98 protein-coding genes and 4 pseudogenes (1 of these 102 running past the window's edge) are annotated in these 113,092 nt (G+C 62.8%); 40 read left to right on the top strand and 62 right to left on the bottom strand.

Going from position 1 to position 113,092, the window contains the following annotated elements; translation table 11 throughout:
- The 4 genes from livM to ACVWZP_RS17625 form a co-directional block, all read left to right on the top strand.
- On the top strand, positions 1-785 hold the 3' portion of the coding sequence (gene livM / locus ACVWZP_RS17640; protein ID WP_017849725.1) for a high-affinity branched-chain amino acid ABC transporter permease LivM. 493 nt of this gene lie to the left of the window's left edge; the window shows 785 of its 1,278 coding nt (coding positions 494-1,278); the start codon falls outside the window, past its left edge; the stop codon is at positions 783-785.
- Complete coding sequence (locus ACVWZP_RS17635; RefSeq protein ID WP_102618784.1) at positions 782-1,657, top strand: ABC transporter ATP-binding protein; 876 nt, start codon at positions 782-784, stop codon at positions 1,655-1,657. Before livM ends, ACVWZP_RS17635 begins: the two co-directional genes overlap by 4 nt.
- Positions 1,654-2,370: an ABC transporter ATP-binding protein gene (locus ACVWZP_RS17630; protein WP_017849723.1), complete on the top strand. Its 717-nt coding sequence runs from the start codon at positions 1,654-1,656 to the stop codon at positions 2,368-2,370. Before ACVWZP_RS17635 ends, ACVWZP_RS17630 begins: the two co-directional genes overlap by 4 nt.
- Before the next feature lie 786 nt (positions 2,371-3,156).
- Positions 3,157-3,921, top strand: a complete 765-nt coding sequence (locus tag ACVWZP_RS17625) for an SDR family oxidoreductase (RefSeq protein ID WP_017849722.1) — start codon at positions 3,157-3,159, stop codon at positions 3,919-3,921.
- 140 nt (positions 3,922-4,061) lie between these two features.
- Here ACVWZP_RS17625 and ACVWZP_RS17620 read toward each other — a convergent pair whose 3' ends face one another.
- The 5 genes from ACVWZP_RS17620 to ureE all read right to left on the bottom strand — a co-directional run bounded on the left by ACVWZP_RS17620 (position 4,062) and on the right by ureE (position 7,770).
- Positions 4,062-5,183 carry an AGE family epimerase/isomerase gene (locus ACVWZP_RS17620; RefSeq protein WP_026140378.1) on the bottom strand — a complete coding sequence of 374 codons (1,122 nt, stop codon included), beginning with the start codon at positions 5,181-5,183 and terminating at the stop codon, positions 4,062-4,064.
- Between the two features lie 196 nt (positions 5,184-5,379).
- Positions 5,380-5,952, bottom strand: a complete 573-nt coding sequence (locus ACVWZP_RS17615; RefSeq protein ID WP_046384881.1) for a HupE/UreJ family protein — start codon at positions 5,950-5,952, stop codon at positions 5,380-5,382.
- Positions 5,953-5,974: 22 nt separating this feature from the next.
- The gene (gene ureG, locus ACVWZP_RS17610; RefSeq protein WP_017849719.1) at positions 5,975-6,589 is read right to left on the bottom strand and encodes an urease accessory protein UreG; all 615 of its coding nucleotides are present in this window, start codon (positions 6,587-6,589) and stop codon (positions 5,975-5,977) included.
- A gap of 9 nt (positions 6,590-6,598) precedes the next feature.
- Positions 6,599-7,273 (bottom strand): urease accessory protein UreF, encoded by a 675-nt coding sequence (locus tag ACVWZP_RS17605; protein ID WP_261754563.1) that lies wholly within the window; start codon positions 7,271-7,273, stop codon positions 6,599-6,601.
- Positions 7,270-7,770 (bottom strand): urease accessory protein UreE, encoded by a 501-nt coding sequence (gene ureE, locus ACVWZP_RS17600; RefSeq protein WP_017849717.1) that lies wholly within the window; start codon positions 7,768-7,770, stop codon positions 7,270-7,272. Before ureE ends, ACVWZP_RS17605 begins: the two co-directional genes overlap by 4 nt.
- A gap of 338 nt (positions 7,771-8,108) precedes the next feature.
- Between ureE and ACVWZP_RS17595 the strand changes: the two genes are divergently transcribed.
- Entirely contained in the window at positions 8,109-8,615 is a 507-nt protein-coding gene (locus tag ACVWZP_RS17595) for a C40 family peptidase (protein ID WP_026140377.1), read from the top strand.
- A 4-nt stretch (positions 8,616-8,619) separates the two neighbouring features.
- Here ACVWZP_RS17595 and ACVWZP_RS17590 read toward each other — a convergent pair whose 3' ends face one another.
- Together ACVWZP_RS17590 and ACVWZP_RS17585 are read right to left on the bottom strand one after the other, a co-directional pair.
- On the bottom strand, positions 8,620-9,252 hold the full coding sequence (locus ACVWZP_RS17590; protein ID WP_046384878.1) for a TetR family transcriptional regulator: 633 nt from the start codon (positions 9,250-9,252) through the stop codon (positions 8,620-8,622).
- A 160-nt stretch (positions 9,253-9,412) separates the two neighbouring features.
- The gene (locus ACVWZP_RS17585; RefSeq protein ID WP_079442732.1) at positions 9,413-9,784 is read right to left on the bottom strand and encodes a hypothetical protein; all 372 of its coding nucleotides are present in this window, start codon (positions 9,782-9,784) and stop codon (positions 9,413-9,415) included.
- Positions 9,785-10,142: 358 nt separating this feature from the next.
- On the opposite strand from ACVWZP_RS17585, the gene ACVWZP_RS17580 reads away from it, so the two are divergent.
- The 3 genes from ACVWZP_RS17580 (at position 10,143) to ACVWZP_RS17570 (ending at position 14,194) form a co-directional block, all read left to right on the top strand.
- Positions 10,143-12,212, top strand: coding sequence for an AsmA family protein (locus ACVWZP_RS17580; protein ID WP_079442733.1), 2,070 nt, complete (start codon positions 10,143-10,145; stop codon positions 12,210-12,212).
- A 110-nt stretch (positions 12,213-12,322) separates the two neighbouring features.
- A protein-coding gene (locus ACVWZP_RS17575) for an IS3 family transposase (RefSeq protein WP_199918165.1) occupies positions 12,323-13,542 on the top strand; the annotation gives its coding sequence in 2 pieces (ribosomal slippage) (positions 12,323-12,668 and positions 12,668-13,542; 1,221 coding nt in all).
- Between the two features lie 295 nt (positions 13,543-13,837).
- Positions 13,838-14,194, top strand: a complete 357-nt coding sequence (locus tag ACVWZP_RS17570) for a hypothetical protein (RefSeq protein ID WP_046384875.1) — start codon at positions 13,838-13,840, stop codon at positions 14,192-14,194.
- Between the two features lie 55 nt (positions 14,195-14,249).
- Here the strand turns inward: ACVWZP_RS17570 and ACVWZP_RS17565 are convergent, their stop codons facing one another.
- Complete coding sequence (locus tag ACVWZP_RS17565; protein WP_046384874.1) at positions 14,250-14,780, bottom strand: ferritin-like domain-containing protein; 531 nt, start codon at positions 14,778-14,780, stop codon at positions 14,250-14,252.
- A gap of 176 nt (positions 14,781-14,956) precedes the next feature.
- On the opposite strand from ACVWZP_RS17565, the gene ACVWZP_RS17560 reads away from it, so the two are divergent.
- Positions 14,957-15,847 carry an esterase/lipase family protein gene (locus ACVWZP_RS17560; protein WP_046384873.1) on the top strand — a complete coding sequence of 297 codons (891 nt, stop codon included), beginning with the start codon at positions 14,957-14,959 and terminating at the stop codon, positions 15,845-15,847.
- A 112-nt stretch (positions 15,848-15,959) separates the two neighbouring features.
- Here ACVWZP_RS17560 and ACVWZP_RS17555 read toward each other — a convergent pair whose 3' ends face one another.
- The gene (locus tag ACVWZP_RS17555) at positions 15,960-16,847 is read right to left on the bottom strand and encodes a DMT family transporter (protein ID WP_057006068.1); all 888 of its coding nucleotides are present in this window, start codon (positions 16,845-16,847) and stop codon (positions 15,960-15,962) included.
- A gap of 144 nt (positions 16,848-16,991) precedes the next feature.
- Between ACVWZP_RS17555 and ACVWZP_RS17550 the strand changes: the two genes are divergently transcribed.
- On the top strand, positions 16,992-17,291 hold the full coding sequence (locus ACVWZP_RS17550; RefSeq protein ID WP_017849707.1) for a PsiF family protein: 300 nt from the start codon (positions 16,992-16,994) through the stop codon (positions 17,289-17,291).
- A 174-nt stretch (positions 17,292-17,465) separates the two neighbouring features.
- Positions 17,466-18,479, top strand: coding sequence for an AI-2E family transporter (locus ACVWZP_RS17545; protein WP_046384871.1), 1,014 nt, complete (start codon positions 17,466-17,468; stop codon positions 18,477-18,479).
- A 139-nt stretch (positions 18,480-18,618) separates the two neighbouring features.
- Here the strand turns inward: ACVWZP_RS17545 and ACVWZP_RS17540 are convergent, their stop codons facing one another.
- Entirely contained in the window at positions 18,619-19,887 is a 1,269-nt protein-coding gene (locus ACVWZP_RS17540; RefSeq protein WP_017849705.1) for an Hsp70 family protein, read from the bottom strand.
- 288 nt (positions 19,888-20,175) lie between these two features.
- Here ACVWZP_RS17540 and ACVWZP_RS17535 point away from each other — a divergent pair, with 288 nt between their 5' ends.
- Complete coding sequence (locus ACVWZP_RS17535; protein ID WP_046384870.1) at positions 20,176-21,120, top strand: DnaJ C-terminal domain-containing protein; 945 nt, start codon at positions 20,176-20,178, stop codon at positions 21,118-21,120.
- A 154-nt stretch (positions 21,121-21,274) separates the two neighbouring features.
- Here ACVWZP_RS17535 and ureC read toward each other — a convergent pair whose 3' ends face one another.
- From ureC to urtA, 12 genes and pseudogenes are all read right to left on the bottom strand, one after another.
- Positions 21,275-22,975, bottom strand: a complete 1,701-nt coding sequence (gene ureC / locus ACVWZP_RS17530; RefSeq protein WP_046384869.1) for an urease subunit alpha — start codon at positions 22,973-22,975, stop codon at positions 21,275-21,277.
- A 113-nt stretch (positions 22,976-23,088) separates the two neighbouring features.
- Positions 23,089-23,394 carry an urease subunit beta gene (locus tag ACVWZP_RS17525; protein ID WP_017849702.1) on the bottom strand — a complete coding sequence of 102 codons (306 nt, stop codon included), beginning with the start codon at positions 23,392-23,394 and terminating at the stop codon, positions 23,089-23,091.
- Complete coding sequence (locus ACVWZP_RS17520) at positions 23,391-23,924, bottom strand: GNAT family N-acetyltransferase (protein ID WP_256823525.1); 534 nt, start codon at positions 23,922-23,924, stop codon at positions 23,391-23,393. Before ACVWZP_RS17520 ends, ACVWZP_RS17525 begins: the two co-directional genes overlap by 4 nt.
- Before the next feature lie 5 nt (positions 23,925-23,929).
- Positions 23,930-24,442, bottom strand: a complete 513-nt coding sequence (locus ACVWZP_RS17515; RefSeq protein WP_046384868.1) for a GNAT family N-acetyltransferase — start codon at positions 24,440-24,442, stop codon at positions 23,930-23,932.
- 9 nt (positions 24,443-24,451) lie between these two features.
- A complete protein-coding gene (locus ACVWZP_RS17510) occupies positions 24,452-24,754 on the bottom strand; it encodes an urease subunit gamma (RefSeq protein WP_010213535.1) in 303 nt (100 codons plus the stop codon).
- A 147-nt stretch (positions 24,755-24,901) separates the two neighbouring features.
- Positions 24,902-25,741 carry an urease accessory protein UreD gene (locus tag ACVWZP_RS17505; protein WP_126589075.1) on the bottom strand — a complete coding sequence of 280 codons (840 nt, stop codon included), beginning with the start codon at positions 25,739-25,741 and terminating at the stop codon, positions 24,902-24,904.
- A 30-nt stretch (positions 25,742-25,771) separates the two neighbouring features.
- Positions 25,772-26,470 (bottom strand): urea ABC transporter ATP-binding subunit UrtE, encoded by a 699-nt coding sequence (gene urtE, locus ACVWZP_RS17500; RefSeq protein ID WP_046485661.1) that lies wholly within the window; start codon positions 26,468-26,470, stop codon positions 25,772-25,774.
- Between the two features lie 22 nt (positions 26,471-26,492).
- A pseudogene (locus ACVWZP_RS17495) lies at positions 26,493-26,579 on the bottom strand (outer membrane lipoprotein carrier protein LolA); the annotation flags it as partial.
- A 24-nt stretch (positions 26,580-26,603) separates the two neighbouring features.
- Entirely contained in the window at positions 26,604-27,452 is an 849-nt protein-coding gene (gene urtD / locus ACVWZP_RS17490) for an urea ABC transporter ATP-binding protein UrtD (protein WP_046485662.1), read from the bottom strand.
- Positions 27,449-28,528 carry an urea ABC transporter permease subunit UrtC gene (gene urtC / locus ACVWZP_RS17485; RefSeq protein ID WP_457369975.1) on the bottom strand — a complete coding sequence of 360 codons (1,080 nt, stop codon included), beginning with the start codon at positions 28,526-28,528 and terminating at the stop codon, positions 27,449-27,451. The genes urtD and urtC overlap by 4 nt, the downstream gene beginning before the upstream one ends.
- Positions 28,528-30,030: an urea ABC transporter permease subunit UrtB gene (gene urtB / locus ACVWZP_RS17480; RefSeq protein WP_104904032.1), complete on the bottom strand. Its 1,503-nt coding sequence runs from the start codon at positions 30,028-30,030 to the stop codon at positions 28,528-28,530. The genes urtC and urtB overlap by 1 nt, the downstream gene beginning before the upstream one ends.
- 142 nt (positions 30,031-30,172) lie before the next feature.
- Complete coding sequence (gene urtA / locus ACVWZP_RS17475) at positions 30,173-31,438, bottom strand: urea ABC transporter substrate-binding protein (protein WP_017849694.1); 1,266 nt, start codon at positions 31,436-31,438, stop codon at positions 30,173-30,175.
- A 476-nt stretch (positions 31,439-31,914) separates the two neighbouring features.
- Between urtA and ACVWZP_RS17470 the strand changes: the two genes are divergently transcribed.
- Positions 31,915-36,522 carry a DUF4329 domain-containing protein gene (locus tag ACVWZP_RS17470; RefSeq protein WP_457369974.1) on the top strand — a complete coding sequence of 1,536 codons (4,608 nt, stop codon included), beginning with the start codon at positions 31,915-31,917 and terminating at the stop codon, positions 36,520-36,522.
- Positions 36,523-36,597: 75 nt separating this feature from the next.
- On the opposite strand, the gene ACVWZP_RS17465 is transcribed toward ACVWZP_RS17470, so the two are convergent.
- From ACVWZP_RS17465 to cbiE, 9 genes are all read right to left on the bottom strand, one after another.
- A complete protein-coding gene (locus ACVWZP_RS17465) occupies positions 36,598-37,968 on the bottom strand; it encodes a PepSY-associated TM helix domain-containing protein (RefSeq protein ID WP_046485667.1) in 1,371 nt (456 codons plus the stop codon).
- Between the two features lie 116 nt (positions 37,969-38,084).
- Positions 38,085-40,160 (bottom strand): TonB-dependent copper receptor, encoded by a 2,076-nt coding sequence (locus tag ACVWZP_RS17460; protein WP_026140374.1) that lies wholly within the window; start codon positions 40,158-40,160, stop codon positions 38,085-38,087.
- Positions 40,161-40,253: 93 nt separating this feature from the next.
- Positions 40,254-40,679, bottom strand: a complete 426-nt coding sequence (locus tag ACVWZP_RS17455; protein ID WP_046384862.1) for a DUF2946 domain-containing protein — start codon at positions 40,677-40,679, stop codon at positions 40,254-40,256.
- 11 nt (positions 40,680-40,690) lie between these two features.
- Positions 40,691-41,173 (bottom strand): copper chaperone PCu(A)C, encoded by a 483-nt coding sequence (locus ACVWZP_RS17450; protein WP_046384861.1) that lies wholly within the window; start codon positions 41,171-41,173, stop codon positions 40,691-40,693.
- A gap of 47 nt (positions 41,174-41,220) precedes the next feature.
- A complete protein-coding gene (locus tag ACVWZP_RS17445; protein WP_046485671.1) occupies positions 41,221-41,616 on the bottom strand; it encodes a DUF2946 domain-containing protein in 396 nt (131 codons plus the stop codon).
- A gap of 96 nt (positions 41,617-41,712) precedes the next feature.
- On the bottom strand, positions 41,713-42,003 hold the full coding sequence (locus ACVWZP_RS17440; protein WP_046485673.1) for an addiction module antidote protein: 291 nt from the start codon (positions 42,001-42,003) through the stop codon (positions 41,713-41,715).
- A 60-nt stretch (positions 42,004-42,063) separates the two neighbouring features.
- A complete protein-coding gene (locus ACVWZP_RS17435; RefSeq protein ID WP_457369973.1) occupies positions 42,064-42,309 on the bottom strand; it encodes a type II toxin-antitoxin system RelE/ParE family toxin in 246 nt (81 codons plus the stop codon).
- 356 nt (positions 42,310-42,665) lie between these two features.
- Positions 42,666-43,385, bottom strand: a complete 720-nt coding sequence (locus ACVWZP_RS17430; protein ID WP_198718358.1) for a cobalt-precorrin-6A reductase — start codon at positions 43,383-43,385, stop codon at positions 42,666-42,668.
- Positions 43,382-44,587 (bottom strand): precorrin-6y C5,15-methyltransferase (decarboxylating) subunit CbiE, encoded by a 1,206-nt coding sequence (gene cbiE, locus ACVWZP_RS17425; RefSeq protein ID WP_198718359.1) that lies wholly within the window; start codon positions 44,585-44,587, stop codon positions 43,382-43,384. The genes ACVWZP_RS17430 and cbiE overlap by 4 nt, the downstream gene beginning before the upstream one ends.
- Positions 44,588-44,625: 38 nt before the next feature.
- Between cbiE and cobG the strand changes: the two genes are divergently transcribed.
- The 5 genes from cobG (at position 44,626) to ACVWZP_RS17400 (ending at position 49,982) form a co-directional block, all read left to right on the top strand.
- On the top strand, positions 44,626-45,978 hold the full coding sequence (gene cobG, locus ACVWZP_RS17420) for a precorrin-3B synthase (protein WP_457369972.1): 1,353 nt from the start codon (positions 44,626-44,628) through the stop codon (positions 45,976-45,978).
- Positions 45,971-46,597 (top strand): precorrin-8X methylmutase, encoded by a 627-nt coding sequence (locus tag ACVWZP_RS17415; protein WP_261753753.1) that lies wholly within the window; start codon positions 45,971-45,973, stop codon positions 46,595-46,597. Before cobG ends, ACVWZP_RS17415 begins: the two co-directional genes overlap by 8 nt.
- Positions 46,597-47,328 (top strand): precorrin-2 C(20)-methyltransferase, encoded by a 732-nt coding sequence (locus ACVWZP_RS17410; protein ID WP_017849677.1) that lies wholly within the window; start codon positions 46,597-46,599, stop codon positions 47,326-47,328. The genes ACVWZP_RS17415 and ACVWZP_RS17410 overlap by 1 nt, the downstream gene beginning before the upstream one ends.
- Positions 47,328-48,965 carry a precorrin-3B C(17)-methyltransferase gene (gene cobJ, locus ACVWZP_RS17405; protein WP_457369971.1) on the top strand — a complete coding sequence of 546 codons (1,638 nt, stop codon included), beginning with the start codon at positions 47,328-47,330 and terminating at the stop codon, positions 48,963-48,965. Before ACVWZP_RS17410 ends, cobJ begins: the two co-directional genes overlap by 1 nt.
- A 237-nt stretch (positions 48,966-49,202) precedes the next feature.
- A complete protein-coding gene (locus ACVWZP_RS17400; protein WP_046384853.1) occupies positions 49,203-49,982 on the top strand; it encodes a ubiquitin family protein in 780 nt (259 codons plus the stop codon).
- Here ACVWZP_RS17400 and ACVWZP_RS17395 read toward each other — a convergent pair.
- The 3 genes from ACVWZP_RS17395 to purD form a co-directional block, all read right to left on the bottom strand.
- Positions 49,979-50,575 (bottom strand): MarC family protein, encoded by a 597-nt coding sequence (locus ACVWZP_RS17395; RefSeq protein WP_017849674.1) that lies wholly within the window; start codon positions 50,573-50,575, stop codon positions 49,979-49,981. The two genes, ACVWZP_RS17400 and ACVWZP_RS17395, sit on opposite strands and share 4 nt — an antisense overlap.
- Before the next feature lie 1,720 nt (positions 50,576-52,295).
- Entirely contained in the window at positions 52,296-55,067 is a 2,772-nt protein-coding gene (locus ACVWZP_RS17390) for a hybrid sensor histidine kinase/response regulator (RefSeq protein ID WP_017849673.1), read from the bottom strand.
- Between the two features lie 101 nt (positions 55,068-55,168).
- Entirely contained in the window at positions 55,169-56,461 is a 1,293-nt protein-coding gene (gene purD, locus ACVWZP_RS17385; RefSeq protein WP_017849672.1) for a phosphoribosylamine--glycine ligase, read from the bottom strand.
- A 21-nt stretch (positions 56,462-56,482) separates the two neighbouring features.
- On the opposite strand from purD, the pseudogene ACVWZP_RS17380 reads away from it, so the two are divergent.
- A pseudogene (locus tag ACVWZP_RS17380) lies at positions 56,483-56,596 on the top strand (outer membrane lipoprotein carrier protein LolA); the annotation flags it as partial.
- 15 nt (positions 56,597-56,611) lie between these two features.
- Here the strand turns inward: ACVWZP_RS17380 and purH are convergent.
- The 10 genes from purH to ACVWZP_RS17330 all read right to left on the bottom strand — a co-directional run bounded on the left by purH (position 56,612) and on the right by ACVWZP_RS17330 (position 68,549).
- Positions 56,612-58,219, bottom strand: a complete 1,608-nt coding sequence (purH, locus tag ACVWZP_RS17375; protein WP_046384852.1) for a bifunctional phosphoribosylaminoimidazolecarboxamide formyltransferase/IMP cyclohydrolase — start codon at positions 58,217-58,219, stop codon at positions 56,612-56,614.
- An 81-nt stretch (positions 58,220-58,300) separates the two neighbouring features.
- Positions 58,301-58,621: a DNA-binding transcriptional regulator Fis gene (gene fis / locus ACVWZP_RS17370; protein WP_002555375.1), complete on the bottom strand. Its 321-nt coding sequence runs from the start codon at positions 58,619-58,621 to the stop codon at positions 58,301-58,303.
- The gene (gene dusB / locus ACVWZP_RS17365; protein WP_017849670.1) at positions 58,618-59,631 is read right to left on the bottom strand and encodes a tRNA dihydrouridine synthase DusB; all 1,014 of its coding nucleotides are present in this window, start codon (positions 59,629-59,631) and stop codon (positions 58,618-58,620) included. The genes fis and dusB overlap by 4 nt, the downstream gene beginning before the upstream one ends.
- Positions 59,632-59,816: 185 nt before the next feature.
- Complete coding sequence (locus ACVWZP_RS17360; RefSeq protein ID WP_457369970.1) at positions 59,817-61,061, bottom strand: DUF3426 domain-containing protein; 1,245 nt, start codon at positions 61,059-61,061, stop codon at positions 59,817-59,819.
- A gap of 30 nt (positions 61,062-61,091) precedes the next feature.
- Complete coding sequence (gene prmA, locus ACVWZP_RS17355) at positions 61,092-61,970, bottom strand: 50S ribosomal protein L11 methyltransferase (RefSeq protein ID WP_046384850.1); 879 nt, start codon at positions 61,968-61,970, stop codon at positions 61,092-61,094.
- A 279-nt stretch (positions 61,971-62,249) separates the two neighbouring features.
- A complete protein-coding gene (accC, locus tag ACVWZP_RS17350; protein WP_017849667.1) occupies positions 62,250-63,611 on the bottom strand; it encodes an acetyl-CoA carboxylase biotin carboxylase subunit in 1,362 nt (453 codons plus the stop codon).
- Between the two features lie 17 nt (positions 63,612-63,628).
- Positions 63,629-64,087, bottom strand: a complete 459-nt coding sequence (gene accB / locus ACVWZP_RS17345; RefSeq protein WP_017849666.1) for an acetyl-CoA carboxylase biotin carboxyl carrier protein — start codon at positions 64,085-64,087, stop codon at positions 63,629-63,631.
- A gap of 24 nt (positions 64,088-64,111) precedes the next feature.
- Positions 64,112-64,567: a type II 3-dehydroquinate dehydratase gene (gene aroQ / locus ACVWZP_RS17340; protein ID WP_017849665.1), complete on the bottom strand. Its 456-nt coding sequence runs from the start codon at positions 64,565-64,567 to the stop codon at positions 64,112-64,114.
- A gap of 296 nt (positions 64,568-64,863) precedes the next feature.
- The gene (locus ACVWZP_RS17335; RefSeq protein ID WP_046384849.1) at positions 64,864-66,825 is read right to left on the bottom strand and encodes a methyl-accepting chemotaxis protein; all 1,962 of its coding nucleotides are present in this window, start codon (positions 66,823-66,825) and stop codon (positions 64,864-64,866) included.
- Positions 66,826-66,878: 53 nt separating this feature from the next.
- The gene (locus ACVWZP_RS17330) at positions 66,879-68,549 is read right to left on the bottom strand and encodes a response regulator (RefSeq protein ID WP_057005975.1); all 1,671 of its coding nucleotides are present in this window, start codon (positions 68,547-68,549) and stop codon (positions 66,879-66,881) included.
- 402 nt (positions 68,550-68,951) lie between these two features.
- Between ACVWZP_RS17330 and ACVWZP_RS17325 the strand changes: the two genes are divergently transcribed.
- From ACVWZP_RS17325 to speA, 4 genes are all read left to right on the top strand, one after another.
- The gene (locus ACVWZP_RS17325) at positions 68,952-69,929 is read left to right on the top strand and encodes a DUF2333 family protein (protein ID WP_371928174.1); all 978 of its coding nucleotides are present in this window, start codon (positions 68,952-68,954) and stop codon (positions 69,927-69,929) included.
- A 2-nt stretch (positions 69,930-69,931) separates the two neighbouring features.
- Positions 69,932-70,468, top strand: coding sequence for an NUDIX hydrolase (locus tag ACVWZP_RS17320; RefSeq protein WP_079442750.1), 537 nt, complete (start codon positions 69,932-69,934; stop codon positions 70,466-70,468).
- A 323-nt stretch (positions 70,469-70,791) separates the two neighbouring features.
- Entirely contained in the window at positions 70,792-71,163 is a 372-nt protein-coding gene (locus ACVWZP_RS17315) for a translation initiation factor Sui1 (RefSeq protein ID WP_017849660.1), read from the top strand.
- Between the two features lie 144 nt (positions 71,164-71,307).
- Positions 71,308-73,221, top strand: coding sequence for an arginine decarboxylase (gene speA / locus ACVWZP_RS17310; protein WP_057005974.1), 1,914 nt, complete (start codon positions 71,308-71,310; stop codon positions 73,219-73,221).
- A gap of 140 nt (positions 73,222-73,361) precedes the next feature.
- Here the strand turns inward: speA and ACVWZP_RS17305 are convergent, their stop codons facing one another.
- Positions 73,362-74,699 carry an MATE family efflux transporter gene (locus tag ACVWZP_RS17305; RefSeq protein ID WP_457369969.1) on the bottom strand — a complete coding sequence of 446 codons (1,338 nt, stop codon included), beginning with the start codon at positions 74,697-74,699 and terminating at the stop codon, positions 73,362-73,364.
- A 482-nt stretch (positions 74,700-75,181) separates the two neighbouring features.
- Here ACVWZP_RS17305 and ACVWZP_RS17300 point away from each other — a divergent pair.
- A pseudogene (locus ACVWZP_RS17300) lies at positions 75,182-75,406 on the top strand (hypothetical protein); the annotation flags it as partial.
- Here the strand turns inward: ACVWZP_RS17300 and ACVWZP_RS17295 are convergent.
- Positions 75,406-76,556 (bottom strand): IS3 family transposase gene (locus ACVWZP_RS17295; protein WP_457369968.1). Its coding sequence is split into 2 segments (ribosomal slippage): positions 75,406-76,319 and positions 76,319-76,556, totalling 1,152 coding nucleotides; the frame shifts between segments, so codons are not numbered across the junction. The pseudogene ACVWZP_RS17300 and the gene ACVWZP_RS17295 sit on opposite strands and share 1 nt — an antisense overlap.
- A 57-nt stretch (positions 76,557-76,613) precedes the next feature.
- Here ACVWZP_RS17295 and ACVWZP_RS17290 point away from each other — a divergent pair.
- Positions 76,614-81,317, top strand: a pseudogene (locus ACVWZP_RS17290) (alpha-2-macroglobulin family protein); the annotation flags it as partial.
- 194 nt (positions 81,318-81,511) lie between these two features.
- On the opposite strand, the gene ACVWZP_RS17285 reads toward ACVWZP_RS17290, so the two are convergent.
- A complete protein-coding gene (locus ACVWZP_RS17285) occupies positions 81,512-81,805 on the bottom strand; it encodes a hypothetical protein (protein ID WP_017849656.1) in 294 nt (97 codons plus the stop codon).
- A gap of 90 nt (positions 81,806-81,895) precedes the next feature.
- Here ACVWZP_RS17285 and pbpC point away from each other — a divergent pair, with 90 nt between their 5' ends.
- The 5 genes from pbpC to ACVWZP_RS17260 all read left to right on the top strand — a co-directional run bounded on the left by pbpC (position 81,896) and on the right by ACVWZP_RS17260 (position 86,664).
- On the top strand, positions 81,896-84,226 hold the full coding sequence (gene pbpC, locus ACVWZP_RS17280; RefSeq protein ID WP_128192619.1) for a peptidoglycan glycosyltransferase PbpC: 2,331 nt from the start codon (positions 81,896-81,898) through the stop codon (positions 84,224-84,226).
- Between the two features lie 157 nt (positions 84,227-84,383).
- Positions 84,384-84,692, top strand: coding sequence for a MazG-like family protein (locus ACVWZP_RS17275; protein WP_017849654.1), 309 nt, complete (start codon positions 84,384-84,386; stop codon positions 84,690-84,692).
- On the top strand, positions 84,685-85,434 hold the full coding sequence (locus ACVWZP_RS17270) for a methyltransferase (protein ID WP_017849653.1): 750 nt from the start codon (positions 84,685-84,687) through the stop codon (positions 85,432-85,434). Before ACVWZP_RS17275 ends, ACVWZP_RS17270 begins: the two co-directional genes overlap by 8 nt.
- Before the next feature lie 24 nt (positions 85,435-85,458).
- Positions 85,459-86,061, top strand: coding sequence for a DUF4136 domain-containing protein (locus ACVWZP_RS17265; protein WP_046485729.1), 603 nt, complete (start codon positions 85,459-85,461; stop codon positions 86,059-86,061).
- 45 nt (positions 86,062-86,106) lie between these two features.
- Positions 86,107-86,664, top strand: coding sequence for a DUF4136 domain-containing protein (locus tag ACVWZP_RS17260; protein ID WP_046485731.1), 558 nt, complete (start codon positions 86,107-86,109; stop codon positions 86,662-86,664).
- A gap of 35 nt (positions 86,665-86,699) precedes the next feature.
- Here the strand turns inward: ACVWZP_RS17260 and ACVWZP_RS17255 are convergent, their stop codons facing one another.
- The gene (locus ACVWZP_RS17255; RefSeq protein ID WP_301555739.1) at positions 86,700-87,548 is read right to left on the bottom strand and encodes a MaoC family dehydratase; all 849 of its coding nucleotides are present in this window, start codon (positions 87,546-87,548) and stop codon (positions 86,700-86,702) included.
- 2 nt (positions 87,549-87,550) lie between these two features.
- Positions 87,551-88,903: a 3-oxoacyl-ACP reductase gene (locus ACVWZP_RS17250; protein ID WP_448125724.1), complete on the bottom strand. Its 1,353-nt coding sequence runs from the start codon at positions 88,901-88,903 to the stop codon at positions 87,551-87,553.
- A 114-nt stretch (positions 88,904-89,017) separates the two neighbouring features.
- Between ACVWZP_RS17250 and ACVWZP_RS17245 the strand changes: the two genes are divergently transcribed.
- On the top strand, positions 89,018-90,295 hold the full coding sequence (locus ACVWZP_RS17245) for an acetyl-CoA C-acetyltransferase (RefSeq protein ID WP_169881353.1): 1,278 nt from the start codon (positions 89,018-89,020) through the stop codon (positions 90,293-90,295).
- Between the two features lie 135 nt (positions 90,296-90,430).
- Positions 90,431-91,330: a PA4780 family RIO1-like protein kinase gene (locus ACVWZP_RS17240; RefSeq protein WP_017849647.1), complete on the top strand. Its 900-nt coding sequence runs from the start codon at positions 90,431-90,433 to the stop codon at positions 91,328-91,330.
- A 396-nt stretch (positions 91,331-91,726) separates the two neighbouring features.
- Here the strand turns inward: ACVWZP_RS17240 and cueR are convergent, their stop codons facing one another.
- The 3 genes from cueR to ACVWZP_RS17225 form a co-directional block, all read right to left on the bottom strand.
- Positions 91,727-92,128: a Cu(I)-responsive transcriptional regulator gene (gene cueR / locus ACVWZP_RS17235; protein ID WP_026140370.1), complete on the bottom strand. Its 402-nt coding sequence runs from the start codon at positions 92,126-92,128 to the stop codon at positions 91,727-91,729.
- Between the two features lie 2 nt (positions 92,129-92,130).
- On the bottom strand, positions 92,131-94,332 hold the full coding sequence (locus tag ACVWZP_RS17230; RefSeq protein WP_457369967.1) for a heavy metal translocating P-type ATPase: 2,202 nt from the start codon (positions 94,330-94,332) through the stop codon (positions 92,131-92,133).
- Between the two features lie 66 nt (positions 94,333-94,398).
- The gene (locus tag ACVWZP_RS17225; RefSeq protein WP_046384837.1) at positions 94,399-94,779 is read right to left on the bottom strand and encodes a hypothetical protein; all 381 of its coding nucleotides are present in this window, start codon (positions 94,777-94,779) and stop codon (positions 94,399-94,401) included.
- A gap of 147 nt (positions 94,780-94,926) precedes the next feature.
- Here ACVWZP_RS17225 and ACVWZP_RS17220 point away from each other — a divergent pair, with 147 nt between their 5' ends.
- Positions 94,927-95,118, top strand: coding sequence for a heavy-metal-associated domain-containing protein (locus ACVWZP_RS17220; RefSeq protein WP_017849643.1), 192 nt, complete (start codon positions 94,927-94,929; stop codon positions 95,116-95,118).
- Positions 95,119-95,201: 83 nt separating this feature from the next.
- Positions 95,202-96,395, top strand: coding sequence for a multidrug effflux MFS transporter (locus ACVWZP_RS17215; RefSeq protein WP_457369966.1), 1,194 nt, complete (start codon positions 95,202-95,204; stop codon positions 96,393-96,395).
- A 6-nt stretch (positions 96,396-96,401) separates the two neighbouring features.
- Here ACVWZP_RS17215 and ACVWZP_RS17210 read toward each other — a convergent pair whose 3' ends face one another.
- The 3 genes from ACVWZP_RS17210 to ACVWZP_RS17200 form a co-directional block, all read right to left on the bottom strand.
- A complete protein-coding gene (locus ACVWZP_RS17210; RefSeq protein ID WP_017849641.1) occupies positions 96,402-96,587 on the bottom strand; it encodes a hypothetical protein in 186 nt (61 codons plus the stop codon).
- A gap of 145 nt (positions 96,588-96,732) precedes the next feature.
- Complete coding sequence (locus ACVWZP_RS17205; protein WP_457369965.1) at positions 96,733-97,746, bottom strand: zinc-binding alcohol dehydrogenase family protein; 1,014 nt, start codon at positions 97,744-97,746, stop codon at positions 96,733-96,735.
- A gap of 140 nt (positions 97,747-97,886) precedes the next feature.
- A complete protein-coding gene (locus ACVWZP_RS17200) occupies positions 97,887-98,180 on the bottom strand; it encodes a putative quinol monooxygenase (RefSeq protein ID WP_017849638.1) in 294 nt (97 codons plus the stop codon).
- A 118-nt stretch (positions 98,181-98,298) separates the two neighbouring features.
- Between ACVWZP_RS17200 and ACVWZP_RS17195 the strand changes: the two genes are divergently transcribed.
- From ACVWZP_RS17195 to ACVWZP_RS17185, 3 genes are all read left to right on the top strand, one after another.
- Entirely contained in the window at positions 98,299-99,225 is a 927-nt protein-coding gene (locus tag ACVWZP_RS17195; protein ID WP_457369964.1) for a LysR family transcriptional regulator, read from the top strand.
- A 137-nt stretch (positions 99,226-99,362) separates the two neighbouring features.
- Entirely contained in the window at positions 99,363-100,058 is a 696-nt protein-coding gene (locus ACVWZP_RS17190; RefSeq protein WP_046384834.1) for an ArsR/SmtB family transcription factor, read from the top strand.
- Between the two features lie 105 nt (positions 100,059-100,163).
- A complete protein-coding gene (locus ACVWZP_RS17185; RefSeq protein WP_046485746.1) occupies positions 100,164-101,534 on the top strand; it encodes an MFS transporter in 1,371 nt (456 codons plus the stop codon).
- Positions 101,535-101,598: 64 nt separating this feature from the next.
- Here ACVWZP_RS17185 and ACVWZP_RS17180 read toward each other — a convergent pair whose 3' ends face one another.
- Positions 101,599-102,552: an adenosine deaminase gene (locus tag ACVWZP_RS17180; RefSeq protein WP_017849634.1), complete on the bottom strand. Its 954-nt coding sequence runs from the start codon at positions 102,550-102,552 to the stop codon at positions 101,599-101,601.
- Between the two features lie 192 nt (positions 102,553-102,744).
- Here ACVWZP_RS17180 and ACVWZP_RS17175 point away from each other — a divergent pair, with 192 nt between their 5' ends.
- Entirely contained in the window at positions 102,745-103,833 is a 1,089-nt protein-coding gene (locus ACVWZP_RS17175; RefSeq protein ID WP_126589087.1) for a calcium:proton antiporter, read from the top strand.
- An 89-nt stretch (positions 103,834-103,922) separates the two neighbouring features.
- Here ACVWZP_RS17175 and ACVWZP_RS17170 read toward each other — a convergent pair whose 3' ends face one another.
- The 6 genes from ACVWZP_RS17170 to ACVWZP_RS17145 all read right to left on the bottom strand — a co-directional run bounded on the left by ACVWZP_RS17170 (position 103,923) and on the right by ACVWZP_RS17145 (position 109,938).
- Positions 103,923-105,281 carry an 8-oxoguanine deaminase gene (locus tag ACVWZP_RS17170; RefSeq protein ID WP_457369963.1) on the bottom strand — a complete coding sequence of 453 codons (1,359 nt, stop codon included), beginning with the start codon at positions 105,279-105,281 and terminating at the stop codon, positions 103,923-103,925.
- Between the two features lie 172 nt (positions 105,282-105,453).
- The gene (locus ACVWZP_RS17165; protein WP_017849631.1) at positions 105,454-106,140 is read right to left on the bottom strand and encodes an SDR family oxidoreductase; all 687 of its coding nucleotides are present in this window, start codon (positions 106,138-106,140) and stop codon (positions 105,454-105,456) included.
- 56 nt (positions 106,141-106,196) lie between these two features.
- Positions 106,197-106,778, bottom strand: a complete 582-nt coding sequence (locus ACVWZP_RS17160) for an IMPACT family protein (RefSeq protein ID WP_457369962.1) — start codon at positions 106,776-106,778, stop codon at positions 106,197-106,199.
- Between the two features lie 12 nt (positions 106,779-106,790).
- Positions 106,791-107,450 (bottom strand): TetR/AcrR family transcriptional regulator, encoded by a 660-nt coding sequence (locus ACVWZP_RS17155; protein ID WP_017849629.1) that lies wholly within the window; start codon positions 107,448-107,450, stop codon positions 106,791-106,793.
- An 87-nt stretch (positions 107,451-107,537) separates the two neighbouring features.
- A complete protein-coding gene (locus ACVWZP_RS17150; RefSeq protein WP_046384831.1) occupies positions 107,538-108,929 on the bottom strand; it encodes a uracil-xanthine permease family protein in 1,392 nt (463 codons plus the stop codon).
- A gap of 88 nt (positions 108,930-109,017) precedes the next feature.
- Positions 109,018-109,938 (bottom strand): LysR family transcriptional regulator, encoded by a 921-nt coding sequence (locus ACVWZP_RS17145; protein WP_017849627.1) that lies wholly within the window; start codon positions 109,936-109,938, stop codon positions 109,018-109,020.
- Between the two features lie 125 nt (positions 109,939-110,063).
- Between ACVWZP_RS17145 and ACVWZP_RS17140 the strand changes: the two genes are divergently transcribed.
- Together ACVWZP_RS17140 and ACVWZP_RS17135 are read left to right on the top strand one after the other, a co-directional pair.
- Positions 110,064-111,413 (top strand): aspartate aminotransferase family protein, encoded by a 1,350-nt coding sequence (locus tag ACVWZP_RS17140; protein WP_017849626.1) that lies wholly within the window; start codon positions 110,064-110,066, stop codon positions 111,411-111,413.
- A gap of 39 nt (positions 111,414-111,452) precedes the next feature.
- Positions 111,453-112,946 (top strand): CoA-acylating methylmalonate-semialdehyde dehydrogenase, encoded by a 1,494-nt coding sequence (locus ACVWZP_RS17135; RefSeq protein WP_017849625.1) that lies wholly within the window; start codon positions 111,453-111,455, stop codon positions 112,944-112,946.
- The last annotated feature ends 146 nt before the right edge of the window (positions 112,947-113,092 follow it).

Here is a 113,092-nt window from a genome sequence, read left to right as displayed (position 1 = left end):
ACCTCGGCCTGGGTTTCTGGACGGTGCTGCCGCTGGCGGCCATCGCGGCGGCGCTGGCGGGGTGCATACTCGGCTTCCCGGTGTTGCGCATGCACGGCGACTACCTGGCGATCGTGACCCTGGGGTTTGGTGAAATCATCCGCCTGGTGCTGAACAACTGGCTGTCGTTCACCGGCGGGCCAAACGGCATGCCGGTGCCTTCGCCGACCTTCCTCGGCCTGGAATTCGGGCGCAAAGCGAAGGACGGCGGGATTCCGTTCCATGAGTTCTTCGGCCTCGATTACAACCCCAACATCAAGTTCATGTTCATCTACATCGTACTGTTCCTGGTGGTGCTGGCCGTGCTGTACATCAAGCATCGCCTGACCCGCATGCCGGTCGGCCGCGCCTGGGAAGCCTTGCGCGAAGATGAAATCGCCTGTCGCTCCATGGGCCTGAACCACGTGCTGGTCAAGCTCTCAGCGTTCACCATCGGCGCCTCCACAGCTGGTTTGGCCGGGGTGTTCTTTGCCAGTTACCAAGGCTTCGTCAACCCGTCGTCGTTCACCTTCTTCGAATCGGCGCTGATCCTGGCCATCGTGGTGTTGGGCGGCATGGGCTCGACGGTAGGCGTGGTGATCGCGGCGTTCGTGTTGACCGTCGCGCCGGAACTGCTGCGCAGCTTCTCTGAGTACCGCGTGCTGCTGTTTGGCGTGTTGATGGTGGTGATGATGATCTGGCGGCCACGCGGCCTGATCCGGATCAGCCGTACCGGTGTGACCCCACGTAAAGGAGTGGCGCCATGAGCAAGGAAGTCATCCTGTCCGTGGAACATCTGATGATGCACTTCGGTGGCATCAAGGCCTTGAGCGACGTGAGCCTCAAGGTCGAACGCAACTCGATCTTCGCCCTGATCGGCCCCAACGGCGCCGGCAAGACCACGGTGTTCAACTGCCTCACCGGCTTCTACAAAGCCAGTGGCGGCAAGATCGAACTCAACGTGCGCGGCAAGCAGACCAACGTGATCCAACTGCTCGGCGAGCGCTTCGAGGCCATCGACTTCGTGTCGCCGAAAAGCTTCTTCAGCCGCGTGTACTACAAGATGTTCGGTGGCACCCACCTGGTGAACCGCGCCGGCCTGGCGCGGACCTTCCAGAACATTCGCCTGTTCAAGGAAATGTCGGTGCTGGAAAACCTGCTGGTCGCCCAGCACATGTGGGTCAACCGCAACCTGCTCGCGGGCATCCTCAACACCAAGGGCTACCGCAAGGCTGAAAGCGACGCCCTCGACCACGCCTTCTACTGGCTGGAAGTGGTCGACCTGGTGGACTGCGCCAACCGCCTGGCCGGCGAGCTTTCCTACGGCCAGCAGCGCCGCCTGGAAATCGCCCGCGCCATGTGTACCCGGCCGCAGATCATCTGTCTCGACGAACCGGCAGCGGGCCTCAACCCCCAGGAAACCGAAGCCCTCAGCGCGATGATTCGCCTGCTGCGCGACGAACACGACCTCACAGTGGTGCTGATCGAACACGACATGGGCATGGTGATGAGTATTTCCGACCACATCGTGGTGCTGGACCACGGCAACGTGATCGCCGAGGGCGGGCCGGATGCGATCCGCAACGACCCGAAAGTGATCGCGGCCTACCTGGGCGCGGATGAAGAGGAGCTTGTATGAACGGGCCTATCCTCGAAATGAAGGACCTGGACGTGTTCTACGGCCCGATCCAGGCGCTGAAGAAAGTCTCGCTGCACATCAACGAAGGCGAAACGGTCAGCCTGATCGGCTCCAACGGCGCGGGGAAATCCACGCTGCTGATGTCGATCTTCGGCCAGCCACGGGCGGAGTCGGGGCAGATCCTCTACAACGGCGTCGACATCACCCACAAGTCGTCCCACTACATCGCGTCCAACGGCATTGCGCAGTCGCCGGAAGGGCGGCGGGTGTTCCCCGACATGACCGTCGAGGAAAACCTGCTGATGGGCACCATCCCCATCGGTGACAAGTTCGCTCAGGAAGATATGCAGCGCATGTTCGAGCTGTTCCCACGGCTCAAAGAGCGGCGTAACCAACGGGCGATGACCATGTCCGGTGGCGAGCAGCAAATGCTCGCCATCGCCCGCGCACTGATGAGCCGGCCCAAGTTGTTGCTGCTCGACGAACCGAGCCTGGGCCTGGCGCCGATTGTGGTGAAGCAGATCTTTTCCACCCTGCGCGAACTGGCGGCCACCGGGATGACCATCTTCCTGGTGGAGCAGAACGCCAACCATGCGCTGCGTCTGTCAGACCGGGCGTATGTGATGGTCAACGGCGAGATTCGCCTGACAGGCACCGGCAAGGAGCTGCTGGTGAACGAGGAAGTGCGCAACGCCTACCTCGGCGGCCACTGACCTAGACAACGACGCATAAACCTTGTGGGAGGGGGCTTGCCCCCGATGGCGGTGTATCAGTCAGAACACCTGATACTGACCCACCGCCATCGGGGGCAAGCCCCCTCCCACATTTGTTTTTGTGGTGTTCACAAGTGCGATCCCAAATTGTGGAAAACAAATCCGGCCACCTTCCAAAGCGCGACAGATAGCCGCCGCAAATCGCTGTTTTGTCACAGTTTTGACTTGTCCCCATCCGCTGTGGAACCGGCTGTGGGTAACGTGGGAGTAGCTGGCTGAAAGCCTTTGATTACGTGGCCTGCAGCGTGATGGTTGTTTTTTGATCAGTGGCTTTTTTGCGACCTGCCGAGGGGTTTGTCAACCTGTTTAAAGACACAGGTATATGACCGGATTATGTCTGTCCAGCCTGTGGATAAGTCTGTGGTTAAACTCTGGAAAGACGCCCGCAGAGGCCGGAATGACTGGCCTGGAGCCATCGTTCGGTTTTTCCTCTCGTGCATGGGCCTACATACCGCCTCGTCCAGGTCAAGCAAAAAACTTTGCAAAACCGCCTGAAAGCCTTGTACACAGCGGCTCTGGGCTTTTTGCACTTGCCCCCAAAGACTGTGGGCGCAATTGTGGATAACCTGCGCGCATATGGCTGCAGGCCACGGTGTGTAAGGCTTTGCGTGGTTTGGTTAAAAACTGATCAGGTGTGCATGGCGTGATGTGCATAGCGGTTGCCGCGACGACGGTGTAAGGGCATTCTGCTGGCTTATTTTTTCCGATGCCCGCAAGGAGAACACCATGTCCAACACGCTGTTTATTACTGGCGCAACTTCAGGTTTCGGCGAAGCCTGCGCCCGTCGGTTTGCCGAAGCTGGCTGGAAACTGGTGCTCACCGGTCGTCGTGCCGAGCGTCTGAACGCGCTGGTCGAAGAGCTTTCCAAGCAGACCGAAGTACACGGCCTGGTGGTGGACGTGCGTGACCGCCAAGGCATGGAAGCGGCGATTGCCGGCCTGCCGCCCGCGTTCGCCAAGCTGCGCGGGCTGATCAACAACGCCGGCCTGGCCGTGGGCACCGATCCCGCGCCCAAGTGCAACCTCGACGACTGGGAAACCATGGTCGACACCAACATCAAGGGCCTGCTGACCACCACCCACCTGCTGTTGCCGCGCCTGATCGCCTATGGCCGCGGTGCCGGGATCATCAACCTGGGCTCCATCGCCGGCAGCTACCCGTACCCGGGCAGCCACGTGTATGGCGGCTCCAAAGCGTTCGTGAAGCAATTCTCGCTGAACCTGCGCTGCGACCTGCAAGGCACCGGCGTGCGTGTGACCAACATCGAGCCAGGGCTGTGTGAAAGCGAGTTCTCCCTGGTGCGCTTCGGCGGCGACCAGGCGCGCTACGACGCCACCTACGCCGGCGCCGAGCCGATCCAGCCGCAGGACATCGCCGACACCATCTTCTGGGTGCTGAACACCCCGGCGCACGTCAACATCAACCGTCTTGAGCTGATGCCGGTGAGCCAGAGCTGGGCCGGGTTTGCGATTGAGCGTGGGGCCAAGTAAGGCGTTAGACCGAGTCGCCTGCATCGGGGGCAAGTCGAATCGTCGCACCGCCCCTCCCACACTGAATTGGGTTCACACATTTTGATGTGTGAACCCATTCAAATGTGGGAGGGGGCTTGCCCCCGATGAGTCCCTGAAGGTCAGCCGAGAACCTTGACCAACCCCTGATAACAGGTCGCCAGATGATACGGCGTGGTCGACGGCATATCCCGTCGGCTCACGCTGCCCTGGGCATCCAGGCATTCATTCCAGCCCTTGGCATGCAGGAAGTGCTGCTGCAACGCGAGCAACTGGCGCTGCAGCACGGCTTCGCTGCCCGGCCGCAAGGTCAGTGCGCGCAGGTATTCCGCCTGGGCCCAGATGCGTTGGGTGCCGTCGCGCACGCTGCCGTCCAGGGCGAGCATGCCGCTGACCGCGCCAGTCCGGTTATCCACACCCGTTTGCTCGGCATAGGCAAAGGCCCGCGTCAGCGAAGCATGCAGCGGCGTGCCGCGCAGCACGTCGGAAGACTCAAGCAAGAAGAACCACTCGAACTGGTGCCCCGGCTCAAACCAGTTATCCACAGCGCCCAGCGGTTTTTCCATCATCACGCCGTGCTGGCGCTCGATGAAACGCTGCTGCATGGCCGTCGCCAAGGCCAGCAATGCGGTTTGCACCGCGGCGTCTTCACGCACCGCCAGGGTGGCTAGGAAGCCTTCCGCCAGGTGCATCAGCGGGTTTTGCAATGGGCCGGACTTGAGGGACGACCAATTACGCTCCAGCACCGCCTCGTACAGGCCATCGCCGCTGGCGAAACGTTGGGCGACCACTTCCAGCGCCGCATTCAACACCGACTCCACCAGCGGTTCGCGCACCTTGGCCCAGTAATGGGCGCAGGCGAAGATGATGAACGCGTGGGTGTAGAGGTCCTTGCGCTTGTCCAGCGGCTGGCCGGCGGGGTCGATGCTGTAGAACCAGCCGCCGTGCTCGGCGTCGTGGAAATGCCGTTGCAGCGAGCGGAACAACACGGCGGCGCGTTCTTCGGCAAAGGCTGCGCCGGGTTCGCCGATCAGGCTGGCGAACAGGTACAACTGCCGGGCACAGGCCATGGCGCGGTAGCGTTGCGGCGGCAGCGGCCGGTGGTCGGCGTCCAGCGCCTCGTAGGGCAGCGCCAGCTCGGCGTTCCAGCCCGGGCCCTGCCAGAGCGGCACGATCAGGTCATGGAAGTGCGTGAGCACGGCATTCAAGGAAGGCTGAAGGGCGGAGCTTGGAGCGATGGGCATCGGCTGGCGTCGTCACGGCAGGGGTGTAGGCGCGCATGGTAGCAGGCTTGGGAACGGTGGTGTCTGCGCCACCGCTATCGGGGGCACGCCCCCTCCCACATTCGACCGAGTTCCAACTTTGGAATGCAAGCGAATGTGGGAGGGGCGGTGCGACGATTCGACTTGCCCCCGATGAGGCGCTTAATCGCGCCGCAAATCAGCCAGCCAGCAACCAAACCCCGGTCGCCGCCGAAGCCGCCCCGGCAACCCGCACCAACGGCGCCGCCGCAGTCGGCAGCCAGCGCACCACGGCATAACCGGCAGCGTGCAACACAGCGGTGGCGCCGACAAATCCGGCGGCATACGCCCAAGGGCTGGACATGTCCGGCAGCTCCAAGCCATGGGCCACGCCGTGGAACAGCGCGAACAACGCCGTCGCCCCCAGCGCCACGAACAACGGCGGGCGCACCGCCAGCGCCACCGCCAGGCCCAGGGCCAGCACCGACGCGGCAATCCCGCTTTCCAGCGCCGGCAACGCCAGGCCTTCAAAGCCCAACAGGCCGCCGAGCAACAGGGTGGCCACGAAGGTGCAGGGCAGCGCCCAACGCGCCGCGCCTTTTTGCTGGGCGGCCCACAAGCCGACCGCCAGCATGGCCAGCAAATGGTCGAGACCGCCCAATGGATGGCTGATACCCGCCACCAGGCCGTTGTCGCCGTGACCCGGGTGGGCGAAGGCCAAGGCGGGTGCGAGCAGCAGGGCGGCGGTGGCGAAGAGTTTTTTCAGGCGCATGGACAGGTTCCTTATGGGTTGATCAGGCTGCAGTCAGCAGGCCCTGGCGTTCGATGAAGGCGACGATCTCATCCAGGCCGACGCCGGTTTTCTGGTTGCTGAACACAAAGGGTTTACCGTTGCGCATGCGTTGGGTGTCGCTGTTCATCAGTTCCAGCGAGGCACCGACCAAGGGCGCCAGGTCGATCTTGTTGATCACCAGCAGGTCGGATTTGCAGATGCCGGGGCCGCCCTTGCGCGGCAGTTTATCGCCGGCGGACACATCGATCACATAGATGGTCAGGTCCGACAGTTCCGGGCTGAACGTCGCCGACAGGTTATCGCCGCCCGACTCCACCAGGATCAGGTCCAGGCCGGGAAAGCGCCGGTTGAGTTGGTCCACCGCTTCCAGGTTGATCGAGGCGTCTTCACGGATCGCCGTGTGCGGGCAGCCGCCGGTTTCCACACCGATGATGCGCTCGGGCGCCAGGGCCTGGTTGCGCACCAGGAAGTCGGCATCTTCGCGGGTATAGATGTCGTTGGTGACCACCGCCAGGTTGTAGCGATCACGCAAGGCCAGGCACAGGGCCAGGGTCAGGGCGGTCTTGCCGGAGCCCACCGGGCCGCCGATGCCGACACGCAGAGGTTGTGTGTTCATGTGCTTCTCCTAGGAACGGAACAGGCGGCTGTACTGGCGCTCGTGGGCCATGCACGCCAGGGACAGGCCGAACGCGGCGCTGCCGAAATGGTTGGGGTCGATGTGGCTGGCGTCCTGCTGGGCGTGTTGCAGCAGGGGCAGCAGTTCACTGGTCAGGCGTTGGGCGGCCTGCTGGCCGAGCGGCAGGGTTTTCATCAGCACGGCCAGCTGGTTTTCCAGCCAGCTCCACAGCCAGGCGGCGAGGGCGTCGTCGGGGCTGATGCCCCAGGCGCGTGCGGCCAGGGCCCAGCCCAGCGCCAGATGCGGCTCGGCGTGTTGTGCGAGAAAATCACGGGCCGCGTCGTCCAGTTCCGGCAGGCCGTTGAGCAGTTGCAGTAGGGAGTACCCCATCTGCCGGCTCTCCTGATACAGCTCGCGGGTCTCGCGACTGGCGCGGTGTTCCTCGCACAGTTGCGTCAGCTGCGACCAATCGCCGGCCACGGCGGCGCGGCAATGCGCGAGCAACAGCGGCGCTTCGAAGCGGGCGAGGTTGAGCAGCAACTGGTCGCTGATCCAGCGGCGGGCGCCGGCCGCGTCTTTGACGCGGCCATTCTCCACGGCCATTTCCAGGCCCTGGGAATAGCTGTAGCCGCCAATCGGCAATTGCGGACTGGCCAGACGCAGCAGCGCCCAGGCTGGGTTCATAAACGCACGCCGAACTGATGCAGCTTCGGCGGGTAGTTGAAATCTTCATCGCCATGGCGTGAATGGTGGTGGCCGCCGCCGTAGGCCCCGTGTTCCGGCTGGAATGGCGCTTCGAGGGTTTCGGTCCGCGCGCCCAGCTGTTCAAGCATGGCCTTGAGCACGTAATCATCCAGCAGGCGCAGCCAGCCGTCGCCTACTTGCAAGGCCACGTGGCGATTGCCCAGGTGATACGCGGCGCGGGTCAGTTCAAATGCATTGCGACAGGTGACGTGCAGCAGTTGTTCAGGGCGCGCGCAGACGCGTACTACACGTCCGTCTTCAGCCTGTAGGAACTCGCCATCGTGCAGCGGCGGCTGGCCACGCTCCAGGAACAGGCCGACGTCTTCGCCGTCGGCACTGAAACAGCGCAGGCGGCTTTTGCTGCGTGCTTCGAAGTTCAGCAGCAACTCGGCGGCCCAGAGGGCTTGCGGGGCGATTCGGCGGTGGATCACCAGCATCAGAAGGCTTCCAGCTATGAGCGATAAGAGAGCTAGAGCAAGGGGCTTGCCAATCCCGCGCAGGAGTAGGAATTCCCTGAAGGCGAGCGCAGCGATGCCACCGAATAGGGCGTCAGTCAGCGCCTTTATGCCTCAATTTGGTGCGAGTCTGGAGGTGTGGCACTGGATGGGGGCGTTGTGTGTGGATGTGGTGTGCGGTTTTGCATGAAATTTCTCTCATCTAATTCGCACTGGTGTTTTTTCAGATTTCTCCTACGCGGTATCCGGATTCCGCGTTCAAAAAGTTACGCGCTGTTTCTTTAGGATTTGCGCCGTCTTAACACCACGGCGATTCATCAATGTTCAAGTCACTTTTCTTTTTAATCCTTTTCAGTCTTTCCTGTGTCATCTCATCGGCCTCGGCCAACCTGAAACCCCAATCGACATTCGGCTCTTCGTTGCCAGGTGTTCCAACGTCTTCGGTGGCGAATGTGGTCGACCGCGCCCATGCCCTGCTGGGCACCCCGTACAAATGGGGGGGCACCTCGGCCGAGCAAGGGTTTGATTGCAGTAGTTTCCTGGTCTACCTGTTCAAGACCGAAGCCAACATTCACATCCCGCGCACGACGGCGGCGATGCACCGTTCAACGGCTGCGACCGTCAAGCGCAACGAGCTCAAGCCGGGGGACGCGGTGTTTTTCAAAGGCAACGGGCGCGGTCAGGTCAGCCATGTGGGGCTGTATATCGGCGAAGGGAAATTCATTCATTCGCCGCGGGCCGGCAAGAATGTGCGGATCGATTCGCTGAGCAACAATTACTGGAACAAGAACTACACCGGCGCCAAGCGTTTCCACACGGCGGGTTGACGGCTTACTCGGTGCTGCCGAGGCCCTGCCAGTGCTTGAGGCCAATGAAGATGAAGCGCAACTGTTGGGTGATTTTCGCCTGGGGCGTGAGGTGGGCGGGCAGCGCGTGGGCGGGCGGGTCGATGATGTCGGGCAGGGTGGCGAACACACTTTTGACGATCAGGTCGGCCATCACGTGCAGGCCGTCGGCGTCCAGGTGCTGGAGCTTGGGCATCAGGGTCAGGTCGGCGGCCAGGTCACTGGTGATGTCTTCGCGCAGCGCGCCGATGGCTTGGCGCACAGCCAGACAGCCACCGTACTGTTCGCGGGCCAGGAACAGGAATTGCGAGCGATTGGCCGCGACCACATCGAGGAAGATCCGCACGGACGCATCGATAATGCCGCCCATCATGAATTCGTTGTGGCGCACCAGGCGGATCGTGGCACGGAAGGTCTGGCCGACTTCGCTGACCAGCACCAGGCCCAGTTGGTCCATGTCGGCAAAGTGACGATAGAACCCGGTGGGCACGATCCCGGCTGTCTTGGCCACTTCCCGCAGGCTCAGGCTGCCGAACCCGCGGCCACACTCCATCAGATGGCGGGCAGCGTCCATCAGGGCGAGGCGGGTCTGTTGCTTCTGTTCGGCACGGGGCAGCATGGCGGGCGGGCTTTGTCGGCAAGTACAGCGACGCACTCTAGCAAAACCGCTTCATAGACGTCGAACTTGGCAGGGCATTGCGGCGTGGATGCGTGACACGTTGTGCAGAAAGTCAAAAGCCCGATCCAGGGATCGGGCTTTTTTCCGGGCCACCACAGGCTTAGCTCTGAGCTTGATGCAGGTCTTGCAGACGGTCGGCACCGCCTTCAGCAACACCTTCTGTATAGGCACGTTTGTTGGCGAGTTCAGCACCACCTTCAACCAGGCCTTTTTCTTCCAGGCGGTTGTGGCCGTTTTCGGTCACGCCTTCGGTGTAAGCGCGTTTGTTGGCTTGTTCCGAACCATTTTCAGCAACGGCGCCTTTGGCGTAGTCACGGTTCTCTTGTTCTTGCGACCCGCTACGGGCGAGGGTTTGGCTGAATTGAACGGCATCGGCTTTGGCTTGTGGGATCGCTTGTTCAGCGGCCGGCAGGGCAAAGGCACTGGATGCCAGGACGGACAGCAGCACGGTAGCGAGTACTTGGCGTTTCATGATCGGTTGCTCCTTGGGAGGGCGATTAAGTGGGTACGGGGCTAATGCTACTCTCGATAAGTCGATATAAAAGTTCATAAACCCAATGGTAATAATCAACGGAATTGATTGTTCCCATGGGAGGCTCTAAGTCGAGCCTCTCAAGCCCGCGGTTTTGCACCGTGCTGGGTATTTTCGACACGCGCCTGGGTAACAATGGTGCGCTGGAGTGGGATAAATCTGTCGAAGTGGTCAGAAAAATGGATTTTTTCCGGCAAAACGTTGATTGGGTTAAACCCCGGGAGGGTTTGCCAGTCCTAGCTGTATAAGCTGTCTCAAGGGCTGTGACTCAGCCAGTCGTATTCAGGAGCTCTGTGCAATGACGCGCACTCGTAAAATCGTCGCTTGGTGCTGCGCCAGCATCGTTCTATCAATCGCCGTGGTGGTGTTGTTTTTGCTGTTCTTCGACTGGAATCGCATCAAACCGCCGCTCAATGCCAAGGTTTCCGAAGAACTGCATCGACCGTTCGCCATCAATGGCAACCTGGCGGTGGTGTGGCGCCGTGAACTGGACGAGGGCGGTTGGCGTGCCTGGGTGCCCTGGCCCCATGTCATTGCCGAAGACCTGAGCCTGGGCAACCCCGACTGGTCGAAAACCCCGCAGATGGTCACGCTCAAGCGTGTGGAGCTGCGTATCTCGCCATTGGCCTTGCTGGTGCAACGCGTGGTGATCCCGCGTATCGACCTCGTCGAACCGAGCGCCGAGTTGCAGCGCCTGGCCGATGGGCGCGCCAACTGGGTGTTCACATTCGATCCCAAGGACCCTAACGCCGAACCCTCCGCCTGGGTGGTAGACATCGGTGCCATCGGCTTCGACAAGGGCCACGTGACCCTCGACGACCAGACCCTCAAAACCCAACTGGACGTGATCATCGACCCGCTGGGCAAACCCATCCCGTTTGGCGAAATCGTCGGCGATGCGGATGCCAAAAAGGTCTTGGAAAAAGGCGCGGCCCCCCAGGACTATGCGTTCGGCCTCAAGGTCAAAGGCCGTTACCACGGGCAGACACTCGACGGCAGCGGCAAGATCGGCGGCCTGCTCGCCTTGCAGGACGCGGCCAAGCCGTTTCCGCTGCAAGCCCAGGTGAACGTCGCCGACACCCGCATCGCCGTGGCCGGCACCCTGACCGACCCGCTCAACCTCGGTGCCCTGGACCTGCGCCTGAAACTCGCCGGCGCCAGCCTGGGCAACCTGTACCCGCTGACCGGCGTCACCCTGCCGGACTCGCCGGCCTATTCCACCGATGGGCGCCTGATCGCGCAACTGCATCAAGCCAGCGGCGCGACGTTCCGCTACGACAACTTCAACGGCAAGATCGGCGACAGCGACATCCACGGCAACCTGGCCTACGTCGCCAGCCAGCCGCGGCCCAAACTCAGCGGCACGCTGGTGTCCAACCAACTGCTGATGGCTGACCTTGCGCCCTTGATCGGTGCCGACTCCAACGCCAAGCAAAAAGCCCGTGGCGGGATGAGCAAGCAACCGGCGACCAAAGTGCTGCCGGTGGAAGCGTTCCGCACCGAGCGCTGGCGTGACATGGATGCCGACGTGGAATTCACCGGCAAACGCATCGTCCACAGCACCGACTTGCCCTTCACCGATCTCTATACGCACTTGGTGCTGACGGATGGCGAACTGAGCCTGCAACCCCTGCGGTTCGGCGTGGCCGGCGGCAAGCTCGATGCACAGATCCGCCTGAACGGGCGCATCACGCCGATGGAAGGCCGCGCCAAATTGACCGCGCGCAACTTCAAGCTCAAACAGTTGTTCCCGACCTTCGAGCCGATGAAAACCAGCTTTGGCGAACTCAACGGCGATGCCGATATTGCCGGGCGCGGCAACTCGGTGGCGGCGTTGCTGGGCTCGGCCAACGGTGACCTGAAGATGCTGATCAACGACGGCGCCATCAGCCGAGGCCTGATGGAAATCGTCGGGCTCAACGTAGGCAACTACGTCGTCGGGCGCCTGTTTGGCGACAAGGAAGTGAAGATCAACTGCGCGGCGGCCGACTTCGGCATCAAGACCGGGCTCGCGACCACGCGCTTGTTTGTGTTCGATACCGAGAACGCCATCGTCTATATCGATGGCACGGCGAACATGGCTTCAGAGCAGCTCGACCTGACCATCACCCCGGAGTCGAAAGGCTTCCGCCTGTTCTCGCTGCGCTCACCGCTGTATGTGAACGGTCCGTTCATCAAACCGAATGCCGGCGTGAAAGCCATCCCCCTGGCACTGCGTGGCGCCGGCATGGTCGCGCTGGGCGTGATCGCCGGCCCGGCTGCCGGGTTGCTGGCACTGGTCGCGCCGAGCGGCGACGTGCCCAATCAGTGCGCGCCGTTGTTGCAGCAGATGAAGGAAGGCAAGGCGCCGAAGACCGTGAAAGGTTGATTCGGCGCAGTCGTAAGAAAGGGCGCCCCCTAGGGGCGCCTGAACGAGCCCCATGAAAGACAGGACACCGTTTCCCCCTTACGATAAGGGATAGGCAAACGGGTATGTTTATGACTAACAGCAACGATAAGGGTGGTGAGCTGCTCGGCCAGGAACGCCGACGCCGCTGGAGCACCGACCAGAAGCTGGCCATGGTTCGCGAGAGTCTTGAGCCGGGGCAAAGCGTGTCCGTGGTGGCCCGACGCAACGGCATCAACGCCAATCAGCTGTTCCTGTGGCGCAAGCTGTACCAGGACGGAAGTCTGTCGGCGGTCAGTGCTGGCGAAGCCGTTGTACCGGCGTCGGAACTGACCGATGCGCTCAAGCAGATCCGCGAATTGCAGCGGATGCTGGGCAAGAAGACGATGGAAGCCGAAGTCCTAAAAGAGGCCGTGGAGATTGCGCGGTCGCGAAAATGGATTGCGCACTCACCCTTGTTGCCGGGGGACGACCAGTGAAACTGGTCAGCAAATGTCTCGGTGTGTCGCGCTCGCAACTAACGGTTCGAATCAAGCAATCGGTATCGCCCAAAGTACGGCGACTTCGGCTCGTGAACGATACGGAATTGGTCGCTGAGATCAAGCAGCAAGTCAGCGAGCTACCAAGCTATGGCTACCGCCGCGTTTGGGGCTTGTTACGCCGCGAACGTGAAACCCGGTCGCGGCCACCGATCAACGTAAAGCGGGTCTATCGCGTCATGCGCGACCACAATCTGTTGCTGGAACGACGCATCAAGCAACCTGGCGTGCAACGCCGGCATGAAGGCCGCATCGCCGTTCAAACCAGCGACACTCGTTGGTGCTCGGACGGCTTCGAGTTCCGCTGTGACGATGGTGCGAAGTTGAGTGTAACTTTTGCTCTGGACTGCTGTGACCGAGAAGCCATCGGCTGGGTCGCCAGCCCAACAGGCTACAGCGGTGATGACATCCGAGACTTGATGTTGGAAAGCGTGGAGAAGCGTTTTGGCGATCAACTGCCAAGCACACCGGTGCAGTGGCTGAGCGATAACGGCTCGGCTTATATCGCCGAGCAGACGCGTCTGTTTGCTCGCCAGATCGGCTTACAGCCGGTAACTACACCGGTGCGAAGCCCCCAGAGCAACGGTATGGCAGAGAGCTTCGTGAAGACGATCAAGCGTGATTACGTTGCGCATATGCCCAAACCGGATCGAGAAACGGCGCTGCGCAATCTGACGATTGCCTTCGAGCATTACAACGAGCAGCATCCGCACAGCGCGCTGAAATATCGGTCACCAAGAGAGTTTAGGCGCTTGGCAGCAGCATCAATTTAACGGGGAGTTGGTGTCCGGTTTGATAGGGGCAAGTCCAGCGCCTTTTTTATGTCGGTGCTGTAAGTGTGCTCTTGGTCTTGCGTAGTTCATTTCTGAAACAGCAAATCCGCCCCTGATTCCCCTTATACCTCCTGCGGCGCCTTCTTATAGTCGGCGGTCACAGTCACTTGGAGGTGGACGCGATGCAGGAGCCTTATGTGTTTATCGCCATAAAGGGCGTAGCCGTGGGCGCTTTAGGTAGCCACACCGGTGAGCAAATAGGCTCCCTCCTTTACCAAGTTTCAGGGAGTGGGCAATGACGCTTGAGTCCATGGGGATAGTCTCGGGGGTTATTATGATGCTGAGTTTCCCTATATCTTTTTATTCTATGTATACAAAGCTGGAAGAGGCCGAGAGCTATTTGCGGTTCAGCACATTTATAGTGATGTTCAAGCACATGTTCAAAGCCGGATTGTTTGAGGGGAGGATGAAGAGACTCTTCGCTGTCGCCCTTGTTATTCTTATGCCCGCGGCTTTTCAATGGAGACGTTTAGTACTCGTTGAAGATGTGAAAGCTATTCCCATAAGACTCAAACTCTGGATGGTCATGCCCTTCCTGCTCACACTGTTTTCCATCACTGGAATGGTCCTGTCATGGTTTCTGACGAACTGACGGTCAAAAGGGGAAGCGGTCTAATCCGCTTCCCCCTTTTTAGACGCGCAGCCATTTACAGACTTTCGAGAATATCCGCCATGTCATCCGCATGCTCTTCTTCCTGAGCCAGGATTTCTTCGAACAGGCGGCGGGTGGTCGGGTCTTTGTCACCGATGTACTGGATGATTCCACGGTAGCTGTCGACCGCAATCCGCTCGGCGACGAGGTCTTCGTAGACCATTTCCTTCAAATTGTTGCCGGCCACGTATTGCGCATGGGCGTTCTTCGATAGCAGGTCCGGGTTGAATTCCGGCTCGCCGCCCAACTGCACGATACGTTCGGCGAGTTTGTCGGCGTGTTCGGCTTCCTGGGTCGCATGTTCGAGGAATTCTGCAGCGGCGATCTGCGCCTTCACGCCGCTGGCCATGAAGTAGTGACGCTTGTAGCGCAGCACGCAGACCAGTTCGGTGGCCAGCGAGGCATTGAGCAGGCGAATAATCTCTTCGCGGTCGGCGTCGTAGCCTTCGGTCACGGCGCCGTTTTCGACGTTCTGGCGGGCGCGTTGGCGCAGGGTCGCAACGTCAGTCAGGTTTGCTGCAGTCATCTCAACCTCCTGGGGCTAATCCGGTTTTACGCCACGCTCTGTCGGCGTGATCGCTCCAAGTTGTGAGTCGTGGGCGGGGCAAAAAGTTTTATTGGATTTGCCGGCAGATGTCATCAGCCCGTCGCCGGATTGGGTTAGCCTGCGCTCATCCTTTCTTGATCAAGGACGTTCGCTTCATGTCGCAGTCGTTAGCCACGCGTTACCCCTTGGTGCTGGTGCCGGGCATGCTGGGGTTTGTGCGCCTGGGATTGTTTCCTTACTGGTACGGCATCGTCCCGGCGTTGCGGGCCGGCGGGGCGCAGGTGTTTGCGGTGCAGGTGGCGCCGCTCGATTCCAGCGAGGTGCGTGGCGAGCAGTTGCTCGCGCAGGTCGAGCGGATTCGCCGCGAAACCGGTGCCGACAAGGTCAACCTGATCGGCCACAGCCAGGGTTCGCTCACTGCGCGCTATGCCGCGGCCAAATGTCCGCAGTGGATCGCCTCGGTGACGTCGGTGGCCGGCCCCAACCACGGTTCGGAGCTGGCGGATTATTTCCACACCCATTACCCCCGGGGCAGCCTCAAAGGCCGGATGGTCAGCGCGCTGTTTCATCTGGTCGCCGCCGTCATGAGCCTGCTGGAGACCGGCTACCGAGGCCCGCGCTTCAAGGCTGACCTGCACGCCTCGCACCAGTCGCTGACCAGCGCCGGCGTGGCGGTGTTCAATCGTGAGTATCCCCAGGGATTGCCGCCGACATGGGGCGGGCAGGGCGCCGCAGAGGTCAATGGTGTGCGCTATTACTCGTGGTCCGGCACCTTGCAGCCGGGTAAGACCGATCGCGGGCGCAACCTGCTCGATGGCACGAATCGCAGTTGCCGCTTGTTCGCCCGCAGCTTCGTGCGCGAGAAAGGCCAGTGCGATGGCATGGTCGGGCGCTACAGCTCACACCTGGGCACGGTGATCGGCGATGACTACGCCCTCGACCATTTCGATATCGTCAACCAGTCGCTGGGGCTGGTGGGCAAAGGCGCGGAGCCGATCCGCTTGTTCGTCGAGCATGCGCAGAGGCTCAAGGCGGCTGGGGTGTAGGAGATGCACCGCGTTATCGTTCATCGCGGGCAAGCCCCCTCCCACATTGGACCGCGTTCGCCCTGGCGCCTCGGTCCACTGTGGGAGGGGGCTTGCCCCCGATAGCGATAGCTCAGGCAACGCCCAGCTTACGCCCGACCGGCGTAGTCCAGCGCTCCGACAAAATCACCCCGCCCAACGTCAGCAGCCCGCCCACCAGGTGATACAGCGCCAACGCCTCCTTCAACACCAGCGCCGCGATCAGCGCGGTAATCAGCGGCAGCAGGTTGAAAAACAACGTGGTGCGGCTCGGCCCCAGGGTTTTCACCGAGTGCATCCAGGCCAATGGTGCGAGCATCGAGGCCAACAGGCAGGCGTACAGCACCAACGGAATATTCGCCCAGCCCAACCCGGCTTTTGCCGAGTACAGAAACAGCGGAAACAGCACCACCACGGCCACCAGCACCTGCAGATACAGCAACACCAACGGCGGCAGGCGCAGCTGCCATTTTTTCAGCAAGGTGCTGTAGACCGCGTAGGCCAGTGTGGCGACCAGCATCATCGCGTCGCCCAGGTTGACCCCGTGTTGCAGCAGCGTGCCCAGGCTGCCGGACGACACCACCACCGCCACGCCAGCGAACGACAGCACCGCGCCGCTCAGCGCGCCGAAGGTCAGGCGTTGGCCGAGGCTGATGATCGCCGCCGTCAACGCCATCAATGGCATCAGCGACAGGATGATGCCCATGTTGGTGGCGCTGGTCAGCGACGCGGCGTAATAGGCCAGGCTTTGATACACCGCCATGCCCAGCACGCCGAGGATAAAAATCTTGCCCAGGTTCGGGCGGATGATCGGCCACTGGGCAATCACCGGCTTGAGCATGAACGGGGTAAACAGCAGCGCCGCGAGCAACCAGCGGTAGAAGCCGATTTCAGCGGGGAAGATCGAACCCACGGCCAGTTTGTTGACCACGGTGTTGCCGGCCCAGATGAAAATGGCCAGCAGGGGATACGCGTATTGCATTGAAAACAACCCAAGGTGTTGGTGAGACGGGAGTATGGCGCAGTACTGACGGGCGAACATCCGTAGTCGGTGAAGATGTTACAAGGTTTGGCTACACTCCTCGGTAGGCCGCGCCCTCCGGCGCGGTAACAGGGAGAAAACTCCATGAAGATGCTGCGAATTCCGTTGTTGATGATGGGCCTGCTGCTGTGTTCCCAAGGCTTTGCCGCTACCGCCCAGCAAAATAAAATGACCACCTGCAATGCCGAGGCCACCACCAAGACGCTCAAAGGCGACGAGCGCAAAGCGTTCATGAAAACCTGCCTGTCGGCGCCCGCCGCCAATGATGCGAAGACGCTGACCCCGCAGCAGCAGAAGATGAAAGATTGCAATGCCTCGGCGAAAACCAAGGCGCTGACCGGCGATGCGCGCAAGACGTTCATGAGCACCTGTCTCAAAGGCTGATCGCGCGTTCGCGCTCGCTGAAGATCAAATGTGGGCGGCTGGCTGGGGCCCCCCGGTCTACCTGAAGGGCCAGCCCGCTCCCACGCTTGATCGCATTGACTACCGATCCACTCGCTTGATTGCCTCAAGGCTGGCAGACTGCCCATCCTTTAACGCCGTTCGTTTTGAGGCTGTATGCCAACGTTTTCTCAGCGTCACGTGTTATTGCTGGCCAGTTACATCATCATTTTCGGCGGATTACTGCTGGTTCTGCCGCTGAAGTTGCTGCCCAGCCTGCTGGCCGGGCTGTTGGTATTTGAACTGGTCAACATGCTTACCCCTCAACTGCAACGGCTGATCGAAGGTCGGCGTGCGCGCTGGCTGGCCGTGGCCTTGCTCGGCACCCTGATCGTCAGCGTGTTGACCCTGATCTTTGCCGGCGCGATCAGCTTCCTGCTCCACGAAGCGGAAAACCCCGGGGCCTCCCTCGACAAATTCATGGGCGTGGTCGACCGCGCGCGCGGCCAGCTGCCGCCGTTCCTCGACGCTTACCTGCCCGCCAGCGCCGCCGAATTCCGGGTGGCCATCGGCGACTGGATCAGCAAACACCTCAGCGATCTGCAATTGGTGGGCAAAGATGCCGCCCACATGTTCGTCACCCTGCTGATCGGCATGGTGCTCGGCGCGATCATGGCGCTGCAACGCATCCCCGACCTGACCAAGCGCAAACCCCTGGCTGCCGCGCTGTTCGATCGTCTGCACCTGTTGGTCCAGGCGTTTCGCAACATCGTCTTCGCACAAATCAAGATCGCTGCCCTCAACACCGTGTTTACCGCCGTGTTCCTCGCCGTGGTGCTGCCGCTGTGCGGGATTCACCTGCCGCTGACCAAGACCCTGATCGTGCTGACCTTCCTGCTCGGCCTGCTGCCGGTGATCGGCAACCTGATGTCCAACACCCTGATCACCATCGTCGCGCTGTCGCTGTCGATCTGGGTCGCGGTGGCGGCGCTGGGGTATTTGATCGTGATCCACAAGGTCGAGTACTTCCTCAACGCGCGCATCGTCGGCGGGCAGATCAGTGCCAAGTCGTGGGAATTGTTGTTGGCGATGCTGGTATTCGAAGCCGCGTTCGGCCTGCCGGGGGTGGTGGCGGGGCCGATTTACTATGCGTACCTGAAGAGTGAGCTGAAGCTCGGCGGGATGGTCTGAGGAGGGAGGACACTGCTCTGCTGTAGGAGCGAGCTTGCTCGCGAAAAACCCAAGAGCGCCGCGCGCCGTCAGACAGCCCGCGTTATCGTTGGCGTCCTTCGCGAGCGAGCTCGCTCCTACAGGGGGCAGTGCGACGGTATCAGCTGCCGTAGCGCTTACTGGCCTCGATCGCCAACCCGCTGCCGATACTGCCGAAGATATTCCCTTCCACATGCCGCGCATTCGGCAGCATCGCCGAGATGCTGTGGCGCAGCGCCGGAATGCCGCTGGAACCGCCGGTAAAGAACACCGTGTCCACCTGCGCCACATCCACCGACGCGTCGCTGAGCAATTGGGTGACGCTGTTGCGCACGCGCTCCAGCAGCCCGTCGATGGCCGACTCGAACAACGTGCGGCTCAGGTCTACGCTCAAGCCCGGCTCAACCCGGTCGAGCAGCACATGACGGCTGTCTTCGTGGGTCAGCTGGATCTTGGTTTCTTCGACTTCCATCGCCAACCAGTGCCCGGCCCGCTGTTCGATCAGCTTGAACAGGCGGTCGATGCCGCCGGTGTCTTCGATGTCGTAGCGCATGCTGCCCAGGGCCAACTGGGATTTTTGCGAGTACACCGAGTTGATGGTGTGCCAGGTGGCCAGGTTCATGTGATGGCTGGTGGGCATGTACGCGCCGCTTTTCATGCGGCTGCCGTAGCCGAACAGCGGCATCATGCCGGCCAGCGAGAGTTGTTTGTCGAAGTCGGTACCGCCGATGTGTACGCCGCCGGTGGCGAGGATGTCGTCGTGGCGGTTGTCGTTGTGGCGACGGTCCGGCGACAGGCGCACCAGCGAGAAGTCCGAGGTACCGCCGCCGATGTCGACAATCAGCACCAGCTCTTCTTTTTCGATGGTGGACTCGTAGTCGAAGGCCGCGGCAATCGGTTCGTACTGGAACGAGATGTCCTTGAAGCCGATCTTGCGCGCCACGTCGACCAAGGTGTTCTCGGCTTCCTGGTCGGCCATCGGGTCGTCATCGACGAAAAACACCGGGCGACCCAGCACCACTTCTTCGAACTCGCGGCCGGCGGTGGCTTCGGCGCGGCTCTTGAGTTGGCCGATAAACAGCGCGAGCAAGTCGGTGAACGGCATCGCGGTGCCCAGCACGCTGGTGTCGTGCTTGATCAGCTTGGAACCCAGCAGGCTCTTGAGCGAGCGCATCAGCCGGCCTTCGTAGTTCTCCAGGTATTCGTGCAGCGCCAGGCGACCGTAGACCGGGCGGCGCTCCTCGAAGTTGAAGAACACCACCGACGGCAAGGTGATTTTGTCGTCCTCCAGCGCGATAAGCGTTTCCATGCCGGGGCGAATCCAGCCGACGGTGGAGTTGGACGTGCCGAAGTCGATGCCGCAGGCACGGGCTGGGGATGGGTTTTTCATGTCTATCGGGTTCCGGTTGAAAAACGGCCGCGCAGTGTATGCCACCCGCGTGCAGATGCGTAGGCCGACGATCTGTTAAATAGCCGGCGGCGCGCCTTGAAAGAGCGGGGTTTGCCCCCAACTTGTCCAGCATACGGTCGGCGGCTGCAAGGTTATTCGTGCGGTGCCGATAAACTACTCAGACGCATCCATCGGCTTGGGATTGAGTTCAGTCAATCCAAACGCTGCAAACCGGCGCATGCTGTGCCCTTGGCTGTGCGATATCGATGACGGAGGGTGACCCCCCAGATGGACTTTAAAGACTATTACAAGATCCTTGGCGTGGAGCCGACAGCGGACGACAAGGCGATCAAGGCCGCCTATCGCAAGCTGGCGCGCAAATATCACCCGGACGTGAGCAAGGAAAAAGACGCCGAAGCCAAGTTCAAGGACGCGTCCGAAGCCTATGAAGCGCTGAAAAGTGCCGACAAGCGTGCCGAGTACGACGAGTTGCGCAAATACGGCCAGCATGGCCAGCCGTTCCAGGGCCCTCCGGGCTGGCAGAGCCGTGGCGGCTATGGCGGCGGCCAGGACACGGGCGACTTCTCGGACTTCTTCAGTTCGATCTTCGGCGGGCGCGGCGATGCGTTCGGCGGCGGTCAGCGCCGCAGTACCGGGCGCAAGGGCCAGGACGTGGAGATGCAACTGTCGGTGTTTCTTGAGGAGACGCTGTCGACCGAGTCCAAGCAGATCAGCTTCCAGGTGCCGCAATACGACGCCTCGGGCCGGCATGTCAGCAACACCACCAAGAGCCTGAACGTGAAGATCCCTGCCGGGGTGACCGACGGCGAGCGCATCCGCCTCAAGGGCCAGGGCGCGCCGGGCGTTGGCGGCGGGGCCAATGGTGATCTGTACCTGATCGTCAAGTTTGCGCCGCACCCCAAGTTCGAGGTCGAAGGCGAAAACCTGGTGATCACCGTACCGGTGGCACCGTGGGAGCTGGCGTTGGGCACCGAAGTCGCGGTGCCGACCCTGACCGGCAAGATCAACCTCAAGGTCCCGGCTGGCAGCCAGAACGGCCAGCGCATGCGCGCCAAGGGTCATGGCCTGCTGAACAAGAGTGGCCAGCGCGGTTACCTGTTCATCCAGCTCAAAGTGGTGATGCCCAAAGAAGCCAGCGAGGAGGTGCTCGGGTTGTGGAAGGCGCTGGCCGACAGCGCCGCCTTCGATCCGCGCAAAGGCTGGAACGCCTGACCCTCCCGGGCGACTGTCTTGCAGAGTTCGGCCCAGGCCCGTGGGGGCCATGAATAAGCTGCTCATTTTTACAATGAGGCGCTATTCATGGCCCACGCTCAAGCCCCACTCCCTCCCGGCGATAGGGCGCCGCGCCAGCGTGGCGTAGGGCGCGTCAGAACAGAAAGTAGCGCTGCGCCATCGGCAGCACATCCGCCGGCTCACACCACAGCAACACGCCGTCGGCCTTGACCTGATACGTCTGCGGGTCCACCTCGATGTGCGGCAGGTAGTCGTTGTGGATCAGGTCGGTTTTCTGCACGTCGCGGCAGCCCTTGACCACTGCGATCTGCTTCTTCAGGCCCAAGGCTTGCGGCAAGCCGGCGTCCGCGGCGGCCTGGCTGATAAAGGTCAGGCTGGTGGCGTGCAGGGCGCTGCCGAAGCTGGCGAACATCGGCCGGTAGTGGACCGGCTGCGGCGTGGGAATCGAGGCGTTGGCGTCACCCATCAGGCTTGAGGCAATCGCGCCGCCCTTGAGGATCAGCGTCGGCTTGATGCCGAAGAACGCCGGCCGCCACAGCACCAGATCAGCCCATTTGCCGACTTCGATGGAACCGACGATATGGCTGATGCCATGGGTGATCGCTGGGTTGATGGTGTACTTGGCGATGTAGCGCTTGGTCCGGAAGTTGTCGTTGCCAGGGCCGTCGCCGGGCAGGGCGCCGCGCTGTTTTTTCATCTTGTCGGCGGTTTGCCAGGTGCGCGTGATCACTTCGCCGACGCGGCCCATGGCCTGGCTGTCGGAGCTGATCATCGAGAACGCGCCGAGGTCGTGCAGGATGTCTTCGGCGGCGATGGTTTCGCGGCGGATGCGGCTTTCGGCGAAGGCCACGTCTTCGGCGATGCTCGGGTCGAGGTGATGGCAGACCATCAACATGTCCAGGTGCTCGTCGATGGTGTTGCGCGTGAACGGCCGCGTCGGGTTGGTCGAGCTGGGCAGTACGTTGGGGAAGCCGCAGGCCTTGATGATGTCCGGTGCGTGGCCGCCGCCGGCGCCTTCGGTGTGGTAGGTGTGGATGGTGCGGCCCTTGAGCGCGGCCAGCGTGGTTTCGACGAAGCCGGACTCGTTGAGGGTGTCGCTGTGGATCGCCACCTGCACGTCGTATTGGTCGGCGACGCTCAGGCAGTTGTCGATGCTCGCGGGCGTGGTGCCCCAGTCTTCATGCAGCTTCAAACCGATGGCGCCGGCCTTGACCTGTTCGATCAACGGCTCCGGCAGGCTGGCGTTGCCCTTGCCGGTGAAACCGATGTTCATCGGGAACGAGTCGCTGGCCTGCAGCATGCGCGCCAGGTGCCACGGGCCGGAGGTGCAGGTGGTCGCGTTAGTGCCGGTGGCCGGGCCGGTGCCGCCGCCGATCAGGGTGGTGACGCCGCTGGTCAGCGCTTCTTCGATCTGCTGCGGGCAGATGAAATGCACATGGCTGTCGATGCCGCCGGCGGTGAGGATCATGCCTTCACCGGCGATCACTTCGGTGCTGGCGCCGATGGCCATGGTCACGCCGGGCTGGATATCCGGGTTGCCGGCCTTGCCGATGGCGTGGATGCGGCCGTTCTTGAGGCCGACGTCGGCCTTGACGATGCCCCAGTGGTCGATGATCAGCGCGTTGGTGATCAACGTGTCGACCACTTCATGGGCGAGCAATTGGCTCTGGCCCTGGCCATCGCGGATGACCTTGCCGCCGCCGAATTTGACCTCTTCGCCATAGACGGTGAAGTCCTGCTCCACTTCGACGAACAACTCGGTGTCGGCCAGGCGGACCTTGTCGCCGACGGTGGGGCCGTACATGTCGGCGTAGGCTTGGCGGCTGATTTTCATGTGTGGTTGCCCTGAAAAATTTATGTTGAATGTGAGTCAGCTATCGGGGGCAAGCCCCCTCCCACATGGGAATGCATTCCAACTGTGGGAGGGGGCTTGCCCCCGATGAGGCCCTAAAGGTCGCCCATGATCCGCCCGGCAAACCCGAACACCCGCCGCCCACCGCCGAAGTCGACCAACTCGACCTCACGGCTCTGCCCCGGCTCGAAGCGCACCGCGGTGCCCGCCGGGATATTCAGGCGCATGCCGCGGCTCAATGCGCGGTCGAAGGTCAGCGCGTCATTGGTCTCGAAAAAGTGATAGTGCGAGCCCACCTGGATCGGCCGGTCGCCGCTGTTGGCCACGCTCAGGCTGACGGTGCGGCGGCCGACGTTGAGTTCGATGTCGCCAGGCTGGATCTGAAATTCACCAGGAATCATGCAGGTTGCCCCAGGGTCTTGTAGTAGATGGCGGTCGGGCTGTAGCGCCCGTCCGGGCTTTGGCAGTAATCGGGCAGTTCACCGACCTTGGTGTAGCGCAGCGCCTGGTAGAAGGCTTCGGCCTCGGAGCCGGCTTCGGTGTCCAGGTACAGCAGGCCGCGCTTGTGTTGGCGCGCGGCGAGTTCCAGGGCGTGCATCAACTGGTGGCCCAGGCCATGGCGGCGGGCGCTGCTGTGGACCAGCAGTTTTTGCACTTCGGCGCGGTTCAGACCGTTGGCTTTCTGGCACAGCGCCAGTTGCACGCTGGCGATCACGCGCTCGTCGCGCACCACCACCCACAGCAACAGGCTGGCGTCTTTGATGCTCGCTTGCACGCCGTGCAAATACGCACGCGCCTGGGCCTCATCGAAGTCGGCCATGAAGCCGATCGACGCGCCGTGCCTGACCGCATCCAGCAACAGCTCGATCAAGCCCTGGCGATAGTGGGCAAAACTTTCAGCATTGACTCGACGCAGTTGCGCGGCGTTCATCGATCTCACTCCTGGGGCGGTTCGGCGCCCGGATTCAAGGTCAGTTGCATAAAGGTCAGGTCGAGCCAGCGGCCGAATTTGATGCCCACTTGCGGCATCTGCCCGGTGGTGCTGAAACCCAGGCGCTCATGCAGGCGGAGCGAGGCCTGGTTGCCGCTTTCAATGGCGGCGACCATCACGTGTTTACCGCCGGCGCGCGCGCGTTCGATCAGGGTTTGCATCAGGCGTGGGCCGAGGCCTTTGCCGCGCTGATCGTTGCGCACGTACACCGAGTGCTCGACGCTGTAGCGAAAACCCTCGAAGGGGCGCCAGTCGCCGAACGAGGCGTAGCCCGTCACTTCGTGGTTTTCCACCGCGACCAGGATCGGGTAGCGCTGCGCCTGGCGCGCAGTGAACCAGGCCAGGCGGTTAGCCAGATCCACCGGCTGTTCGTTCCAGATCGCCGTGGTGTTCAGCACCGCGTCGTTGTAGATGTCGCGGATCGCTGGCAGGTCTTGCTCGGTTGCATCACGAATCATGGCTGGGCCTCACGCGATGGGTTGGTGGACGGTCACCAGTTTGGTGCCATCGGGGAAGGTGGCTTCCACCTGGATATCCGGGATCATCTCCGGGATGCCTTCCATCACCTGCTCGCGGCTGAGCAGGGTGGTGCCAAAGTGCATCAGGTCGGCCACGGTACGGCCGTCGCGGGCGCCTTCCATCAGCGCGGCGGAGATGTAGGCGATGGTTTCCGGGTAGTTGAGCTTCACACCGCGCGCCAGGCGCCGTTCGGCAACTAAGCCTGCGGTGAAGATCAGCAGTTTGTCTTTTTCCCGTGGGGTCAGGTCCATGGTTCAAGGTCCTTCATAAAATGCATTCTTAAATACAATGGAGATCAAGTGTGGGAGGGGGCTTGCCCCCGATAGCAGAGTGTCAGGCAATGCATCTGTAACTGACCCACCGCCATCGGGGGCAAGCCCCCTCCCACATGTTGATCTTCATGTGCTCCAGATTCGCGGTGCTACGGCCTCTCGGCCCAGCACCGCCGGGCGCAACAGCCGCCATAAATCAATCAACCAGCCCCGCGCCAGCAGCGCCTCGCTGGCCAGGCAGCGGGCGACCAGCAAGCCGGGCAGTTGGGTCAGGTCGCCGCGCACCGCATGGGGCAGCGAGCGGCAGTGTTCGAGTAATTCAGGCTCGATATCACCGGTCAGCAACAAGGTGGCGAATACCGGTTGTCCGTCCAGGCCGATCGGTGAGTCGAGCAAGCCATCGTCGCCCACAATGCGCTGGCGTTCGTGCCAGAGCAACTGGCCGTCGCGGCGGATATCCAGGTGCGATTGAAAGTGCCCGAGGTCGAAGCGCTCGCCGCTGGCCGGGCGGCCGAGGGCGACCACGTCCCAGTACAACAGCCGCGCATCGCCGTGCAGCGCGATGCGTGTGCTGAGTTCGGCCTGGGCGGCGCTGAACACGATGGTTTCCTGAGGCAGCCATTCCAGGGTGGCGCCGGCCTCGACGCTCAGCTCCAGTTGCTGAAACGCCGGGCCGCTGGCGCGGTACCACTTGGCCGCGCCAGGGCTGGTCAATTGCGCCCAGGCGCCCGCGGCGACGTGGGCGCGGATGTCCAGGCGGTCGCCGCCGGCAATGCCACCGGGCGGATGCACGATGATGTGCTGGCACACCTCGGGGCCTTCGGCGTACAGGTGTTTCTGCACGCGCAGCGGGCCGAGGTGGCGGCGCATCACCGGGCGCGTGGTGGCGCCGAAACGCGCGTAGCCGAGCTCCAGCTCGGCGTGCCAGCTGGGGGTGAACAGGGCAGTGGAAACGGGCAGGTTCATGGCGTGTGCTTATCGTTAGGACGCTACAGATTAGATGGTTACGAGACCGCGCACACCGTCGCGTTCCATATTTTCGCCACGGCCTTGCTGGACGATTTCCCCGCGTGACATCACCAGGTACTGGTCGGCCAGTTCGGCGGCAAAGTCGTAGAACTGCTCCACCAACAGGATCGCCATGTCGCCACGGGCCGCAAGCTTTTTGATCACCGCCGCGATCTCCTTGATCACCGACGGCTGGATACCTTCGGTCGGCTCATCGAGAATCAACAGGCGCGGCCGGCTGGCCAGGGCGCGGCCGATCGCCAGTTGCTGTTGCTGGCCGCCGGACAAATCGCCCCCGCGGCGGTGCTTCATTTGCAGCAGCACCGGGAACAGTTCGTAGATAAACCCCGGCACTTCCCTGGCCTCGGCGCCGGGAAAGCGCGACAGGCCCATCAGCAGGTTTTCTTCCACGGTCAGCCGCCCGAAAATCTCGCGGCCCTGGGGCACGTAGGCGATCCCGGCGTGAACGCGCTGGTGCGGCTTGAAACCGGTGATGGCCTTGCCTTCCCAGTTCACCGCGCCCTCTTTGGCGGGCAACAGGCCCATCAGGCACTTGAGCAGGGTGGTCTTGCCCACGCCGTTACGGCCGAGCAGGCAGGTGACTTCGCCGATCTGCACCTCGAATGAAAGCCCGCGCAGGATGTGGCTACCGCCGTAATACTGGTGCAACTTGTCGACTTGCAGCATTCTCAAAACCTCCTCAATTCCCTGTAGGAGCGAGCTTGCTCGCGAAAAACCTGAGGGCGCCGCGTGCATTCAGGCTGCCCGCGTTATCGTTAACGATTTTCGCGAGCAAGCTCGCTCCTACAGAAAAGCGAACTCAGCGCCCGAGGTATACCTCGATCACGCGCTCGTTTTCCTGCACCTGTTCCAGCGACCCTTCGGCCAGCACGCTGCCCTGGTGCAACACGGTCACATGGTCGGCAATCGAACCGACAAACCCCATGTCGTGCTCCACCACCATCAGCGAGTGCTTGCCCGCCAGGCGCTTGAACAGTTCGGCGGTGAATTCGGTTTCGGCGTCGGTCATACCCGCCACCGGTTCGTCGAGCAGCAACAGTTGCGGGTCTTGCATCAGCAGCATGCCGATTTCCAGGAACTGTTTCTGGCCGTGGGACAGCAGGCCGGCCGGGCGATGCACCGAGGCGGTGAGGCGGATGGTGTCGAGCACTTCATCGATGCGGTCCTTCTGTTCCCCGCTCAGGCGTGCGCGCAGGCTGGCCCACACCGACTTGTCGGTCTTCTGCGCCAGCTCCAGGTTTTCGAACACGCTCAAGGCTTCGAACACCGTGGGTTTCTGGAACTTGCGGCCAATGCCGGCCTGGGCGATCTGCACTTCGCTCATCGCAGTCAGGTCGAGGGTTTCGCCGAACCAGGCGTTGCCGTGGCTGGGCCGGGTCTTGCCGGTGATCACGTCCATCAGCGTGGTTTTGCCGGCGCCGTTGGGGCCGATGATGCAGCGCAGTTCGCCGACGCCGATGTAGAGGTTCAAGGCGTTGAGTGCCTTGAAACCGTCGAAGCTGACGCTGATGTCTTCCAGGGTCAGGATCGTGCCGTGGCGCGTATCGAGGCCTGTGCCGGCGGCCTGGCCGATGCCGATCGCATCGCGGCCGTTGCCGGTGTCGAGAATAGGTTCGAGCATAAATTCCGCCGTCGCAGTCACTCTCATTGTTCACCCCGTTTCTTCAACAGGCCGATCACACCCTTGGGCAAATACAGGGTGACGATGATGAACAACGCCCCCAGGAAGAACAGCCAGTACTCCGGGAACGCCACGGTGAACCAGCTCTTCATGCCGTTGACCACCCCGGCGCCGAGCAGCGGCCCGATCAAGGTGCCGCGCCCACCCAGGGCCACCCACACGGCGGCTTCGATGGAATTGGTCGGCGACATTTCGCTGGGGTTGATGATGCCCACCTGCGGCACGTACAACGCCCCCGCCAAGCCGCACAGCACTGCGCTCAACACCCACACGAACAGCTTGAAACCACGCGGGTCGTAGCCGCAGAACATCAGGCGGTTCTCGGCATCGCGCAAGGCGGTCAACACCCGGCCGAACTTGCTGTGGGCCAGGCGCCAGCCGATGTACAGGCTGCTCACCAGCAACAGCACGGTGGCGGCAAACAACACCGCGCGCGTGCCCGGTTCGGTGATGCCGAAGCCGAGGATGCTGCGGAAGTTGGTGAAGCCGTTATTGCCGCCGAACCCGGTCTCGTTGCGAAAGAACAACAGCATCCCGGCGAAGGTCAGCGCCTGGGTCATGATCGAGAAATACACGCCCTTGATCCGCGAGCGGAAGGCGAAGAAGCCGAACACCAGCGCCAGCAACCCCGGCGCCAGTACCACCAGGCACAGCGCCCAGAGGAAGTGCTCGGTGCCGACCCAGTACCAGGGCAATTCGGTCCACGACAAAAAGGTCATGAACGCCGGCAACTCGTCGCCGGAGGCCTGGCGCATCAGGTACATGCCCATGGCATAACCGCCGAGGGCGAAGAACAGGCCGTGGCCGAGGGACAGCATCCCGGCGTAACCCCACACCAGGTCGAGCGCGAGGGCGACGATGGCGTAGCAGAGGATCTTGCCCACCAGCGTCAGGGTGTAGGCCGAGACATGCAGCGCGTTGTCCGCTGGCAGCAGCGAAAGCAACGGCAGCGCCAGCAGCACGCCGAGGATCAGCGCGCCGACGGCAATCGTCAGCTTGGGGCCGGCCTTTTGCGTGGCCGTGAGCATCAATGGCTGGTTCATCAGTCGATCACCCGTCCTTTCAGTGCGAAGAGGCCTTGCGGGCGTTTCTGGATAAACAGAATGATCAGCGCAAGGATCAGGATCTTGCCGAGCACGGCGCCGATCTGTGGTTCGAGGATCTTGTTGGCGATCCCCAGGCCGAACGCGGCCATCACGCTACCGGCCAATTGGCCGACACCGCCGAGCACGACGACCAGGAAGGAGTCGATGATGTAGCTCTGGCCCAGGTCGGGGCCGACGTTGCCGATCTGGCTCAGCGCCACACCGCCGAGCCCGGCGATGCCGGAGCCCAGGCCAAAGGCGAGCATGTCCACGCGCCCGGTGGGCACGCCGCAGCAGGCGGCCATGTTGCGGTTCTGGGTGACGGCGCGCACGTTGAGGCCCAGGCGCGTCTTGTTGAGCAGCAGCCACGTCAGCACCACCACGCACAGGGCGAAGGCGATGATCACGATGCGGTTGTACGGCAACACCAGGTTGGGCAGCACTTGAATGCCGCCGGACAGCCACGCGGGGTTGGCCACTTCGACGTTCTGCGCGCCGAACACCAGGCGCACCAGTTGGATCAGCATCAGGCTGATGCCCCAGGTGGCGAGCAGGGTTTCCAGGGGGCGGCCGTACAGGTGACGAATCACCGTGCGCTCCAGGGCCATGCCGATGGCGGCGGTGACGAAAAACGCCACTGGCAGTGCGATCAGCGGGTAGAACTCGATGGCGTGCGGCACGTAGCGCTGCATCAGCAACTGCACCACATAGGTGGAATAAGCGCCGAGCATCAGCATCTCGCCGTGGGCCATGTTGATCACGCCCAGCAGACCGAAGGTGATCGCCAGGCCCAGGGCCGCGAGCAGCAGGATCGAACCGAGGGACATGCCGCTGAAGGCCTGGCCGAGCAGCTCGCCCAGCATCAGTTTGCGCTTGACCTGGGCCAGGCTGGTCTCGGCGGCGGTATGCACGGCGGCGTCGGTTTCCACGCCGGGGGCGAGCAGGGTTTCCAGGCGTGTGCGCGCCAGCGGGTCGCCGGTGCTGCCGAGCAGACGCACGGCGGCCAAACGCACCAGCGGGTCGCTGTCCACCAGTTGCAGGTTGGCCAGGGCCAGGCTGAGGGCGCTGTGTACCTCCTCGACGGTTTCGGCGGCGACACGCTGGTCGAGGAACTTGAGCTGCGCCGGTTGTGCGGTTTTTTGCAGGGTCTGCGCGGCGGCCAGGCGTACCTTGGGGTCGGCGGCGAGCAGTTGCAGGCTGGCCTGTACGTTGTCGATCAGACCGCGCAGGCGGTTGTTCAGGCGCACGGTCTTGGTTTCACCGTTGACCGTCAGTTGGCCTTGTTGCAGCGCGTCCACCAGCTCGATGCGCGCCGGGTCGGGCTGGGCGGCCCAGTCCTGCAGCAGTTTGGCTTGTTGCGTCGGGTTGGCGGCGAGGAAGTCTTCGGCGTCGCCGGCGTGTGCGGCAACAGGCAGCAACAGCAAGGCCGTGAGGATCAAGCGGTAGAGGGCAGTGGGCATAACAAAATGTCCTGAGCATGCACGGGTCGGCTTTATGTGGGAGGGAGCTTGCTCCCGATAGCGGTGGGTCAGGCAATGCATGTACTGACTGATCCACCGCTATCGGGGGCAAGCCCCCTCCCACATGGGTCCGTGGCGGGGCTTAGTTACTTTTCACGGCGTAATCAGGTTTTTTGTCATTGCCAGGAATGTACGGGCTCCATGGCTGTGCGCGGATCGGTTCCTGGGTCTGCCACACCACCGAGAACTGCCCGTCGGCCTGGATTTCACCGATCATTACCGGCTTGTGCAGGTGGTGGTTGGTCTTGTCCATGGTCAGGGTGAAGCCCGACGGCGCGGCGAAGGTCTGGCCGGCGAGGGCTTCACGCACTTTGTCGACGTCGGTGGACTTGGCCTTCTCCGCCGCCTGCGCCCACATATGAATGCCCACGTAGGTGGCTTCCATCGGGTCGTTGGTCACGGCTTTGTCCGCGCCCGGCAGGTTGTGTTTCTTGGCGTAGGCTTTCCAGTCGGCGACGAATTTGGTGTTCACCGGGTTCTCTACCGACTGGAAGTAGTTCCAGGCGGCGAGGTTGCCCACCAGCGGCTTGGTGTCGATGCCGCGCAGTTCTTCTTCGCCCACCGAGAACGCCACCACCGGTACGTCGGTGGCTTTGAGGCCCTGGTTGGCCAGCTCTTTGTAGAACGGCACGTTGGAGTCGCCGTTCACGGTGGAGATCACCGCGGTCTTGCCGCCCGCCGAGAATTTCTTGATGTTGGCGACGATGGTCTGGTAATCGGCGTGGCCGAACGGGGTGTAGACCTCTTCGATGTCTTTATCCGCGACGCCTTTGGAATGCAGGAACGAACGCAGGATCTTGTTGGTGGTGCGCGGGTACACGTAGTCGGTGCCCAGCAGGAAGAAGCGCTTGGCGCTGCCGCCTTCTTCGCTCATCAGGTATTCCACCGCCGGGATCGCCTGCTGGTTTGGCGCTGCACCGGTATAGAACACGTTCGGCGACATCTCTTCGCCTTCGTATTGCACTGGGTAGAACAGCAGGCCGTTGAGTTCTTCGAACACCGGCAATACCGATTTGCGCGACACCGAGGTCCAGCAGCCGAATACCACGGCGACCTTGTCCTGGGTCAGCAACTGCCGGCTTTTTTCCGCGAACAGCGGCCAGTTCGACGCCGGGTCTACCACCACCGGTTCCAGCATCTTGCCGTTCACACCGCCCTTGGCGTTGATCTCGTCGATGGTCATCAGCGCCATGTCTTTGAGCGACGTTTCGGAGATGGCCATGGTGCCGGACAACGAATGCAGGATGCCGACCTTGATGGTCTCGGCGGCCTGCACGGTCCAGGTCATGCCCATGGCGACAATCGATGCCGATAGGGTGAAAGCCTTGAGCAAACTACGACGCTTCATGGTGCGATCTCCGGGGATTTGATTTTTTTAGTGGCAGAGTTGGAAGCTGAAGAGTGCATAGCAAGGCCTGTGCCTAAGGCCCGAAACCTCCACTTAAATCGTCACGCTGGGTGTCGCGGGCAAGCCTGGTGCACCGCTTTGGCTCGCGGTCGCAGGGTCGTGCAGGCGGGAGCCCCGAAAGAGGGCATGGAGATGCGGTGCCACGCTGCTGTCTGGGTCTTCCGGGATTCGCGCTTTGCATTCAATACACGGGAGAGCCACTGCATCGATGCGCGCTTTGACATGCTCGCGAAACGCGATGCAGTAATGGCCTCACTGGCGTGTGCGATTGGGTGTTTGTGACAGTACTTTTCGTACAGGACCTAAATAAGTCATACCTATCTACCGTCTCTGAACGAGCGGTGTACTCCATCTTTGAAGGGGTGCGTCACGGCGATTATTTGCCAGGACGCACGCTTTCTTCGATGAGGTGAAACATGAATGACTTTACGGAACTGCCGCAACAAACCCCTGGACATATACCGGTCCTTCCGGCGCTCAGCCCGTTGTTTATGTCGGCCGACGATGCCGCCCGTTGGGCTTATGAGCGGATCGACTACTCGGTGGCCGACAAGGAATACGGGGGTGCCATTCTTAAACAAGGCAACCGCTACTTCGCCACGACGCCAATCGCTGACCAGCAGTTGACCTTCGATCATCGGATCTTGCTGGCCACGGATGCCGACGACAACTTCATCGCGCCCAACGGCTACAGTTGCGAGGCGCTTTACCATTCTCACCCGCCGAACCTGGAGCAGGTGAAAGCGAGAAACCCCGGGATTAGCGATGATCATGCTTCGATGATGATCAGTTTTTTTTCGCCTGCGGACCTGAGTTTTATCATTGAGCACCGCAGCTCGGTGCGCGCTCATTATTTGTGCGGCCCCGAGGGCTCGCTGCTTAAGTACACAACCTCGGGTTCGGCGGCGGAGGTCCTGCTGAGAAAGCGCCTTCTCGGCGAGGAGCCGTTCCCGGCTTCTGCGGATCGGGAGTCATTGATCTGGATGACCGCCGATGCCGGCGACCTGCGGGTAGTGGTGCCCAACCGCCAATGGGGAGGCGTGCGTGGGCAGATGAAGCGGGGTTGGAGAGTCAATGCCGCCGTGACGCAAGTGACCCAGGAGCAGCCATTTTTCACCCAGGTATTCGCACAGCCTGAATTGGCCGTGATGGCGGCCCTAGCCCTGTCGGCGTCGGCAGCTGGTGAGTATGCCTTCGGGTTTGTACTGAAACACACCCAAAGCGAAAGTTACATCGCGACCTACCCCGAGCTCGCGCCCAGGGCATTGTTCTCTGCCACCGGGCTCTTCCCCGAGCAAGCCTCCGGCAAACTGAAGCTGCCCTCCAACTTTCGGCTCGAAGCCCTCTACTACCGCTCTAAAGCCGCGCCAACGGACATCCCCGAAAACGAGTCCTGGTTGTATGCCACATTCCCGACCCCTGCGGAGCTGGTGGCGGCCATCGTGCAGTCAGAAGCGACCCGGGACATACAGAACAAAAGCCGAGGTTTGCGCCTTTACATCGAAACCTCGGATGACGCACTGCTTGAACTCAAGGTGCCAGCGCCCAGTGATGCCGGCGCGCTGGTCAACACCGGCGACGATGGCGTGCTCGGTGACAATGGCGCCCAGGCCGCGCTGAAGGCCGGCAGCCTCAGCCCGCGTGACTATGTGCGCCGGGTGATTGCCGCGACGTCGGTGTCAGTGGTCCAGGCCGGCTTGCTCTGGCGTGTCGTCGGCCCGCTGGACAACCGTTCGGCGGTGTTGAACGGTTTCTATCAGGCGGTATTGAGCCCGCCCTTTATTTCTGCCCACGACGCAGCGGTGTATGCCCACGAGCAGATCGGCCCAAGACGTGAGCGAACCTACGGCGGCTATGTACTCAAGGACAAAGAAGGCCGCTTCTTTATCACCCAGCCCCTGGCCAGCGACGCCAACCCGTTTGCCCTCAGGCTGTTTTTTCCGACGGAGCTACCCGGCCCGTTGATCCCACCCGAGGCTTACGCGATTCACGGCCGCTACGGCTCCCACCCGGAGCTGTCGATGGTCGACCCCGGCTGGGTCGAGCAGCGCAACTGGACGCGCGAAGACGCCCTCATCAACCTGCAGATTTTTGGCACCGCCCAAATCTACGATGTGATCCAGTCGGGGCGCCCGGCGTATATGTCGGCTGCCGAGGACTGCCTGCTGGCGTACACCCCGAGCGGCTCCACGCATGAGGCATTGGTGTCTGCCGGCGCTGCGCCGCAACCGGCCGGCAGCGTGCTGCAAAAACGTTTGGACAGCGGTCTGTTCAAACCCGCGCTGTGGGTCACCCGGTTGGCTGAGGCGGGTGACTTGCGGGTGATCCAAGGCAATGTGTTATGGGGCCCGCGTTCGCCGATCTACAAAGACTGGACGCCCTCTTTCGAGTACGCGCCCAGAACCGGCGCTCCCGACTATGTGACCTATGGCGCGCTGTTCGGCACGGCAGACGAAGCCGCCCGCGATCTGCATGCGCGGGTCCATGGGCGCAACCTGCCGGAGCAGGCGTACTTTGCGTTTATCCTCAAGCACCGGGACAAGGCGTTGTACCTGGCCACCGAGGTGGTGGGCGTCAATGAACGGGTCAAGCTGTTCAATCTCAACAGCGTGTTTGCGCCGACAGAAGACAATGACTATCGGTTTCCCGCTGGGTTTTCGCTCTGCGGGCTGTTTCGTTCGCAGCAATGGCAACCGACCGGGCTGTCGCCATCCAGTGCCTGGCTGACCCGCTATTTTGTGATGCCGATGGTGTTGTACGAGGCGCTGTACGAGAGCCAGCGCAGAGGGGTGAAGTACAACGGCGGTAGAAACCTGCCGGTGTACTTTTCAACGCAGGAGGGAGCCCTGTTGAGATTCGTCGCGCTGCCATTTCGCGTGGGCGGCGGCGGGCCGGTGGAAAGTGCCTTTGAACAGGCCGCCAGCGCATTGGCCTCCGGTGAAAAGACGACGCAGACCTTTGTCAGGGAGTGGGCCAACAGCGGCGAGCTCTACGTGGTGCGTACCAGCCAATGCTGGGACCAGCAAGGGCGGGTGTCGCGCACCTGGACGGGTTACGAACACCTGACCCGCCGTCGCGTGGGGCCCGCGTTTGCCAACCCGGACGATGCGGCACGGTATGCCGCGGGCATTGTCGGTGAGGGCCGGCGCCGCACCTATGGCGGCGTCCTGCTCAGGCTGCCCGATGGTGTGTTCGTCGCGACTGATCCGCTGGTGGTGCCGCCCCAGGGCTTTGCGCTGAACTGGATTTATCCCGACCCGGCGATCGCGCAAGGGCTGTACCCGCCGGGAAGTATCATCGTCGCGCGTTACCGCTCGGTGCTCAAGCAAGAGACACAGATACTGTTTTCGGCCACGCAAAAGGCGGTCTACCAGAGCATGTTGCCCACGAGCGTGCTGTCGAACCTGCTGTTCCGTGAAGTCCACATCAAGCGCGAATATGTGTTTGGCCCCGAGGGGGGCATCCTGCGTTATCAACTGACGGGGTCGGCGGAGGAGGAGGCGCTCAAGCTGACGTTGGCGCCGTTGAACCTGGTCAGGGGGGATGTGGCCGACAATGAAGTCGAACGGCAACTGCGCAGCGGAACGCTGCTCCCGGTCGACTTCGTCACGCAGGTGGCGAAGGCCGGCGATCTGCGGGTGGTCAACGGCAACCGCCTGTGGGGTCACCCGCGACGGTTGAGCGGGCCGTTCGTGCCGGACTTGGCCGAGGTCGCGGCGCTGGCGATCAAGCAGGTGTTTGCCGATGCGCCGTGCGGTCCACTCTTTACCCAGGCTTACGACGCCGTGCGTCATGTGCAGCGAGTGTCGTCGCCCCAGGCACAGGTGCAGTTCGGTTATGTACTCAAGGATGCGCGGAAAAACCTGTACATGACGACCTTGCCGCTGGTGCGCGCCGATTACACGCGTTTCGAACAGGTCTTCGTCGATGGCCTGTTGCCCCAGGGGTATACGCTGGATGGCTTGTATCTGTGCGCCTCCACCGTGGCGATTGCGCCGGCGAGCGATGACATGGCGCTGAGTTTCTTCTCGCCCCAGGTACTGGCCGGCGCGGTCAATTTTCTCAGCAACCTGGCCGGCAACGGTGCCCTGCCGCTCTACCTGCTGTGCGCCGACGGCGCGCTGCTGAGGTATTCCTTGCGAAAGCACGAGGGGCAAGCGCTGAGCAGCGAGGCCCGAACGCTCGGACCGCAGTTGCTCGAAGGCGCCTCCAGCGTCGCCGACTACGTGCGCGGGCTCGCGACCAAGGGCGACTTGTATGTGCGTGTCAGGAGCACGGTGTGGGGCAAGGAACAAAGCGTCACCGCGCAGTGGCAACCCAAGGCCGCGCCCTGGCCCGCCCAGGACAACCCACACTTCCTGTCCTTTTGCGGGCCGCTGTTCGGTCATGCCGACGACGCCGCGCGCTGGGCCGAAAAACAGCTGGGCGGCTTCAAGGGCCGCGAATACCTCGGCGCCGTGCTGGCGCCGCCAAAGGCGCGGGGGCTCGTGGCGCTTGAGCCGGTGGAGGATCACCGTGCGTGGTTGGTGGACACGATTTCACAGCTGTTCTGGTTCGGTCATCTCGGCTTTGATATCACCCCCGATCATCCGCTGTTCTTCTACACCATCAAAGCGCTCCAGGCGTTTTACAAAGTCATCCCTTTGGGCCTGAATCTATCGGCGCTGGATCAGCGGTTGCTGGACAATTTTGCCGACAAAAATGATCTGCGCCTGTACCTGGACATCATCCGCAGTAACCGTCCGGTCGCCGAGAGTGTCTACCTGGCGTGTCGCGGCGGTGCGCTCCTGAAGTATGTGCCGGGTTTCACGGCGGACGAGACGCGACTGCTGAGTGTCGACTCGTCGCCTTCGCCCAGCGTGCTGGTCAGCGGCTTGCGCGCGGCCGGCACGTTGAGTGTGTTGGAAACCGATACCTTCTGGACGCGACCGGGGGCGCTGGGGGCGGAATGGCAGGTCAAGGACGTACTCGCCGAGCCGGACCCGCAAGCCGTGCTGTACGGCCGGGACAAAGACGAACTCTGACAACGGCGCGGCGCTGACCAAGCCGGCCGCCGTGGATCGCCCGGTCCCCGGCGGCACTTGACCGGCACCCGGGCGTCAAACCCGCGAAGGCTGCGCAAACAGCCGCGACAGCAGCAGGCGATCGAGCGCCCACACGACGATCAGCGACGCGCCCACCAACGGGAAGGCGATCGCCAGCCCGAGCATGATCACCATCGCGGTTTTCCACTTCGGCAGGTCATGACGCAACGGCGGCACTCCGAGGCCGCCCACCGGCCGCCGTTTCCACCAGATCACCACGCCGCTGACGGCACTGAGCAGGATCATCAGGCAGATCAGCAGCACGATCAGTTGATTCACCCAGCCGAACATCTTGCCCTCGTGCAACATCACGCCGGTCTCGGTCGCCCGCGCCACGCCGTTGTAGTGTTCCCAGCGCACATCGGCGAGGACCTTGCCGGTGTACTGGTCCACATGCAGGGTGGCGTCATTGCGCGGGTCGTTGGCGAATACCGAAACAGTGAATACGCCCTCGGCGGTGGTGGGCGGGGTGATGCTGTAGCCGGGCTCGACCTTGCGCGAGGTGGCCAGGTCGACCACCTGTTGCAGGCTGATGGTGGGCGCGGCGGGGGCGGCATGCATCGCGCCGTGGTTCATGTGTTCGGCATGGTCGCCGGACACTGGCATCGGTGTGTTTTCCATGGCCCAGGGCACGGTCTGTTGCGTCGCGGTGTTGAGCACGCGCGCCTGTTGATCGGAGGTCGGCACGTTGTTCCACATCGCCGCCGGGAAGCGGTTCCACAGGTCGGCGTATTGCTTGCCCCAAAAGCCGGTCCAGGCCATGCCGCTGAGCAGCATCACCAGCAACAACGCCGCGCCCCAGAAACCGGTGACGACATGCAGGTCGCGCCAGAACACGCGGCCACGGGTGTTGAAGCGCGGCCACAGCACCCCGGACGATGACTTGCCGCGTGGCCACCACAAGTACATGCCTGAGATCACCAGCATCACGCCCCAACCGGCAGCGAGCTCGACCAGGCGGTCACCCACGGTGCCTATCATCAACTCGCCGTGCAGGGCGCGTGCGATGGCTTGCAGGTTGTTTTTCGCGTCCTGCGTGCCGAGCACGGTGCCGCGATACGGGTCGACGAACACCGTCATTTCGCGGCCGCCGTCGTGCATGACGAACTGTGCGCTACTGGTGGCGTCGGCCGGTGGCAAGTATTTGCTGAGCGTGCCCTGGGGGTAGGCGGCCTTGGCGCGTTGCAGTTGCTCGTCGGCGCTCAGTGCGCGTTCGGCGGCGGGGACGGTGAGCAGGTGGCCGTACATCAGCGGGTCGAGCTGGGGTTTGAACAGGTAGATGATGCCGGTCAGGGCCAGCAGCACCATGAAGGGGGCGACAAACAGCCCGGCGTAGAAGTGCCAACGCCAGGCCAGGTTGTAGAAGGAGATTTTTTGTGTGCTCATCAGGGGGGCTCCGCAAGGTTTTGTTTTTTTGGGGTCAGTTACACCGCCATCGGGGGCAAGCCCCCTCCCACATTTGAAGTGCATTTCAAGTGTGGGAGGGGGCTGATCCCGATGCTTTAGAAGCTCATGTCGACCTTGGTCCAGAGCGTGCGCCCCGGCTCCTTGATGGCCTGCGGATCGTTGGCCGGGTAGCCGAACCCGGCGTTGCCGGCCAGGTTCAAATGCTCGGCGTAGGCTTTGCCGAACAGGTTGTCGACGCCGGTACTGACCTTGAAGTTTTTATTGATGCGGTACGCCGCGTTCAGCGAGAACACGCCAAAGCCGCCGCTCTTGTCGTAGTCCTTGCCGACCACGTTGCCTTTGTTCTGATCGATGCGGTTTTGCGCGGCGACCACTCGCCACAGGGCGCCGGCGCTCCAGTCGTCCTCGCTGTAGGTCAGGCCCAGGCGCGCATCCAGCGGCGGCATTTGCGGCAGGGGCTTGCCGTCGCTGCTGTTCTTGCCCCAGGCGTAGGCGAGGGTGGCGTCGGCCTTCCAGTTTTGGGTCAGCTTGTACGCCGCGCCCAGTTCGCCGCCCATGATCCGTGCATCGACGTTGCGCGCCTGGGACGTGGTGCCCATCATTCCGGTCCGGTAGTCGAACAGGATGAAGTCGCGTACCTGCCCGACGTAACCCGAGGCCCAGGCTTCGAGGTCGGCGGTCTTGTATTGCGCGCCGAAGTCGAGCTGGGTGGTTTTTTCCGGTTTCACGCCATCGAACGCGTTGACCGAACCGGCCGCGCCGGTGTTGGGGGAAAACAGTTCCCAGTAGTCCGGGAAGCGTTCGGCGTGGCCCAGCCCGGCGTAGAGCGTGGTCGGGGTGTCTGCCAGGTCGTGCTCGTAGCGCATGAAGCCCGAGGGCAGGGTGTCGGCGCGGGTGTCGTCGGCGGTCGGGTTGGCGCGTGCCGACATGCCTGAGCCGATGGTCTGGCGGAAGTCCCGGGCCGAGGCGCGGTCCAGGCGCGCGCCGGTGATCAGGCGGTCGCGGTCGGCGGCGTACCAGGTCAGCTCGCCGAATACGCCGTAGTTATGGAAGTTGGCGTCCTTGTTGCGCGGCAAATCCTTGTAGGTGTCGACGCCCATGCTGCTGCGCTGGCGGTGTTCGTTGGTCTGCGCATCCAGACCGCCGATCAGTTGCAGGTCGGCCCAGCGCCAGGTCGCCTTGATCCGCGCGCCGAGGGTGCGGCGGTCGACGTTGGAGGCCATGGGGCCTGCCATCATCCCGGTGCCCGACGGGACGCGCAGGCTGTAGTTGTCCATGACGTGGTCGGCGTAGTTGTAGTAGACCTGGGCCTCGACCTTGTCCAGCACCTCGCCGATATTGGATTTTTCGAAGCGCAGCCCCAGGCTTTCGCGCAGGAACTGCGAGCCGTCCATGCCGCGCCCGGCGTAGCGCGCCTCGCCATCGCCGCGGCCGGCGGTGAGTTCGAGCAGGGTGTCGGCGTCGGGGGTGAAACCGACCGCGACGTCACCGTTCCACTTGTCGTAGCGCGAGGCAACGGTGTCGTTGTTGCCGTCCTTGTAGTCGTCGGCGTGTGCCTGGTTGCCGATCACCCGCACGTAACCCAGGGGCCCGCCGGCAGCGGCGTCGATGACTTTGTCGAAGCGCCCGTTGGAGCCGGCCAGCACGCTGGCGTTGAGCCGCGTGCCCAGTTCGCCGAAATGCTCGGGCTCGCGCTCGAACAGGATGGTGCCGGCCGACGCGCCCGGGCCCCAGAGCACGGTTTGCGGGCCTTTGATCACGGTGAGTGTGTCGTAGGTTTCCGGGGAAATGTACGAGGTGGGCGCGTCCATCCGGCCCGGGCAGGCGCCGAGCATCATGCTGCCGTTGGTGAGGATGTTCAGGCGCGAGCCGAACATGCCGCGCAGCACCGGGTCGCCGTTGGTGCCGCCGTTGCGCACCAGGGCGAAGCCGGGGATGGTCTTGAGATAGTCGCCGCCGTCGCTGGCGGGCACTGGCTGGCGTGGGTCTTTCGGGTTGGTGACCACGGTCAGCGGCGAGCTGGGGGCGATCGCGGTGATCACGGTGGGGCTCAGTTCGTGCTCGGCGTGCTCATCGGTATCGGCATGGGCCTGTGGCATCAAGAGCGCGCCGCACAGAACGGCGAACACGGGAGTGCTTCCCAAACGGGTGTCAGCAGAAAACCTGGACATGAAAAATTCCATCTATCAATCGTAAACAACACGGCCAGCAGCCTGTGGCTGTCTGTCTAACGTCGGCCGGGGTGAAGTAACGGTGTCAAGTGCTTACGCGGCGATGGGTGGGGCACGGCTGCGCGCGCCGGGGAAAATGCTCTGCCGGGCATGGCCCAGGCGCGGTGAGGGGATGAGGGCGTTGGCCGGCGATGGGGCGCCGAGGGTGAGGTAGGACACGCTGCCGGGCAGTGCCGGGCAACTGAAGAGCAGGCTGCAATAGCCGCACTTTTCCCAGAGGACGTGGTGTTCGTCGGGGGCTTGTTTTTGAGGTGGACGCTGTTGCGGTTCGCCGTGGCACTCGGGCATGTCCATGGACATGCTCATGGACATACCGGCGTGCTGATTCATCGGCATCGCTTGGGAAATCAGCGGACCGATAAAGATCATCAGCATGGCGAACAGGCTGATCCAACTGCCGCGCTTAAGGCTCACGGGCCTGCGGCGCGGCGCGGACAACCTGGCGCGAGGGGCGCCCATCGAGTGTTGGCCTACTCGCCGTGTTTATGCTCGTGGGGCGCCATCGGCGGGACTTTCTGTACGGACACTTGCACCTCGACGTCCCCGGCTTTTTCGAAGGTCAGGGTCAGAGGGAAGTGCTTGCCGTCGGCCAGTACGCTGCGGTCTTTGAGGCCCAGCAACATCACGTGATAGGCCATGGGCGCGAAGGTCAAGTCACCTTTGGCCGGCACGGCAACGCTGGGCACTTGTTGCATCTTCATCAATGCGCCTTGCATCACATGCTCATGCAGTTCGGCTTTGTCCGCCACCGGCGTCTTGGCGCTGAGCAGGCGGTCCGGGGTTTCGCCGGTATTGTGAACCACAAAGTAGGCCGCGACGGTCGGCGCGTTGGGGGGCAATTCCTGGGACCAGGGATCGCTGACCAGCAGGTCGCCGGCCTTGAAGTCGTCGGCATTGGCAGCACTGAACACCGGCAGCAGCAATGCGGCCAGAAGCAGGGAAGATTTGAGCATGGCAGTTCTCCAGAACGGTTCTAAACGCAGTTCACTTGCGAAGACCATCAGACCGTTGGAGAGGCGCGCGGGTTAAGGCTCGGCCATTGCTGGCGCGGCGTCGGGGACTGCAATGACGGCGGCGGCAGGCTCTGCGCCGCCTCGAACCGCGTGACATACAACTGCGGCACATGCCCCGGCAACGCCACCAACGGCGCCGAGCCCGAGCAACACCAGCAATGCTGCATGGCGGAGTGATCGTCCTGCGCCGGTGCAGGAATGTCCAACTTGCCCAGGGCAACGGTTTTCAGGCTGGCGCCATTGGACGAACAGAAACTGCCCCACAACAGTTGCTGCGCGGGGTCCTTGGACTGCTGCATCGCCCCGGCCAGCGGCATGGCAAAGGCGTTGAACAGCACTGCAAAGCAGGCGATCCAGACGATTGCAAAGCGTTGACGGGCCATGGCGGACAATCCGTAGGGTTAAACGATCAGGCGGGTATTTAGCCTGATCGGGGGGGATAAGTAAAAAGTGGCGGTGTGGTTTGGTGTCGCAGTGTGTCAGAGCGCGGTGGCGTGAAGCTTGAGGCCCAGCGCTTTCATGACTTTCATGATAGTCGCGAACTCGGGATTGCCAGTGCTGGAGAGGGCTTTGTACAAACTTTCTCGCCCCAGGCCGGCGTCGCGAGCGACTTGGGTCATGCCTTGGGCGCGAGCGATATCGTTCAACGCTGTGCGAATCAACAGACCGTCGCCAGCATCTTCTTCAAAGCAAGCATCCAGATAGGCGGCCATCTCAAAAGGAGTCTTGAGATATTTTGCGGCATCGAAACGGGTAAAGGATTCGCTCATAAGTCACTCCTTGCGGCCAAGATTTTTTGCCATGTGTATTGCACGCTGGATGTCTCGGCTTTATGTTGATTTGTCGCCGCCCATCAGCAGCAGATAAACCACCTTGTCTCGGCGAGTGAAGTAAACCCAATACCCGGGGCCTTGGTGGATTCGCATTTCGCAAACGCCCTCTCCTACAGCCTCACAGTCGCCGAAGTTTCCTGCTTGCGCCATGCGCAGCCTTGTCACAATGCGTACTTTTGCGAGCGGATCGCGCATTGCTTCGAGCCATTTGACAAACTCAATGGATTCTTCGAACTCAATCATCGCAAATCGTATTCCTTGGGATACAGGATGGCAAGTTGCGACGCGCTGCAACTGCAGTGCATCCCCATCGCGGAAGCGGGTGCAAAACCGCGAGAGGGGAGGTTAGGGCGGGAGCTTTTGGCTGAACTAGCCGGCTGGTTCGGAGTTGGTCGTAAGGTGAATCGTCTTTCTGCTGGGTAAACCAAACAGTGGGTGTTTTGGCTAGGTCTTCGTACAAACAGAAACGTGCGACACCTTGTTTGAGGTTGCTGGTCGCAAACGTGATCTCTAGTCTGCGGACATCGATGCAAACTCAGCGATCATGCGACTGCTACGCCGTTGAACGGGAGCAAGTTCCCATATTGGCGAGGTGTCGTTTAGCGAGACGATATTGCCTGTAGCACCGCAGCCACGGTTGTAAATTCTCGATCCGCCGCAGCCAACACCGGCCGCCTCAACACCAACACCGGCACCCCTCGCTCGCGTGCCACTTCCAGCTTCGGTTCGGTGGCGGTGCTGCCACTGTTCTTGCTGATCAGTACATCGATCTTTTGTCGTTCGAACAACGCACGCTCGTTTTCGATCAGAAACGGCCCACGCGCGCCGATGACTTCGCAGCGTTCATTGCCCGGATACACCTCCAGCGCGCGCAGTGTCCAGAACTGCTCCTGCGGGATCTCATCAAGATGCTGCAACGGCTCGCGGCCCAAGGTGAACAGCGGGCGCTTGAAGGGTTTCAGGGCCTCGATCAGCTCGGCCCAGTCAGCGACTTCGCGCCAGTCATCCCCCGCTTGCGGTCGCCATGCCGGGCGGCGCAGGGCCCAACACGGCACACCGCACAACCGTGCTGCCTGGGCGGCGTTTTGGCTGATCTGTGCCGCATACGGGTGGGTGGCGTCGAGGATCAGGCCGATGTGTTCGTCGCGCACGAACTGCGCCAACCCTTCAACCCCGCCGTAGCCGCCGACACGCACCTGGCAGGTGAGGTCGGTCGGCACGCGGCCCACACCGGCCAGACTGTAGATATGTTCGGGGCCGAGGGTGCGGGCGATGGCGAGGGCTTCGGTGACGCCGCCCAGTAGCAGGATCGGTTTCATAGGGGCTTGATCACGTCCAGCAGGGTGATCGGCAGCGCCTGGCGCCAGGTGTCGAATTCACCGAGCGGCTGGGCCTGGGCCACATGGAGGCGGGTCAGTTCGCCGCCGTGTTGGGCGCGCCAGGCCATCAGGGTCATTTCGCTTTGCAGGGTCACGGCGTTGGCGACCAGGCGGCCACCGGGGCGCAGGTGCTGCCAGCAGGTCTCGAGCACGCCGTCGCGGGTGACGCCGCCGCCGATGAAGATCGCGTCGGGCGTTTCCAGGCCGCCGAGGGCCGCGGGTGCGGTGCCGCGCACCAGTTGCAGGCCGGGCACGCCGAGGGCGTCGCGGTTATGTTCGATCAGGCCTTGGCGGCCGGCATCGGCTTCAATCGCCAAGGCGCGGCAGCTCGGGTGGGCGCGCATCCACTCGATGCCGATGGAGCCGCTGCCCGCGCCCACGTCCCAGAGCAATTCGCCGGGCAGTGGCGCCAGGCGGGCCAGGGTCATGGCGCGCACGTCGCGCTTGGTCAGTTGGCCGTCGTGTTTGAATGCCACATCCGGCAGGCCGGCGAGGCGCGACAGGCGCGGGGCATCGGCGTCGGCCAGGCAGTCGATGGCGACCAGGTTCAGATCGGCGACCGCGGCGTGCGGCCAAGCGTGGGCCACGCCATCGACACGCCGCTCAGCCGCGCCGCCCAGGTGTTCAAAGACGCTGAGGCGGCTCGGCCCAAAGCCGGATTCAGCCAACAGCGCGGCAATCGCGGCAGGGCTCTGCCCGTCATTGCTCAACACCAGCAAGCGCACGCCGCTGGCCAGATGTGCATTCAACGCCGCCAAGGGCCGGGCCACCACCGATAACGTCATCACGTCCTGCAACGCCCAGCCCAGGCGCGCCGCCGCCAGCGACACAGAGGAGGGCGCCGGCAAAATCAGCATCTCTTCAGCCGGCACCTGCCGCGCCAGGCTGGCGCCGACGCCGTAGAACATCGGATCGCCGCTGGCCAGCACGCACACCGGTTCACCGCGTCGCGCCAATAGCGGCGCCAGGGAAAACGGGCTCGGCCACAACTGGCGTTCGCCGCGCACGCACACCGGCAACAGGTCCAATTGGCGCTGGCCACCGATGATCCGCGCGGCACGCAATACGGCGTGCCGGGCGTTTCTGCCGAGCCCTTTGAAGCCGTCTTCACCGATGCCTATTACCGTCAGCCAGGGCGACATATGAATTCCTTGAACGACATCCGACGGGCAGGCTTTTCATGCCGTCGGACAAAGCAGGCATAATACCGCGCCTTGACCCGCGAACCGGTAGCCCCGTGAACCCAATCCCTGTTCTGAACACCTTGCGCCCCTCGGCTTGCCCGGGGTTGCTGCGTATCGTCCAGGCGTTGGACGGCGGCATCTGCCGGATCAAACTGGCCGGCGGCGCGATCAGCGCCGCACAAGCCCATGCCGTGGCGGACGCGGCCCAGGCCTATGCGGGCGGGGTGATCGAGGCGACCAACCGCGCCAACCTGCAGATCCGCGGGATCGGTGCCGAGCAGCAGGCTTTGATCGCGATGCTCCTTGCCGCAGGCCTCGGCCCCAGCACCGCCGCCGGTGACGACGTGCGCAACCTGATGCTCAGCCCCAGCGCCGGTATCGACCCGCAGATGCTGTTCGATACGCGCCCGCTGGCCGACCAGATCCTCGCCACCCTGCAAAACCACACGCGCTTCCACGAGCTGTCGGCCAAGTTCGCGGTGCAACTGGATGGCGGTGAAGCCCTGGCGATGCTCGAACATCACCATGACCTGTGGCTGTCGGCCTTTGAGCCGGGCGGCGAAACACTGCTCGCGTTCGGCCTGGCCGGCTGCCCGGGGTTGGATGCGCCGTTGGCGGCCGTGCGCTTGGAGCAGGGGCATGCCTTGGTGGTGGCGGTGTTGGAGCGGTTTCTGGACCTGGCCACGCCGGCGCAAACACGCATGCGTCATCTGCCTGTGGATAACTTCCTGGTCGGGCTGGACCTGCCGTTATTGCCGGTCGATGACTTCAAGCGCCCGGCCAGCGGGGCGTGGCTGCACCTGGGAAGTTATCCACAGCGTCAGCACGGTCGGGTCTACGTGACCGCCGTGACGCCGCTGGGTCGACTCGACGCCTCCATGCTCAAGGGCGCAGCGCAACTCGCCGATGAGTATGGCGACGGCACGCTGCGCTTTACCCCCTGGCAAGGCCTGCTGCTGCCCAACGCCAAATGCCAGGATGCCGCCGCGATCACCGCGCGCCTGGAACAGCTGGGCTTCCTCTGCTCGGCCGACCAGCCGCTGGCGCAGCTGATCGCCTGCACCGGCTCCAGCGGCTGCGGCAAAGGCCTGGCCGATACCAAGGCCGACGCGATGCAACTGGCCGCGCTGCGCCCCGGCCACGCGGTACATCTGTCTGGCTGCGCGCGTTCCTGCGCCGCCGCGCACATCGCGCCGGTGACCTTGCTGGCGGTCAGCCCCGGCCATTACGACGTCTATTTTCGCGAAGCAGCCCAGCCCGGTTTCGGCCGGCTGCACGCGCGCACTCTTTCCATTGAAGCGGCGGGCGCCCTGCTGCGCGCTCACCCACGGAGCAACACCGATGATTGATTACATCCGCGACGGTCAGGAGATCTATCGCAACTCCTTCGCCATTATTCGCGCGGAAGCCAGGTTGGAGCGCATCCCGGCCGACCTGGAAAAACTCGCGGTGCGCGTGATTCATGCCTGCGGCATGGTCGAGGCGATCGACGGCCTGCAGTTCTCCGCAGGCGCGGGCAGGGCCGGGCGCGAGGCGCTGGCCGCGGGTGCGCCGATTCTGTGCGATGCGCGGATGGTGTCCGAAGGCGTGACCCGTGCGCGGCTACCGGCCAACAACGAAGTGATCTGTACCCTGCGCGACGAACGCGTGCCGGCGTTGGCGCAGAAGCTGGGCAACACCCGCTCCGCCGCCGCCCTGGAACTGTGGCGCCCGCACCTGGCCGGCAGTGTGGTGGTGATCGGCAATGCGCCGACCGCCTTGTTCTACCTGCTGGAAATGCTCGACGCCGGCGCGCCGAAACCGGCGTTGATCCTTGGCTTCCCGGTGGGCTTCGTCGGCGCCGCCGAATCCAAGGCGATGCTGGCCGCCTACAGCCGTGGCGTGCCGTTCGTGATCATGCAGGGCCGCCTGGGCGGCAGTGCGATGGCGGCCGCGGCGGTCAATGCCCTGGCCACGGAGGTCGAATAATGCCGGCACGCGGACGTTTGATCGGCCTGGGCGTCGGCCCCGGCGACCCGGAACTGATCACCCTCAAGGCCCTGCGCCTGCTGCGCGAATCGCCGGTGGTGGCGTACTTCGTGGCCAAGGGCAAAAAGGGCAACGCCTTCGGCATCATCGAAGACCACCTGGTGGCGCAGCAAACCCTGATGCCGCTGGTGTACCCGGTGACCACCGAAGCGTTGCCGGCGCCGCTGTCCTATGAACAGGTGATCAGCGATTTCTACGACAGCGCCAGCCAGGACGTCGCCGCGCACCTGGACGCCGGCCGCGATGTGGCGGTGATCTGTGAAGGCGACCCGTTCTTCTACGGCTCCTACATGTACCTGCATGACCGCCTGGCCGAGCGCTACGAAGCGCAGGTCATCCCCGGCGTGTGTTCGATGCTCGGTGGCGCCTCGGTGCTCGGCGCGCCGCTGGTGTATCGCAACCAGAGCCTGTCGGTGCTGTCGGGGGTGCTGCCCCATGAAGACCTCAAGCGTCGCCTGGCGGATGCCGACGCGGCGGTGATCATGAAGCTGGGGCGCAACTTCCCCAAGGTGCGCCAGGTGCTCGAAGAACTCGGCCTGGCCGAGCGTGCGCTGTATGTGGAGCGCGCGACCATGGCCAACCAGAAAATTGTCCCGCTGGATCAAGTCGAGCCGATGTCCTCGCCGTATTTCTCGCTGATCATCGTGCCCGGTGAACGGTGGCAAGGTTGATGCGCCCGGCGATCGTCATCCTCGGGCAGGGCAGCCTGGCCACGGCGCGCAGGATTGCGCAGGTGTATCCGGGCGCGGTGATCCACGGCCTGCTGGGCCGGGTCGACGGCGCGGACCAGAGCTACCGCGAATTCGGCGCGACCCTGCGCCAGCTCTATCAGCAAGGCACGCCGCTGATCGCGCTGTGCGCCGCCGGTATCGTGATCCGCACCCTGGCGCCGCTGCTGCTGGAAAAAGGCGAAGAGCCCGCCGTACTGGCCGTGGCCGAAGACGGCAGTGCGGTGGTGCCGTTGCTCGGTGGCCTGGGCGGGGTGAATGACTTGGCGCGAGAGATTGCCGCGGCGTTGGGCGTGGCCGCCGCGATCACCACCAGTGGCGAGCTGCGTTTCGGTACGTGCCTGCTCAACCCGCCGGCCGGTTATCAACTGGCGGACCTGGAGCTGGGCAAGCGCTTCGTCAGCGACCTGCTTGCCGGCGAAAGCGTGCGTATCGAAGGCGCGGCGCCGTGGCTTGACCAGGCCAACCTGGCGCAGGACCGACAGGCGCGCCTGGCGATCCACGTAGGCAGCGCCGAGCGCGTACCGGCGGCCAACGAGTTGCTGATTTATCCACAGAGCGTGTGCGTCACCTGCAAGCCCGGCGCGCAATTGGCGCAGCGTGTGCGTGGCGCGTTGCATGCCTCGGGGATTGCCCTGCAGTCACTGGCCTGCCTGTTGGCCAGCGATACCCAGATGGCCGAACCGTCGTTGCACGAAGCGGCGTTGGAGTTAGGCGTGCCGCTGCGTTTCGCCGAGGTGGAGCAAGCGGCGGACGTCGTTGTTTCGGTCGCCGAGCAGCCCTTGGACGTGTCCCAGGTCGGTCGCCCGCGTGGCCGCCTTGCGGTGATCGGCCTCGGCCCTGGCGCCGCCGACCTGATGGTGCCGGCGGTGAAGGCCGAACTGGCGCGCTGCACCGATGTGCTGGGGTACGAAACCTACGTCCGCATGGCCGGGCCGTTCCGCGACGATCAGGTGCAGCACTGCACCGACAACCGTGAAGAAATGCAGCGCGCCCGCCACGCTTTCGCGCTGGCCGCCCAAGGCCGTTCGGTGGTGGTGGTGTCGTCCGGCGACCCTGGTGTGTTCGCTATGGCGGCGGCGGTGATCGAGGCGCTGCACGAGTCCGAAGACCCGGCCTGGCACCAGGTCGAGCTGGAAATCCTGCCGGGCGTTTCCGCGTCCCTGGCCACCGCAGCCCAGGCCGGCGCGCCGTTGGGGCACGACTTCTGCGTGATGTCGCTGTCGGACAACCTCAAGCCCTGGTCGATCATCGAGCAGCGCCTGGACCTCGCGTCCCAGGCCGACCTGGCCCTGGCGTTCTACAACCCGATCTCGCGTGCGCGGCCGTGGCAACTGGGGCGTGCCCTGGAGATTGTCGCGCAACACCGCAACGCCGCAACGCCGGTGGTGCTGGGCCGCGATATCGGGCGGCCGGGCCAGACCCTGCGCGTGACCACGCTGGGGCAATTGACCCCGGAACAGGTGGACATGCGGACCATGGTGCTGATCGGCTCGTCCACCACCTGCGCGTTCCCGCGCGCCGGCGGCGGTGAGTGGGTGTACACGCCGCGCTGGTATGGCGAAAAACCGGCCTCCTGAAAAGCGCCGCGCGAGCGCCGGAAAGCTCCGAATGACGCTGGGTGAACACCTGCCGTGATTCGGGGCTTTTTCTTTTTTTATCGATGAAATCCGGAACTGCCCGTGGGGCGCCCAACGAATGCTGGGCTGCGCTGCGCGAGCGCTGCCGGCAAGGGATGTTTGTCGTGTGGAAAGCCCGTCGGCGCCTGGACTAGTGTGGACACACGCCCCATGTGGGGTGCTTGTGGAGAACTGAAAATGGAGCGACATCACAGAAGGATCAACAGCACCAAGCGGCGCAAATTGATTGCCGCCTATAAGCTGCCCGGCGCGCCGGGGACGCACGCGGCTTTACCGCTGGATACCGAGGACGGCTGCAACGCGGCGGTGGTCAACAATGGCGTGATCTCGTTCGCCGACGGCCTGAGCGGCCTGAACCGCGAATACATCCGCAAAAGCTATCTGTTGGCCAGCAGCTACGTCAGCGATGTCTTGAAGATCAGTCGCGGCACGGAGGGCTGGTACGACGAATTTATCAAGGTGATGATCAGCCTGGGCTGGCTGCCGGTGCGCAGCCGGTTCGAGCGGGTCTCAAGCGCCGGCAAGGGGCTGACGGTGCAACTGGCGGCGCTGAATATCATCGCCACCCTGCTGGCCTCGACCTCACTGGCCGGGCCTCTGCTGACGGCGCTGCCGAAACTGGCCGCCGATGCGCTGGAAACATTGAAACAGATGCCGGCGTCATTCGAGCTGTTCAAGCGCAATAGCAGCGTGCATCAGGGTGGCGATTTTGGCTTGGCGTCCTGCGCCGAAACCGACGGCGAAGTCATGATGGTGCTGGTGACCTACAGCTCCCATGGCGTCAGCAAGCACGTGGGGCTGCCTTTTCTTGAGTGGGACAGTTCCTCGTTCGAGGCCTTCAGCGGGCAAACCTGCCTGGTGCTGAATACCTCGGTGGTCAACGAAAAAACCATCCAGTTGATGCGTGAGAGTGCGGGCGACAAGGTGCAACTGGCGATCGCCAAATACCGGATCTAAGGCACCAGGTAGCCGCGCACCCCGGTAAAGATGATTTGTGCGGCCAAGGCGCACACGAACAAGCCCATCAAGCGACTGACAATCTGCAAGCCCTGGTCACCGAGAATCCGTTCGATACGGTTGGACAAATACAGCACCACGCCCACCGTGAAGCTGGCCAGGGCGATGCTGAGGATGGCGGCGATTTTGTCGTCCCAATGGGGCTGGCTGACGCCCATCACCAGCAGCGCCCCGATGGTGCCGGGGCCGACAGTGAGCGGAATGGTCAGCGGCACGATGGTCACGTCCTGCTGCACGTTATCGGTCTGCACCGCCGACTTGCCCTGCGCCATGCCCAGGGCCGAGATGAACAGCACGCTGCCGGCGCCGATGCGGAAAGCGTCCACGGTGATGCCGAACACGCTGAAAATCACCCGGCCGAACAGGTAGAGCAAGACGCTCGACACCAGCGTCGCCAACGCCACTTTCCAGGCCAGGCGTCGCCGTTCCTTGCTCGAATAGCCGCGGGTCAGGCTGATAAAACAGGACAACACGAAGAACGGGCTGTAGAGCACCAGCATCTTCAGGTAAACGCTGAATAACACGTGGAGCATGGGGGTGGCTCGCGACAGAAGGAGATTGGCGGAGTCTATCAGGCGACAGAGATCAAATGTGGGAGGGAGCTTGCTCCCGATAGCGGTGTGACCGTCAGCTTATTTGTAACTGTTCCAGCGCTATCGGGAGCAAGCTTGCCATCGCTGTCTTTCAGTCGATGCATAGGTGACTGGTCCACCGCCATCGGGGGCAAGCCCCCTCCCACATAGGATCTGAGGTGTTCATCCATTGTGCGGCAGACGCAGGCTCAGTGTGGGAGGGGGCTTGCCCCCGATAGCGGTGTGACAGTCAGCTTATTTGTAACTGTTCCAGCGCTATCGGGAGCAAGCTTGCCGTCGCTGTCTTTCAGTCGATGCATCGGTGACTGGTCCACCGCCATCGGGGGCAAGCCCCTCCCACATAGGATCTGTGGTGTTCATCCATTGTGTGGCAGACGCAGGCTCAGTGTGGGAGGGGGCTTGCTCCCGATAGCGGTGTGACAGTCAGCTTATTTGTAACTGTTCCAGCGCTATCGGGAGCGAGCTTGCCATCGCTGTCTTTCAGTCGATGCATCGGTGACTGGTCCACCGCCATCGGGGGCAAGCCCCTCCCACATAGGATCTGTGGTGTTCATCCATTGTGTGGCAGACGCAGGCTCAGTGTGGGAGGGGGCTTGCCCCCGATGGCGGTGTGACAGTCAGCTTATTTGTAACTGTTCCAGCGCTATCGGGAGCGAGCTTGCCATCGCTGTCTTTCAGTCGATGCATAGGTGACTGGTCCGCCGCCATCGGGGGCAAGCCCCCTCCCACATAGGATCTGTGGTGTTCATCCATTGTGTGGCAGACGCAGGCTCAGTGTGGGAGGGGGCTTGCTCCCGATAGCGGTGTGACAGTCAGCTTATTTGTAACTGTTCCAGCGCTATCGGGAGCGAGCTTGCCATCGCTGTCTTTCAGTCGATGCATCGGTGACTGGTCCGCCGCCATCGGGGGCAAGCCCCCTCCCACATAGGATCTGTGGTGTTCATCCATTACGTGGCAGACGCAGGCTCAGTGTGGGAGGGGGCTTGCTCCCGATAGCGGTGTGGCAGTCAGCTTATTTGTAACTGTTCCAGCGCTATCGGGAGCAAGCTTGCCGTCGCTGTCTTTCAGTCGATGCATCGGTGACTGGTCCACCGCCATCGGGGGCAAGCCCCCTCCCACATAGGATCTGTGGTGTTCATCCATTGTGTGGCAGACGCAGGCTCAGTGTGGGAGGGGGCTTGCTCCCGATAGCGGTGTGACAGTCAGCTTATTTGTAACTGTTCCAGCGCTATCGGGAGCGAGCTTGCCATCGCTGTCTTTCAGTCGATGCATCGGTGACTGGTCCGCCGCCATCGGGGGCAAGCCCCCTCCCACATAGGATCTGTGGTGTTCATCCATTGTGTGGCAGACGCAGGCTCAGTGTGGGAGGGGGCGAGCTTGCCATCGCCGACTTTCAGTCGATGCATAGGTGACTGGTCCGCCGCCATCGGGGGCAAGCCCCTCCCACATAGGATCTGTGGTGTTCATCCATTGTGTGGCAGACGCAGGCTCAGTGTGGGAGGGGGCTTGCCCCCGATGGCGGTGTGGCAGTCAGCTTATTTGTAACTGTTCCAGCGCTATCGGGAGCAAGCTTGCCATCGCTGTCTTTCAGTCGATGCATCGGTGACTGGTCCGCCGCCATCGGGGGCAAGCCCCCTCCCACATTCGAGCGCATTTGACGTTAAGAGGGCGCATGCTCCGGCCGTGGCTGACGCTGCGCCACCCAGTACTCCACCAGCTCGCGCAATTGTGACAATTCCACCGGCTTGGCCATGTGCCCGTCCATCCCGGCCTGGCGTGCGCGCTCTTTGTGTTCCGAGAGGATGTGTGCGGTGAGCGCCACCACCGGCGTGCGAATGCGCTGGTGGCTGACTTCCCAGGCTCGCAACTGTTGGGTCGCGGAGAAGCCATCGAGGATCGGCATTTCACAGTCCATCAACACCAGATCATAGCGCTGGGCCTTCATCGCCTGCAGGGCTTCTTCGCCGTTGCTCGCGGTGTCCGGGTTGAGGTTGAGCTTGCCGAGCATGCCGCGGATGACTTTGGTGGAGATGCTGTTGTCTTCGGCCACCAGGATGCGGAAGTCGCTGGGCACGATGATGGCCGCCGGCGCGTTGAGGGGCGCGCGTGGCTGCCCGCCGCCTTTGCTGCGCTGGGTCAGTTCGTCGGCCAGGGTGGTCTTGAGGGTGTAGCCGGCCACCGGCTTGGCGAGGATGCGCTTGATCCCGCAATTGCGCGCGATGATCTTGCTCGGCGCGTTACTGATGCCGGTGAGCATGATCAGCAGGATGTCGTGGTTGAGGCTCGGGTCTTCCTTGATCTTGGCTGCCAGTTGCATGCCGGTCATGCCGGGCATGTTCTGGTCCAGCAGCACCACGTCGAAGTAATCACGCAGGTGCGCCTTGGTGCGCAACAACGCCAGGGCTTCCTTGCCCGACGGCACGGCGCTGACATTCAGGCCCCAGGCGGTGCATTGCTGCACTAGCACTTTGCGGCAGGTGTCGTTGTCGTCCACCACCAATACCCGCGCACCCTTGAGCGGGCCGTCGAGGTCGGAGGTCGGGTGTTCCAGGCGTTCAGGGTCCAGCGGCAGGGTCAGCCACAGGGTGCTGCCTTGTTGTGCGCCGCTCTTGATGCCGAATTCGCCGTTCATCAACAGGATCAACTGGCGCGCGATGACCAGGCCCAGGTGGCCGCTCAAACGGGTGGCCGAGAGGAAGTTCTTGCTGTGCAGTTCGCTGTGCAGCAACGCATCGCGTTCGGCGGCTTCCATTGGCAGGCCGCTGTCCTGCACGGCAATGCGCAGGCGCGGCTTGGGGCTGCGCTCGTCGAGGGCGACGACGATCAACACTTCGCCTTCATCGGTTTTCTGCAGGGCGTTTTCCAGCAGGCTCAACATCGCCTGGCGCAGGCGCGTCGGGTCGCCGCTGATCACCCGCGGCACCTGGGGCTGGATAAAGCTGATCAGCTCGACGTTCTGCTGCTCGGCCTTGGCGCGGAAGATGCTCAGGCAGTCGTCGATCAGCGCATTGAGGTCGAACTGCACGTCGTCCAATTCGATCTGCCCGGATTCCAGCTTGGAGATATCGAGGATTTCGTTGATCAGTGTGAGCAGTTCGTTACCGGCGCTGTGGATCGTCTGCACATAGTCGCGCTGTTTGACCGACAACGGCGTGCCCAGCAGCAGCTCGGTCATGCCCAGCACGCCGTTCATGGGGGTACGGATTTCGTGGCTGATCTTCGCCAGGAACTCGGCCTTGGCGGCGATTTCGGCGTTGCTGGCCGCCAGCTCGCGGCTGAGGCTGAAGCGTGCTTCGACGATGGCGCGCTGGCGTTCGCCGAGGGCCAGGCTCATCAGCAGGCCACTGAGGCAGATAAAGCTGAGCAGGGTAATGATCAAGCCTTGCGGCGCCAGCAACGTGAGGCCAAGCAAGGCAGGCAGGATGATCAGTGTGCCGATGTTGAACACCACCATCCCCGCCACGAACAACCGCGCCGGCCGGTAGCCTTTTTGCCAGTGATAGGCCGAGACAAACAACATGCTCAGGCCGGCCAGGGCCACCAGGACGTAAGTGATGATGTTCAGCGGCAACGTGTTGACGAACAACAGCAGCAGGCCGCACAGCACGATCAACAGAATGTCGGCCATCAACAGTTTGTTCAGCGGGTGCGGGCCCAGCGGCATGAAGAAGCGATAGGCAAACATCAGCCCGCACGGTGCGGTCAGCAGCAGGGCGAGGTAGGCGCCCGGCGTCTGGATCGCGTGCCAGTTCTGCAGCCATGGCCCCAGCAGGTTGAGCAGCAACGCCAGGCTGAGCAGCAGCAGCACTTCGCAGGCCGCCAGCCACAGGCTGCTGCGTGAGCGGTGGTAGGCGAAGCGGGAGAGGTTGTGCAGGATCAGCATCAGCAGACAGCCGAACAGCAGGCCGTAGATCAGCGTCTGGCTTTGGTCGGCGGCGGCGAGTACGGCCGGCTCCAGGGTGATATAGGGGCGCAGTTCGTGTTCCGAGACCAGGCGCAGGTACACCTCAAGGGGCTTCGGGCTCTGGGGCATCGGCAGCATGAAGTCGCTGCTGGGCAGCGGGCGCTCGGCCTGGGGCTGGCGCGTGCCGGTGGTTTGCTGTTCCACCAGGGTGTCGCCATCCAGCACATACAGACTCAGGAGGGAAACGTCCGGGGCAAACACCCGCAGCACTTGCTCGTGCTGGCCGGGTTGCAGCTTGAAGCGTACCCACAACGCACCGTCCGGCTCGGCAGCAGTGATCCGGTCCAGTTCGATGGGGCTGAATTGATTGGTGTAGCGGGGCGAACGGATATCGCTCAGTTGCAGGTCGGCCTGTTCATCAAGCAATACTGCCCAGCCACTGCCTTGCGCAGCGGCCTGGGCCGGGAGCAAACAGAGCAGTGTCAGCAGACTGACAGTGAAACCTATGGCGATCCTGAGCCAGCGCACGGCGAAATCCCTTCGTAGGTTGAAGCACGGGTTAACTATGCGCGGGGTCATACGAGTACGGCAAGGGCCAGAGGCCCTTACCTAACCGAACGGATAGCGACTTAATGAGTCTCGCCACGTTCACGGGCAATCGCGCGATAGCCGATATCTTTACGGTAGAAGCAGCCGTTCCAGCTGATTTTCGCCGCCAGTTTGTAAGCCTGTTGCTGTGCAGCGTCGACACTGGCGCCCATCGCGGTGGCACATAGCACACGGCCACCTGCGGTCACCACCTTGCCGTCCTGCAGCGCAGTGCCCGCATGGAACACTTTGCCTTCCAGCGTCGCCGCTGCGTCCAGGCCTTCAATCACATCGCCCTTGGCGTAGTCGGCCGGGTAACCGCCGGCTGCCAGCACAATGCCGACGCTCGGGCGTGGGTCCCACTGGGCTTCAACCTTGTCCAGGGCCTGGGCCAGCGCGGCTTCCACCAGCAGCACCAGGCTCGATTGCAGGCGCAGCATCACCGGTTGGGTTTCCGGGTCGCCGAAGCGGCAGTTGAACTCGATGACCTTCGGGTTACCGGCCTTGTCGATCATCAGACCGGCGTAGAGGAAACCGGTGTAGACGTTGCCTTCATCGGCCATGCCGCGCACGGTCGGCCAGATCACCAGGTCCATCACACGCTGATGCACTTCGCTGGTCACGACCGGGGCCGGGGAGTAAGCCCCCATGCCGCCGGTGTTCGGGCCGCTGTCGCCGTCGCCGACGCGCTTGTGGTCCTGGCTGGTGGCCATCGGCAGGACGTTCTTGCCGTCGACCATCACGATGAAGCTGGCTTCTTCGCCGTCGAGGAATTCTTCGATGACCACGCGCGAACCGGCTTCACCGAAGGCGTTGCCAGCGAGCATGTCGCGCACGGCGTCTTCGGCTTCCTGCAGGGTCATGGCGACGATCACGCCTTTGCCCGCGGCCAGACCGTCGGCCTTGATCACGATCGGCGCGCCTTTTTCACGCAGGTAAGCCAGGGCTGGCTCGATCTCGGTGAAGTTCTGGTAGTCGGCGGTCGGGATCTTGTGGCGCGCCAGGAAATCCTTGGTGAATGCCTTGGAACCTTCCAGCTGGGCCGCGCCGGCGGTCGGGCCGAAGCAGTCCAGGCCGCGGCTGCGGAACAGGTCGACGACACCGGCAACCAGCGGCACTTCCGGACCGACGATGGTCAGGGAAACGTTTTTCTCGGCGAAATCCGCCAGTTGTTCCAGGGCCAGCACGTCGATGGCGACGTTTTCGCACTTGGCTTCAATGGCGGTGCCGGCGTTGCCGGGGGCTACGAATACTTTCTGGACGCGTGGGTCCTGGGCAACTTTCCAGGCCAGGGCGTGTTCACGGCCACCGCTGCCAATAATCAAAACATTCATTTCAAAAACCTCTGAGAAACGCTGTGCTTCCCTGTAGGAGCGAGCTTGCTCGCGAAGGTCGTCAACGATAACGAGGGAAACCTGACACCTCGTGGCGTTTTTGAGTTTTTCGCGAGCAAGCTCGCTCCTACAGTCGGGAAGCGGTGCTGTTTAGTGACGGAAGTGGCGCATGCCGGTGAAGACCATGGCGATGCCGGCTTCGTCTGCCGCAGCAATCACTTCGGCATCACGCATCGAGCCGCCTGGCTGGATCACTGCGGTGACGCCGGCCTTGGCGGCGTTGTCCAGGCCGTCGCGGAACGGGAAGAACGCGTCGGACGCCATCACCGAGCCCGCTACCTGCAAACCGGCGTGTTCAGCCTTGATCGCGGCGATGCGCGCCGAGTTCACGCGGCTCATCTGGCCGGCGCCGACACCGATGGTCTGGCGGTTCTTGGCGTAGACGATGGCGTTGGACTTGACGTACTTGGCCACTTTCCAGGCGAAGATCAGGTCGTTGATTTCCTGCTCGGTCGGTGCGCGCTTGGTCACCACTTTCAGGTCGGCGCTGCTGATCATGCCGATGTCGCGGCTTTGCACCAGCAGGCCGCCGTTGACGCGCTTGTAGTCCCAGGCAGGGGCACGTTCGGCCGACCATTCGCCGCAGGCCAGCAGGCGCACGTTGGCTTTGGCGGCCACGATGGCGCGGGCTTCCTCGCTGACGGACGGGGCGATGATCACTTCGACGAACTGACGCTCGACGATGGCCTTGGCGGTCGCGGCGTCGAGTTCGCGGTTGAAAGCGATGATGCCGCCGAAGGCCGATTCGGTGTCGGTGGCGTAGGCCAGTTCGTAAGCCTGGCGGATGCCGCCTTCAGCGTCCGGGCTCACGGCCACGCCGCACGGGTTGGCGTGCTTGACGATCACGCAGGCCGGCTTGACGAAGCTCTTCACGCATTCCAGCGCGGCGTCAGTGTCGGCCACGTTGTTGTAGGACAGTTCTTTGCCTTGCAGCTGGGTCGCGGTGGCGATGCCCACTTCGGCCGGCTTGGCTTCCACGTAGAACGCCGCGCTCTGGTGCGGGTTCTCGCCGTAGCGCATTTCCTGGGCCTTGATGAACTGGCTGTTGAAGGTCCGCGGGAACTGGCTGCGACCTTCTGTGCTGAGGGTCTCGGCGGCCTGGTTCACGGTGCCCATGTAGTTGGCGATCATGCCGTCGTAGGCGGCGGTGTGTTCGAACGCCTTGAGCATCAGGTCGAAACGCTGGGCGTAGGTCAGGCCACCGGCTTTGAGGTTTTCAAGCACCTGGGCGTAGTCGCTGGCGTTGACCACGATGGCCACGTCTTTGTGGTTCTTGGCGGCCGAGCGAACCATGGTCGGGCCGCCGATATCGATGTTTTCGATGGCGGTCGGCAGGTCGCAGCCCGGCTTGTTGATGGTGGCTTCGAACGGGTAGAGGTTGACCGCCACCAGATCGATCGGCTTGATGCCGTGCTCGTTCATGATGGCGTCGTCGATACCGCGACGGCCGAGGATGCCGCCGTGGATTTTCGGGTGCAGGGTCTTGACCCGACCGTCCATCATCTCTGCGAAACCGGTGTAGTCCGCGACTTCTACTGCGGCCACGCCGTTGTCTCGCAGCAGTTTGAAGGTCCCGCCCGTGGAGAGGATTTCCACGCCCAGGGCTTCCAGCCCCCGGGCAAATTCGAGAACCCCGGTCTTGTCGGAGACACTGATCAAGGCGCGGCGGATCGGCAGGCGGGTAGTCTGGTCGGTCATTTCAATTTCCATCAAAAGCAAAGGAGTCAGCAAAAAAGGCGACCGGTTTTACGCGGGCGCCTTTCTGGTCGGATTGAATGCTTACAGCAAATCGTATTGTTTGAGCTTTTTGCGCAAGGTGCCACGGTTGAGGCCCAGCAGCTCACTGGCTTTGGTCTGGTTGCCCTTGACGTAGTTCATCACGCTTTCGAGCAAGGGCGCCTCGACTTCGGAGAGCACGAGGTTGTACACGTCCGTGACGGAAGCGCCCTCAAGGTGGGCGAAATAATTGTGCAGCGCCTTCTCGACACTCCCGCGAAGGGTCTGGCCTTCTTCGCTCGGCGTGTTGAGGTGCTGTTTCAAATTGACGTTGTCGCTCACGGGTGTTGTTCCACTCACTAAAGTCTCGGTCATCATCGTCATGCGGCCACCCCCTCTCCGTCCCCTGTCACCAGGCTCTTGTCACGTTCGCTGAAGAACTCACGAACGTTGGCGCACTGTGCTTCCGTATCATCCAAACGATTGAAGTGGGCGCGAAACTCCCTGGCGCCCGGCAGGGTTGCGAGATACCAGCCGACATGCTTGCGAGCAATGCGTACTCCCATCACGTCTCCGTAGAAGGCGTGCAGGGCGGCCAGATGCTCTAGCAGAATACGTTCCACCTCGATCAACCCCGGTGCCGGCAACAGCTCGCCGGTACGCAGAAAGTGTTCGACTTCACGAAAAATCCATGGCCGCCCCTGGGCGGCCCGGCCAATCAACAGGCCATCGGCACCGGTCGCATGCAGCACGCGCCGGGCTTTCTCGGCTGAGTCGATATCGCCATTGGCAAATACCGGCATCGACACGGCCTGCTTGATCGCGGCAATGGTGTCGTACTCGGCTTCGCCGGTGTAAAGATCGGCGCGGGTGCGGCCATGCACCGCCAGCGCTGAAATACCCGCCTGTTCGGCGATCTTCGCCACCGTCAGGCCATTCTTGTTGTCCCGGTCCCAGCCGGTACGAATCTTCAGGGTGACCGGTACATCCACTGCGGCGACAACGGCCTGCAGGATCTCGGCGACCAACTGCTCATCCTTCAACAGCGCGGAACCGGCGGCCTTGTTGCAGACCTTCTTGGCCGGACAGCCCATGTTGATGTCAATGATCTGCGCGCCCAGCTCCACGTTGGCCCGGGCCGCCTCCGCCAGCATCTGTGCGTCGCCACCGGCGATCTGTACCGAGCGGGGCTCGGGATCACCTTCGTGGATCATGCGCAGCCGCGATTTGCGGGTGTTCCACAAGCTCATGTCGCTGGTGACCATTTCCGAGACTACTAGACCCGCGCCCAAACGCTTGCACAGCTGACGAAAGGGCTGGTCGGTGACCCCCGCCATTGGCGCGAGAATCAAACCATTGTGCAATGTGTATGGGCCGATGCGTACCGCCGACATAGGACTTCCCTGTTGTGGGGCCGGATCATTAGAGTTCGAAAAAGGGTTGGCATGATACCCGCTCTCGATGACTGGATAAAGGCTGAATTGGATAAAATCTGAACAGTTATTTCTTTATCGCCACCGGTTTGGTTGCCGGCGGTCCAGTCAATAATCCGTCGTCAAACCTCGATGACCGCGCCGATTCACTCGGGCGAATGAAAGCTCAGGCTGTAATTCACCGCTTTGTTGCCGGGGTCGAGGATGTCCAGGGAGATATGGATCGGCGTCTGCGACGGCATTTCACTGACCCCAGCCAGCTCACCGCTCAGGTATTCGGCGGGCTTGAAGCGCCGACTGGCGATCAGGTTGCCGTTCAGGTCGGCAAAGCGCAGTTCCAGCAGCGGAAACGGCTGGGAGAACGTCGCGCGGTTATAGATGATTGCATCCACCACCAGCGCGCCGGCGAATTCAGGATGGCTGCGCACCACCAGGTTGCTGCTCTTGATGTGCGCGATATCGACCCGTGACGGCACCGTGCAGCCCAATGTCGGGCACAGTTGCTGGAACCACGGGCGATAGGCGTCCTGGCGCGCCAGGTCGTCGAACTGGTAGGCAATGTACTGGCCGGCGAGGCCGGCGGCGGCGATCAGCACCAGCAACAGCCAGAGCAGGCGACGGCCCCAGCTCGACGGGCGTTTGCCGGCGTACAAGTGCAGCGGGTCATCTTCGAGGTCCTGCAGCAGTTCGTCGTGGGCGCTGGCGGCGCTGCGCGAACGCTTGCGGCCTTGGGGGCGCTCGTCGGGTTCCGGCGCGTCCACGTCGTCGCTGACCGCGCTCACGGGTGGGTCGAGTTCGTCGTCTTCATCGGCAGGTGTGGAGCGCAGCGGCGGTTCATCGTCGATGTCGTCGGTGGCGAGGGACATCGACGGTTCGGTGCGCTGTTTAGTCGCAGGGGCATTTGCCGGTTCAGGTTCGTCTTCGGGCGCTTTGGCGCGTTCTTCAGGCGGTTCGCTGAACAGGCTGGCGGCCCATTTTTCTTCCTCGGCCTTGATCGTGTCGCGGCTGGCGCTGAGGGCATCTTCCTTTTTGCGTCGGTCGGCGCTGCCTTGCCGGCGTTCCGCGCCCAGCGGCTGGGTGTGTTGAATCTCGCGGCGTTCCAGCTTGGCCAGTTCTTTGTCCAGGTCCAGGTTGTCCAGGTCCAGCTCTTGCGCCGTCCACTGTTTCTGGCTGATCGCCTGCGGCGCCTCGGCGGCGTGCTCCGCTGCGGCCGGCTGTTCAGGCTTCGGCGCTTGCGCGTGGGCGCGCTGCTCCAGCAACTGGCGCGCGGCGTTGAACACTTGCAGGCACGAGCCGCAGCGCACCACGCCGCGCGCCACGTTCAACTGAGCGTGGCTGACGCGAAAGCGCGTTTGGCAATGGGGACACTGGGTGACGAAACTGTCGGTCATGCGGCCATCCGATTCAGGCAAGCGCTCATTCTAGCGCCGACGCCCGCTGATGCGTACCCAGCCATCACGATTGGCGATCGGGTCGAGCTCGAAATCCTGGGCGTAGGCCGCAGCCACGTCTTCACCCTGTTCGGCGAGGATGCCCGACAGCGCCAGGCGGCCACCCGGCTTGACCAGGCTCGACAGCTGCGGCGCCAGGGCCACCAGCGGGCCGGCGAGGATATTGGCGACCAGCACATCGGCCTGCACCTGGGGCAATTGCTCCGGCAGGTACAATGGGAATTTGCCTTCAGCAATGTGGTTGCGCCCGGCGTTATCGCGGGAGGCTTCCAGGGCCTGTACGTCGATATCGGTGCCGACGGCTTCCTTGGCGCCCAACAACAGGGCGGCAATCGCCAGAATCCCCGAGCCGCAGCCGAAGTCCAACACGTGGCAATCGTTCAGGTCCTGGCCGTCCAGCCATTCCAGGCACAGCGCGGTGGTCGGGTGCGTGCCGGTGCCGAACGCCAGGCCCGGGTCCAGCAGCAGGTTCACCGCGTCAGGCTCGGGGGCGGCGTGCCAGCTCGGCACGATCCACAGGCGCTGGCCGAAACGCATCGGCTGGAAGTTGTCCATCCAGCTGCGTTCCCAGTCCTGGTCTTCGATGATTTCGCTGTGGTGCTCGGGCAACGGGCCGCCGGTGAGCAGTTCCATATGGGCCAGGACGCTGGCGGCATCGGTGCCGTCTTCGAACAGGGCCAGCAAGTGGGTGTGGGACCACAGCGGGGTGGTGTTGAGTTCCGGCTCGAAGATCGGCTGGTCTTCGGCGTCCATGAAGGTCACCGAGACGGCGCCCACTTCAAGGAACGCGTCTTCGTAGGTTTCGGCTTGTTCTGGGCTGATGGCGAGACGGACTTGCAGCCAAGGCATGGCGGGCACCTTTGAAAAAAATGAGTGTGCAGCGGGGAGGGGCTGCGAAAGCGCGCAAGTTTACGCGAGCGTGGAGAAGAAGACGACTGTACTGACAGTACGCCGACCAAATGTGGGAGGGGGCTTGCCCCCGATAGCGGTGGGTCAGTCACCTAATCTATGACTGAGCTGCCGCCATCGGGGGCAAGCCCCCTCCCACATTTGGACTGTGTACATCTTCAAAATGGAGGGGCCACAAACAACAAAGCCGCCCGAAGGCGGCTTTGTTGGGTGGAGCACTTACTGGTTGGCCAGTTTGTGTTCCAGGTAGTGAATGTTCACACCACCTTCGCAGAAGCCTTCATCGCGGACCAGATCCCGATGCAGCGGGATGTTGGTCTTGATGCCGTCGACCACGATTTCGTCCAGGGCGTTACGCATGCGGGCCATGGCCTCGTCGCGGGTGGCGCCCCAGGTGATCAGCTTGCCGATCAACGAGTCGTAGTTGGACGGAACCTTGTAGCCGCTGTACAGGTGCGAATCGACGCGAACGCCGTTGCCGCCCGGTGCATGGAAATGCTTGACCAGGCCTGGACTCGGGATAAAGGTTTTCGGGTCTTCGGCGTTGATCCGGCACTCCAGGGAGTGGCCGTGGATCTTCACGTCGTCCTGGGTGAAGGACAGCTCGTTACCGGCGGCGATGCTCAGCATCTCCTTGACGATATCGATACCGGTGACCATCTCCGAAACCGGGTGTTCTACCTGCACGCGAGTGTTCATCTCGATGAAGTAGAAACGGCCGTTCTCGTAGAGGAACTCGAAAGTGCCGGCGCCACGGTAGTTGATGTCGATGCACGCCTTGACGCAACGCGCCAGGACTTCCGCACGGGCTTTCTCGTCGAGGCCCGGTGCCGGTGCTTCTTCCAATACCTTCTGGTGACGACGTTGCAGCGAGCAATCGCGGTCGCCCAAGTGGATGGCGTGACCCTGGCCGTCGGACAGCACCTGCACTTCCACGTGACGTGGGTTGGTCAGGTACTTCTCCAGGTAGACCATCGGGTTGCCGAACCAGGCAGCCGCTTCGGAGCGCGTCTGCTTGGCCGCTTCGATCAGGTCTTCTTCCTTGTGTACCACGCGCATGCCGCGACCACCGCCGCCGCCTGCGGCCTTGATGATCACCGGGTAACCGACTTCGCGACCGATGCGCAGCGCAGTGGTCTCGTCCTCGGGCAGCGGGCCGTCGGAGCCTGGAACGGTCGGCACGCCGGCCGCGATCATGGCGTCCTTGGCCGAAACCTTGTCACCCATCAGGCGAATGGTCTCGGCTTTCGGGCCGATGAAGGCAAACCCGGATTTTTCCACCTGTTCGGCGAAATCGGCGTTTTCCGCGAGGAAGCCGTAGCCCGGGTGGATGCCATCAGCGCCGGTCACTTCCGCAGCGGCGATGATGTTCGAGACTTTCAGGTACGAGTTCGCAGCCAGTGGCGGGCCGATGCAGATGCTTTCGTCCGCCAGTTTCACGTGCATCAGTTCGGTATCGGCCGTCGAGTAAACAGCGACGGTCTTGATGCCCTCTTCCTTACAGGCGCGCAGGATACGCAGCGCGATCTCGCCGCGGTTGGCGATCAGGACTTTTTGCAGTTTCTTCGCAGGTTTCAACATCGAAGGCGCTCCGCGGTTCAAACGATGGTGAACAGCGGCTGGTCGTACTCAACCGGCTGACCGTTTTCTACCAGAATGGATTCGATGACACCGGCTTTTTCGGCCGTGATGTGGTTCATCATTTTCATCGCTTCCACGATGCAGATGGTGTCGCCTTCTTTCACGGTTTTGCCGACTTCAACGAAGGCTGGCGAACCCGGTGCCGGGGTGCGGTAGAACGTACCGACCATTGGCGACTTGGCCACGAAGCCGTTCAGCTTGGGCGCAGCAGGCTCGGCGGCGGCGACAGGCGCAGCGGCGACCGGAGCGGCAGCGGCAGGTGCCGGTGCTTGCATCTGCGGCGCGTAGAATTGCTGGGCCGGGGTCTTGCTGTGGCGGCTGATGCGTACAGACTCTTCGCCTTCCTTGATTTCCAGCTCGTCGATGCCGGATTCTTCCAGCAGTTCGATCAGTTTCTTAACTTTACGGATATCCATGAATCGTCAACTCCCAAGGGTCGGTCAGGGGCGCTTGGCCGGTTGTTCAAGTTGTTCCAGGGCGGCCTCCAGGGCCAGTCGATAACCGCTGGCGCCAAGGCCGCAGATCACACCTACCGCTACGTCGGAGAAGTAGGAGTGATGGCGGAAAGGTTCGCGTTTGTACACGTTCGACAAATGCACTTCGATGAATGGGATGCTCACCGCCAGCAGCGCGTCACGTAATGCAACACTTGTGTGCGTAAAAGCGGCGGGATTGATCAGAATAAAGTCCACGCCTTCGCCGCGCGCGGCATGGATGCGATCAATCAATTCGTACTCGGCATTGCTTTGCAGGTACAGCAAATGGTGGCCGGCTTCACGGGCCCGTCGCTCCAGATCGAGGTTGATCTGTTCCAGGGTCACTGCCCCGTAGACGCCCGGTTCGCGGGTGCCGAGCAGGTTCAGGTTGGGTCCGTGAAGAACCAGTAAGGTCGCCATCGGCTGTTCCTTGTTATTGATGTGGGTACGGCAGAACCCGGCGACTATGCCGCAAAGCGTTTATGACTGTCCAGTTCTATGCAGTAGGCAGCACGATTAGCGAGGATTGCGCGAAATTTGTGACTGCGGCCCAGGATCCGGTCATTGGTAATACCGTCTTGAAACCTGTGGCGATCAAATGTGGGAGGGGGCTTGCCCCCGATAGCGGTGTGCCAGTCTCAATATCTGCAACTGATCCACCGCTATCGGGGGCAAGCCCCCTCCCACATTGGTTCTTCGTATGGCGCTAGATCGGGTCAGACGCGGAAGGCTTGGACGGCGGTGTTGAGTTGGCCGCCCAGCACCAACAGGTGCTCACCCTGGCTGCGGCCTTGGCCGATGCGCAGCAGGTTGTCCTCACCCAACTGATGAATCCGTTCGCTGTTATCGCGAATCTCACTCACCGCACCGCTCTGCTGCGCGGTCACATCGGCGATACGCACGGAGGTGTCGGAAATGGTCTGGATCGCCCCGACGATTTCATCCAGCGCGCCGTCGGCCGCTTGTGCTTGCTGGGCGGTGGCTTCGGCGTGTTCGACCTGCGCGCGCATGCCTTCCACCGACTGGCGGGCGGCGGTTTGCAGGCCGGCGATGAGGCCCTGGATTTCGGCGGTGGCGCCAGCGGTGCGCTGGGCCAGGGAGCGCACTTCGTCGGCGACCACGGCAAACCCCCGCCCGGCGTCTCCGGCGCGGGCGGCTTCAATGGCGGCATTGAGCGCCAGCAGGTTGGTCTGGTCGGCGATCGAGCGAATCACTGTCAACACGCCGCCGATGGTCGCGGACTCTTCGGCGAGTTTCTCGATCATCTGCGCGTTTTGCTGCACTTCGCCCACCAGCGCATGCAGCCCGGTCAGGCTCAGGCCGATCACCCGCTGGCCGTGCTTCACCGCCTGGCCCGCGCTGCGGCTGGCGCCGGCGGCCTGGCTGGCGTCCCCGGCGACTTGTTGAATGGTCGCTTCCAATTCGCCCAACGAATCGCGGATCTGCGCGGTGTCCCCGGCCTGCCGTTCGGCGCCATCATGCAGGCCGCTGCTCAGCTCGGCCAGGGCGCGGCTGCTGCCGGCGACTTCCTCGGCATTGCCGCGAATGGTGCCCACCAGGTCCACCAGGTAGGCGCGCAAGCGGTTGAGGGAGGCCTCGATGTCGCGCAGTTCGCGGTTGGTCTTGCCCAAGGCAATCGGTTGGCTGAAGTCGCCTTCGGCCCAGGTCGACAGGGCCGGTGCCAGGTTGGTCAGCACCCGTGCCAGGCGCCGTTGCAGGGTATCGATCAGCAGGGCGATCAGCAGGATCAGGCCGATCATCACCCCTTGCATCAGGCGCACTTCGCCCTGGATCTTTGCGTGTTGCGCCCGCACGACGGGCTCCAGGCCGGCGATGGCCTGTTGCACACCGGCGATTTTCAGGTGGGTGCCGGCGGCGAGGTCGGCGCGCCGCTGGATCTGCTCGCGGGTGCGCTTGAGTTCGGCCGGGTAGCGGGTCAGCAGGCTGTTGAGTTCGCGCTTGAGGTCGACGCCGGTGTCTTGTGTTTCGGTTTTTTCGCTGTTTTCCAGGCCCATCAGCGCCGAAAAGTCATCGGTGTTCGAACCGGCGTTGGCCTTGACCCCAAGTAAGGGCAGTTGCTCCAGCAGGTCGGCCTGGCCGCGGATATTGCTGACTTCGCGCTCCACATCATCCGCCAGTTCGGCGCGCCCGCTGCTCACCAGCTTGTCGCGGGCCAGGGACAGCTTGCCCAGGTGTTGGGACGCCGCCAGCAGCGGCGGCAGGTAGCGCGCCGCGGCGGGCGAATCGACCCCGATGGCGTACTGGCTCAGTTGCTCGAGGTTCGCGCCCAGTTCGCGCTCGGCCTGCAACAGCAGCGCTTGCGGGTCGCCGGCCAGTTTGCCGGCGGCGAGCAGGTCGGTTTTGCTGAAGGTGTCCAGCTCCTTCAGGCTGGGGCGCAGGCTTTGTGCGAGGTCGGCGGGCAATTCATCCAGGTGCTGCAGCAGGCTTTCCAGGCTCTGGCTGGCGCTGCTCAAGCGCAGGGCGTCGCCGCTGGCCAGGTAGTCGTCGATGTTGCGTGCGGCCTGGTTCTGGAAGGTCTGCGACAACCCCAGGTAGCGTTCCATCAGCAAATAAGGCCGTTCCAGCGCGCGTTGCGACCACCAGAGCGTCGCCCCGAGTGCCAGGCACACGGCCACCAGAAGGAGGGTATTGAGATTGGTCAGCAGCTTCAGGCGCATGCGTGGTTTCAACCGACAGCAAAAGTTAAGTGCCTGAAGTTATTGCGTTTCTATTACAAAGTTATGACGGAATCGCTGGATTCTGGTGAAAAGATGGCACTTTGACTTGATGTGTGCGCGGCTTGAACCCGATTGCGTCCGGCATCCTTGGCGCGGTACAGCGCCTCGTCGGCTTGGGCGGCCATCATCAGGCTGTCGGAATCGTCGCACAACTCCACCAGCCCGGCGCTGAAAGTACACCACAAGTCATGCGGCTGGGCCGGGTAGTGAATTTCGGCAAAGCGCCCACGGATTTCATCCAGCACCTTGCAGGCCGATTCCAGGTCGGTATCGGGCATCACAATCGCAAACTCTTCACCGCCGTAGCGGCCGATGTAGTCGGTCTTGCGCAAGCGCTGTTTGAGGAACAGCGCCAGGCTCTTGATCACGCGGTCGCCCATGGGGTGGCCGTGGCTGTCGTTGACGCGCTTGAAGTGGTCGATGTCGAGCATGGCAAAGCTCAACGGCTTGTTCTCGCGACGAGCGCGGAAGGTGCAGTCTTCGAGCAATTGCAGGATATGGGTGTGGTTGTACAGGCCGGTCAGGCTGTCGCGCACCATCCGCGCCTTGAGGTTGCGCGCACGGGCCGCGCGGTTGCGCACGGTGGTGATCAGGTGGCGCGGCTTGATCGGCTTGGTGAGGAAGTCGTCGCCGCCTTCGCTCATGGCGTCCAGCTGTTTATCCAGGTCGTCTTCGGCCGACAGGTAGATGATCGGCACGCTGACGTACCGGTCGTTATGACGGATCACCTTGGCCAGTTCGGTGCCGGTGCAGGCGGGCATGTACATGTCGAGGATGATCAGGTCGGGCTGGAAATCCGCCAGCTCGGCCATGGCCTGGATCGGCTCGATCAGCGTGCGGGTGATGATGCCGGCGCTGTTGAGCAGGCGCTCGGTGTGCAGCGCCTGGGCCCGTGAGTCGTCGATGATCAGCACTTTATAGGGGTCGTATTGGGCGACGCAGGTCAGCACTTCGATCTTTTCCAGCAGGCTCGAGGCTTCCAACGTGCCGGTCAGGAACTCCTCGCCGCCGGCGCGCACGGCGGCGAGGCGGGTCGGGGTGTCGGTTTCATGCAGGCTGAAAAACAGCAACGGCAGCTTTTGCTCCAGGCCTTGCTGGGCCTCGGCGGCCAGTTGGAGGCCGAGGCCCGGGCCGCAGAAATCCACGTCCATCACAATCGCCGACGGCAGGCGCTCGGCCATCGCCACGCGATACGCCGCCACGTTGTCCAGGGACTGGGCGCTCAGGCCAAAGAATTCCAGCTGCTTGGCCAGACGCTCGGCGCGATCATGATCGGCCAGCATCACGTAGATCGGCTTGCGCATCGGCGGCAGGAAGGTTTGCTCAAGCTGATCGCCCTGGCGCAGGCCGGTGCGGGACAGGCGTTGCATCAGGCGGTTGATTTCGGTGATCAGTTGACTGCTCAGGCGGCCGCGATTGGCGTCCACCGCTTTGAGCGACTCGCCGATGTGCTGCGCCAGTTGGCCGTGTTCGGGCTGTTCGAAGCGTTCGGCGAAGCGCAGCAGGCGCAGGTTGGCTTCGCTGAGTTCGGAGAAGTCGGCGTCGGACCATTCGCTGCGTTGCAGGCGCTGCCAGATCTCAAGAATTTGACGTGCCTGATGAATTACCCGCTGGGCAAAGTGCTGCTTGAGACGCTCACGGCTGGGGTCTTCTGGCTCGGTCATATCCTGACTACTAGTGAAGGTGCGTGCTGAGGTCGACTGGTGGCTCTATGCTAGCACCTCTTTTCGGTTACATGAGTGTCATACGTCAATTAACTGCGAGTCCCTGGCATTCATTTAGTGACTAATTGGTCGTGCAGCGGAAAAAGCGCGCATCCTTTATAGTCGAATGCCCCCTGGGCGTCCGTTGGATCATAGTTGTAGGGCGAAAAGCCCCGCATTGACGGGCACGATGGGGTAGGGTTGCTGTCGGAGTGTTTGAACGCACGCCGTCGATTGAAGTGCATGAACTCAAGTGATTGAAAGGATATCGCCATGCTGGACTGGAAAAACCGTGCAGGCAGTGCCAAAGGCCCCGCCCCTGAACCCAAGTCGGCCAACCGCAGCTATTTGCGTAGCGTGCTGATGAGCCGAGCGGTGCTCAGCGTACTCGGCTTGTATCTGTTGGTCACCGGTGCTTTGGGTTGGTACTGGAGCGAAGAGCCGGCGCTGTTCCCGGTCCAGCAGAACGCCCAGCTTGCCGCTGAAAAGGAAGGCAAGCAGATGGTGTTGGGTTACACCACCGTGGAAACCCTCAAGACCGTGGCCGGCACCTTGCTCAACAAGCCCGGTGGCTATATTTCCAACGACCGTTTCCCGCCGGGCCTGTGGATGGACAACATGCCAAGCTGGGAATACGGCGTACTGGTGCAGGTGCGTGACTTGACCCGCGCCTTGCGTAAGGATTTCGCCCGTTCCCAGTCGCAGTCGGCGGAAGACGCCGACCTGGCGAAGGCTGAGCCGCGTTTCAACTTCGACAACAAGAGCTGGGTGCTGCCTTCCAGCGAGTCGGAGTACCAGGAAGGCATCAACTCCCTGAATCGCTATGAAGTGCGCCTGTCCGACCCGAACCAGCGCGGCGCCCTGTTCTACGCGCGCGCCGACAACCTCAACAACTGGCTGGGCGATGTCGCCACACGCCTGGGTTCGTTGTCGCAACGTCTGTCGGCCAGTGTCGGCCGGGTCAAGCTGAACACCTCACTGAAAACCGAAGCGCTGGCGCCGGGTGAAGTGCCGCAGCTCGATGAAGAAGTGGTGGAAACCCCATGGATGCAGATCGACAACGTGTTCTACGAAGCCCGCGGCCAGGCCTGGGCCTTGTCCCATCTGTTGCGCGCCATCGAAGTTGACTTTGCCGACGTGCTGGCCAAGAAGAATGCGACGGTCAGCGTGCGCCAGATCATTCGTGAACTGGAGGCTTCGCAAGAGCCGGTCTGGAGCCCGATGATCCTCAACGGCAGCGGCTTTGGCATATTGGCCAACCACTCGCTGGTGATGGCCAACTACATTTCCCGGGCCAACGCGGCGGTGATCGACTTGCGTCAGTTGCTTAACCAAGGGTGATGATGGACGTGACTCAAAAGGAGGCCGCGCACCGCGCAGCCTCCGATGCGGAACTGATCTGCTGGGTCGACGAGCACGACAACCCGCTCGGCGCCCTGGTGCGCTCCGACCTGCGCCAGCGCGGCCTGATTGGCCGTTGCACCTTTATCTTCCTGTTCAACTCGGCAGGTGAACTGTGCGTACACCGACGCACCCTGAGCAAAGCCCTGTACCCCGGTTTCTGGGACACGGCGGCAGGCGGGATGGTGGCGGACGGCGAGAGTTATGCCGAGTCGGCCGCCCGCGAGCTTGCAGAAGAGCTCGGCGTGGGCGGGGTGGAGTTGGTCGAGCATGACCATTTCTACTTCGAGGACGGCGACAGCCGACTTTGGTGCAGATCCTACTCCGCCGTGTGGGACGGTGCGCTGTGCCTGCAGCCTGAAGAAGTCATGGAAGCGCGCTTTTTACCCCTTGAAATTGTCCTGCAGGAAGCGCAACAAAAGCCCTACTGCCCGGACGCGCAAGAGGGCTTGCGGCGCTATCTGGCCTCACGTCGCTAAAGTTGTATAAATTGGCGCGATTTGGCTCTTAGCAAGTGAGCTTTTTGTGGTTACACTGCGCGACTTTTCACCCGAACCACCCTTGTTCCACCCCCTGATTCCTGTAGGAGCGAGCTTGCTCGCGAAAACCTCAAGCGCGCTGTGGGCATCCTGAATGTCCGCGTCATCGTTGGCGATCTTCGCGAGCGAGCTCGCTCCTACAGGGAATCGGGGGCAATGACATGGGGGGTTCGGTAGCGCTGCCCCTGCCTGAGTGGGGCTTCGCGGTCGGCAACCGCCTGAGCGTTTGCCGATCAGTCTTTGTCCTCACAAGAGGATTGCCGGTGGCCAAAAAAGCCGCATCCTTCGCCGCCCTCGGTGGCCTGGTATTTTCCACCGACGCAGGTCGACACTGCCCGGACTGTCGTCAGCCCGTGGACGCCTGTACCTGCAAACAAACCCTGATCCCCGAAGGCGACGGCATTGCCCGCGTGCGACGCGAGAGCAAAGGCCGTGGCGGCAAGACGGTGACCACCATCACCGGCGTGCCGCTGGCCGAAGACGCGCTGAAGGAACTCGCCACCACGCTGAAAAAGCGTTGTGGCACCGGTGGCGCGTTGAAAGACGGGGTCATCGAGATCCAGGGCGATCACGTCGAGTTGCTGTTGGCCGAGCTGATCAAGCTCGGGTACAAGGCCAAGAAGTCCGGCGGCTGACAGCCTCTTTCCAACCAGTGTCTAAACTCTGTCCTGCGAGTGGGGTCTGACCTTACTCACAGGCAAATCGTCATTTTCATTCTTTAGACTGCGCCAGCCTCCAACGAGGGGCGGCGCCTTCGACTTCATTTATAGGGGACTTCAATGTCCGTACGACGCACACGCAAAGACGATGGCAGCCAATGGACAGTTGCGGACAGCCGCAGTGTTTACGGGATTCGTCATTGGGGGGCCGGGTATTTCGCGATCAATGATGCCGGTCGCGTTGAAGTCCGTCCGAACGGCCCGAAAAGCACGCCTGTCGACCTGTACGAGCAAGTCGACGAGCTGCGCAAAAGCGGCTTGTCCTTGCCGCTGCTGGTGCGTTTTCCCGACATCCTGCAAGACCGCGTGCGCCAGTTGACCGGTGCGTTCGATTCGAACATCGAGCGTCTGGAATACCAGAGCAAATACACCGCGCTGTACCCGATCAAGGTGAACCAGCAGGAGGCGGTGATCGAAAACATCATCGCCACCCAGGACGTGTCCATTGGCCTGGAAGCCGGCTCCAAGCCGGAACTGCTGGCCGTGCTGGCCCTGGCGCCGAAAGGCGGGACCATCGTCTGCAACGGTTACAAGGACCGCGAATTCATCCGCCTGGCGCTGATGGGCCAGAAGCTGGGTCACAACGTGTTCATCGTGATCGAGAAAGAGTCCGAAGTTGAGCTGGTGATCGAAGAAGCCGCCAACCTCAAGGTCAAGCCACAGGTCGGCCTGCGCGTGCGCCTGTCGTCCCTGGCGTCGAGCAAGTGGGCCGACACTGGCGGTGAGAAATCCAAGTTCGGGCTGTCGGCGGCGCAACTGCTGTCGGTCGTCGAGCGCTTCCGCGCCGCCAGCCTGGACCAGGGCATCCGCCTGCTGCACTTCCACATGGGCTCGCAGATCGCCAACCTGGCCGACTACCAGCACGGGTTCAAGGAAGCCATTCGTTACTACGGCGAACTGCGCAACCTCGGCCTGCCGGTGGACCACATCGACGTCGGCGGCGGCCTGGGCGTGGACTACGACGGTACTCACTCGCGCAACGCCAGCTCGATCAACTACGACATGGACGACTACGCCGGTGTCGTCGTGGGCATGCTCAAGGAGTTCTGCGACGCGCAGAGCCTGCCGCACCCGAACATCTTCTCCGAGAGCGGCCGTTCCCTGACCGCCCACCACGCCATGCTGGTGGTGCAAGTCACCGACGTCGAGAAACACAACGACGAAATGCCGCAGATCGAGAACAAGGAAAACCTGCCGGAAACCGTGCAATGGCTGGTGGACCTGCTCGGCCCGACCGACATCGAGATGGTCACCGAAACCTACTGGCGCGCCACTCACTACATGAGCGACGTGGCCACCCAGTACGCCGACGGCAAACTGACCCTGGCGGAAAAAGCCCTGGCTGAACAGTGCTACTTCGCCGTGTGCCGCCGCCTGCATAACTCGCTGAAAGCGCGCCAGCGTTCGCACCGCCAGGTGCTCGACGAACTCAACGACAAGCTGGCGGATAAATACATCTGCAACTTCTCGGTGTTCCAGAGCCTGCCGGACACCTGGGCCATCGGCCAGGTATTGCCGATCCTGCCGCTGCACCGCCTCGACGAAGAACCGATGCGCCGCGCGGTATTGCAGGACTTGACCTGCGACTCCGACGGCAAGATCAAGCAATACGTCGACGAGCAGAGCATCGAGACCAGCCTGCCGGTACACGCGCTGAAAGAGGGCGAAGACTACCTGCTGGGTATCTTCCTGGTCGGCGCCTACCAGGAAATCCTCGGTGACATGCACAACCTGTTCGGTGACACCGACTCGGTGAACATCTATCAGCGTGAAGACGGTTCGGTGTACAGCGCCGGAATCGAGACCCACGACACCATTGAAGACATGCTGCGTTATGTGCACTTGTCGCCGGAGGAGTTGATGACCCATTACCGTGACAAGTGCGCGAGCGCGAAGATCAGTGCCAGCGAGCGCACGCAGTTTCTGGATGCGTTGCGCTTGGGCCTGACGCGTTCGTCTTACCTGTCCTCCTAAGCACCCATCCTTGTAGGAGCGAGCTTGCTCGCGAAAAACGTTCAGGCAACACGGGCATCCAGACAGCCCATGTCATCGTTGACGATCTTCGCGAGCAAGCTCGCTCCTACAGTGACCGTGACGGTGACGGTGAGGGGTGCTTATGCCGGCCACTGATTCTGTCGGTTCAAACGCCAGGCAATCGTCCAAAGCGTAAGACTGCGCACGGCCATGAACAGCAGGAAGCTGATCCAAAGGCCGTGGTTGCCGTAGCCCTGCAACAGCCAGGCGAATGGCAGCAGGATCAGCACCGTCAGCAGCATGCCGTTACGCATTTCCCGCGCGCGCGTGGCGCCGATGAACAGCCCGTCCAGCAGATAACTCCACACCGCAATCAACGGCAGCACCGCCAGGTATGGCAGGTAGATGTCGGCGGTTTCGCGCACGCTGGGAATGTCGGTCTGCATGGCGATGAACAGGTGGCCGGCGAAGGTGAAGAGCAGGGCGAAACCGACGCTGGCGATCAGCGACCAACCGCAGGCGACCACTAATGAGCGGCGCAACGCCTGACGGTCGTGCGCGCCAATGGCATGGCCGCACAGGGCTTCGACCGCATGGGCCAGGCCGTCCAGGGCGTGGGCGGTCAGCAGCAGGCCGTTGAGCAACAGCGCGTTGGCGGCCACGGTGGCGTCGCCCAGGCGTGCGCCTTGCACCGTGATCATGAAAAACACCGACTGCAATGCCAGGCTGCGGATAAAAATATCGCGGTTCACCGCCAGCAGCGGGCGCCAGCTGTGCCAGCGTTGCAAGGCGGCCCAGGCGATATGCCCGGGGTAGGCGCGCAGGGCTTTTTGCGTGAGGGCCAGGCCGAGCAGGGCGCCGGTCCATTCGGCGATCACCGAGGCGCGTGCGGAGCCGACGACGCCCCAATCCAGGCCGAGGACGAACCACAGGTTGAGGGCGATGTTGACCAGGTTGGTGGTCAGCAAAATCGCCAGTGGCGCCCGCGCGTTTTGCGTGCCGAGGAACCAGCCGACCAAGGCATAGCTGGCCAACGCGGCGGGCAGGCCGAACAGGCGGGTGTGGAAGAACTCGCGGGTCAGTTGATTGAGTTCGGGGGAGGGCTGCATCCATTCCAGGGCCAGGTGGCTCAGCGGGATGCCCACTGTACCGAGCAACATCGCCAGGCCCAGCGCCAGCAACAGACCTTGCAGCAGGATTTGCCGCAGCGCCGCGCCATCGTTGCGCCCGGCGGCCTGGGCGGCGAAACCGGTGGAGCCCATGCGCAGAAAACCCATGGCCCAGGCCAGGAAGGTATACAGGCTGGCCCCGACCGCCACGGCGCCCAGTTGGTGGGCGTGGGGCAGGTGGCCGATGACCATGCTGTCGACCAGGGCCACCAGCGGTACCGAGATGTTCGACAGGATCATCGGCGCGGCCAAGGCCCAGACGCGGCGGTGGGTGGGGCGGTGGCGCCAGTCGGTCAGTAAGGTGGACATGCAGGCTCCTTGGGGGAGCGGCATTGTAACTGTCCCCCCAGCACGCCGCAGAACCAATGTGGAATGGGGGGTTAAATGTGGGAGGAGGGCAAATGTGAGGAGGGCCAAATGTGAGGAGGGCAAATGTGAGGAGGGCCAAATGTGAGGAGGGTCAAATGTGGGAGGGCCAAATGTGGGAGGGGGCTTGCCCCCGATTGCAGTGGATCAGCTACAAATAAGCTGACTGACTCACCGCCATCGGGGGCAAGCCCCCTCCCACATTTGGCCTCATTCCACATTTGGCCCTCATTCCACATTTAGTCCCTCATTCCACATTTTGATTTTTTGTGATTTTGATCTTTTGTGTTTGTGGGATTTGGCTTGGATCGCGTGACGCGAAGAACCAAACTGCCCTCCGTCGGTCAATGTGACCAGCGCCACATCGGCTTGGCTGGCGCTGATATATAGTTCATCCCTCGGTTCCCTCTGACGACGAGTGCCCCATGCTTAACAAAGGACTGTTCCTGGCTTGCGCGCTGGCCCTGCTGAGCGCCTGCGATTCTTCCGATAAACCGACTGCGCCGAGCGCGCCGGCAGCCGCGAGCAGCGTGGCGCCGAAGCCGGCCAAGGCGGCGGTGGATGTGGCGGCGCTGAAGCAGCGCTACGCCGGGCGTGAGTTGAGTGTGGTGGACGTGTCCGAGGTGCAGTTTGAATCGCCCCGGATTCTCTAGACACCTTGCAAGCTCATTGCGTAACGCTTTTCAAACTCTACCGGTGACAGCTGCTTGTTGAAACCATGGCGGCGTTTTACGTTGTAGAACATCTCGATGTAATCGAACACATCACTCCGAGCATCTTCCCGCGTGGTGTAGATTTTTCGCTTGATCCGTTCCCGTTTCAGAAGCTGGAAAAAGCTCTCGGCCACGGCGTTGTCATGACAGTTGCCTCGGCGACTCATACTGGCAACCAAATTGTTTGCCTTTAAAAAGCTGCGCCAATCGGAGCTGCTGTATTGGCTGCCTTGGTCGGAATGAACCATCACCTCTTGCTTCGGTTTACGCCTCCAAACCGCCATCAACAACGCATCAATGGCCAAATCACTGGTCATCTGCGACTTCATTGACCAGCCAACGACCTGACGAGAAAACAGATCCAGCACCACCGCCAAATACAACCAGCCTTCATAAGTACGAATGTAGGTGATGTCGGTGACCCAAACCTTGTTGGGTTCCACGACATCGAACTGGCGCTTCAACAAATTGGGTGAGGCGACCGCTGGCTTACCGCCGTACTTTCCTGGGCGGCGTCGATAACCTGTCTGAGAGCGCAGCCCTTCAAGACGCATCAGCCTTGCCACGCGATGGCGCCCGCAAACTTCACCGACCTCGCGCAGATCGTCATGGATTTTGCGATAGCCATAAACGCCACCACTTTCCAGCCATGAATGCTTGATCAAACCCAGCAGTCGCTGGTCGTCTTTGGCGCGTGCAGATTGCGGCTCAGACAACCAGGCGTAATAGCCACTGGGATGGACTTTCAGCGTGAGGCAAAGCCGTCGAATGGAATAGTCGCCGGCGCGCTGCTTGATAAAGGCGTACTTCAGCCGCACTCCTTGGCAAAGTACGCGGCGGCCTTTTTTAATATGTCTCGCTCTTCAGTAACGCGCTTTAGCTCCGCTCGCAGACGACGCAGTTCAGCGTGCTGGTCATCATCCTGCTGCCGTTCTTCTTGAGGTTTGCTGTAGCGCTTTATCCAGGCATAGAGGCTATGCGTTGACACGCCGAGACGGGCCGCTACCTCAGCGACAGGCAGCTTCTTTTCGGTCACTTGATTGACTGCTTGGATTTTGAATTCTTCGGGGTAACGCGGGTTGCTCATGGCACCTCCTAATTGGCCTCAGTTTAAGGCAAAGAGGTGTCTACGAAACCCGGGGCGATTCAGTTGGACGGCGCCAGCACCTTGTCGGTGAGCTTTTCCATTCCGTTGGATCCGGAGCAGAAGTTCGCCGACAAGCTGCATCTGGTGGACAGCAAGTCGGGCAAGGTCGACGGCGCCTGGGAGCTGTCGGATAACCTGATGGAGTTGCGCCTGCGCCACCTGGAGCCGCAGCGCAAGTTGGTGCTGACGGTCGACCCCGGCGTGCGTGCGGTGAATGACAACCTGTTGCCCGCCGAGTACGTCGCCCGCCTGGAAACCCGTGACCTGCAAGCCACCGTCGGTTTCGCCAGCCGTGGCACGCTGTTGCCCACGCGGCTGGCCGAGGGGTTGCCGGTGATTGCGCTGAATGTCGACAAGATCGATGTCGAATTCTTCCGGATCAAGCCCGAATCCCTGCCATCGTTCCTCGCCCAGTGGGGGCGCAATACCAGCCTGCAAAGCTATGAATCCCGCGAACTGCTGCCGCTGGCCGATCTGGTCTACGGCGGCCGCTTCGACCTGAACCCGGCGCGCAATACCCGCGAAACCCTGTTGCTGCCGATCGCCGGCCTCAAGCAACTGCAGCAGCCGGGCGTATACCTGGCGGTGATGCGGGCGTCGGGCACCTACAACTATTCGCAACCGGCCACGCTGTTCACCTTGAGTGATATCGGCCTGTCGGTTCACCGCTACGCCAATCGCCTGGATGTGTTTACCCAGGCGCTGGACGGTGGCAAGGCGCTGGATGGCGTCGACCTCGAAGTGCTCGATGCCGAGGGCCGGGTGGTGGGGCAGGGCAAGACCGAGCAGGGCGGTCACGCCGAATTGCCGTTGCCGAAAAAGGCCCAGGTGCTGCTGGCCAAGCAGGGCGAACAAACCAGCCTGTTGCGCCTGGACAGCGCCGCGCTCGATCTGGCGGAGTTCGATATCGGCGGCCAACCGTCGCACCCGCTGCAGTTCTTTGTGTTCGGCCCACGCGATCTGTATCGCCCTGGCGAAACCGTGCTGCTTAACGCCTTGCTGCGCGACAAGGACGGCAACGCGGTCAAGCCGCAGCCAGTGAGCGTCGAAGTGCGCCGCCCGGATGAGCAGGTCAGCCGCAAATTCGTCTGGGACGCCGACGCCTCCGGCCTCTATCAATATCAACTGCAATTGGCCGGCGAAGCGCCGACCGGGCGTTGGCAGCTGGTGTTCGACCTGGGCGATGGCAAGCCGCAGTTGTACGAGTTCCTCGTCGAAGACTTCCTGCCCGAGCGCCTGGCGCTGGAACTCAAGGGCAGCGACACGGCATTGAGCCCGGCGGATAACCCGGTCATTCAGGTCAACGGCCGCTACCTGTATGGCGCGCCGGCGTCGGGCAACCGGGTCAGCGGGCAGGTGTATGTGCGTCCGCTGCGCGAGGCGGTGGAATCGCTGCCGGGTTACCAGTTCGGCTCCGTCACCGAAGAAGAGCTGAGCCAGGATTTCGAACTGGATGAAAGCGTGCTCGACGCCAAGGGCCAGGAAGCCCTGACCCTGGAAAGCAAATGGGCCGACGCCAAGTCGCCGCTGCAACTGATCGTGCAAGCCAGCCTGCATGAATCGGGCGGGCGGCCGATCACCCGGCGCCTGGTGCAGCCGATCTGGCCGGCCGAGCAGTTGCCGGGCCTGCGCGGGCTGTTTGACGGCAAGGAAACCAACGGCGACGGCCCGGCGGAATTCGAAGTGCTGCTGGCCAACCAGGACGGGCAGAAACTCGCCGCGAAAAACCTCAAGGTCCGCCTGGTGCGCGAGCGCCGTGACTACTACTGGAATTACTCGGACAGCGACGGCTGGAGCTACCACTACAACGAGAAATTCCTCAACCTCGACGAACAGAGCCTGGACATCAAGGCCGGCGACACCGCCAAAGTCAGCTTCCAGGTGGAGTGGGGCCCGTACCGCGTCGAGGTCGAAGACCCGCAGACCGGGCTGGTCAGCAGCCTGCGCTTCTGGGCCGGCTACCAGGCCCAGGACAACACCGAAGGCGGCGCCGTGCGCCCCGATCAGGTCAAGCTGGCGCTGGACAAACCCGCCTATGGCGACGGCGATACCGCCAATGTCACGGTGACACCGCCGGCGGCCGGTAAAGGCTACCTGCTGGTCGAGTCCGCCGAGGGGCCGCTGTGGTGGCAGGCGATCGACGTGCCGGCCGAGGGCAAAAGCTTCGCCGTGAAACTCGACCCGAAATGGGCGCGCCATGACCTCTACGTCAGCGCCCTGGTGATCCGCCCCGGCGAGCGCAAAGCCAACATCACCCCCAAACGGGCGGTGGGCCTGCTGCACCTGCCGCTGGATCGCACCCAGCGCAAACTGGGGCTGACCCTCACCGCGCCGGAAAAAATGCGCCCCAAACAAGCGCTGACGGTGAAAGTTACCGCGAAAAATGCCGACGGCAGCGTGCCCAAGCAGGTGCATGTGCTGGTGGCGGCGGTGGACGTGGGCATCCTCAATATCACCGAATACCCGACGCCCGATCCGTACTCCAGCCTGTTCGGCCGCAAGTCGTATGGCGTGGACCAGTTCGACATCTATGGTCAACTGATCGAAGCCGGCCAGGGCCGCCTGGCGAGCCTGGCCTTCGGCGGTGACGCCGCATTGGCCAAGGGCGGCAAACGCCCGGACACCAGCGTGACCATCGTCGCCCTGCAAAGCGCACCGGTGACGTTGAACGCGCAGGGCGAGGGTGAAGTCAGCGTCAATATCCCCGATTTCAACGGCGAATTGCGCCTGATGGCCCAGGCCTGGAGCGATGACCGCTACGGCATGGCTGAAGCCAAAACCGTGATCGCCGCACCGCTGATTGCCGAACTGTCGGCGCCGCGCTTCCTCGCGGGCGGCGACCAGACCAGCTTGGCGCTGGACCTGTCCAACCTGTCGGGCAAGGCGCAAAAGCTCGACGTGCAACTGAGCGCCGAAGGGCAACTGGAACTGGTCGACAGCGCCGCGCAATCGCTTGAACTGAAACAGGGCCAGCGCACCACGCTGCGCATCCCGGTGAAAGCCTGGGGCAGCCTGGGGCAGGGCAAGCTCAAGGTCACGGTGAATGGCCTGGACCTGCCCGGTGAAAACCTGCCGCCGTTCAGCCGCGAATGGACCTTGGGCGTGCGCCCGGCCTATCCGGCCTTGCTCAAGCACTATCGTGCGGTGCTCAAGGAGCAGCCGTGGAGCTTGCCGGCGGGGGCGCTCGATCAATTCGACAGCGCGGGGCGCGAGGCGTTGTTGAGCCTGTCGAGCCGGCCGCCGTTGAACCTCGGCGCGCAAATCAGTGCGCTCAAGGCTTACCCCTACGGTTGCCTGGAGCAGACCGCCAGCGGCCTGTACCCGTCGCTGTATGCCGACGATGCCTTGCTCAAGCGCCTGGGCATCAAGGGTGAGCCGGACGCCGAGCGCAAACGCAAGATCGAGCTGGGCATCGAACGCCTGCTGGGCATGCAGCGCTACAACGGCAGCTTTGGCTTGTGGGGCGCCGATGGCGAAGAGGAATACTGGCTGACCGCCTATGTCACCGACTTCCTGCTGCGCGCCCGCGACCAGGGCTTCGCCGTGCCGCCGCAAGCCTTGAAGAAAGCCAGTGAGCGTCTGCTGCGGTATGTGCAGGAGCGCAACCTGATCGAAGTCGATTACAGCGACAACGCCGAGCACACCCGCTTCGCTGTGCAGGCCTACGCCGGCCTGGTACTGGCGCGCAGTCAGCAGGCGCCGTTGGGCGCGTTGCGCAGTCTGTTCGAGCGGCGCAGCGATGCGCGCTCCGGGTTGCCGCTGGTGCAACTGGCCATCGCCTTGCAGAAGATGGGCGACCAGCCGCGCGCCGATCAAGCCTTGCTCGCAGGGCTGGCGGCGCAGCGCAATGCCAAGGAATGGCTGGCCGACTACGGCAGCCCGCTGCGCGACCAGGCGATGATCCTGGCGTTGCTCGAAGAAAACGACCTGGCCAAGGGCAAGCGTGAAGAGCGCTTGTTCACCTTGTCGGATCAGTTGGCGGCCAGCCCGTACCTGTCGACCCAGGAACGCAACTCGCTGTTCCTGGCCGGGCGCCTCGGGTTCGCCCAGCCCGAGTCGAATTGGCAGGTGTCGCTCACCGGCAGCGGCGGCGTGCGCGAATTGAATAATCAACAGTCGACGCTGGCGTTGACGGGCGCGCTGCTGTCCAGCGACCTGAGCCTGCGCAATCAGGGCGAGACGCCGGTGTACCAGCAGTTGACGATCTCGGGTTATCCACAAGTGCCACCGGCCGCTGGCGGCGACAACCTGAGCATCCGCCGCGAATACCTGGGCATGAACGGCCAGCCGCTGAACCTGCGTAGCCTCAACAGCGGCGACCTGGTGCTGGTGCATCTGGCGGTCAGCGCCAAGCAGCGTGTACCGGATGCCCTGGTGGTGGACCTGCTGCCGGCAGGCCTGGAGCTGGAAAACCAGAACCTCGCGCAAAGCGCCGCAAGCCTGGAAAACGCCAGCAGCCAGGTGAAGGAATGGCGCGAGTCGATGCAGAACGCCTCGCTCAAGCATCAGGAGTTTCGTGATGACCGCTACGTGGCGGCGATGAACCTGGATGGCTATGGCACCACGCACTTGTTGTATCTGGCGCGGGCGGTGACGCCGGGGACGTATCGGGTGCCGCCGCCGCAGGTGGAGTCGACGTATCGGCCGAACTGGCAGGCGGTGGGGGAGACGCCGGTGGATCTGGTGATCAAGGGGCGTTGAAAGCTCGATGTGGAATGGGGGCTAAATGTGCAGTGGAGGCTAAATCTGGGAATGGGGCTAAATGTGGAATGAGGGCTAAATGTGGGAGGGGGCTTGCCCTCGATGGCGGTGGGTCAGTCACCTGATGCATTGACTGAAATACAGCTATCGGGGGCAAGCCCCCTCCTACAGGGATTTGTGGGGTTTTTTTGGGGTTAGTGGACTACCCAGCTGAGTAGCCACAGGCCGAGCATCAGCCAGATGATGCCCATGATGATCGATGCGCGCATGAAGGCGCGTACCGCCGAGTACAGCAGCATCAGGCCGAGGATCAGGGTAATGATGCTGATGATGGAAGTGTCCATGCCCAAGGTACGCGACAGGCCATCGATAAAGTTGCCACCGGCGTGGGTCAAGGCACCGAAGATGCCGCTGAGGCCGTCGACGATAAAACGGATGACGGAACCGAGCGCCTGGCCCAACCATTCGAAGAAGCTTTCTACCTGCATGTGTGTGTCCTGATGAGAAGGTGGGCGTGTCTGTGCCTTTGGTTGTTATTGCGACAGGCTAGTTCCCTACAAGCATAGAGGTTTGCCCGTTTGAGTTTGCGTTTAGTTGCTCGCTGGACCCTCGCGAGCCTGCTCCTGATGATTGCCCTACTGTGGTTGGCCGACCGCATCTGGCCCCTGCCGCTGCCCAAGGACGACCTGGCGCGGGTGGTGCTGGCCGAGGATGGCACGCCGTTGTGGCGGTTTGCCGATGCCAATGGCGTGTGGCGTTACCCGGTGCAAACTGCTGAGGTGTCGCCGTATTACCTCGATGCGTTGCTCACCTACGAGGACCGTTGGTTCTACCAGCACCCCGGCGTAAACCCGTTCGCGCTGGCGCGGGCGACGTGGCAGAACCTGACCGGTGCGCGGGTGGTGTCGGGCGGCAGCACCTTGTCGATGCAGGTCGCCCGTTTGCTCGATCCCCATTCGCGCACGTTCCACGGCAAGCTGCGCCAGCTGTGGCGCACTGCGCAGTTGGAATGGCATTTGTCCAAGGCCGAGATTCTCAACCTGTACCTGAACCGCGCGCCGTTTGGCGGCACCTTGCAAGGCGTGGCAGCGGCCAGTTGGGCGTATCTGGGCAAGTCGCCGGCGCAACTGACCCACGCCGAAGCCGCCTTGCTCGCGGTGTTGCCCCAGGCGCCGAGTCGCCTGCGCCCCGACCGCCACCCCCAGCGCGCCCAGGAAGCGCGGGACAAGGTGCTGCGCCGCCTCGGCGAGTTCCAGGTATGGCCGTCATCGGCAGTGGCCGAAGCGCTGGAAGAACCGTTGCTGCTCGCGCCGCGCCTGGAGCCCAGCCTGGCGCCCTTGCTCGCCCGTCGCCTGAACCGCCCCGACAGCCCGCCGCTGATCCGCACCACCCTGGACGCCACCCTGCAACGCCGTCTCGAAGACCTGCTGCTGGGCTGGCGCGCGCGTTTGCCGGAATACACCTCGGCGGCGATCCTGGTGGTGGAGGAAGACAGCATGGCCGTGCGCGCCTACCTCGGCTCGGTGGACATCAATGATGCCAAGCGCTTCGGCCATGTGGACATGATCAGCGCCCTGCGTTCGCCGGGCTCGACCCTCAAGCCCTTCCTGTATGGCATGGCCCTGGACGACGGGCTGATTCACTCCGAATCGCTGTTGCAGGATGTGCCCAGGCGCTATGGCGATTACCGGCCGGGCAACTTCTCCATGGGCTTTACCGGCGCGGTGCCGGCGAGCACGGCGTTGTCCAGTTCGCTCAACCTGCCGGCGGTGCAGTTGCTGGAAGCCTACGGGCCGAAGCGCTTCGCCGCGCAGATGCGTATCGGCGGGGTGCCGCTGGCGCTGCCGGCGTTGGCCGAGCCGAACCTGGCGCTGATCCTGGGCGGCGCGGGCAGTCGCCTGGAAGATCTGGTGAGCGGCTACAGCGCTTTCGCCCGCGACGGCAGGAGCGCCACGATTCGATTACAGCCGGACGATACGCTTAGAGAACGGCCTTTACTGTCGCCAGGGTCCGCCTGGATTGTGCGGCGTATCCTCAGCGGCCAGGCGCGGCCCGACCGCGACCCGCGTGCTGAACTGGTGCAGCGCCCGGTGCTGGCCTGGAAAACCGGCACCAGCTACGGGTTCCGCGATGCCTGGGCGATCGGCGTGGGGCCGCGCTATTTGATCGGCGTGTGGATCGGCCGCCCCGACGGCACGCCAGTGCCGGGGCAGTTCGGCTTGGCCTCGGCCGCGCCCTTGATGTTGCAGGTACACGATGTGTTGACCAACCGCGACAGCCAGCGTGGCATCAGCGCGCCGGTCAAACCGGTGCCGGCGAATGTCGGCGTGGCGGCGATCTGCTGGCCGCTGGGCCAGCCCATGAGTCGCAGCGATCCGAATTGCCGGCGCCAGCGCTTCGCCTGGACGCTGGACAACACCACGCCACCGACCTTGCTGGCACTGGATCAACCGCTGGGTGTGGGCTTGATGGAAAGCGTCTGGGTCAACCCCAAGGGTTTGAGGGTGGACGCCCATTGCCCGGGCGCGCAGTTGCAGAACATTGCCCTGTGGCCCGCGCCGTTGGAACCCTGGCTACCGCGGGCCGAACGCCGCGACGCACGCTTGCCGGCCGCGGACCCCGATTGTCCGCCGCCGGCCCTGGCGGCGTCCTCGCCGTTGTCGATCGTCGGCGTGCGCGAAGGCGATCAACTGCGCCTGCCCGCCGCCAGCCAACAGGCGCTGCGCCTGAAGATCTCGGCGCTGGGCGGCAGCGGCCGGCGCTGGTGGTTCCTCAACGGCGCGCCGTTGGGCGACAGCGCCAACCAGGACAGCATCAACGCCAGTTTCGAGCAATTGGGCCGCTACCAGCTCAGCGTTCTCGACGAGGCCGGCCAAACCGCCCGAATCGAATTCAGCGTCGTCGACTAGACCCCATCACCGCCAAACCAGCCCCCACATTCTGATTTGCGAATCCATTCAAATGTGGGAGCAGGCTTGCCTGCGATAGCGCCCTAAAGTCCATCCCCCGGATTCACTTGCCTTCATCCCTGATCCCCCCGAAGCTATACCCCTTCAGGAGCCCCTCATGAACCTCGAACACCTCACCGAACGCCTGCATCGCATCCGCGATACCAACGATTGGAAACAATTCCACAGCCCGAAAAACCTGGCCATGGCCGCCAGCGTGGAAATGGCCGAGTTGGTGGAAATCTTCCAATGGCTCACCGAAGACCAGTCGCGCCAGTTACCCGCCGACACACTCGCCCATGCCGGCCAGGAAGTCGGCGATATCGTGCTGTACCTGCTGTTGCTGTGCAGCGAGTTGGGCCTGGACATGAACGAGGTGGTGCGCGCCAAGCTGGCCGACAGCGAACGGCGGTTTATCCATGAGTGATCGTCACTTCGACCAACTGGCCACGCGTTTTGCCGAGAAGATCTACGGCGGTGCCAAGGGCGCGATTCGCCTGGCGGTGTTGCAGGCCGACCTCACCGAAGCCCTGCCGCAACGGCCGTTGCGTGTGCTGGATATTGGCGCGGGCCTGGGGCACATGTCGCTGTGGCTGGCCGAGCGCGGGCATCAGGTGACCCTGGCCGAACCCGCCGAGCCGATGCTGAGCGGTGCACGCCAACGCTTCGCCGAGGCGGGGCAGAGCGCGACCTTCATCCATGCGCCCTGGCAAGACCTGCTCGGCCAACTCACCGAACCCTACGATGTGGTGCTGTGCCACGCCGTCCTCGAATGGCTGGCCGAACCCCACGCGATCCTGCCCGTGCTGCACCAGTTGACGGTGCCTGGCGGCTGGCTGTCCCTGGCGTTCTACAATCGTGATGCGCTGATTTACCGCAACCTGCTCAAAGGCCACTTCCGCAAAATGCGCAAGAACGACATGGCCGGCGAAAAACAGAGCCTGACCCCGCAGCAGCCGCTCGACCCGCGAGAGCTGGCGGCGCAACTCGAGGGGCTTTGGCAGGTCGAAAGCCAGAGCGGCGTGCGGGTGTTCCACGATTATATGCCGGTGGAATTCCAGGCCCGCGTGGCGTTGCAGGATGTGCTGGAGATGGAGCTCGCCCATCGTCGTCACCCAAGCTTTGCCGGACTTGGGCGTTATTTGCACTGGATCTGCCGTCCGGTTTAAGCGGCCCAGTCAGTGGAGGTCGAAATGCGTCGTTTCGGGTTAATCCTGTTGTCCCTTGGGCTGGGCGCCTGCTCCAGCCCCAATCCCTACGTGGCCACCTCGGCGCCGATGCCGCCGGCTCCGGCCCAGGCGGCCAGGACCTTTGATGCCAGCGCCTACCCCGCGCCAGTGCGTGACTACGGCGCCTACCGCATTTGGGCCTGGCGCAACGGCCAGTTGCCGGCGGGCACGGCCTGGGCGGACTCGGCGCAGATTGCCGAAGCGGTCAGCGGCGCCCTCGACCAGCGAGGCTTGCGCCCCCTGCACGACAACCGCGCGCCCGACCTGCTGGTGAGCGCCGACGTGCATCTGGAGAAGCGCCTCAAGCAGGTCCAGGATGACTACGGCTATGGGTACGGTGGCTACAATCGTTATGGCAATGGCTACGGCATGTACAACTCGGCGCCGATCGTGCGTACCTATGAAGTTCAGGTCGTGGTGGTGCGGGTCAATCTGTTCGATGCACGCAGCGGTCAGCCGGTGTGGAGCGCCAGCGCCGAAACCGGCAGTCAGGGCAGCCTCAGTGAGCGAGCCGATGCGTTGCGCAAGGCTGTGCAAAAGGCAATGACGGCGTATCCTCCCAGTTAACAGCTATTCTCATTTAATGCCCGGGTCGCTCGTTGGAGAACCATCATGTTTGGACGTATCGCAACGCTCGCTTTGGTCGTGCTGCTGGGCGGTTGCCAGACCAGCCAGGTCAACCACGATTTCGATGCCAGCCGGGACTTCGGCGCCTACCGCAGTTGGGCCTGGAAAGATCCGGCGCTGCAATACCGTCCCGATGATCCGCGGATCAAGAGCGACCTCACCGAGCAACGTATCCGCCAGGCCGTCGGTGAACAACTCGACCAACGCGGCCTGCGCCCTGCGGCGGCGGGCACCCGGGCGGACCTGAATGCGCAGGCCTACCTGATCGTCGAAGACCGCCAGCAACAAGTCAGCACCAACTACGGCGGCGCCTGGGGCGGGCCGTGGAATGGCTACTGGGGCGCGCCGATGTACAACGAAACGCGCAACATCACCTACAAGGTGGCGACCATCCAGATCGATCTGCTCGACGGCAAGGACGGCAAACTCGTCTGGCGCGGCAGCGACGAGCAGATCATGGCCAGCTCGCCCGAGCCGCAGGATCGCAGCAACGCCATCCGCAAGACGATCGCGCGAATCCTTTCCAGCTACCCGCCGCGCTGACACGCTGTTGCCCCGAGAGGGATGAGCGGCCGGTTTCAGCCAATCGGCTGCCACCGGCCGACCATGTGCTCAATCTCCCCCGCGCCTTTCAACCACAACTGGCCACTGGAACCGGCGACGCTGGCGTGCAGGGTGACCTCGCTGGGCAGGCGCACCGGTTTCTTGAATTCGACCTCTATTTCGATATTCGCCGCAGGCAGGTGCTCGCCGAGGGCGGCGAGGGTGCGCGCCTTGTTCCACAGGCCGTGGGCGATGGCTTGGGGGAAACCGAATAGTCTGGCGGTCAGGGCGCTCAAGTGGATCGGGTTGTAGTCGCCGGACACCCGGGCGTAACGACGGCCGATATCGGCCGGGGCTTTCCAGCGGGTCAGTTCGCTGACCTGGGTGGGCGTGGGCAAGGCGTCGTCCGCCGCTGCGCCGTCGAGCTTCACGCCACGGCAGAGCATGCGGCTCTGCGCTTCCCACAGCAGACCGAGGGCATCTTCGGCGGTGGTCACCAGCTCAAACGTTGCGCCTTTGGCGTGGGGTTTGAGATGGTGTGCGTGGACGGCGATGGTCAGCTCACTCACCGCCCCCAAGGGCCGATACACACGGATGCGATTGCGCAGGTGGACCAGCCCCAACAACGGGAACGGAAACGATGGCGCCGTCAGCAGTTTTAACTGCAGGCCGAACGCCAGCACCTGCGGATACGTCGCCGGCAGCATCGGGCTGTCGGCAAAGCCACACACCTGCCGATACGCCGCCACCTGCTCGGGGTTGACGCTCACGCGGCAGCGAAACCCCTGCTCGGGCAAGTGGCTGCCGGTGATCCTGCGCTTGAGCGCCGCGCGCCAGTACAACGGCATAAGCTGCGGCGGGTGGTCCAGGGTGGTCCAGTCCATGCTTACGCTCCCAGTACACTTTGCCCACACACCCGCAGTGCCTGGCCGCTGACCGCGCCGGAACCCGGCTGACCGAGCCAGGCGACCGCTTCGGCGACGTCCTGCGGCAAGCCGCCCTGGCCCAGGGAGCTCATGCGGCGCCCGGCCTCACGCAGGGCGAAGGGGATATGCGCGGTCATCTGGGTTTCGATAAAACCGGGAGCCACGGCGTTGATGCTGATCCCCCGCGCTTTCAACAGCGGCGCCCAGGCCTGGGCCAAACCGATCAACCCGGCCTTGCTCGCGGCATAGTTGGTTTGCCCGCGGTTGCCGGCAATCCCGCTGATGGAGGCCAGCAGCACCACGCGTGCGTTGTCGTGCAGGGTGCTGCTGTCGAGCAGGGCCTTGGTCAGCACTTGCGGTGCATTGAGGTTGACCGCCAGCACGGCGTCCCAGTATTCCGGGGTCATGTTGGCGAGGGTTTTGTCGCGGGTGATGCCGGCGTTATGGACGAGGATGTCGAGGCCGTCCGGCAGTTGTTCGATCAACTGGCGGGCGGCGTCTTCGGCACAGATGTCCAGCACGATGCTGCGCCCTCCCAGGCGCGCCGCCAGGGCTTCGAGGTCAGCCTTGGCCTGGGGCACGTCCAGCAGAATTACCTCGGCGCCGTCGCGGGCGAGGGTTTCGGCGATGGCGGCGCCAATGCCGCGTGCCGCGCCGGTGACCAGCGCCTTACGCGCGGCAAGCGGGCGGGTCCAGTCTTCGACGGGGGTGGCGCAGGCTTCCAGGCGAATCACCTGGCCCGAGATGTAGGCACTTTTGGGCGACAGGAAAAACCGCAACGCCCCTTCCAACTGGTCCTCGGCACCTTGGCCGACCGACAGCAATTGCAATACGCCGCCGTTGCGCAGTTCTTTGGCCAGGGAGCGGCTGAACCCTTCGAGGGCGCGCTGGGCGCTGGCGGCGAACGGGTCGCTGAGACTTTCCGGCGCGCGGCCGAGGATCACCAGGTGCGCGCTGTGATCGAGGTTTTTCAGCAGGGGCTGAAAGAACTCGCGCAATTGCTTGAGCTGGTCGGTGTGTTGCAAGTCGCTGGCGTCGAACACCAGCGCCTTGAGCTTGGGGCCATGCCCGGGAATCCAGGCCGGGGCTTCCAGCGGCCCGGCGCCGTAGCTATAAATGGCCTCGGTGAGTTTGTGCGCAAACGCCAGCACCTTGGCCGCCAGCGCCCCGCCGCCGAGCAGCAGCGCGCCGTCGACCGGGCGCAGACGCCCGGCTTGCCAGCGCTCCAGGCGTACCGGTGACGGCAGGCCAATGGCGGCGACCAGGCGATGGCCGAGGCTTGAGTTGGCGAAGTCGATATAACGGTCAGACATGGAACGCTCTCCAAAGGCTGGGGTTCAAAGGGTTGACCACCTCGCGGCGGCAGTCGTTCGATTGAGCCTAGGCTAGTCTGAACGACTTACCCCACAACCGACAGGGAGCTTTCCATGACTCAATTGCGCCGTGTAGCGATCATTGGCGGTAATCGCATTCCTTTCGCCCGCTCCAATGGCCCGTATGCCACGGCGAGCAACCAGGCGATGCTGACGGCCACCCTGGAGGGCCTGATCGAGCGCTACAACCTGCATGGCCTGCGCCTGGGCGAGGTGGTCGCCGGCGCGGTGCTCAAGCATTCGCGCGACTTCAACCTGACCCGCGAATGCGTGCTGGGTTCGCGCCTGTCGCCGCAAACCCCGGCCTATGACATTCAGCAGGCCTGCGGCACCGGGCTGGAGGCGGCGTTGCTGGTGGCCAACAAGATTGCCCTGGGCCAGATCGAATGCGGGATTGCCGGTGGGGTGGACACCACGTCCGACGCACCGATCGGGGTGAACGAAGGGCTGCGCAAGATTCTGCTGCAGGCCAACCGCAGCCAGTCCTTGGCGGGCAAACTAAAACTTTTGTTACAACTCCGTCCCCATCACCTCAAACCCGAGCTGCCGCGCAATGGCGAACCCCGCACCGGTTTATCCATGGGTCAGCACTGTGAGCTGATGGCGCAGACCTGGCAGATTCCGCGCGCCGAGCAAGACCAGCTCGCCCTGGAGAGCCACCAGAAAATGGCCGCGGCCTACGCCGAAGGCTGGCACAACGATTTGCTCACCCCGTTTCTGGGCCTGACCCGCGACCACAACCTGCGCCCCGACCTGACCCTGGAAAAACTCGCCGGCCTCAAGCCCGCCTTCGAGCGCAGCGCCAAAGGCACGCTCACCGCTGGCAACTCCACGCCGCTGACGGACGGCGCCTCCCTGGTGTTGCTCGGCAGCGAAGCCTGGGCCAGGGAGCGCGGCTTGCCGATCCTGGCTTACCTGCGCGACGGCGAAGCGGCGGCGGTGGATTTCGTCAACGGCGCCGAAGGCCTGTTGATGGCGCCGGTGTACGCCGTGCCGCGTTTGCTGGCGAGGAATGGCCTGACACTGCAGGACTTCGATTACTACGAGATCCACGAAGCATTCGCTGCCCAAGTGTTGTGCACGCTCAAGGCCTGGGAAGATGCGGACTACTGCAAGACGCACCTGGGGCTGGACGCGCCGCTGGGTTCGATCGACCGCAGCCGCCTCAACGTCAAGGGCAGTTCCCTGGCCGCCGGCCATCCGTTTGCCGCGACGGGCGGGCGTATCGTCGCCAACCTGGCCAAGCTGTTGGACGTCGCGGGCAAGGGGCGCGGGCTGATTTCAATCTGTGCCGCCGGAGGGCAGGGCGTGACAGCGATCATTGAACGCTGAATTGCGTGGAAAACTGGCATATTGGATGCATTCTTCGGTGGTCAAAGCTCGGTAGCCCCTCCCCGAGGCGAGCCGATTGCCGTATAACGAGTGCCATACGCGTGTTTGGTAATAAAGGACCCACAATAAAAGCTGATGAAGACTCCTAAACGCATTGAACCCCTGATCGAAGACGGTCTGGTCGACGAAGTGCTGCGCCCACTCATGAGTGGTAAAGAAGCAGCTGTTTATGTGGTGCGCTGCGGCAACGAATTGCGTTGCGCCAAGGTTTACAAGGAGGCGAACAAACGAAGTTTTCGTCAAGCGTCCGAATACCAGGAAGGCCGAAAGGTCCGTAACAGCCGGCAGGCCCGGGCCATGGCCAAGGGCTCCAAATTCGGTAAGAAAGAAACCGAAGATGCCTGGCAGAACGCCGAAGTCGCGGCGTTGTTCCGCCTGGCCGGCGCGGGCGTTCGCGTGCCCAAGCCGTATGACTTCCTTGAAGGCGTGCTGTTGATGGAGCTGGTGGCCGACGAGTACGGCGATGCGGCGCCGCGCCTGAACGACGTGGTGCTGGAGCCGGACCAGGCGCGCGAGTACCACGCGTTCCTGATCTCCCAGATCGTGCTGATGCTGTGTACCGGCCTGGTGCATGGTGACCTGTCCGAGTTCAACGTACTGCTCACGCCGACCGGCCCGGTGATCATCGACCTGCCCCAGGCGGTGGATGCGGCGGGCAACAACCACGCGTTCAACATGCTGGAGCGGGATGTGGGCAACATGGCTTCCTACTTCGGGCGCTTTGCCCCGGAGCTGAAGAAGACCAAGTACGCCAAGGAAATGTGGGCGCTGTACGAAGCCGGCACCTTGCACCCGGCCAGCATCTTGACCGGCGAGTTCGACGAACCGGAAGAACTGGCCGACGTGGGCGGCGTGATCCGCGAGATCGAAGCGGCGCGACTGGACGAAGAGCGGCGCCAGGCGGCTCGCGCGGCGGATGATGCGCCACCGAGCAAAACGCCTGACGAACCACCGCCACCGCCTTGGATGCAGTGACCCCCAAGCTGTTGTCGATCTAAACAGTGTGGAAGTGATCTTCAAACAATTGGAGATCTAAAAAGTGTAGAAGTGATCTTCAGGTAATTGGAGATCTAAATGTGGGAGGGGGCTTGCCCCCGATAGCGCCGTGTCAGTCGATACGTATATTGACTGGTCCACCGCTATCGGGGGCAAGCCCCCTCCCACATTGGTTTTGTGTACACCCCTTACCCCCTTCAGGCGCAGCAACCTCCCGGCGTGCGGAAGTGATCTTCAGGCAATTGAAGATCTAAAAATGTGGGAGGGGGCTTGCCCCCGATAGCGCCATGTCAGTCGATACGTATATTGACTGATCCACCGCTATCGGGGGCAAGCCCCCTCCCACATTGGTTTTGTGTACACCCCTTACCCTTTTCAGGCGCAGCAACCACCCGACGCCAATTCCTTGAGAATCGGACAGTCCGGCCGATGATCGCCGTGGCAGTGTTCCACCAGGTCCTGCAACGTATCGCGCAACTGCCCCAGCTCCAGAATCTTTTGGTTCAGCTCCTCGATATGCTGGCGCGCCAAGGCCTTCACATCGGCGCTGGCCCGTTGCCGGTCCTGCCACAACGTCAGCAGCTTGCCGACTTCTTCCAATGAAAACCCCAGGTCCCGCGAGCGTTTGATGAACGCCAGGGTGTGCAAGTCGTCGGCACCGTACACGCGATAGCCGCTCTCGGTGCGATGGGCGGCTTTGAGCAGGCCGATGGATTCGTAGTAGCGAATCATCTTGGCGCTCAAACCGCTTGAACGCGCCGCCTGGCCGATGTTCATGCTCATGGATGTGGGTCCTCCAGATCCTTGGGTTTCCAGGTTTTCAACAACAGCGCATTGCTCACCACGCTGACGCTGGACAAGGCCATCGCCGCGCCGGCCAACACCGGGTTGAGCAGGCCGAATGCCGCCAGGGGAATACCGATCAAGTTATACACAAAGGCCCAGAACAGGTTCTGGCGGATCTTTGCGTAGGTCTTGCGGCTGATCTCCAGCGCGGCCGGCACCAGGCGTGGATCGCCGCGCATCAGGGTGATGCCGGCAGCGTGCATGGCCACGTCGGTGCCGCCGCCCATGGCGATGCCGATGTCGGCGGCGGCCAGGGCCGGGGCGTCGTTGATGCCGTCGCCGACCATCGCCACCACGCCGGTTTTTTTCAGTTCGGCGACGGTGGCGGCTTTGTCGGCCGGGAGCACTTCGGCGTGGACATCGTCGATGCCCAGCGCCTGGGCGACTACCCGCGCACTGCCGCGATTATCGCCGGTGAGCAAATGGCTGCTGATGTGCCGCGCCTTGAGTTGGGCCACGGCTTCCAGCGCGCCGGGCTTGAGAGTGTCGCCGAAAGCGAACAGCCCGAGTACCCGCGGTTGCGCGCCTTGCTCGATCAGCCAGGACAAGGTGCGGCCCTCGGCTTCCCAGGCCTTGGCCGAAGCGTTCAGTGCGCCCGCGTCCAGCCCGTTGTCTTCCAGCAGACGGCGGTTGCCCAGGGCCAGCGGCCGACCGTCGAGGGTGCCGGCAATGCCGCGCCCGGTCAGGGACTGGCTGGCGCTCACATCGGCCACGTTCAGCCCTTGTTCGCGGCAGGCATCCAGCACCGCCTTGGCCAGCGGGTGTTCGCTGCCGCGTTGCAAGGCGCCGGCCTGTTGCAGCAGCAGCGGTTCGTTGCCGTCGACTGCCGCCAAGTGGGCGATCTTCGGCGTGCCGGAAGTGAGCGTGCCGGTTTTGTCGAATACCACCGCGCTGACGGCGTGGGCGCGCTCCAGCGCTTCGGCATCCTTGATCAGGATGCCGTGACGCGCCGCCACGCCGGTGCCGGCCATGATCGCAGTTGGTGTGGCCAGACCGAGGGCGCACGGGCAGGCGATCACCAGCACGGCGACCGCATTGATGATCGCAGTCTCCAGCGAAGCGCCGTACAGCCACCAGCCGAGCAGCGTGAGCAACGCCAGCACCAGCACCGTCGGCACGAACACCTGGCTGACTTTATCCACCAGTTTCTGGATCGGTGCCTTGGCCGCCTGGGCGTCTTCCACCAGGCGGATGATGCGCGCCAGCACGCTTTCCGCGCCGAGGGCCACGGTGCGGACCAGCAAGCGCCCTTCGCCGTTGATCGCGCCACCGGTGACCTTGTCGCCCGGTTGTTTCGGCACTGGCAGGCTTTCGCCGCTGATCAGCGCTTCGTCGGCATGGCTTTGGCCGTCCACCACTTCCCCGTCCACCGGGAAGCGCTCGCCGGGTTTGACCAGCACGTGGTCGCCGAGCTTGAGCGCGTTGATCGCGACGTCTTCTTCGCGGCCGTCAACCACCCGAATCGCGCGCTCCGGGCGCAAGGCTTCCAGGGCCCGGATGGCGCTGGCGGTCTGGCGTTTGGCGCGGCTTTCCAGGTATTTGCCGAGCAGCACCAGGGCGATCACCACCGCCGAGGCTTCGAAATACAGGTGCGGCATGCTGCCGACGGGCGCGGTGAGCCATTCATACAGGCTCAGACCGTAACCGGCGCTGGTGCCGATCGCGACCAGCAAGTCCATATTGCCGGCGCCGGCGCGCACGGCTTTCCACGCGGCGATGTAAAAGCGCGCACCGAAGATGAACTGCACCGGTGTGGCCAGGGCGAACTGGACCCAGGCCGGCAGCATCCAGTGCAGGCCGAAGGGCTGTGCCAGCATCGGCAGCACCAGCGGCAATGCGAGCACAATCGCCAGCAACAGCGCCCAACGCTCGTGGTGCAGGCGCTGGGCTTGATCGGCATTGGTCTTGGTTTCGCTTTGGGGCAGCGATGCGCTGTAGCCGGCCTTGTCGACGGCGGCGATCAGCACGGCGGGGTCCATCTGGCCGAGCACCTCGATATGGGCGCGCTCGTTGGCCAGGTTCACGCTGACACGTTGCACCCCCGGCACCTTGCCCAGCGCGCGCTCGACACGCCCGGCGCAGCTGGCGCAGGTCATGCCGCCGATGGGCAGGTCAAACGTGGTGGTTCCATTCATGGGGCAGTCCTCCTGAAGAAGTTGCCCCTAGGATCAACCTTGACCTGTGGGGAAGGTCAAGCGTCTTTAGTATTCCAATGCCGCAGGTTTGAGGTACATGCCTTCCGGGCCTTGGGCGATGCGCAACTTGCGCACATCACCGGCCTTCAGCGTGATGTTCTGCGCGGGTGGCGCCAACAGGCCCGGCAGGCAACCCGACGATTGGCCCGGCAGCAGCTTCAGGCGCAGCGACACATTGCCGGCCGGCAGGTTGAACGAGGTGGACTGTTCCTGGAACAGGCGCCCGGCCAACTGGTCCTGGATGTACAGGCCGATCTCGCAGTTGGTCGGTACTTCCAGGCGTTCGCGGGAAATGATCAACACCGCGTAGTCTTCGGCGGCGCTGGCCATGGGCGCAGCGGCAGACAAACTCATCAGGCCGACAAGGCCAAAAAACGACCAGCGCATGGCGAATGCTCCGTGGTTCACATCAAAGATGGGTGAAGCTTGGCCGACTGCGTCACCGAATACCAGCCCGGCGGCTATTTTTGCCGCTTGACCTTGCCATCGTGGCAAGGTTGACACTGCGTCCACCCTCATTAAAGGAGTCATGTCATGCAAGTATTCAACGTTGAAGGAATGACCTGCGGCCATTGCGTCCGGGCAGTGACCCAGGCGGTGCAGAATCAGGACCCGGCAGCCGAAGTGAAAGTCGACCTGGCGGCCAAGCAAGTCAGCGTGCAAAGCCAGTTGAGCCGCGACGTGATCGCCGGCTTGATCCGTGAAGAAGGCTACAGCGTCGCCTGATTTAATAGTTAGCGAGCTATCGTAATGTTCAACGCACCCAAGCGCGGCTAGACTGTCGGGCTGCCGACATACTTGGGTGCCTGATGAACCTGCGCATACTCCTGATTTTGGGCGCCTTGAGCGCCTTCGCGCCGCTGGCGATCGACTTTTACCTGCCGGGTTTCCCGGCGATGGCGACGGCGTTCGCCACCGATGAAAAACATATCCAGCTGACCTTGGCGGTGTATTTCGGCGGCCTGGCCATCGGCCAATTGATCTACGGTCCGCTGGCGGACCGCTTTGGTCGTCGTGTGCCGCTGCTCAGCGGGGTCACGTTGTTTACGCTGGCCTCCTTCGCCTGCGCCTACGCGCCGTCTTTGGATTGGCTGATCGGCGCACGCTTCGTGCAGGCCCTCGGCGGTTGCGCGGGCATGGTGATTTCCCGCGCGGTGGTCAGCGACAAGTGTGATGTGGTGACCTCGGCCAAGGTGTATTCGCAACTGATGCTGGTGACCGGCCTGGCGCCGATCCTTGCGCCATTGGCGGGCGGGCTGATGGTTGGGGTGTGGGGCTGGCAGTCGATCTTCCTGGCCCTGACGGTGTTCAGCGTGATGGCCGCGATCGCAGTGGCGGTCGGTTTGCCGGAAACCTTTCCGGCCCATCAGCCTCGGCAACCGTTGTCCGGGTCGCTGCGCCGCTATATCGACCTGTTGTCGGACCGGGTCTACCTCGGTTACGCCCTGACCGGGGGCATTTCGATTGCCGGGATGTTTGCCTACATTGCCGGTTCACCCTTCGTATTCATCAAACTCTATGGCGTGCCCGCCGAGCATTTCGGCTGGGTATTTGGCTCCAACGCCGCCGGCTTTATCCTGATGGCCCAAGTCAATGCGCGCTTGCTCGCCAAGCGCGGGCCGGCGTTCTTGCTGTCGCGCACGGTGTGGCTCTACATGCTGGCGGCGTTGGCGCTGCTCGGCGTCGCGGCCTTGCGCACCGAAGCGTTGTGGCCGTTGCTGCTGCCGCTGTTTATCTGCATCGCCAGCCTGGGCTGCATTTTGCCCAACACCTCGGCCTGCGCCATGAGCGGGCAGGGCGCGCGAGCCGGTAGCGCCTCGGCAATGCTCGGTTGCATTCAGTTCGGCGTGGCAGCGGGGGCGGCTTCGTTGGTGGGCGTGTTGCACGACGGCACGGCGATGCCGATGGCGATGGTCATCAGCTTGTGCGGGGTCTTGGCGGTGACGATTGCACTGTCGACCCAGCGCCTGCAACGAGCACGTGCCCTACAGGCGCAGGTCTGAAAGACGTCAGCCAGCGGCAGCGGAGCGTTGCTGGTCGAGTGGGAAACGGTGGGGCGCCTGGATGCGCGCTTGCAGGGTCTCGGCGAAGGCGCGGGCTTCGGCCTCACTGCGGAAGGTGATGGCTTCGCCGTCGAGACGGACCTGCCATTTATTGCCCGGGGATTTTGCTAACGCTTTTATCAGGATCTTCATTGCTGACTTCCTCACGTAAAAGAATCGTGGCAAAGGCCGCCAATATAAACCCGAATACGTTCACAATGATGACAAAGGTCAATTCCCTGACTAGTGGTGTCGTCCATCACTTACGCGAATGACGGACGACACTGACAGACCTCTTTCAGAACCCTTCCAGCACGATCTTACCCTTGGCCTTGCCGCTCTCGAGCAGCGCGTGGGCGCGGCGTAGGTTCTCGGCGTTGATCACGCCGAAGTGCTCGCCCACGGTAGTTTTCAGGGTGCCGGCATCGATCAGCTCGGCGACGCGATTGAGCAGGTTGTGTTGCTCGATCATGTCCGGCGTCTCGAACATCGAGCGGGTGTACATGAACTCCCAATGCAGCGACAGGCTCTTGCGCTTGAGTTTGCTCACGTCCAGGGCCTTCGGATCGTCGATCAGCGCCAGCTTGCCCTGGGGCTGCAAGGCTTCGACCAGTTGATCCAAATGGTGGTCGGTCTGGGTCAGGCTGGCGACGTGGGTCACCTGGGCCACACCCGCGTGTTTCAGGGCTTCGCTCAGCGGCTGGCTATGGTCGATCACCAGGTCAGCGCCAAGGGCCTTGGCCCAGGCCTGGGTTTCCGGGCGCGACGCGGTGCCGATGACCTTCAGTGCGGTGAGCTGGCTGGCCAATTGGGTCAGGATCGACCCCACGCCGCCGGCAGCGCCGACGATCAGCAGGCTCTGGCCTTCGTCCTTTTTACCCTCGCGCACTTGCAGGCGTTCGAACAACAGTTCCCAGGCGGTGATGGCGGTCAGCGGCAAGGCGGCTGCGTCGGCAAAACCCAGGCTCTTGGGCATATGGCCGACGATGCGCTCGTCCACGGTGTGCAGTTCACTGTTGCCGCCCGGGCGTACCAGGGAGCCGGCGTAGAACACTTTGTCACCGGCCTTGAACAGCGTCACTTCACTGCCGACGGCCTTGACCACACCGGCCACGTCCCAGCCGAGCACCTTGGCGGCGCCGTTTTCCGGGGCGACGTTCTGGCGGACCTTGGTGTCCACCGGGTTGACCGAGATGGCTTTGACTTCCACCAGCAGGTCGCGCGGGCCGGCGACTGGTTCCGGCAGCTCGATGTCTTGCAGGGATTTCGGATCGTTGATCGGCAGTGAGGCGTAGTAGGCAATGGCTTTCATGGGGGCTCCAGAAGTAGGGAGTTGACTGTAGGAGCGAGCTTGCTCGCGAAAAACTCACAGGGGCCGCGCTGAATCAAAAGCGCGGCGTCATCGTTTACGATTTTCGCGAGCAAGCTCGCTCCTACAAAAAAACGCGGTGATCAGGCAAGAAATTTCAGGCGCTTGAGTTCGAAGTGCGCGAGTACGTCGGCGGCCTTGGCGCGGAAACTCTGGATGTGTGCGCTCTGGTCGTGGTCGGCCAGGGCCGCGTCGTCGCGCCAGCGTTCGAGCATGTAGAACGTCTCGGGATGTTGCAGGTCCTGGTGCAGGTCGTACTGTTCGCAACCGGCTTCCTGGCGGGTCGGTTCCAGCAGGCCGCGCAGCAGCGACTCGAGGGTGTGTTGTTGGCCAGGTTTGGCGATCAGCGTGGCGATGACGTTAAAGGCAGCGGACATATTCGACTCCTGACACGGGCTGTATGGGATGGGCAGATGATTGGCTATTTCCGATGCAGATAAAAGCGGCTAAAACAGCAGTCTGTTTCAACAATATTTTGATAATGGGTGGAATTGGATGCTGCGCTTTGATGATTTGCAGTTGTTCGTGCGCGCAGCGGACCTGGGCAGTCTGTCGGCCGCGGCGCGGGTCATGGACCTGTCGCCGGCGGTGGCCAGCGCGGCGTTGAAGCGTATCGAACAGCAACTGGGCACGCGCTTGCTGGCGCGCTCGACTCGCAGCCTGCGCCTCACCGCTGAAGGGGACGGTTTTCTCGGATATGCGCGCGCCGCGCTGAGCTCGCTGGACGAAGGGCGGCGGTTATTGGCCAGTGGCCAGGACCATGTCAGCGGTGTGCTGCAACTGTCGGCGCCCTCGGATTTTGGTCGCAACCAGCTGTTGCCCTGGCTCGACGAGTTCCAGCGTGACTATCCGCAACTGACGGTGCGCCTGTTGCTGGGCGACCGCATTGCCGACCTGTTCCGCCAGCCGGTGGATATCGCCCTGCGCTATGGCGAACCGGAGGATTCCAGCCTGGTCGCGCTGCCCGTCGCGCCGGATAACGTGCGCGTGCTGTGCGCGGCGCCCAGTTATCTCGAGCGCCACGGCGAACCGCGGCATCTGGAGCAACTGGCCCAGCACAATTGCCTGCTGTATATGCTCGGCACTCGCGTGCATGACCACTGGACGTTTCATGACGGCAAACGCGAAGTCAGCCTGACTGTCGGCGGCGACCGCTTCAGTGACGATGCTGACGTGGTACGGCGATGGGCTGTCGCCGGGGTGGGCGTCGCCTACAAGTCCTGGTTGGATGTGAGCAGCGACGTCCGCGCCGGACGCTTGCGCGTGATTCTGCCTGAGCTGCGCGGCGAGCGGACGCCGCTCAACCTGTTATGCGCGCATCGCGCGCAGTTGAGTAAGCCCATCAACCTGCTGCGGGAAATGCTCGTGTCCCGTTGTGCGACATTGACCGCGCAGTGGTCGGAACAATTCACCAGTGCGTAATAGCCTCCACTAAAGCCGGAAATTTCACTCAGATCCTGTCCCTATCCGCGCTGTCAGACGCCGGGGAACTGACTGCTTGCGCACCTATACTTTGGCGCCAACCACAGCAGAGAAATGATTTAACAAGGAGTGAACACATGGAACAGGCACCTTGCATCAGTCAGATTGCCAGCTTGCTCGCCGAGCCAAAACGCACCGCCATGCTCTGGGCCTTGATGGACGGCTCGGCCAAGTCTTCCCAGGAACTGGCGACGCTCACGGGGTTGTCGCCGGCCTCGGCGAATGCCCATCTGGCGCGGCTTACCGGCGGCGGTTTGCTGCGTGTCGAAGCGCGTCGCGGCAAGCGGTTGTTTCGTGTGGCGGCGGCGGATGTCAGCACCGCCATCGATGCCTTGGCCAGTACCACCATGGCCAGTGCGGCGCGCAGCGCACCGCAGGCTTCACCGCTGACCCTGGCGGCGCCGGCCCCGCTGCGCCATGCGCGGTTATGCCATGGGCACCTCGGCGGCGAGCTGGCGGCGCAACTGTATCAGCGGATGATCGCGGCCGGCTGGATCGAGCGCCACGAGCTCCGCACCCAAGTCACGGTCAAAGGCGCGCAGCACCTGGCTGGCCTGGGCATTTTCACCCAGGCGCTGGCCTTGCCGCTGGTGTGCGACTGTTTCGATTGGAGCCAGCAGCAACCGCACCTGGGCGGCGCGCTGGGAGCCGGGCTATTGCAACTGTTTTTGCAGTCGAACTGGATCCGTGCGGTCAACGAGTCCCGCGCCTTGCTCGTCAGCGACACCGGGTTGGCGGAAATCACCCGGTTGGCCGTGCCCGACGCGCTCTGACCCGGATGACGTCGTTCAGAGTTGCGATCAGGTCGCACCCAGCAATAACCCGGAAAAACCATGGCCCACACTCCCAGAGGGGATTATTCACACAGGGGATGGGGCATGGGTACGCACGGCTATAGCGCGGCAGAACGGCTGGAACGGTTGCCCATCAGCGGTTACCACAGAGTCATTTTTATCATCATCGCCCTGGCGTTTTTCTTCGACTCCATGGATCTGGCGATGATGACTTTCCTGCTCGGCTCGATCAAAGCCGAGTTCGGCCTGAGCACGGCCCAGGCTGGCTTGCTGGCCAGTTCGAGTTTTTTCGGCATGGTGGTGGGCGCGTCGTTGTCCGGGATGCTCGCCGATCGCTTCGGGCGCAAGCCGGTGTTCCAGTGGAGCATCGTGTTGTGGGGGATCGCCAGCTACTTGTGTTCCACGGCGCAGACGGTGGAGACGCTGACGTTGTTTCGCATCCTGCTCGGCATTGGCATGGGCATGGAGTTTCCGATCGCGCAGTCGATGCTCTCGGAGCTGATTCCGGCCAAGGGGCGCGGGCGCTATATCGCGTTGATGGATGGCTTCTGGCCGTTGGGTTTTGTGGCGGCGGGGGTGCTGTCGTACTTTTTGCTGCCGCTGATCGGCTGGCGCGACATCTTCCTGGTGCTGGCGGTGCCGGCGGTGTTTGTGTTGGCGATCCGGTTTTTTATCCCGGAGTCGCCGCGCTGGCTGGAGCAGGCCGGGCGGCATGCGGCGGCGGATAAGGTGTTGCTGGGGATCGAGGCGAAAGTGCGCGATTCCCTGGGCCGCGCCGAGTTGCCGCAGCCGATTCGCCTGCCGCGGGTGGAGAGTGTGCCGGGCAACTTTTTCTCGGCGTTCCAGCAATTATGGTCGGCGCAGTATCGTCAGCGCACGATGATGATCTGGAGTGTGTGGTTCTTCGCCTTGCTCGGCTTTTATGGGCTCACCTCCTGGTTGAGTGCCTTGCTGCAGCAGTCGGGGTTTGCGGTGACCCAGTCGGTGTATTACACGGTGATCATTTCCCTGGGCGGGATTCCCGGGTTCCTGATGGCGGCCTGGCTGGTGGAGCGTTGGGGGCGCAAGCCGGTGTGCGTGGTGACCTTGCTCGGCGGCGGGGTGATGGCGTTTCTGTATGGGCAAAGCGCGGTGTTCGGCGGCAATGTCGGCCTGCTGATCGCCTCGGGGTTGTTGATGCAGTTCTTTCTGTTTGGCATGTGGGCGGTGCTGTACACCTACACGCCGGAGTTGTATCCCACTTCGGCGCGGGCGACAGGGGCCGGGTTCGCTTCGGCGATCGGGCGGGTCGGGTCGTTGCTCGGGCCGTTGGTGACCGGGCTGGTGTTCCCGATTACCGGGCAGGGCGGGGTGTTTGCCCTGGGCGCATTGTGCTTTGCGGTGGCGGCGCTGGTGGTGTGGGTGTTTGGGATGGAGACGAAGGGCAAGACCCTGGAAGAGTTGAGCGAGATTTAACCGGCAATCCACAACGAATGTGGGAGCGCGCTGGCTCCCACATTGTCAGTCGCGGTTTACGCCGTCAGGGCTTCACCAGCCGCGCATCCAGGCTGTTTTGCGCCAGGCGTTTGGCCTGGTCCTGGGTCATGCCCAGGGCGGTGTACAGCGCATGGAAGTTCTCGGTGACGTAGCCGCCGAAGTACGCCGGGTCGTCCGAGTTCACCGTCACCTTCACCCCACGCTCGAGCATGTCGAGGATGTTGTGCTGGGCCATGTCGTCGAACACGCGTAGCTTGGTGTTGGACAGCGGGCACACGGTCAGCGGGATCTGTTCGTCGATGATCCGTTGCATCAGGCGCTCGTCTTCGATGGCGCGCACGCCATGGTCGATACGCTGGACTTTCAGCAGGTCGAGGGCTTCCCAGATGTACTCGGGCGGGCCTTCTTCGCCGGCGTGGGCCACGGTGAAGAAGCCTTCGTTGCGGGCACGGTCGAACACGCGCTGGAACTTGCTCGGCGGGTGGCCCATTTCCGAACTGTCCAGGCCCACGGCCACGAACGCATCGCGAAACGGCAGCGCCTGGTCGAGGGTTTTCTCGGCTTCGGCTTCGCTCAAGTGGCGCAGGAAGCTGAGGATCAAGCCGCTGGTGATGCCCAGTTGCTGCTCGCCATCTTTGAGCGCGGCGGCGATGCCGTTGAGCACCACTTCGAACGGCACGCCACGGTCGGTGTGGGTTTGCGGGTCGAAGAAGGGTTCGGTGTGGATCACGTTCTGCGCTTTGCAGCGCAGCAGGTAGGCCCAGGTCAGGTCGTAGAAATCCTGGGAGGTGCGCAGTACATCGGCGCCCTGGTAATACAGGTCGAGAAACTCTTGCAGGTTGTTGAAGGCGTAGGCCTTGCGCAGGGTGTCGACGTCGTTCCATGGCAGCGCAATCTTGTTGCGCTCGGCCAGGGCGAACAGCAGCTCAGGCTCCAGCGAGCCTTCCAGGTGCAGGTGCAGTTCAGCCTTGGGCAGGGCGTTGAGCCAATCGTACATGTCTAAAATCTCATCGGGTGCAATGGCGGCATTCTACAGGCCATGACTGAAATAATCGGCAAAACCTGACCAAGAGGAGAGTATTGGTTCTATTCGCGCAGGGGCGCTGCGAACTAAGATGTAACGAAACGTTAGCGATGTACTGCAGTCTGTACCCCGTCAATGACTGATTTGCCGCACAAAAGGCCCGCAATGCTCACCTCTCTCAAGCAAGAAAAATTCATGCTGCTGGCGCTGATCGCCGCCGTCGCCGCGTACCCGCTGGAGCACTGGATGCTCCATAACGGGCAAATGGTCGCGCTACTGGCCGGCCTGGCGCTGATCGGCTTTATCGTGGTGGCGTCGATGCGCGTCGCTCACCATGCCGAGCAGTTGGCGGAAAAGGTCGGCGACCCCTACGGCACCATGATCCTGACCCTGGCCGCCGTGCTGGTGGAAGTGGTGATCCTGGCGATCATGATGAGCAACGAACCGTCGCCGACCCTGGTGCGCGACACCATCTACTCGGCGGTGATGCTCGATATCAACGGCATCCTCGGCCTGGCCGCGCTGATGGGGGGCATCAAGCACGGCGAACAATCCTACAATGACGATTCGGCGCGCACCTACAGCGTGATGATCCTCACCGCCATGGGCGTGTCGATGGTGGTGCCGGAATTCATCCCGGAAGCGGACTGGAAAATTTACTCGGCCTTCACCATCGGCGCGATGGTGGTGCTCTACACCCTGTTCCTGCGCATGCAGGTGGGCCCGCACAGTTATTTCTTCAGCTACAGCTACCCGGAAAAACGCCGCAAGACGTTGCCGGAAGAACAGGCGCCGCCGGTGAACCTGGCATTTTCCATCGGTACGCTGGTGTTCGGGGTGATTGTGATTGGCGCGCTGGCCGAGGTGATGTCCAAGACCCTCGACCTGGGCCTGGAAGGCACGGGCGCACCGCCGGTGATGACGGCGATTGTGGTCGCGGCCATCTCGGCGGCACCGGAGATTCTGACCGCCTTGCGCGCCGCCCTGGCCAACCGCATGCAGTCAGTGGTGAACATTGCACTGGGCGCATCGTTGTCGACGGTGATCCTGACGGTGCCGGTGATGGAAGCGATGGCGCTCTACACCGGCCAGCCGTTCCAGATGGCGATGACGCCGGTGCAAAGCGTGATGGTGTTGATCACGCTGATCGTCAGTGCGATCAACCTCAACGATGGCGAAACCAACGCCATCGAAGGGATGACCCACTTTGTGTTGTTTGCGACCTTTATCATGTTGTCGCTGTTAGGGGTGTAGGCGTGAGCTTGCTCGCGAACAATCTGAGAGCGCCGTGTGAATCAGAACACCTGCGTTAGCGTTGACGTTTTTCGCGAGCGAGCTCGCTCCTACAAGGGATTGATCAGGTTACGGGCGGCCTGGCTGTGATCGGCAATCAAGCCTTTGAGGTCGAGGCCCTCGACCTGGCCGTCGATCACCCGCCATTGCCCGCCGATCATCACCCGGTCGGCCCGGTCGGCGCCGCACAACAGCAACGCCGAAATCGGATCGTGACTGCCGGAGAAGCGCAGTTCGTCCAGCTTGAACAGCGCCAGATCGGCCTGCTTTCCTACGGCTAACTCACCGATATCCGAACGACCGAGCAACTGCGCCGAGCCTTTGGTCGCCCAGCCCAGCACGCCTTGCGGGGTGATTTTTTCCGCGCCATAACGCAGGCGCTGGATGTACAGCGCCTGGCGGGCTTCGAGGATCATGTTCGACGCATCGTTGGAGGCCGAACCGTCCACGCCCAGGCCGATCGGGGCACCGGCGGCGAGCAGGTCCAGGGTCGGGCAGATGCCGGAGGCCAGGCGCATGTTCGAGCTTGGGCAATGGCAGATCCCGGTGCCGGCGGCGCCCAGGCGGGCGATTTCGTCCGGGTTGAAGTGAATGCCGTGGGCCAGCCAGGTGCGCGGGCCGAGCCAGCCGACGCTGTCGAGGTAGTCCACGGTGCGCAGGCCGAAGCGTTGCAGGCAGAAGTCTTCCTCGTCGAGGGTTTCCGCCAGGTGCGTGTGCAGGCGCACGTCGAGGCTCGCGGCCAGTTCGGCGCTGGCTTGCATGATTTGCGGGGTGACGGAAAACGGCGAGCAGGGCGCCAGGGCGATCTGGATCTGCGCGCCGTCGCCGCGTTCGTGGTACTGGCGGATCAGGCGCTGGCTATCGTCCAGAATTACCGCGCCCTGTTGCACGGTTTGCTGCGGCGGCAAGCCACCGTCGGCTTCGCCCAGGCTCATGGAGCCGCGAGTGAGCATGGCGCGCATGCCCAGTTCGCGCACCACGTCGACTTGCACGTCGATGGCATGTTCCAGGCCGTCCGGGAACAGGTAGTGGTGGTCTGCCGCCGTGGTGCAGCCTGAGAGCAGCAATTCCGCCAGCGCGACTTTGCTGGCCAGGGCGAGTTTTTCCGGGGTCAGCCGCGCCCACACCGGGTACAGGGTCTTCAGCCACGGGAACAACGGCTGATTGACCACCGGCGCCCAGGCGCGAGTCAGGGTCTGGTAGAAGTGATGATGGGTATTGATCAGCCCCGGCAAGACCACATGTTCGCGGGCGTCGAACACCTGTGTACAGGGCTGTGCAGGCGCTTGCCCGATGCCCAGCAGTTCGTTGATCACACCGTCTTGCAGCACCAGGCCGCCGCGGGCATCGAGGCCATTGGCAGTGAAAATCGCGAGGGGGTTTTTTAACCAGATACGGGTCGCAGGCATGGGCCGGCTCCTCTGAATGATGGGTTCAGGTTTGCCAGCTCAGTGTTGCCCTGTCTGCTGATCCAGGGTCGCCGGTGAGGGCGAGGTGGCTAGATTACGTGTAGTTCTAGATCCGGTCTACCGGTAGGAACGCGCTGCTCTCGAGAAGCGTGTTCCCACCTTTGATGGCGGCTTACCAGGGAATGGTATGGCCCCGGTAGTCCACGAAGTGGTGGCCGCCTTTGCCGGTGTAGGCATTCACCTGATCGAGCAGGCCGCGCACGCTGGTCTCGACGTCGATGTGTGCGTTTTCGCCGCCCATGTCGGTCTTCACCCAACCCGGATGCAGGGAAAGCACGGTCATTTTTTGCTCGCCGAGTTGGGTGATGAAGCTGTTGGTCATCGAGTTGAGGGCGGCCTTGCTCGCCTTGTAGAGCGCCAGCTCGGAACCGTCAGGGATGGTCACGCTGCCCAGGACTGAACTCATGAACGCCAGCACGCCGGAATCTTTGCGGATCTGCCCGACAAAGCGCTGGGCCAGGTTGATCGGCGCCACGGCGTTGGTGAAGAACAACTGGCCGACTTCCGCCAGGGTGGCGTGGCCAGGTTCCTGGTTCGCCGGGCCCTTGACGCCGGCGTTGACGAACAGCAGGTCGAATGTGCGTTCCTTGAGGCGCTGGCTCAGGGCGATCACAGCTTGCTGATCGTCCATGTCGAGTTTCTCGATCTGTACCGGGCCCACGGCTTTCAGGGCGTCGGCCTTGTTCGGGTCACGCACGGTGGCGGTCACGTCCCAGCCATCCTTGAGCAATTGCTTGACCAGGCCAAGGCCCAGCCCGCGTGAGGCGCCGATGATCAGTGCGGTTTTTGGCGTAGACATGCAGAGCTTCCTTTGACGTCGCGGTTCAGGGCGTTCAGCGAACAACATTAGCAGTTTCAACGTTGCAGCAGGATACGCCCCCGGCTCAGGTCGGCAAGCTGGTTTTGCAGGGTGTCGATGTGTGCTTCGCCCAGGGCCAGTTGCAGCTCCACGCCATTGGCGGTGAAGTGTTCCTCCAGTACCAGCCCGCCGAGTTCGGTGACCCGCAACTTGACCAGGTTCAGTTCGGAAAACCCGCAGTCGCAGCTCAACGGCACGCGGCTGATCAGCTCGATGCGCTCGGCGGTTTGCAGGCATTTGTTCGCGCCGCCGCCATACGCCCGCGCCAGCCCGCCGGTGCCCAGTTGGATGCCGCCGTACCAGCGAATCACCAGCACCACCACCTGATCGAAGCCCTGGGCCTCGATGGCGGCGAGGATCGGTCGCCCGGCGGTGCCGCCAGGTTCTCCGTCGTCGTTGCTGCGGTACTGGTCGGCGAGTTTCCAGGCCCAGCAATTGTGCGTGGCGTTCAGGTCGCTGTGCTGCTCGATGAACGCCTGGGCTTCTTGCGCGCTGGTGATCGGTGCGGCCAGGGTGATGAAGCGGCTTTTGCGAATTTCTTCGCGGAATTCGCAAAGGCCGGTGAGGGTGAAAGGCATAGGCGGTGTCGTCTAGAGGGCGGGCTTGATGCCACAGCCTTTGAGAATGATGTGGATCAGGTTGGTGCCGGCGTCTTCCATATCTTGTTTGGTCAACTTGGTGCGCCCGGTGACGCGGCAGATCTGGCTGGCGAAGTCGGCATAGTGCTGGGTGCTGCCCCACAGCAGGAAGATCAGGTGGACGGGGTCGATGGGGTCCATCTTGCCGGCATCGATCCAGGCCTGGAACACGGCCGCCCGGCCACTGAACCAGGCGCGGTAGTCCTGGCCGAAGTATTCAGTAAGGCATTCGCCGCCGCTGATGATCTCCATGGCGAAGATCCGCGAGGCCTGGGGCTGTCGTCGGGAAAACTCCATCTTGGTGCGGATGTAGCGGGTGAGGGCCACGGCCGGGTCGTCCTCGGCGGTCAGCGCGTTGAAGGTGCTGTCCCACAGTTCGAGGATATTGCTGAGCACCGCGACGTACAGGCCCATCTTGTTGGTGAAGTAGTAGTGCAAGTTGGCCTTCGGCAACCCGGCGCTGGCAGCGATGGTGTTCATGCTGGTGCCCTTGTAGCCGTGACGCGCGAACTCGTCTTCGGCCGCTTGAAGAATCGCTTGCTCGTTCTTTTGCCGAATGCGGCTGGCGGGCTTCCCGGCGTGGGTGCTGTGGGCAGGAACTTCGAGGCTCATGGAGGTTTCCGTGCTGATCGATAGAGACGATGTATGCACAGATAACCCACCCTCAAGCCTCAGACAAGTCCTGATGCAATAAAACCCTCAAAGCGGTTCCAGCGTATCGCCATGTGGCGCGCCGTTTGCTGCGGGGCTCGCTTTGGCTTCCGGCAGTAACAGGCACAATGCGATGGCGGTCAGCCCGCCGCTGGTGATGGCCGAGTCGAACAGGTTTTGCACCAGCGTCGGCATCAAGTGCAGCAGGTTCGGTTGGGCGGCAATGCCCAGGCCGACGCCGAACGAGGTGGCGATGATCAGCATGCTGCGTCGGTCCAGCGGCGCCTGGGCGAGAATACGCACGCCGGCCGCCGCCACGCTGCCGAACATCACCAGGGTCGCGCCGCCCAATACCGGTTTGGGGATTTGCTGCAGCACCGCGCCGATCGATGGAAACAAGCCGAGGCAAAACAGCACCACGCCGATGTACAGGCCGACATAGCGGCTGGCCACGCCGGTGAGTTGGATCACGCCATTGTTCTGGGCGAACGTGGTGTTGGGGAACGCGCTGAAGGTGGCGGCGATCATGCAGCTCACCCCGTCGCCGAGTACGCCGCCCTTGAGCCGGTTTATATAAGACGGGCCGCTGATGGGCTGGCGGGCGATCATGCAGTTGGCGGTGAGGTCACCCACGGTTTCGATGCTGCTGATCAGATAAATCAGCGCGATGGGTAGGAAGGCGCTCCAGTCGAAGTTGAAACCATAACGAAACGGCATCGGCAGGCTGATCAACGGCAGGTCGGGCAGGGCCTGGGGCACCAGTTTGCCGCTGAACCAGGCCGCGAGGCTGCCGAGGGCCAGGCCGATGATGATCGCCGAGAGGCGTACCCAGGGTGTGTTCGAGCGGTTGAGCAGGATGATCGTCAACACCACGAACAGGCCCAGTGCCAGGTTGATGGGCGCGCCGAAATCGGCGGCATTGAACCCGCCGCCGAGGTCGGTGATACCCACTTTGATCAGGCTGATGCCGATCAGGGTAATCACGATCCCGGTGACCAGCGGCGTGATCACCCGGCGCAGTTGCCCGATAAAACGGCTCAGCACGATTTGTACGGCGGCGCCGAAAAAGCACACGCCGAAGATCATCGCCAGGATGTCTTCCGGGCTGCCGCCGCGTTGCTTGACCAGGAAGCCCGCCGACAGCACGGCGCCGAGAAACGCAAAGCTGGTGCCCTGCAGGCAGATCATGCCGGCGCCGATGCCAAACGGCCTACGCGCCTGGATGAAGGTGCCGACACCGGACACCATCAGCGCCATGCTGATCAGGTACGGCAGGTGAGCCGCCAGGCCCAGGGTCGAGCCGATGATCAGCGGCGGCGTGATGATGCCGACGAAGGCGGCCAATACATGTTGCAGGGCGGCCAGTAGGGCGGGCAGGGGTTTTGGGCGGTCGTTGAGGCCGTAGATCAGGTCGCTGGGGCTGGACGTTTCTGGTGGCATGGCGGGCAAACTCGAGTCGGACGGTTCTAGGTCCTTGTGCCCTTGCAAAAAGCTGTCCACTTGCTCAGCTTTTTGTGCGAGGCCCGAATTAGCGGGTTGCCGCCAAGCTGTCGAGGAAACTTTCCAGCACCAAATGAGGGCGCCGCCCCTTGCGCGTGACCGATGCCAGGCTTAAATCGTAAAAACGTGTAGCCGGTTTCAGCGCGCGTAGTCGGCCTTGTTGCACCCACAGGCTGGCGTAGTGATCGGGCAGGTAGCCGATGTAGCGGCCGGTGAGGATCAGGAACGCCATGCCTTCGCGGTCAGAAGCGCTGGCGGTGCAGTTGAGGGCCTGGTAGTGGGCCTGGATCTCGGCGGGCAGGCGGAAGGTGGGGGCGATCGCATCCTGGTCGTCGATGCGTCCATCCTCCAACTGCTTGTCGTCGGCATAGAACAGCGGGTGGCCGACGGCGCAGTAGAGCAGCGAGCGTTCGCTGTACAGCGCCTGGTATTCCAGGCCGGACAGCGCGCTGGCCTGGGGCACCACGCCGACATGCAGGCGGCCGTCGAGCACGCCTTGTTCCACTTCATTGGGGGCAATCATGCGGATCTGGATCTGCACGTCCGGGCCGCGTTCCTTCAATTGCGCCAGGGCATGGGTGATACGCATGTGGGGCAGGGTGACGAGGTTGTCGGTGAGGCCGATGATCAGTTCGCCGCGCAAATGCTGGTGCAGGCCGTTGACCTCGGTGCGAAAGCTTTCCAGGGCACTCAAGAGTTGCAGTGCCGATTGATAGACCTCGCGGCCTTCCTCGGTCAGCGAGAATCCGGCACGCCCGCGCTGGCACAGGCGCAATCCCAGGCGTTGCTCCAGATCGCTCATTTGCTGGCTGATGGCCGAGCGGCCGATGCCGAGCACGGTCTCCGCCGCCGAGAAGCCGCCACACTCCACCACACTGCGAAAGATGCGCAACAGGCGAATATCGAAGTCGCTGACTTGGGCCAGGGGGTCGGGTCGACGGATGCTCATAGTTTAGTCGGGGCCTGACTGAAGGTTAGAAGAGTTGGATTTCACAGACTTTATCCCCGTGGCAATTTAGCTGCAAGAACGCTTTTCAATCCCGGCGCTGCTTTTTGCCTTGCGAGGTTTTGCTGATGAACATGTCCGAAAACGCCCCTTCGTCCCTGGCCAGCCAACTGAAGTTGGACGCTCACTGGATGCCTTACACCGCCAACCGTAACTTCCAGCGTGACCCGCGCCTGATCGTGGCCGCCGAAGGCAGCTGGTTGACCGATGACAAGGGCCGCAAGGTCTACGATTCGTTGTCGGGGCTGTGGACCTGCGGCGCCGGGCACACCCGCAAGGAAATCCAGGAAGCGGTCGCCAAGCAACTGGGCACGCTGGACTACTCGCCGGGCTTCCAATACGGTCATCCGCTGTCGTTTCAACTGGCGGAAAAAATCACCGACCTGACCCCGGGTAACCTCAACCATGTGTTCTTCACCGACTCCGGTTCCGAGTGCGCCGATACGGCGGTGAAGATGGTGCGTGCGTACTGGCGCCTAAAAGGCCAGTCTACCAAGACCAAGATGATCGGCCGCGCCCGTGGCTATCACGGGGTGAACATCGCCGGCACCAGCCTGGGCGGCGTCAACGGCAACCGTAAGATGTTTGGTCAGGCGATGATGGATGTTGACCATCTGCCTCACACCTTGCTGGCGAGCAATGCGTTCTCGCGCGGCATGCCGGAGCAGGGCGGTATTGCCCTGGCCGATGAACTGCTCAAGTTGATCGAGTTGCACGACGCGTCGAACATCGCTGCCGTTTTTGTCGAGCCGATGGCCGGCTCCGCTGGCGTGTTGGTGCCGCCACAGGGTTACCTCAAGCGTCTGCGTGAAATCTGCGACCAGCACAACATCCTGTTGGTGTTCGACGAAGTGATCACCGGTTTCGGCCGTACCGGCTCGATGTTCGGCGCCGACAGCTTCGGCGTGACCCCGGACCTGATGTGCATCGCCAAGCAAGTCACCAACGGTGCGATCCCGATGGGCGCGGTGATTGCCAGCAGCGAGATCTATCAGACCTTCATGAACCAGGCGACGCCGGAATACGCGGTGGAATTTCCCCACGGCTACACCTACTCGGCACACCCGGTGGCCTGCGCGGCTGGCCTGGCGGCATTGGACCTGCTGCAGAAGGAAAACCTGGTGCAGAGCGTAGCCGAAGTCGCTCCGCACTTTGAGAATGCGCTGCATGGTTTGAAGGGCAGCAAGAACGTGATCGACATCCGCAACTACGGTCTGGCCGGCGCGATCCAGATTGCCCCGCGTGACGGTGATGCCATCGTGCGTCCGTTCGAGGCTGGCATGGCCTTGTGGAAAGCCGGTTTCTACGTGCGTTTTGGCGGCGACACCCTGCAGTTCGGGCCAACCTTCAACAGCAAGCCGCAGGACCTGGATCGCCTGTTCGATGCCGTCGGCGAAGTGCTGAACAAGATCGACTGATTTCTCCTTCTATATAGAACAACTTTTCAGGAGCCCTGCATGAGCCTTATCCAGCATTTGATCGACGGCCAATTGGTCAGCGAATCCGGTCGCACTGCCGATGTGTACAACCCGTCCACCGGCCAGGTGATTCACCAGGTGCCGCTGGCCAGTCGCGAAACCATCCAGCGCGCGATCGACTCGGCCAAGGCCGCATTCCCGGCCTGGCGTAATACGCCGGCGGCCAGGCGTGCCCAGGTGATGTACCGTTTCAAGCAGTTGCTGGAGCAGAACGAAGCGCGCATCTCGCAGTTGATCAGCGAGGAGCACGGCAAGACCTTGGAAGACGCGGCGGGGGAATTGAAGCGTGGCATCGAGAACGTGGAGTACGCGTGCTCGGCGCCGGAAATTCTCAAGGGCGAGTACAGCCGCAATGTGGGGCCGAACATCGATGCCTGGTCGGATTTCCAGCCGTTGGGCGTAGTGGCCGGGATTACCCCGTTCAACTTCCCGGCGATGGTGCCGTTGTGGATGTACCCGCTGGCGATCGTCTGCGGCAACTGCTTTATCCTCAAACCGTCGGAGCGTGATCCGAGTTCGACGCTGCTGATCGCGCAATTGCTGCAGGAGGCCGGCCTGCCTAAGGGCGTGCTGAGCGTGGTGCATGGCGACAAGGGCGCGGTGGATGCGCTGATCGAAGCGCCGGAGGTCAAGGCCTTGAGCTTTGTGGGTTCGACGCCGATTGCCGAGTACATCTACGCCGAAGCGACCAAGCGCGGCAAACGCGTGCAAGCGCTGGGCGGCGCGAAGAACCATGCGGTGCTGATGCCGGATGCCGATCTGGATAATGCGGTCAGTGCCTTGATGGGCGCGGCCTATGGTTCCTGCGGCGAGCGTTGCATGGCGATCTCGGTGGCGGTGTGTGTGGGTGACCAGGTGGCGGATGCATTGATCGCCAAGTTGGTGCCGCAGGTCAAGGCGCTGAAGATTGGCGCGGGCACCTCGTGCGGCCTGGATATGGGGCCGCTGGTCACCGGCCAGGCGCGGGATAAGGTCAGCGGCTATATAGAAGACGGTGTGGCGGCGGGCGCTGAGCTGGTGGTCGATGGTCGTGGCTTGAGCGTTGCCGGGCATGAACAGGGGTTCTTCCTCGGCGGCAGTTTGTTTGACCGCGTGACGCCGCAGATGCGTATCTATAAAGAAGAGATCTTCGGGCCGGTGTTGTGCGTGGTGCGGGTCAATAGCCTGGAAGCGGCGATGCAACTGATCAACGATCACGAGTATGGCAACGGCACGTGCATCTTCACCCGTGACGGTGAAGCGGCGCGTCTGTTCTGTGACGAGATTGAAGTGGGCATGGTCGGCGTGAACGTTCCACTGCCGGTGCCGGTGGCCTACCACAGCTTTGGCGGCTGGAAGCGCTCGCTGTTTGGCGACTTGCATGCTTACGGGCCGGATGGCGTGCGTTTCTATACCCGGCGCAAGGCCATTACCCAGCGCTGGCCGCAACGGGCCAGTCATGAAGCGTCACAGTTTGCCTTCCCTAGCTTGTAAGACGCGTTGAAAGCCGGCCCCTTGGGGCCGGCTTTCGCGTTTTTGCGGCCTTTTTGACCGATATGACAGAATTGTGAAAAAAAGGTGTTGACGGCAAATCCTGGACGTCTATAATTCGCCCCACTTCCGGCGCAGTCGAAACGGAA

The organism is Pseudomonas sp. TE36184 (assembly GCF_054060055.1).
Note: the sequence above shows the minus strand (reverse complement) of the source record. Positions and strands in the feature narration are given on the sequence as shown.

Coding starts and splice junctions, on each gene's coding strand:
- ACVWZP_RS17635 (WP_102618784.1), top strand. CDS start 782: ATGAGCAAGGAAGTCATCCTGTCCGTGGAACATCTGATGATGCACTTC.
- ACVWZP_RS17630 (WP_017849723.1), top strand. CDS start 1,654: ATGAACGGGCCTATCCTCGAAATGAAGGACCTGGACGTGTTCTACGGC.
- ACVWZP_RS17625 (WP_017849722.1), top strand. CDS start 3,157: ATGTCCAACACGCTGTTTATTACTGGCGCAACTTCAGGTTTCGGCGAA.
- ACVWZP_RS17620 (WP_026140378.1), bottom strand. CDS start 5,183: ATGCCCATCGCTCCAAGCTCCGCCCTTCAGCCTTCCTTGAATGCCGTG.
- ACVWZP_RS17615 (WP_046384881.1), bottom strand. CDS start 5,952: ATGCGCCTGAAAAAACTCTTCGCCACCGCCGCCCTGCTGCTCGCACCC.
- ureG (WP_017849719.1), bottom strand. CDS start 6,589: ATGAACACACAACCTCTGCGTGTCGGCATCGGCGGCCCGGTGGGCTCC.
- ACVWZP_RS17605 (WP_261754563.1), bottom strand. CDS start 7,273: ATGAACCCAGCCTGGGCGCTGCTGCGTCTGGCCAGTCCGCAATTGCCG.
- ureE (WP_017849717.1), bottom strand. CDS start 7,770: ATGCTGGTGATCCACCGCCGAATCGCCCCGCAAGCCCTCTGGGCCGCC.
- ACVWZP_RS17595 (WP_026140377.1), top strand. CDS start 8,109: ATGTTCAAGTCACTTTTCTTTTTAATCCTTTTCAGTCTTTCCTGTGTC.
- ACVWZP_RS17590 (WP_046384878.1), bottom strand. CDS start 9,252: ATGCTGCCCCGTGCCGAACAGAAGCAACAGACCCGCCTCGCCCTGATG.
- ACVWZP_RS17585 (WP_079442732.1), bottom strand. CDS start 9,784: ATGAAACGCCAAGTACTCGCTACCGTGCTGCTGTCCGTCCTGGCATCC.
- ACVWZP_RS17580 (WP_079442733.1), top strand. CDS start 10,143: ATGACGCGCACTCGTAAAATCGTCGCTTGGTGCTGCGCCAGCATCGTT.
- ACVWZP_RS17570 (WP_046384875.1), top strand. CDS start 13,838: ATGACGCTTGAGTCCATGGGGATAGTCTCGGGGGTTATTATGATGCTG.
- ACVWZP_RS17565 (WP_046384874.1), bottom strand. CDS start 14,780: ATGACTGCAGCAAACCTGACTGACGTTGCGACCCTGCGCCAACGCGCC.
- ACVWZP_RS17560 (WP_046384873.1), top strand. CDS start 14,957: ATGTCGCAGTCGTTAGCCACGCGTTACCCCTTGGTGCTGGTGCCGGGC.
- ACVWZP_RS17555 (WP_057006068.1), bottom strand. CDS start 16,847: ATGCAATACGCGTATCCCCTGCTGGCCATTTTCATCTGGGCCGGCAAC.
- ACVWZP_RS17550 (WP_017849707.1), top strand. CDS start 16,992: ATGAAGATGCTGCGAATTCCGTTGTTGATGATGGGCCTGCTGCTGTGT.
- ACVWZP_RS17545 (WP_046384871.1), top strand. CDS start 17,466: ATGCCAACGTTTTCTCAGCGTCACGTGTTATTGCTGGCCAGTTACATC.
- ACVWZP_RS17540 (WP_017849705.1), bottom strand. CDS start 19,887: ATGAAAAACCCATCCCCAGCCCGTGCCTGCGGCATCGACTTCGGCACG.
- ACVWZP_RS17535 (WP_046384870.1), top strand. CDS start 20,176: ATGGACTTTAAAGACTATTACAAGATCCTTGGCGTGGAGCCGACAGCG.
- ureC (WP_046384869.1), bottom strand. CDS start 22,975: ATGAAAATCAGCCGCCAAGCCTACGCCGACATGTACGGCCCCACCGTC.
- ACVWZP_RS17525 (WP_017849702.1), bottom strand. CDS start 23,394: ATGATTCCTGGTGAATTTCAGATCCAGCCTGGCGACATCGAACTCAAC.
- ACVWZP_RS17520 (WP_256823525.1), bottom strand. CDS start 23,924: ATGAACGCCGCGCAACTGCGTCGAGTCAATGCTGAAAGTTTTGCCCAC.
- ACVWZP_RS17515 (WP_046384868.1), bottom strand. CDS start 24,442: ATGATTCGTGATGCAACCGAGCAAGACCTGCCAGCGATCCGCGACATC.
- ACVWZP_RS17510 (WP_010213535.1), bottom strand. CDS start 24,754: ATGGACCTGACCCCACGGGAAAAAGACAAACTGCTGATCTTCACCGCA.
- ACVWZP_RS17505 (WP_126589075.1), bottom strand. CDS start 25,741: ATGAACCTGCCCGTTTCCACTGCCCTGTTCACCCCCAGCTGGCACGCC.
- urtE (WP_046485661.1), bottom strand. CDS start 26,470: ATGCTGCAAGTCGACAAGTTGCACCAGTATTACGGCGGTAGCCACATC.
- urtD (WP_046485662.1), bottom strand. CDS start 27,452: ATGAGAGTGACTGCGACGGCGGAATTTATGCTCGAACCTATTCTCGAC.
- urtC (WP_457369975.1), bottom strand. CDS start 28,528: ATGAACCAGCCATTGATGCTCACGGCCACGCAAAAGGCCGGCCCCAAG.
- urtB (WP_104904032.1), bottom strand. CDS start 30,030: ATGCCCACTGCCCTCTACCGCTTGATCCTCACGGCCTTGCTGTTGCTG.
- urtA (WP_017849694.1), bottom strand. CDS start 31,438: ATGAAGCGTCGTAGTTTGCTCAAGGCTTTCACCCTATCGGCATCGATT.
- ACVWZP_RS17470 (WP_457369974.1), top strand. CDS start 31,915: ATGAATGACTTTACGGAACTGCCGCAACAAACCCCTGGACATATACCG.
- ACVWZP_RS17465 (WP_046485667.1), bottom strand. CDS start 37,968: ATGAGCACACAAAAAATCTCCTTCTACAACCTGGCCTGGCGTTGGCAC.
- ACVWZP_RS17460 (WP_026140374.1), bottom strand. CDS start 40,160: ATGTCCAGGTTTTCTGCTGACACCCGTTTGGGAAGCACTCCCGTGTTC.
- ACVWZP_RS17455 (WP_046384862.1), bottom strand. CDS start 40,679: ATGGGCGCCCCTCGCGCCAGGTTGTCCGCGCCGCGCCGCAGGCCCGTG.
- ACVWZP_RS17450 (WP_046384861.1), bottom strand. CDS start 41,173: ATGCTCAAATCTTCCCTGCTTCTGGCCGCATTGCTGCTGCCGGTGTTC.
- ACVWZP_RS17445 (WP_046485671.1), bottom strand. CDS start 41,616: ATGGCCCGTCAACGCTTTGCAATCGTCTGGATCGCCTGCTTTGCAGTG.
- ACVWZP_RS17440 (WP_046485673.1), bottom strand. CDS start 42,003: ATGAGCGAATCCTTTACCCGTTTCGATGCCGCAAAATATCTCAAGACT.
- ACVWZP_RS17435 (WP_457369973.1), bottom strand. CDS start 42,309: ATGATTGAGTTCGAAGAATCCATTGAGTTTGTCAAATGGCTCGAAGCA.
- ACVWZP_RS17430 (WP_198718358.1), bottom strand. CDS start 43,385: ATGAAACCGATCCTGCTACTGGGCGGCGTCACCGAAGCCCTCGCCATC.
- cbiE (WP_198718359.1), bottom strand. CDS start 44,587: ATGTCGCCCTGGCTGACGGTAATAGGCATCGGTGAAGACGGCTTCAAA.
- cobG (WP_457369972.1), top strand. CDS start 44,626: ATGCCGTCGGACAAAGCAGGCATAATACCGCGCCTTGACCCGCGAACC.
- ACVWZP_RS17415 (WP_261753753.1), top strand. CDS start 45,971: ATGATTGATTACATCCGCGACGGTCAGGAGATCTATCGCAACTCCTTC.
- ACVWZP_RS17410 (WP_017849677.1), top strand. CDS start 46,597: ATGCCGGCACGCGGACGTTTGATCGGCCTGGGCGTCGGCCCCGGCGAC.
- cobJ (WP_457369971.1), top strand. CDS start 47,328: ATGCGCCCGGCGATCGTCATCCTCGGGCAGGGCAGCCTGGCCACGGCG.
- ACVWZP_RS17400 (WP_046384853.1), top strand. CDS start 49,203: ATGGAGCGACATCACAGAAGGATCAACAGCACCAAGCGGCGCAAATTG.
- ACVWZP_RS17395 (WP_017849674.1), bottom strand. CDS start 50,575: ATGCTCCACGTGTTATTCAGCGTTTACCTGAAGATGCTGGTGCTCTAC.
- purD (WP_017849672.1), bottom strand. CDS start 56,461: ATGAATGTTTTGATTATTGGCAGCGGTGGCCGTGAACACGCCCTGGCC.
- purH (WP_046384852.1), bottom strand. CDS start 58,219: ATGACCGACCAGACTACCCGCCTGCCGATCCGCCGCGCCTTGATCAGT.
- fis (WP_002555375.1), bottom strand. CDS start 58,621: ATGACGATGATGACCGAGACTTTAGTGAGTGGAACAACACCCGTGAGC.
- dusB (WP_017849670.1), bottom strand. CDS start 59,631: ATGTCGGCGGTACGCATCGGCCCATACACATTGCACAATGGTTTGATT.
- ACVWZP_RS17360 (WP_457369970.1), bottom strand. CDS start 61,061: ATGACCGACAGTTTCGTCACCCAGTGTCCCCATTGCCAAACGCGCTTT.
- prmA (WP_046384850.1), bottom strand. CDS start 61,970: ATGCCTTGGCTGCAAGTCCGTCTCGCCATCAGCCCAGAACAAGCCGAA.
- accC (WP_017849667.1), bottom strand. CDS start 63,611: ATGTTGAAACCTGCGAAGAAACTGCAAAAAGTCCTGATCGCCAACCGC.
- accB (WP_017849666.1), bottom strand. CDS start 64,087: ATGGATATCCGTAAAGTTAAGAAACTGATCGAACTGCTGGAAGAATCC.
- aroQ (WP_017849665.1), bottom strand. CDS start 64,567: ATGGCGACCTTACTGGTTCTTCACGGACCCAACCTGAACCTGCTCGGC.
- ACVWZP_RS17335 (WP_046384849.1), bottom strand. CDS start 66,825: ATGCGCCTGAAGCTGCTGACCAATCTCAATACCCTCCTTCTGGTGGCC.
- ACVWZP_RS17330 (WP_057005975.1), bottom strand. CDS start 68,549: ATGACCGAGCCAGAAGACCCCAGCCGTGAGCGTCTCAAGCAGCACTTT.
- ACVWZP_RS17325 (WP_371928174.1), top strand. CDS start 68,952: ATGAGCCGAGCGGTGCTCAGCGTACTCGGCTTGTATCTGTTGGTCACC.
- ACVWZP_RS17320 (WP_079442750.1), top strand. CDS start 69,932: ATGGACGTGACTCAAAAGGAGGCCGCGCACCGCGCAGCCTCCGATGCG.
- speA (WP_057005974.1), top strand. CDS start 71,308: ATGTCCGTACGACGCACACGCAAAGACGATGGCAGCCAATGGACAGTT.
- ACVWZP_RS17305 (WP_457369969.1), bottom strand. CDS start 74,699: ATGTCCACCTTACTGACCGACTGGCGCCACCGCCCCACCCACCGCCGC.
- ACVWZP_RS17285 (WP_017849656.1), bottom strand. CDS start 81,805: ATGCAGGTAGAAAGCTTCTTCGAATGGTTGGGCCAGGCGCTCGGTTCC.
- ACVWZP_RS17275 (WP_017849654.1), top strand. CDS start 84,384: ATGAACCTCGAACACCTCACCGAACGCCTGCATCGCATCCGCGATACC.
- ACVWZP_RS17270 (WP_017849653.1), top strand. CDS start 84,685: ATGAGTGATCGTCACTTCGACCAACTGGCCACGCGTTTTGCCGAGAAG.
- ACVWZP_RS17265 (WP_046485729.1), top strand. CDS start 85,459: ATGCGTCGTTTCGGGTTAATCCTGTTGTCCCTTGGGCTGGGCGCCTGC.
- ACVWZP_RS17260 (WP_046485731.1), top strand. CDS start 86,107: ATGTTTGGACGTATCGCAACGCTCGCTTTGGTCGTGCTGCTGGGCGGT.
- ACVWZP_RS17255 (WP_301555739.1), bottom strand. CDS start 87,548: ATGGACTGGACCACCCTGGACCACCCGCCGCAGCTTATGCCGTTGTAC.
- ACVWZP_RS17250 (WP_448125724.1), bottom strand. CDS start 88,903: ATGTCTGACCGTTATATCGACTTCGCCAACTCAAGCCTCGGCCATCGC.
- ACVWZP_RS17245 (WP_169881353.1), top strand. CDS start 89,018: ATGACTCAATTGCGCCGTGTAGCGATCATTGGCGGTAATCGCATTCCT.
- ACVWZP_RS17240 (WP_017849647.1), top strand. CDS start 90,431: ATGAAGACTCCTAAACGCATTGAACCCCTGATCGAAGACGGTCTGGTC.
- cueR (WP_026140370.1), bottom strand. CDS start 92,128: ATGAACATCGGCCAGGCGGCGCGTTCAAGCGGTTTGAGCGCCAAGATG.
- ACVWZP_RS17230 (WP_457369967.1), bottom strand. CDS start 94,332: ATGAATGGAACCACCACGTTTGACCTGCCCATCGGCGGCATGACCTGC.
- ACVWZP_RS17225 (WP_046384837.1), bottom strand. CDS start 94,779: ATGCGCTGGTCGTTTTTTGGCCTTGTCGGCCTGATGAGTTTGTCTGCC.
- ACVWZP_RS17220 (WP_017849643.1), top strand. CDS start 94,927: ATGCAAGTATTCAACGTTGAAGGAATGACCTGCGGCCATTGCGTCCGG.
- ACVWZP_RS17215 (WP_457369966.1), top strand. CDS start 95,202: ATGAACCTGCGCATACTCCTGATTTTGGGCGCCTTGAGCGCCTTCGCG.
- ACVWZP_RS17210 (WP_017849641.1), bottom strand. CDS start 96,587: ATGAAGATCCTGATAAAAGCGTTAGCAAAATCCCCGGGCAATAAATGG.
- ACVWZP_RS17205 (WP_457369965.1), bottom strand. CDS start 97,746: ATGAAAGCCATTGCCTACTACGCCTCACTGCCGATCAACGATCCGAAA.
- ACVWZP_RS17200 (WP_017849638.1), bottom strand. CDS start 98,180: ATGTCCGCTGCCTTTAACGTCATCGCCACGCTGATCGCCAAACCTGGC.
- ACVWZP_RS17195 (WP_457369964.1), top strand. CDS start 98,299: ATGCTGCGCTTTGATGATTTGCAGTTGTTCGTGCGCGCAGCGGACCTG.
- ACVWZP_RS17190 (WP_046384834.1), top strand. CDS start 99,363: ATGGAACAGGCACCTTGCATCAGTCAGATTGCCAGCTTGCTCGCCGAG.
- ACVWZP_RS17185 (WP_046485746.1), top strand. CDS start 100,164: ATGGGTACGCACGGCTATAGCGCGGCAGAACGGCTGGAACGGTTGCCC.
- ACVWZP_RS17180 (WP_017849634.1), bottom strand. CDS start 102,552: ATGTACGATTGGCTCAACGCCCTGCCCAAGGCTGAACTGCACCTGCAC.
- ACVWZP_RS17175 (WP_126589087.1), top strand. CDS start 102,745: ATGCTCACCTCTCTCAAGCAAGAAAAATTCATGCTGCTGGCGCTGATC.
- ACVWZP_RS17170 (WP_457369963.1), bottom strand. CDS start 105,281: ATGCCTGCGACCCGTATCTGGTTAAAAAACCCCCTCGCGATTTTCACT.
- ACVWZP_RS17165 (WP_017849631.1), bottom strand. CDS start 106,140: ATGTCTACGCCAAAAACCGCACTGATCATCGGCGCCTCACGCGGGCTG.
- ACVWZP_RS17160 (WP_457369962.1), bottom strand. CDS start 106,778: ATGCCTTTCACCCTCACCGGCCTTTGCGAATTCCGCGAAGAAATTCGC.
- ACVWZP_RS17155 (WP_017849629.1), bottom strand. CDS start 107,450: ATGAGCCTCGAAGTTCCTGCCCACAGCACCCACGCCGGGAAGCCCGCC.
- ACVWZP_RS17150 (WP_046384831.1), bottom strand. CDS start 108,929: ATGCCACCAGAAACGTCCAGCCCCAGCGACCTGATCTACGGCCTCAAC.
- ACVWZP_RS17145 (WP_017849627.1), bottom strand. CDS start 109,938: ATGAGCATCCGTCGACCCGACCCCCTGGCCCAAGTCAGCGACTTCGAT.
- ACVWZP_RS17140 (WP_017849626.1), top strand. CDS start 110,064: ATGAACATGTCCGAAAACGCCCCTTCGTCCCTGGCCAGCCAACTGAAG.
- ACVWZP_RS17135 (WP_017849625.1), top strand. CDS start 111,453: ATGAGCCTTATCCAGCATTTGATCGACGGCCAATTGGTCAGCGAATCC.